Raw genomic sequence first — 113,683 nt, forward strand, 5'->3', positions numbered from 1 at the left:
CCTCGCGTGGAACGTCGTACCGGACGGCATCGAGGCGCGCAGTCGTGAGGTAGTCGCGCAAGGCGACGCTCTTGCCGAAACCCGCCGGGGCAACGATCAACGTCACCGGGAATCGCGCGGCCCGCGCGATGCGTTCGTTGATGCGCGTGCGCATAAGCCCGGCAACCATGCGCTGGTAGTCTTACCCAAAATCCAGCGCAGGACTCCACCGCCCCAGCGTGAGCGAGCGCAGCGAGAGTAGCCGCACGAGGCGGCTGAAGGTTCGGAGCACAGGAAGTGCGACCGGCCGCAGGCCGGCCGAACCGTCCTAGTTATCCGTTTTGGCTTCGCCGCGCGGCAACGAGAACTGGATCAGGGCACGGACGGGCGCGAGACCCCGGCTGACGACCGCGCAGGGCGTGACGCGCAAGCCCAATTCCTCGAGCCGGGCTTTGGCCGCGAGCAGTTCGCGTCCCGAGGTCACCACGTCCTCGAGTAAGAGCACATGCTGACCGGTGACGTAGGGACCCTCGACGTACTCGTCGGCGAAAGCACCGTAGCCCTTGGGCGATTTGCGCACCGCGATGAGCGGGAGGCCGGACATCTGGGAGACCGCGGTCGCGATGACGACGCCGCCGAGTTCGGTACCGGCCACGAGGTCGGGGTTGATCTCGGTGAGCAGCGGCACGAAAAGCCGTGCGATTCGGCGCAGCACGTGGGGATCCGAGAAGAGACGGAATTTATCGATGTAGTAGTCGCTGCGCACGCCGCCGGAAAGAACGTAATCGCCGCGGGTCAACGCGCGTTCCACGATGATTTTGCGCAGCCACACGAGTTCGGGCAACGGACCGACGGGCTGATTGGGAAAGCCTAGATGCTCCATTGCCACGCGTTCCAGCTCTCGACCACCGGATTCGGATCGAAGCCTTTGAAGTCGACGCTGATGGGTTCCATTTGCCGCAACCAATTGATGAAGATTTCGGGCACGTCACGCGCGAGCAGCGCCTGCGTCTTCGCGTAGGCGGCTTTGCGCGTTGCTTGGTCGTAGTGGGTCAGCGCCATGGTTTCCGCGGCGTCCATCTCCGGGTTGCAGTACCGGGCGTAGTTGTACCCGCCGGGCGGTACATTCTCGCACATGAATTGCGCGCTGTCGTCGGGATCGATGCCCGCGTACCACCCGTCGACGATAAAGTCGAATTTACCGTTTTGGAGGATGCCTCCCTCTCCGGCGGGTGCATAGATTTGCGCGCCGGGGAAAAGCTTGATCTGCGCCTGGATCCCGATGCGCCGCAGCTGCGCCTGGATCAGGACCGCGAGCTGCTTGTAGGTCGTGTTCGAATTTTCCGTGATCAGGAGCGGCGCGAGGGGCACGCCGTCCTTCTCCATGACGCCGCCGCGACCGGGCGAATAGCCGGCCTGAGCCAGTAGTGCCCGCGCCTTTGCCAAATCGTACGGCACCGACCGCACCTTGGGATCGAACGCCCACATCCAATTCGGGATGTCTTCGGTCGCGAGGGTCTCCTGGCCGTACATCGTCGTATCGACCAAGCCCCGCTTGTCGATGGCGTATGCGATCGCTCGCCGCACGCGCACATCCTTCATGAGCGCGCTCGCGGTGTTGATTTGAACGTCGTAATAGCCGTTCACGCGCATCCAGGCCAGCGCGATATCTTGGGCGCCGTGCAGCTGCGGATAGAGGTGGATCGATCCCTGATAGATCCAATCGATCGCGTGCGACTTGAGCAGTTCGACGGACGTATTCTCGTCCGGCACGATCTTGAGTTCGATGCGCCGCAGGCCCGGCTTGCCCAGGAAGAAGTTGTCGTTGGCGATGAGCGTGATGTGATCGTTGCGCACCCATTCACCGAACCGGAAGGCTCCGTCCGACACCGTCGGCTCGCTATTGAACGGAATTTGGTTGACGTTGGGGTACTTCGAGAGCACGTGTGCGGGCGCGACGCCGTACGGTTGATCGCTATCGGTGAAGAAGGTGTTGACGAACGGCGAGAATTTTTCTTTGAGGTGAACGATCACCGTCCAATCGTCGGGCGTATCGATCGTCTTGATGTCGTCGTAGCCGTGGCGCGAGACGATATCGTTGTTCGGGTTCATCAACGCTTGCCACGTCCACTTGACGTCCTTCGAAGTGAACGGCACGCCGTCACTCCACTTCACGTCCTTGCGTAGGTGGTAGGCGATCGTCAATCCGTCGCGGCTGATGCCGCCGTTTCGCATGGTCGGGACTGCCGTCGCGAGGAGCGGCTGCTGCACGCCTTGTGCGTTCGGTTGAATGAGCGGGAGAAACATGAACCGCGCGATGAAGACGTCGACCGTATTCGAGGTCAGCAGCGGGTTCAAGTTCTTCGGTTCAGCCTGGATGGCGATGCGCAAGACGCCGGGCTGCGTCCACGAATGCTCGCCGGCAGTTTGGGTCGAGACTTTCGAACAGCCGGAAAGAAGACCGGCGAGGGCGATAAGGGCGCCCAGACGTTTCACCAAGCGGAAAGCCTCCAAGGCAAAGATGGCCGGTTGAAAGATGGCTGGCTAAAGGTAAGCAAACCCGCCTATGTTTTGTGCTCCCCCGCTTGCCACCCGCTTTCCAGGTCATCCATCACGGTCGGTCCGGATCGAGGAGCCGCAATCCGGGCAGGCTGCTCCTAGACGGCGGCTTTCGGGCTGACGCGGCCTCCCTGTACCGGATCGTAGCGCTCGTGCCGAGACAGGAACGTTCCCAGGCCCTGGGTCCCGGTGCGCAGCTCGGTGATGTAGCGCGAGAGTTCGACCTGTGGAACATCGGCCTCGACCACGTCGAAGCCGATCTGCTCCGCCGGGTTCATTCCGAGAATTTGACCGCGCTTGCCGGTGAGCTGTTGGATGACGGTCGAGGTATATTGCGTCGGAACGGTGACCGTAACGCGCGAAATCGGCTCGAGCACCACCGGATGACACTTGGGCAGCGCATCGCGGACGCCCATGCCCGCCGCGGTCTTGAACGCCTGCTCGCTCGAATCCACATCGTGATAGGCTCCATCGTAGAGCGTCACGTGCACGTCGGTCACGGGAAACCCGTTCGGCCCATGCGTGAGCGCCTCGCGCACGCCTTTCTCTACCGCCGGGATGAATTGCCGGGGAACCACGCCGCCCACGATCTTTTCGTCGAAGCTTACCCCCGAGCCGCGTTCACGGGGCTCGAAACGCAGCCACACGTCCCCGAACTGGCCGTGACCGCCGGTTTGATGCTTGTAACGCGAATGGACCTCGGTCCCGGTTGTAATCGTCTCTTGATACGGAATCTGCGGCGCCGCGGTGTCGACTTCCACCTTGTATTTGCGTGCCAAACGTTCGACGGCGATCGCGACATGCTGTTCGCCGCTGCCGAGCAAGAGCAGTTCGGCGGTGATTTCGGCTCGGTTCAGTTTGAGCGAGGGATCCTCGTCGACGATGCGCGCCAACATCGAGAAGATCTTGGCTTCGTCGATGCGCTCTTTCGGCTTGATCGCGATCGCGAAGCACGGCTCAGCGAGCGCAACACGCGGAAGCAGCACTTTATGACCGTTGCCCGTGAGTACATCGCCGGTTTTCACCGCTTCGAGACGGGCGATCGCGACGATCGCGCCGGGGCCGGCATCGGCGATCGGCTCCTGCTTCTTGCCTTGCAGCCGATAGAGTCCGCCCGAGCGGACCTTCTCGCCCCCTTGCGTGATGTCGGTGAGCGTCGCATCGGATTTCAGCGTGCCCGAGAGCACGCGCACGATCGAGAGTTTCCCCGACTGCGGATGAATGACGGTCTTGATCACGTGCGCGATCGGCGGAGCCGCCGGGTCGGGTGCGATCGGACGGCCTTCGGCATCGAGCACGGGCGCCTGCGCGGGCGAGGGGAACCAGCGCTCGAGCGCGCGCATCAAGGCGGTCACGCCGGCACCGCTTGCGCCGGCGGCGACGAGCACCGGAACGATTTGGTCGTGCGAACACTCGCTGCACAGATCGCGCTCGACTTCATCGAGCGGCGGTTCAACGCCCTCGAGTAATTCTTCCATCAGGTGATCGTCGAAATCGGCCATCGCCTCGAGCAATTCACCGTGTGCCTTACGCACGCGCTCGAGTACGTCTCCGGGCACTGCGCCTTCCCGCTCACCCTCGCTCTCGTACGAATACGCTTTCATATCGCACAGATCGACGTAGCCCGAAAATCCGCTCGTCTTCTCGTCCGCCGCCGAACGAGAGAAGAGCGGCCACTGCTCGGCGACGACGTGGCGACCGTAGAGCGATTGAAGCGCGGCGAGCGTACCCTCGAAATCAGCGCCCGGGCGGTCGAGCTTGTTTACGACGAAGCAGTGTGGCAATTTCCGCGACTCGAGGTAGTCGACCAACGTTTTGGTTTGGACGACGCGAGCCGGATCGGCTTCGACGACGATCGCGGCGCCGTCGGCGCCGCAGAGGACGAGCTTGGTTTCTTCATAGAAATCGATGAAACCGGGCGCATCGATGATCGTCAGATCGACCCCGCCGCAGACACAGTGCGCGAAGCCTGCGGTCGTGGATTGCGCGTGCGAGACGTCTTCGGGTTCATGATCGGTGACGGTCGTGCCGTCGGAGATCGATCCGCGCCGTCCGATCGCGCCGGCGTGCGCAAGCACAGCCTCAACGAGCGTCGTCTTCCCAGCGTGATGCGGGCCGACAAAAGCGATGTTACGTTGCCGCTCGATGTCCATGCTGCTCTCCCACGCCTATCGGCGTTTGGTGGTTTTCTTCTTGCTCGTTCCCTTCAGCGGCTTCGAAGCCGGTTTGGCGACTTTCTTGACCGCCTTCTTCACGCCGGTTTTGGCTGCGCCGGCTTTTCGAGCCGGAGGCGCTTTTTTAACCGCACCCGGCTTCTTTGCCGGGAGCTTCTTGCCCGCTGCCTTCTTGGCGGGAGCCTTCTTGGCCGCGGCTTTCTTGACTGGAGCCGCCTTCTTCTTGATGGGAAGCGCCTTCTTGGCCGGCGCGGCTTTCTTGCCGGCGGCCTTTTTCTTGACCGGCGCCGCCTTGGCTGCGGTGATCTTTTTGACCGGTGCCGCAGCTTTCTTGACCGGCGCCTTTTTTGCCACCGCGGCTTTCTTGGCCGTGGTGGCTTTTGCGGCTGACTCCGGGCTTCGCTTCGAACTCGATTTGGGGGAAACCGCCGCGGTTGGGCGCTTGGTCAGGCGCTCCGGGCTGCTCGCTCGCTTTTTCGGGCCGAGGTCGCGCGAGGTCTTCGCGCTCTCGCGTGCCGCCCGCGGCGTAAGCTCGGGCTGGTCGGGCAGGCCGAGTTCGGCGCGGCCGAATCCGGTGATGCTGCTGCCCGGCTGCGCCGGCTCGGGAGAGCGCTGCGCCTGCGCTTCGAGATGTTCGCGCGTAGCACGCAGGACGACACGCGCCAGACGGCCGGCCACGGGGAAGACCACCTCGTTGATCTCGCATTCGTCCAGCATTCCCAGCACGACGTCGAACGCGCCGCCCTGATCTTTCGGACTATGCGCATCCGAACCGATCGCAATGCCGACGCCGCGCGCCTTGGCTTTGCGCATCAGGCGCTTGTTGGCGGCAATGTATTTGGCTCGCTGCTCCTCGTTCTCGGCGCGGTAGATCAGACGCGTGTTGACTTCCACCGCCATGCCGCGCGCATGCGCGAGGTCGAGCAGCCGGTTCTCGTACCCTTCGAGTTTTTTCTCGTCGGGCCAATGACCCAAAGCCGCCGGTTTGTAAAAGTGGCCGACGATGTGCCCGGGCAGCTTTTCGATATCGTCGAAGAGACGGGCGACGTACAATTCCCAGGTCCGCTCGGTACCGACGTGGTCGTAGAGATGCGCGAATTCGGGATTGTCGTAGGGCCACATGAAGTCCGCGCCCTTCTCGGGATGATCGATCGGCAAGAAATGGACCGAGCGGATGATTCCGTCCGGTCGCATTGCGTCGACGATGTTCTGCGCGTCCGGTCGCGCGCGCGGGTCGTTGTCGACCTCGGCGCCGATCGAAAAGCGCATGCCGCGTCGCAAGCTTTCGCCGACCACCGCGGCATGAGCGACGTCGACCCCGGCGGTCTCGGCCGCGCCGTAGAGATCGCCGGCGTGGGCGAGCTTGAGCGCGCGGCGCACCGTGTGCACCGCGCCGGGATCTTCGAACGTGAGATAGTTGATGTGGTCCGTGACCATCAAAAAGCGCGGCGAATTACGCCGGCACGCATGATAGAACCAGAGGAAGAGCATCCGTGGCGAGTACGCGATGGGTCGTTCCTCGGTAAACGGACGATGTTCGCCCTTGGCGTGACCGTGGACATCGGGGATCGCGGCAATACGAGGGTCGCTCAGCGTTCTACTTCCTTTACACCGCGGGGAATCCAGGTCGAGGACTTCGCCCCGACGCGAGGCTTCGACGATTCGGGCGTGCGCTGATCGACCCAGGGCGCGAGCACCTCGATCGTGATCTCGACGCCTTTTTTCATCAGCTCGAACGACATCGAGGGATTCGCCTCGCTTCCGGCGGCGATCGCCTGCGCGGGAAGGTAGGGCAGATGGAGGAGTCCGACCAGCGCCGGGGGGACGCCGTGCTCCGTGAGCGCCAGCATTTCGTATAGCGCTTGATTGCCGATAAACGTCCCGGCGGTATTCGAAACGTAGCCCGGCACGCCGGCTGCGCTCCAGGCCTCGATGATCTTTTCGAAGGGGAGATTCGAGATGCGCGCCTCCGGGCCGCCGCGAGCGACGACGTCGCCCTTGCGCATCACACCGACGTTGTCGGGAAATTCGAAATCCAGGATGTTGACGGCAACGCGTTCGAGTGAAAGCGCGGTGCGCCCCCCAAATTGAGAAAGCAGCAGCACGATATCCGGCTGATCGAGGAGCAGCGCCTGCTCGAAACGCTCGCGTACGTTGCGCGTTTCGACCGGGATGACGCGGGCCGCAATCGGCCGCCCGGACACGATCGCGCCATCCAAAGCGCGCGCGACCATCTCGCTCGGGTTGACCTTGTCACCGCCAAAGGGCTCGAAACCCGCGATGAGGATATGTTTAGCCACCACCGCTTAGGTTAAAGCTTGCGTGCGGTGTAGCCTTCCATCTTGAGCAAGCGCGCCTTCATCTCGATTCCGTAGCCGTAGTTGTGGAGATCGCCTTGCGCGTCGACCACGCGGTGGCACGGAAAAAGCAGCGGGAGCGGATTGCGGGCCATCACCTGCCCGACCGCGCGCGCGGCGCGCGGCCGGCCGATCTTCGAGGCAACCCATGAATAGGAGCGGACCTCGCCCGGCGGGATTTGGGCAGCCGCCCGCAGCGCGGCCTGCTCGAACGGCGTCAGGTCCTCGATGTCGACGAACCGGTCGTCGACGCGCCACGTGGCAAAGAACTGCTCGAGCGTACGGCTGAGCCAGGCGGGCGCTTCGCCCGAGACGACGGGGCGCCGTAGGCGGCTCTCCACCCGTGCGCGCACCTGCTCGAATGCTTCCCCGGTGTCAATGCCGATGTAGGTGATCTTGCTCTCTTTGAAGCCGACGTAGAGGCGGCCGATCGGCGTATGAGCGGAGGTCAATACGACCGGAGTCGTGCGCTCGCGCTGCCGGATCTGCGCGATGTGTTCGATGACGCTCTTCGCGAGATCGCACGAGGGTTCGGGTTGCGGCAAACAGGAGAGGCAGTAGGCGACGCCTTCGAACTCCTCATAGAGAGCCTGACAGTGCTGACAAGCGCGAAGATGGATGTCGACGGCTTCCTTGACGGACTCCTGACAGTCTCCTCGCATCTCATCCCAGAGTTCTTCGACGTCACGACAGCGCATGAACGGGGTCTCCTTCGGGGGCGATGCGTCCGATTTGCGGACCAAGTATGCGGCGTAGGATGCGGACCGCACGATGCACGTGCGACTTTACGGTTCCGATGGGTTGATGCAGGATCTCCGCGATCTCCGGATGGCTGCGGCCTTCGATGAAGCGCAGCGTTGCCGCCGCGCGCAGATGCATGGGCAGTTGTAAGAGCGCACGCTCTACCAGGGCAACCTCGGCGTTTTGCTCGACGATCGTTTCGGGCTGCGGCGGGCCGTCGTGTGACTCGCGCAGGAGCGCGTCGGGATCGGCGAGCGCGTCAAGCGCAACGTTGGTCGGACGCTTGCTGCGCAGGCGATTGCGCGTCACGTTGAGCGTGATCGTGTAGAGCCACGGCTGCAGGCGCAGATCGGCCCGCTGTTCGAGCGACATTTTGCCAAGCGCGCGGTAAGCACGCACGAACGCGTCTTGTACGATTTCCTCGGCGTCCTCGCGGTTGCCGGTCATGCGCAACGCGAAACCGTAAAGACGGCGCTGGTAGTCGTCGACGATCCGATCGAAGGTTTCGGTGCTCGGCACGCCCCGTTCCGGCGTCCGATCGGACGGCGGTTTGGGCGGCTGGGCCGCTGGTGGCACGTGGACTCCCCGCAGGAGTGGTGCGAGCGCGCTCATACGCTGGCTCTTGACCGCTCTCGATACGCGCTGGGTTTCACGCTCGGCCGCCAAAAATCCTCAAAGTCGCGCCAGGGCCGGCGGCCACCGCGGGGAAACTCTCAACATGGTACACGACGTGCCGCACGCACCATTGAATGACCGCCGGTCGCTTGAAGCGACGCGGCGGTCATTATTTTGCGGCTTTAGCGAGAGAGGGACGCCAATGCACCGGACGATCGAGCCGACGGAGATCTCATTCGACGCGTACACGCTGTGCAGTTTTCTGCCGCAACTCGACTCGTCGCGCGCGATACCGTTGGTTCTCATCGGTTACCGTCGCAATCAGGATCCTTGGTTCGTCTGGCTCGTTCCGAAAGAGGGTATCAGCGCGGTCGGATTGACCGACGATCCCTATTACGCCAAAGTGTTGCACGATCCGCATTCGTATTTTACGAAGAAGCTTTCGAAATACATCGAAGAGACCGGCAGCGTCAAGCGCGGCATCGAAATGCTGATCGATTGCCACCAGAATCACCTGGCCTTTACGCCGGTGACGCACCTCTCGGAAATGCCGTTCACCCACCCCCTGGAGGTGCAGCTGGTCGGAGCCTTCTGATTTAGCCCGGGCTTAGTGCGGCTCGATGATGTCGTTGCTCGCTCGGATGACGCGGTGATAGATGATTTTGACGGGTACCGCGGCGTTTTCGGCCTGAAGTTTGCCGTCGATCGTCAGAGTCGCGTCGAGCGCGAGCAGTAGTGCACCGCGTGCGGCGTAATAGGCCGTCCCGTCCATGTGCATCCGACCCGAGAGCAGCGCGCCCGGATGTTCGGGGAGCGTGCCGCTCATCGGCCCGTCGGCCTCGAAGCGCACGCCGACGACGGCGAAGCCCTGCACCTTCCCCGGCGGCGCCGAGCGCAAGTACCCGCTTAGTTCCGATCCTCCCAGAGGTGAGGCTGCCCTGAACGGAACCAGGCCGTGCAGATGTTTGAGATCGCGCAGCGTGATCGCGTCGAGCTGCACTGCGAACGGCTGGTTGAGGATCGTGAGAAAATCAGGGTCTTCGTCGCTGCGGTCGTCAAAGGTGCCGTCGCGCTCGAGCACTTGAACGAATTCGGCATGAACCGATGCTTTGCCCGACTCGCCGGTGCGCGTATAGCTGACGTCGGCAACGTAGCGGCGGCCGCGCCCTTCCGGCATGACTTCGAGGCGCTCGACCCCGCGATACACGATGTGCGTTGCGCGCAGGGTGGTTCCCACGCGATACGTATCCTCTCCCGTGACGCCGTACATCTGTGCGGCGAGCGCGCGAGGAGTGAGCGAAGGGATCAGCGCGCAAACGATGACGGCGATCCTGAGCGAAAAATACATCTTCTTTTTAACAGTATCATTCGCGGCAAGGGTCGCTGGGTTCATAACCGATCGCGTCGAGATAAACGAACGTGCAAAAAGCTTGAACCACCGGCAAGAGAAGCACTTCCGGCAACGCATCCGCCCAAAAAGCCGCCTGCGCGATGTGGCGAGCGTCTAAGGCGCCTTGGACCAAGTCGGCGGTCGCAGTGGGCAGCAGTACGCTCAGTGCGAAGAGGATCAGCGCGCGCGCGAAAGAGGCCCCCTGCCAGACCACGGCCATGCTCGCGCCGAACGACCGGGGAACGAGAAGCCACCACGGCTCGGCGTCATCGGCGACGGTCGCGTGGACGTCCGCAAAGACCATCGAGACGGCGACCAGTGCGACCGCCGTGCCGAGGACTTTTTGCAAAAGATCGGTGCCGGCGATCGAGAGTATCGCGATCCCGGCAACCAGTGCGAACACCAGGTCCACCAAGAGCACGGCCCACGAGCGCTCGAGCACGCGCAGCCATGCCCAGGCCGCGCCCTCGCCGCGCACGTCGGCGTATGAAAACGCATTGACGATTGCGACGAAAAACGGCTGCACCAAGGCTCCCGACACGATCAGCGCGGTATTCGAGTGCCAGTTGAAAACGATCGCAGCCTCGGCGGCGACGACCACAGCGCCGCCGAGCAGATAGAGTCCGGCGTGACGGGCGAGCGATCGAAACGCGCGCGCCAGTAACGCGATCAGCGAAGCATGGGGCGCGGGTGTAGGATCTACGGCTGCAGCTCGAGGCCGGCGCGGCTGCGCCGGTTGATGAAGAACCGTACCGACACGGTTCCTTCGCACATGACGACCGCGTCGCCATCGCTGAAATGGCGGCCGTCGATGTCGACCGTGAAATCACCCGCTGCCAGACCCGCAAGCGTGCGAACGACGCTGCGCTGGAATTTGTCGTGCGGCGCTCGCTCGCCGATCGCTTCACGTACGGCCAGCGCGAGGAGTTCGCGAACGCGGAGCGGTGTCGCAAGCGCGAACGCGGCCGAGCCGGCGGCGGCGACGGCGTGGAGATCGAGCGGCACGCGAACGCGAATCACGGCAATATCTTTGGCGCATCTTCGAGGAGCCGCCTGCCGTGAGGGAGTACGGTATCATCCGATGCCTCCGTCTGGGAACGTGCCCGCGCAGACGCTGGTCGACGCGGTCGAAAAGCGCGTCGCGCGTATGGATGACGCCGCTTTGGCCGACGTGCTGCACGGTGGTCTGCCGTCGATGCCGCACGGCGCGGTTGCTGCGCTCGTTGCGTCGATTTTCGATGCATTCCGCGATCGCGGTGAATCGTCCGAGGATGCAGCCGAAGGCGCCAACGCTTCGCTCGATCGGCTCGTGGGTGCGGAACCCCCGGCGGTTGCGGCGCTGGTCGATTACGCTCGCGGCAATGCGGGACTGTTGAAAGAGGCGCTGACGCACTACGCCGAGGAGCACGCAGCCCAACTTTCTGGTTTGCCCGCCCCGCTCGTGGCCGGCATCGCGGACTCGCTTTAAGAATTGAGCGATTACCCGCGGCGGCGTAGGCTCGAACCCGAACCGCCAAAGCGCGGCGGTATTCCGATCATCCCGCTGATGGTGCTCGTCATCCTCGGCGGATTGTTGCTTGGGGGCCTGCTGACGAAATTCTTCGGTACGGGCGGTGCATCTGCCCCGAGCCCGAACCCGACGTTCACACCGCTCCCGGGTTCGACCGCGACCTATGCGCCGAGCGCCGCGCCGACGCCGGCGAGTACGCCGACTGGGCGTCCTTCGGTAAAGCCGGCGCGTGCCGCCGAGCGGCGCGCGTCACCGCCGCCGAGCGCTTCGGCTTCGCCGACCGCTTCGGCGTCACCGAGCGCGCGGCCGAGCCGGAAACCAAAGCCGAAGCTGCGGACGCTCGCGCACCCCTCGCCGTCGCATCTGGCGCCGGTGATCGTCTTGACGCCGACGCCGGCCGCAACCGTGAGCGCACCGACTCCGACGCCGCCCCCGCCCCCGCCGACCTTGGTTTCGACGCCTCAGCCGATCGTCTCGTCGACGCCGGTATTGATCACGGGCGCGAACAATTCCGCGCACGCCGCTGCAATCGTGCGAGCCTACATCGCTGCGCTCGCACGCGGCGACACCGCGACGGCCGCCGGTTATCTTGCGAGCGGCTTACCGACCGAGACGTTCATCAATCCCAACGTCAGCGTGAACGTGAGCGACCTGCGCGCGAGCCGCAACGACGACGGCAGCTTCAACGTTACCGTCCAGATCGTCACCTCAAAAGGTAGCTACCTCGCGAGCTTCACGCTGAGCTCGCAGCCGTACGGCTTGCAGATCACGAACCACAGCGCAACCCGACTTTAAACCAAACCCTAGATTTCCGCCCCTAGTCCGGTTGTTGCGCGGACCTGGAGTTGGCTGAACATCGCTTCCGATTCGGGGTCGCGTGCGATCAGCGTGCCGAGGATAGCGGCGAGGAAGCCGAGCGGGACCGACACGATACCGGGATTGCGCAGCGGGAAGAGTGCATGGTCACCCATGACCTCCGGGCTGATCGCGATCAGCGCGAGCGACGAAATGAGTCCGGCGAGCATGCCGCAGATCGCGCCGGAGCGCGAGAAGCGCCGCCACGAGAGCGCGAGGATGAGCGCGGGCGCGTTGGTGCTGGCGGCCACCGCAAACGCCAAGCCGACCAGAAATGCGACGTTGACGGTTCGCAATCCGACCGAGAGTACGATCGAGAGGATCGCGACGATCACGGCGGCGCTGCGCGCAACAAACGCGTGTTCGCGCTCGCTGCCCTCCCCGCCGCGGACGAGACTATCCCAAATATCGTGTGCGAACGCGGACGATGCTGCGATCGTGAGCCCCGCGACCACGGCCAGGATCGTGGCAAATGCCACCGCTGCCACGAAGGCGGTGAGCAGCGGGCCGCCGACGGCGTCGGCGAGAATCGGTGCGGCGAGATTCGTGTTCTGCTGCGGAACGATGTAGCCGAGCTTCGCGAGTTCGGCGTTATACTGCGCAGCGGTCTCGGGGTGGTGCACGATGTACCGAATCGCTTGCGTATCGCGTAGACGTTTGCCGATCTCGTGCTGCCCCACCATCGTTCCCGCGCCCAGGCCCATGATCGCCGTCAAAAGGTAGAAGACGCCGATCAAGGTCATCGCCCAGCCCACCGAAATGCGCGCCGCGTGCGCGGACGGAACGGTGAAGAAACGCATCAGCACGTGCGGCAATCCGGCAGTGCCTAGTACCAGCGCGAGACCGAGCGAGAAAACGTCGAGCGGACCGTTCGGGCCGCTAAAGAACGATCCGGGCCGCAGGAGGTTGATCGTCTGACCGTCGGTCTTGGCGGCCGATGCCGCCGCGAACAACGAGAAAAGCGAGAAATGGAAGTGCGCCAGCACCAGCAGGCTAAGTGCGATCGAGGTGCCGAGCAGAAGCGCCGCCTTGATGATCTGGACCCATGTGGTCGCGAGCATCCCGCCGAAGAGCACGTAAATCAGCATCAGGAGTCCGACGACGATGATCGCGAAGGTCTCATTGATCCGCTGCACTAGCAGATTGATCAATGAGCCTCCGCCGACCATCTGCGCGGTCATGTAAAACAGGGTGATGATCAGCGTCGTAAGTGCGGCGATCGCGCGCACGCCGCGTCCGCGCAGCCGGAAAGCGATGACGTCGGCGACGGTATAACGTCCCGTGTTGCGCAACGGCTCCGCCAGCAGAAAGAGCACGGTGAGATATGCAACCAGCCATCCGATTGCGTAGATGAAGCCGTCGAAGCCGAAGAATGCGATGAGTCCGGTGATGCCGAGAAACGACGTTGCCGACATGTAGTCGCCGGCGATCGCCCAACCGGTTTGCACGCCGCTGATCTCGCGGTGCGCCGTGTAGTAGCCGCGACGCGACGTACTCCGACCCGATGCCCAGTAGGTGATGACCAATGCCATTGCGACGAAGATCGCGAACATGACGAGCGCGCTTTGATTCACTTCGCCAGCTCCGAAACGGCACGATCGACCAGTGCCCGCGCGCGCGTATCGAACGTCCGCGCCTCGCGCATGTAGAGCGCGAGCAGCAGCCACGCCATCAGGAATTGCGTGAATCCGAACGCGTACGCGAGATTGAGCGATCCCCACACGGGACGCTCCATCAGCGCCGGATCATATCCGATACCGGCCAACAGCGCAAAATAGAAGAGTAAAAAAAAGATCGTCGAGGGGACGATGAAACGCCGCCGCGCCCGCAGCAGCGCCTGAAATTCGGGATCCTTCGCAAGCGCGTCCCATTCACTCGCCGTCAAATGGTGATGCTGCATCGCGAGAGCATTCGCTGCGCGCCGAGGCGGCTACTCTTCGTCAGGCCAGCCCGCGAGCTCGCCGATTGCGGCGCTCTTGGCGACGCGCAGGCCGAGCATGGCGCACTTCATGCGCGTCGGGCTGATGCCGATGCCGACATTCTCCAGCACGACGTCTTTGGAGAGGCGCGCCAGCTCCTCGAGCCGCATGCCCTTGATCGTTTCCGTCAGCATCGAGGCCGATGCCTGGCTGATGGCGCAGCCCTTTCCCGAGAAGCGAACGTCGCGCACAACGTCGCCCTCGACGTCGAGCTCCATCCGAATCTGATCTCCGCAGAGCGGGTTGAGATCCTCGGCTACCGCCGCCGGATGCTCGAGGTGCCCGAAATTGCGCGGGTTGCGGTAGTGATCTAGGATGAAATCTCGATAGAAGTCGTCCATTACACCAATACTGGCTTAGACTTTGAAAACACGCGCGGCTTTTTCGATGCCGGCGGCTAGCGCATCGACGTCATCGTGCGAATTGTAGACGTAGAAGGACGCGCGGGCGGTTGCCGGCCAGCCCATCTTTTCCATCAGCGGCATCGTGCAGTGATGGCCGGCACGGATGCAGATTCCTTCGGTGTCGAGGATCGAGGCCAGATCGTGCGCGTGCACGTCGGCAAAGTTGAACGAGAGCACGCCGGAGACCAGCGCGGGATCCTTCGGGCCGTAGATTGCCAGGCCGCGTGACTCGAGCGGGGCGAGGCGTTCGAGCGCGTAGGCGAGTAGCTCACGCTCGTGCGCGCGCACCCAATCCATTCCGAGGTTCGAGAGATAGTCGACGGCGGCGGCGAGACCGATGGCATCGGCGATATTGCTCGTTCCGGCTTCGAACTTCCAGGGGAGCTCGTTGAACTCGGTGTGCTCGTATTCGACCTTGCGAATCATGTCGCCGCCGGCCAGGAACGGCGGCATCGCTTCGAGCAACGCGCGTCTGCCGTAGAGAACGCCGATGCCGGTCGGGCCGAGCATCTTGTGTCCGCTGAAGGCGTAGAAATCGACGTCGAGCGCCTTTACGTCGACCGGGAGATGGGGTATGCCCTGCGCCCCGTCGACGAGGATCGTGGCGCCGGCCGCGCGGGCGGCGGGAACGATGCGATCGAGCGGCGTGATCGTGCCGAGCGTGTTGCTGACGTGCGAGATCGCCAGCAGCTTCGCGCCCTCGAGCAGCCGGTCGAGATGATCGAGCTGGAGCACGCCGCGGTCGTCGGCAGGGATGAAACGCAGCGTCGCGCCCGTCTTCTCGGCCAAGAGCTGCCACGGGACGAGATTCGAATGGTGTTCGAGCTGCGAGGTGAGGATCACGTCGCCCGGCCGCACGTTCTGCAGGCCCCAACTGTAGCCGACGAGGTTGATGGCTTCGGTTGCGTTGCGCGTCCAAATGACTTCGCGGTAGTCCGCATTGATGAATCGCGCGACGGTTACGCGCGCCGCTTCGAACGTTTCGGTTGCGCGCGCGGCGATTTCGTAAACGCCGCGGTGGATATTCGCGTTGTACTGCGTATAATACGTGACGAGCGTATCGATCACGCTCTGCGGCTTCTGCGAGGTCGCGGCCGAGTCGAGATACACCAGCCGCTTTCCGCGCGAAGTCGGGTGGGAGAGGATCGGAAAATCGGCGGCGATCGCCTCGGGGCTACGAACGGCAATCACGCCGTCACCTTGGCTTGCAGCGCCGCGCGTAGTTCTTCGCGTAGCGATTCGGTCGGAAAGCGATCGATCGCAGGTTCGAAAAAGCCCAGCGCGATCATCCGCTCCGCCTCGTTGCGTTCGATGCCCCGGCTGGTCATGTAGAAGATGCTTTCGGGATCGAGCGCCCCGACGGTTGCTCCGTGATACGCTTTGACTTCATTAGCCGCAATTTCGAGCGCGGGAACCGAATCGATATGCGCGGTCTGCGAGAGGAGTAATGCGTCGTCGCGCAGCGACGCATCGCTATGCTGCGCGTGCGGGGCGATGCGGATGTTGCCGAGATAGCGCCCCTGGCCGCGTCCGGCCGCGGCACTCTTGATCAACGTTTCCGACGTGGCGTCGCCGCTGCGATGATCGACGCTGCTTACGATGTCGACGTGCTGCGAGCCGGTTGGAAAGAAGAGCGCGGCGATCTTGGCGTCGACGCCGGGCTGCTCGATGGCGACGGTAAGGTCGCTGACCGAGAGTTGCGCGCCCAATTCCGCGCTGGCCCAACTGATCCGCGCGTCACGGCCCGGGCGAGCGGCCCGGGTAAAGACGATGCGTGCGTCGGGGGGCGCGAACTGCGCCGAGGCATAGGTCACCTCCGCGTTCTCACCGGTCACGACTTCGGCCACGCCGCAGACGAAGGCGCCGCTCTCGAGATCGAGACGTTCGACGATCGTCACCTGCGCGCCGCGCTCGGCCAACACGACGGTATACGGGAAGATCGTCCCGCCGGCGGCGGCGCGATACCGCACGACGATCGGATCGTCGAGCGCGCAATCCGCGCAAACGTAGATGAACGCGCCAAGTCCTGCGTGCGCGAGCGCGAGATGGGCGAATTTGTGTTGGGGTTCGATTGCCCGGCGAAAGGCGCGCGCCAGCAATTCAGCGTGATCGCGCGCGGCAGTCTCTAAGTCGCACGCGATGACGCGCGGCGAAGCGCCCTCGATCTCGACTCTGCCCGCAGCTCCGGTCGAACCGTTCGCGCCCGTCTCGAGCGTCTCGAGATCGATCTTCCAGTACCGCCCGGGCTTTTCGCGTCCGCTGCGCGTACGCGCAAAGGCGCGCAACTCGGTCTCGCGCTCCTGGGCCGACAAAAGATCAGGCAAGTGCGCCGGTCTCCTCACGTAGAACGTCGTACCCTTCGCTCTCGATCCGCTGCGCCAGATCCGCGCCCCCGGTCTTGACGATGCGGCCGTCGATCATCACGTGCACCACGTCGGGCGTAATGTACTGGAGAATGCGCGGATAGTGAGTGATGATCAAAAAGCCGGTATCACGACCCTCGTTGCTTGCGCGCAGTGCGATGATCGTATCGGCGACGTCCTTGAGCGCGTCGACGTCGAGTCCCGAGTCGGTCTCGTCGAGAATTGCGTACTTCGGCGCGAGCACGGCCAGCTGCAGCATCTCGAGCCGCTTCTTTTCTCCGCCCGAGAAACCGTCGTTGAGATACCGGCCCAAAAACGACGGGTCCATGCCGAGCACGTCCATCTTTTCGAGCAGCAGCGTGCGGAATTTCGCGGGCGTGAGCTCGCCCGGACGGACCGCCTGACGCGCGGCGTAGAGAAAGTTGGGAACCTTCACGCCCGGAATCGCGGCCGGATATTGAAAGGAGAGAAAGAGGCCGGCCCGCGCGCGTTTATCGGAAGCGAGGGCGAGCAGGTCCTCGCCGTCCAGGCTCGCGCGGCCCGCCGTAACGTCGTAATGCGGATGGCCGGTAAGGGAGAAGGCAAGCGTCGACTTGCCGCTGCCGTTCGGCCCCATGAGGGCATGGACTTTCCCCGCCTCGACCGTCAAGTCGATCCCCTTGAGGATCTCGTTCCCCTCGACGCTGACCCGCAGGTCTGAAATCTTGAGCCCTGATTCGGCCACGTGCTCTCCTCCGGAGTTAGACTATTGCTCCAGTAGCTTAGGCGAGGAGACCAGAGAAAGTCAAGGATTTACTTTACTATCTTGGGTCTCCGTGATAGGATACCGTACGAACAGCATGCAGGTCGACCGCTTTTTCCAGACCACCCGCGGCAAGATCGTCGCCGAACTACGCGAGCGCGGAAGCGCCTGCGCGGCAGAGCTCGCCGCGTGCTTCGGCCTCTCGCCCAATGCTATTCGTCAGCAGTTGGTCGTGCTCGAGCGGGATGGCCTGGTGGAGGAGCGCGCGGTACGCCGCGGACCGACGAAGCCGACGCTCGAGTTCTCGCTGACCTCCAAAGCCGACTCGCTCTTTCCGCAGCAGTACGATAAGATGCTCGCGGCGGTTCTGCGCGAGGTCAAAGAGCAGTTCGGGAAGCCGGCGGTCGAGCAGATCTTCGGCCGGATCGCGGAGCGCGCCGTCGAGCGGACGAAAGCGAAGGTGACGGCGCCGGACACCGAGGGTAAAGTCGCGCAGCTCACACAAGTTCTGCGCGATCGCGGCGTGGTCGCCGAATACAGTTTGGTCGACGGCGGGTTCTTGCTGCAGGAGCACACCTGTCCGTATCTCGGCGTGGTGAAAGAGCATCCGGAGGTCTGTTCGGTGATCCATCAGGTGATCGACGAGACGATCGGCGGCGAACACGAGCAGATCGAGTCGCTCGCGACCGGCGGAAAGAGCTGCTCGTTTCAATTAAAAGGGGTTAGCTAGCAACCGTGGATTTTGCCAAATTTCAGCGATTGGTCGAGGCGCGCCCGGGTTTCCAGACGATGGAATCACCCACGGCGAGCGGCGAGTACTTCAGTGACTCGTGCGGCGACATGTACAACTTCTTTTTGAGAGTCGGACCGGGAGCGGTGATCGAGGACATCTCGTACTTCACCACCGGCTGCGGCTTCGGTACCGCCACGTGCAGCCTGGTCGTCGAACTGGCGAAGGGCAAGACGATCGAGGAAGCGGCGTCGATTACGAACGCGGATATCGAGGCACAGCTCGCCGGTTACCCCGAGAAGAAGAAAGATTACCCGGAACGCGCGCTCGAGGCGCTCAAAGTCGCGATCGACGACTATCGTGCCAAGGTCGCGAGCGGTTCGGTACCGGATTACGGTGCGATGTCCGCGCCGCCGCGGCCGGTGGTGGCCTCGGCGCCGGCGGCGCAAACGCCGTCCAACGGCAAGATCACGATCTCGCTGCGCTAAGATCGTAGCGCTCGCGCACTTCGTAACGCGTCGATCCCGCGTGCGCGAGCGACTCGAACATCACCAGCTGCGCGACCCGCAGCGTCGCAGGCGCCACATCGAGCATCGGTAACGGTTTCGAAGAGCCGCCCTTTACGCGGGCGATCGTCACGTGCGCCACGGCATCGGCCTCGAACGAGAAATCGCGATCGCGGTACGCATCGCGGAGGTGTTGGCTCAACGTTCGAAACTCTGCACCGGCTTCATAGCAGCCGACGTAGATGATCCGCGGGCGGCGCGTGTTCGGAAACGCGCCGAGTCGATCGAATGGGATTTCGAAGGGCGTATGCCGGGCGGCGGCGTCGCGCAGCACGTCGTTCACGTCGTCCCGGCGTTCCGCTTCGATCCGGCCGAGAAAGGCGAGCGTCACGTGCAGCTTTTCGGCCGGCTCGTAGCGTGCATCGACATTTGCCGCGCGAAGGCGGTTCTGCGCGTTCACGCAGGCGGCCCGTACCGTGTCGTCCAGCTCGATGCCCGCGAACAGCCGCACCGAGCGGCTACCTTCCGCGCAAATAAGGATTGCTCGCGCGTTCGGTTCCGATCGTCGTGAACGCGCCGTGTCCGGGAACGACGTGCGTTGCGTCGGGATAGTCCATCAGTTTGCGCTCGATCGATTGCACGATGTCTTCCATCGACGTGCCGCCGAGATCCCAGCGGCCGATGGAACCGGCGAAGAGCGTATCACCGGTCAGGAGGATTGCCGTCTCGCCGTTGCCGAGCGCGAAACACACACTACCGGGCGTGTGGCCGGGCGTGTGCAGCACCTCGCACGTTACGGCTCCGACGGTGAGGCGGTCGCCGTCGCTCAGATCGCCGTCGAGCGCGACCGGTTCCGGAATCGGCGGCAGGCCGAAGAGCTTGACCAGCCGCGGCTGATCGTGATAAATAGGCAGATCGGCGTGGTGCAGCAGCGCAGAAGACCGCGTCGAGGCGCGCAAGCGGCCAACGTCCGCAATGTGGTCGAAGTGCGCATGGGTGTGGATCAGGTAGCGAGCCCGCAGGCCGAGCTGTTTCAACCTCGCCAGCACGTCGTCGACACCGTCGCCGCCGTCGACCACGATTGCTTCGCGCGTGTCTTCATCACCGACGATGGTCGCGTTACACGCCAGCAATCCCACCGGAAACGTCTCGACGATCATGCTTCCCCCAGCTCGAAATCGCGGAACGCGCTCTCGTAATAGCCGAGCGGGCGTCCCGGGCGCGAGGCGCACGAGAGCACGCGCCCGATGAAGATCGAGTGCGAACCGACGTGGTGCTCGGCTTCGACCACGCAATCGAAATATCCGATCGTCCCCTCGAGCACCGGCGCGCCGGTCACGTCGGTCGTGTAGGCGATCTTCTCGAACTGGCGCTCTTTGATCCCGCTCGAGAAGCGCAGGGCGAGATCCCGCTGTTCGAGCGCTAACAGATTGACGCAGAATGCCCGCGAACTCGAGATGTATAGGTAGCTGCGCGCCTCGCGATTGACGCAGATCAACACCGTCGGCGGGTCGGCGCAGACGCTCGCGAACGCGTTGATCGTGATGCCGCGCGGCTCGTCCTCGCGCAGCGAGGTCACCACGGTGACGCCGGTCGGATTACGGCGCATGACCGTCTTGAACGCGGCCGGTGCAGCCGCAGGCTTCACTTGATACGTGCTCCGATGCCCGTGCCGTTGCCGATCGGCAGGATCGTCGCATCGAGGGCAGGATGGGAGAGAAAGTAGGCGTTGAACTCGTCGAGCCCGCCCACCAAACAGTCGTCGATTACGACGATTCCCGAGAGCTTGAGCATCGGAATTGCCAATTCCAGGTATTCGCGGTAATGCTCGCGGTCGGCGTCGATGAAGACGATATCGAGGTTGCGTACCTGGAAGCTGTTCATGAGCTCCAGCGTATCCTGATTGAAGATCGTAATATAGTCGTCTTCACCCGCACGCTGAAAATACGACAAGGCCACGCTGGTGCGTTCGCTGTCCGGATCGATCGTCCAAATTCGTCCGAGCTGCGGCTGAGCGAGCGCCATCCATAGCGTCGAATACCCGTACCCCGTTCCGATTTCGAGGATCCGGTTGGCTTGCATCATGTGGACCATGACGGAGAGAAAGCGTCCGGTCTCCCGCGAGACGATGGGAACGCCGTCCTTACGGCCGTGCTGCTGCAGTTCGAGCAACAGCGGATGCTGCTCGGGGTGCAGGCCGTCGAGATAGCGCATCAGGTCTTCCATCTACGCTCTCCAGTTAGCGGGGAACCCTCACCGACCTGCTCGAAAGATATCGGCCTCTATGGCCCGGCGTTTACGCCTCTTTCCGCTGAACTCGGTGCTCTTTCCGGGGGCCGTGCTGAATTTGCACATCTTCGAGCCGCGCTACAAACAGATGATCAACGAATGTTTGGAAGCGGGCGAAGGTTTCGGCGTTGCCTTGATTGCGGAAGGGGCGGAGGCGGGTGATCCCAACGTCCTTCCGCACGACGTCGGATCGATTGCGGAGATCGTCGACGTTCAACCGTTGCCGTTCGGCCGGTACTTCATCTCGACGGTCGGCCGCAATCGCTTTCGCATTCGCGAAGTCGTCAGCCGCGAACCCTACCTCGTTGCCGACGTCGACGTGATCGAAGAACCGGAAGTGCCTTCCGATCGCGAAGTCGAAGAACTCATGCCCGCGGTGTGCGCGCTCTTCGAACAATACATCGATCTGCTGGTCGAATTCTCGGGCAGCGAGGGCAGCGTCGATCTTCCCGAGGATCCACAAAGCACCTCGTTTCTGATCGGCGACATGCTCCAAGTCGCCGAACGCGTCAAACAGCGTCTGCTCGAGGTGGCCGACACCAAATCGCGTCTGCGCGCCGAGCACGACTTCCTCGAACGCCTGCTCCCGCAATTGCGAAAACTACTCGAACGCCGCGAGACGGAGTTACACGAACGCCGCGAACGCGGCGAAGAGGATAGCTATCGCGGGACGCAAGAGAAATACTTCGGGAGATTCTTTTCGCAGAATTGAGGCGACGCTCGGAGCGGGCTGCATCGTGCATCGGAGCCGCTCACGATTTTTCCATCCGTGGAAAAATCGCTGCTGCCTTTCTCGCGCCTCTCGCCATCCTGGCTCCGGCGCTCGTACAGAGCCTCCTCCGCACGACGCAGCCCGCTCCTCGCTCGCATAACATGCAAGACAACGCCCAAGCACCGTCACCAACGTCGCGCGAGCAGCGTGTGTCGATTCGCCGCGTTCGCGGCGTTCGTGCGTTGAATTGAATTGAATTGGATGGGATGGAAGGGTCCGACGACCGGGCGAACGGGTTACGCGAGCGGCGAGCACCCTGACATTAACTGTGCGAGACGCGAGCGTCTTAGAGAGCCCGGTTGTCGGACCAAGAACATCCCATCCAAAAGCGATTCAATTCAACAATGCAAGCCCGCTCAAACGTTCGGCGGATTTGACCACGTTGCGCAGAAGCGCGACGTTGGTGACGGGGCCCACACCCCCGGGGACCGGCGTAATCGCGCCGGCGACTTCGCGCGCCGATTCATAATCGACGTCGCCCTTGAGCACGCCGTCGACGACGGTCGTGCCGACGTCGATCACGGTCGCGCCGGGCGCGATGTCGGCGCCGCCGATCAGTCCGGGCACGCCGGTGGCGACGACGACGACTTCCGCCATTCGCACGTACGGCTGAAGGCTCGTGCTCTCCTTATGCAAGACGGTGACGGTGGCGTCTTGCGCGAGCATCAGCATCGCGACCGGTGCACCAACGACGATCGAGCGTCCGATCATCGCCGCGCGGCGCCCGCGCAGCGGCCAATGCGGGCTGCGCTCGAGCAGGAGCATTACGGCGGCGGGCGTTGCCGGCGCAAACTCGGCGCCGCTCCCGAACGCCAGGTGTCCCTGGTTCGTCGGATGCGCGCCGTCGACGTCCTTGTGTACCGGGATCGCATCGGCGATCTCGCGGACCGCCAAGTGCGGCGGCAGCGGCTGCTGGAGCAGGACGCCGTGCACCGACGGATCCTCGTGCAGCTGCTCCAGACGCGCGCGCAGGTCGAGAGAAGTCACACGTTCGGGCAGGCGGTCGACCAGGATCTCGATGCCCACGCGCTCGCCGGTTTTGACCAGGTTGCGAACGTAGGCGACGCTCGACTCGTTCTCTCCTACGAAAACGACGACCAGCTTGGGATGAATCCCCGCTTCGCGTAGCGCACTCGTACGAGCAAGCAGCTCGATACGCAGCTCTGCGGCAAGAGCACGGCCATCGAGAACCATAGCGGACACGCGGACGCGGTTCGCCATAGAGGAGGAGAGGACCCTGGAACGCGTGCGGCGCGAGGTGCGCCTTGGCTCGAACTTTGCACCCGATGCGTTCGAGCGGGCTTTCGACCGATTCGTGCAGACGTATAATGTGATGCCCGAGCTTGCGCATTGCAGTCCGGACGTGCTCGAGCGGTATTGCCGGCTCTTCGAATCGGGCGTCGATGCGCCGCGCCGGCGCGAGGTTCGATTTCGGAACATACCGCTCTTTGCGGCGGTCCTTCCGCGCGGAACGATCGCGTTCGAGGGGGAGGTCGATCCCGACCGGATGGGCGACTGGTGAGACTTCCCGCCCGCACGATCTTGATTCTGGCCGCGATCGCGATCGCGGTGGTGATCTTGGTGCCGCTCTTCCGCACGCAAAACGCGGCGGCGGTTGGTCCGTCGGCGATGGTCGGTCAAACGGCGCCGGTTCTCGATTTGCGTGACGATCATGGGAACGCGGTCTCGCTCGCGCAGTATCGCGGCAAGGTCGTCGTGATGAATCTCTGGGCCTCGTGGTGTCCTCCGTGCCGTGCCGAGTTGCCCGATCTGCAGACCGTGGCGCAAGAATACGCCAAGGACGGCGTCGTGATCGTGGGCGTCAATCAGGGCGAATCCCCGCAGCGCGCAGCCGCGTTCGCGCAATCGCTCGACATTCATTTCCCGATTTGGATCGATGACGCGCAGCGCTACGGCCGCGTCTACGCGGCGCTCGGCTTGCCCACCACCGTCGTAATCGATCGCCTCGGCGTCGTTGCCCGCGGCTTCGACGGACCGCTCACCATCCAGCAGATGCGTTCGGCCATCGCGGGCGTGCTTCGCGCCACGTGAACGGGCCCGCTCTCGGTGCTACGCTCGTCGTCATCGCAGTGGTTTGTCAAGTGCTGCTGCCCGGCCGCGCCGTCTATCACGCCGGCTGGTACAGCGTCGTGCTGGCGGCGATTGCGATATGGAGCATGGTGCGCCTGGGCCGATCGCCGCTGATTGCATTCGGGCTTGGTGCGATCGCGTTTGCCGGTATTGCGAGCGGATTGCTCGGCCCCGACACGCGGACGGTGCTGGGTGCGCCCGGAACGAGCGTACGCGTCGATGAGTTGGGCGCAAGCCTCGCTTTTCCCCTCTTACAACACGGTGACGCGCCGGTTGGGCTCGTGCGTGGAAACAGCGCGCAGCCGATCGACACGCAGCGGTACACGTCGACCGTGCTGCTGCGCGCGGTAACCCGTACCGTTGTCGCCATCGAGGCCTTGGATCGGCGCGGTGCGCATCTGACGATCACGCAGCCAACCGGGATCGCGTTTCTTTCGCCGGTGCTACTGATGCAAGATCAGCAAACGATCGCGGGGCTCACCCTGCCGTATGACTCGTTTGCGGTGCCGGCGGCGCATCGTATCGTAAAGACCGTGCTCTTCACCGCCCGAGAGGCGGAATCGCTGCCTGCGCTGGCTTCGCTGCATGGGCCGGCGGTGCTCTTCGACGTCGAGGACGACTCCGGCGCGTCGATTCCGCATGGCATCAGCGTTGCCGCCGGCGGCGGAGAGGTGGAGGTGGCCGGATTGCGTCTGCATCCCACCGTGCTCGACTATCCGGCGATCGAGATGATATCGATCCCGGATCTGGCCGTAGTCGCTGCCGGGCTCCTTGCAATTCTCATCGGCTTGCTCTTGACGCGCCGCCGCAAGCCGGGGTAAGATCGGCCAACGATGTTGAACGTGTACGTTCTGCCGTGCCCGCCGCAGCCGCATCAGGAGATGCCGGTCCGGTAGCGCGCGTCGTCAAGCAACTGCAACGAGCCGCTCCGTTTACCGGAGCGGCTCGTTTTTTTATTCGAGGGCATCATGCGAATCGGAATCATCGGCCGTGGAACCTTGGGCAGCGCACTCGAGCGAGGCTTCGAGCGTCATCCGCACGTGCGCGCGATCGATGGGACCACGCGTGCTTCCTCGGCGCGCAATCGGGACGTCGCGGAGGCGAGCGACGTGGTCGTTGTCTGCGTCAAGCCGCGTGACGCGGCCGAGGTCTGTACCGGGATCGCGCCGGTCCTGCGCAACGATCAGGTGTTGGTCTCCGCCGTCGCAAGCGTCGATACCGCGGCCCTGCACTGCTGGACCGGCCGCCGTACACGCATCGTGCGGGTGATGCCCAACACGCCGGCGCGGGTTACCTCGGCGATGACCGTTCTCGCCCGCACCCACGAAAGCTGCGAAGAAGCGCTCGAACAGACGCGCGAGCTTTTCGAGAAGTGCGGCCGTACGCTGGTCCTCGACGAATCGCTGATGGACGCGGTCACCGCGATCAGCGGCTGCGGTCCCGCCTTCATCTTCGTTGCAATCGAGGCGCTGATCGACGCCGCGATCGCGCTCGGCATTCCCTACGAACACGCCCGCGTGCTGGTCGCTCAAACCGTGCTTGGTTCCGGGCGGCTCGTCTTGGAGGGCGACGCGCATCCCGGCGCACTCAAACACGAAGTCACCACGCCTGCCGGCCGCACGATCCGCGGTCTCCTCGAATTGGAAGACGGCAAACTCCGCGCGACCTTGATGAAAGCCGCAATCGCCGCGGCTCAGCGCTAGCGCGAGAGTCCGCTCTGCGTTCGTCGGCGAAGAGGGTGGCACCCAATTTGGTTGTCGACATCCTAGGTGCCGCTCGGATCAGCGGCCTGAGGACCTCGGATAAGCGACGGCCAATTGTCCGGCCATGACCACCGTGGCCCAGATCGACCTGTGGCGGCAAGAACCGTCCGAGCATCAGCAGCTCGAATTCAAAGAGGCGAAGAACCAGTACGAGAGGCGAAAGCTATATGAATACTGTGTCGCAATTGCTAATGAGGGTGGTGGCAAGCTTTTGCTCGGCATTGCGAACGGATCACCGCGAACGGTAGTCGGAACAAAAGCATTCGTAAATTTGGTAAGCATTGCGGAGGACATTTTTCAAAACGTTGGGTTTCGTGTTGATGTCGAGGAGGTGGGTCATCCTGACGGTCGTGTCCTCGTGTTCCATATTCCCTCGCGAATGCAGGGCAGCGCATACCACCTCGATGGGAAATATCTAATGCGATCGGGTTCCAGTCTTACCGCGATGTCTGAGGATCGCTTGCGCGCGATTTTCTCCGAAGGTCAACCACATTGGGCCGAACAATTCACGCGCCAAGAGCTTACAGCCGAACAGGTAATTACGCTGCTTGACACGCAAACGTTCTTTGAACTGCTCAAGCAGCCATACCCGACCACTCAAGACGCAGTTCTCGAACGACTTGTTGCTGAGCATTTGATCGATGAGAGTGCGTCCGGCTATGCGATCCGTCGGCTCGGAGCGCTACTCCTCGCCAAACGATTAAGCGAATTTCCTGAGATCGCCAGGCGTGCTCCTCGGGTGATCGTCTACAACGGGATATCTAAGACCGATGTTAGGCTGGATCAGACCGGCGAGCGTGGTTATGCAGTTGGGTTTCAGGGGATCGTTGATTTTGTCGTGTCACAGTTGCCGCAAAACGAGATCCTTGAGCAGTCGCTACGGAGGAAGATTAGACTGTTACCGGACGACGCGGTTCGCGAACTAATCGCCAATGCGCTTATTCATCAGGACCTTACGCTTACAGGCATGTCTCCAATGGTTGAAATCTATTCAAATCGCATTGAGATATCGAACCCTGGTATGCCCGTGCTTCCCGTTGAACGTTTCATTGATGGGTACCAGTCGAGGAACGAGCGATTAGCGGATCTTATGCGCCGCATGTCAATCTGTGAAGAACGCAGCAGCGGGGTCGACCGAGTCGTTATGGCGGTGGAAATGCATCAGCTTCCAGCTCCGTACTTTGGCGCCATTCATCAACGGACGCTCGTTACGATCTATGGACCAAGGTCATTTGATGATATGGATCGGGATGATCGGACTCGTGCTTGTTATCAGCACTGCGCTCTCAAATGGGTCATGTCGGAAAGAATGACGAATCAGTCGTTGCGTGAGCGATTTGGCTTGCCCGACGGTAAGCAGGCGATCGTTTCGCAAATCATAAAAGATGCGATTGACGCCAAGCTAATCAAACCGGATGAGAGTGCCGGCGATTCGCGTCGGTACGCCCGCTACCTGCCCATTTGGGCCTGATTTTCATTTAATTGCAAACCCCGAGCGGTCGTGAAATGGTCCCAAAACCCCGTATTTTGTTGGGGTTTCTTATTTAAAAGCAAAACCGCGGAGGGAAAGGCCCTGGAATGGTGCCGGCTAGCTGGATACGCGAATGCGAATCGACCGCTAGGCGCGTAGGCCTACGGGCAAAGGTTAGCTCGTTGCGCGTCCACTTTTCCTAGAGCGGGCGATGCTCGTGAGATCACAGGGCTCACCGTGTCCAACAATGGCTAAAATTCGGTTGTGCTGGTGAAGGTGAAGCTGTCGATTTTTGCGGCAGGGACGACGAGTGCGTAGCTGTACTGTCCGGTGCGCCGCGGTTCGTTCGAGAACTCGACGCTACCGAGCGCGTTCACGATGCTCTGATTGAAGCGCAGGTTGCGCACGCCGCCGGTGATCTTGCCGCCTTCGATCAGAAAGGTGCCGTCGCGGGTCATGCCGGTGACGATGGCGCGCTTTTGATCGACCGTGCGGATGTACCAAAAACGCGAGATCAGCAGGCCCCGTTTCGTGTTTGCGATCAGCTCGGCGGTGCTGCGCTCGCCGGGTGCGATCACGATGTTCAGCGGTTGCGGTCCCCATGAGTTGGGCGCCGGCAGCGCGTGCCCGGTGTTCGCGCGATTCAGTTTTTGCGCGTAATAGCTATCGGTCACGACGTTACGCACGACGCCCGCTTCGACCAGTGTCACACGCGACTTCGGTTGGCCTTCGTAATCGAAGGGCATCGAGGGCGCGAGCGGATTCGCGTAGTCGTCGTAGACGGAAACGGTTTGATCGAAATAGGAACGATCGAGTCCGTCCGAGCAGAACGAGGATCCGTCGCTGAAACTCTGCGCCGAGAAGTGCGCGGCCAGGTAGGTGAAGAGCTCGCCCAGCGCCGGCGGCTGCAGAATCACCGTCCAGTTCCCGGGTTCGACTTCGCGGGGTGCAGCGCTGCTGCGGGCGAGTTCGACCGCGCGTTCGCCGAGCGCGTTGCCGTCGAGTTCACGCACGTCGGTCACATAGTGCTCGGCGAAGCCGGTGGAATCGGGCGCGGTGGCTTTGGCGTTGACCTGCGCGTCGGTTCCGTCGAAGGATGCCAGCGCCCCCGACGAGTTCGCGATCGTCACGCCGCTGCTCGCGGTCGAGGCATAGCCGGCGCACCAGTAGCCGGCGCCCTCGGCGCGGCGCATGATCGCATCGCACACGGCCGCGCGCGCGTCCGGCTCGGCGTCTGCCGTCGCCTCGATGTAACAATTCGGCGGAGCCTCGCTCGGGCCGCCCGCGGGCAGCGGGCCGCGCATCTCGTCGCGCGGCGCGAATGAGGCCATCTCGCACGCGCGCGCAACCAAGGCATCGATCGAGGCCGCGGCCGAATCGTCCGAACTCGCGACGCCGGTGCGTCCGTCGACGATTGCACGCACCGAGACCGTCACGTCGTCGGCGGCCACGTTTTGGTTCGAGATGCCGCGCGTGAACCGCGTCAGCGCGGTGTCGGCGCTGCTCACGAGCACCTCGGTCTGATCGGCCCGCGAACGTTCGACCGCGCGACGCGCCAGAGCTTCGCGTTCTCGAGCGGTCACTGGTATCCGACTCCGACGTTCACGTTGCGAAAACGTGCGGGCGCGGCGGCCTGCGTGGTTCGACCGGTTTGCATCGGCTCGCCCTTACCGCAGTTCGGCGTGCCCCAAGCATTCCACGACGCGGTATCGGCGATCGCGTCGCATGCGTTCCAGAACTGCGGCGTCATGCCCGCGTAGGTCGGATTCTTGACCATGCGTCCGCGCTTTCCGTTTTTGATCTCCCAACCGATTTGGCAGCCGAATTGGAAGTTCAAACGCCGGTCGTCGATCGACCACGAGCGGTTGCTCTCCATGTAGACACCGTCGCGAACGTCATCGAAGAGCGCATCGAACGGAAGATCGCCCGGCAATAGATTCAAATTGCACATGCGGATCATGGGAACGAACTCCCAGCTCTGCGCGCGGACGCAGCCGTTGCTCGTGCGCCCGATGGCCCGTGCCGTATCGTTGCTCATCTCGTAGCCGCGCAGAATCCCGTCGCGGACGATGTCCGACGTTCCCGACTTCGTGCCCTCGTCGTCGTAACCGCAGGTCGACATGCCGAAAGGCATCGTGTTGTCGACGACGATCGTGACGAGCGGCGAGCCGTAGCGCAACTCATCGAGCTGCGCGACTTCGAGAAAACTCGTTCCCGAAAAATTCGCCTCCCAGCCCATCACGCGGTCCAATTCGGCCGGGTGTCCGCACGATTCGTGTATCTGTAATGAGACCTGCGAACCACCCAGGATCACGTCGAACGTTCCGCTCGGACACTGCGGCGCGGTCAAGAGCGCCGTCGCTTCCTCGCCGATTCGCTGCGCGTTCGCGACGAGCGCGGCTTCTTCGACGATCTCCCAGCCGCCGCTCTTGTAGAGCCCCACGTCGCCCGGATAGGTGCGGGTCTGCACGTCGCCCTCGCCGACTGCCATCGCCTGCACGCCGCTGCCGGTTTGAACGATGATCTGCTCGATCGCCGACCCGATCGTACTGAAGAACGATTTCTCCGTGCGCCACAGATCGAGCCAAGCGCGCGCAACCGCAATTTGCGGCGTTGCGTGCGCGAGCTTTTCGGCCTCCAGAAGCAGCGCGACGCGCTCACCGAGCGGAACGTCGAGCGGATCGCGGAGCACCGGGGTTTCATACCGATCCGCGTACGCGCGCGGTGGAACCGCGCCGAAGGGCTCGCGCGCGATCGCCGCGCTTGCTTTTGCGATCGCGACGGCGCGCGCCGCGGTCCGGTCGATGCCCGCAGCGGTGAGATCGTTGCTGGCCGCGAAGCCCCACGCGCCGTCAACCAACGCGCGAATGCCGTAGCCGCAGCTGCGGCTGTCGGCTAGACCTGCAACCACGCCGTTACGCACCTCGATCCGCTCGCTGCGCACGTTTTCGAACCGGATGTCCGCGTAGCGGGCGCCGCGAATGCTCGCCGTGTCAAAGGCTCGGCGCGCAAGGTCTTCAAAACCCATTGCTGCGGTGGTTAGGGTCGATTCGGCCCGGAGCCTGCCACGACGGCGTGAAGATTCTTGACCGTAATCGTGCCTTGGATGGTGGCCGACGCGTTCGCGCCGATGACGTAGATTGCCACCAAGCGAGCCGGTTGCGCGAGCCCTTGCGGCAGACGAACGGCGACCTCGCGCCAACCCGGATGGTCCATCGGCGCGACCGGCAAGAGCACTTCTTCGTTTATCGCATTGCGCAGCGCGAGCTTGAGCAGCGCACCCTGACCGTCGTCATCGACGTCGAAGGCGATTCCGACGCTGCGCGCCGGAAGCGTTACGCCGGTGACCAGATACGCGGCGCGCTCGCCCGGCCCGAGCGCGTATTGCAGTTGCGCGCAATCCTCGCAGCCGGGAACGGGCTGCACCGAGCCCTCTCCGCCCTTCGGCTGCGTCATGAACGAAGGCGTCGTCGGCAATGCAACGTCGTGAAAGCCGACCGTCACGTGCGCATTTGCCAGGTGATCGCCGAGTAATAGAGAGACCAGCGCGTCACTCACGCCGGCCGTCAAAGTGCCGCCGCCGTCGATCGACGCGTTCTGGGCACGCCAGGGGAGTGTGGCAGGGAGCGCGATCGCATACCCTTGCGCGTCATAGGCGCGCGCTTGCAGCGTGAGCCGTCCGTTCTGCGCGACGCTGGGGTCCTCGGGTAAGATCGCCACGCGCGCGGGATCGTCGTAGACCCGGATTGGTACGCGCAGCATCATCGCGCCTTCACGCGCAACCAGCGATCCCTCGCCCGACGCCGCGGCGGTGAACGTTCCCTGGCGATAGGTGCCGAGCCCAGAGGGCTCGACGCGGACGTCGATCGGAAGCGCGTCGGCGACGACATGGTCGGCGGAGTCGGCCGCAGCGAAACGGACGTTGATGCTCGCACCGCGCAGCGCTCGCACCGCGACCGGCTGCACGAGCAGTTGCGTCGCCGGCCCGACCGGCGCCGTATCGTACACGAAGAGGCCGTCGGCGACCTTACGTTCGTGTCCGTCGGAGGGCGTGTTTACGAGCTGCGCATCGGAATCGGCGGGGATACGCGCCACCAGTTCCGAGGAGCCGCCGCCGTCGAACGCCATGCCGCGCACCGCGCCGAAGGCGAGCATCAATGCCGCGAATTCCGGGCGCGTAATACCGACCGAGAGTTCGGGCTGACGCCCGTCGACTTCCAGCAAGTAGAGCGTTCCGTCGGCGCCGATCGCGGCGCCGCTGCACGGAATCGGTCGATCGAATTCACCGCCGCTGGGCCCGTTGGGATCGTCGACCCATGCGCCGTTATCGAGGATCAGCGGACCGCCTCCCACCGCAGCGACCAGATCGCCGAGTGCGACCGGAGAGAGATCGCCATGGGCCGCGATCGTATCGCCGACGTTGGGGACGCCCGCGGCCGCGTACGCGTTCATTCCGATCGCGACATAGTAGCCCGGCGGTTGACGTACCGTGTTGTCGGGAACGGTGGTGACGCGGTAGGTTGCGAACGGCGGGGTGCCGTCGGTCGGATCGAGCGCGACCAGCGTCAGATCGTCGTTCGGCGGCACCGGTCCGAACGCGGGCGTGAGCAGCGAGACGCCTCCGCCCGGGGGCGGAAACTCGTTGACGGCGTCGAGCGTTACGGTGCGGTCGGCCAATTGCAGCGTTCCCGCAAACTCGACTTGCGAAATTTGTGGGGTTCCGTCTTGCGTAACGAGCAGGGCGTAGCGCCGGTCGGGCGTTCGCAGCAGCTCGTCGTCGTGCACGACGACGTTGGTCGGCGCGTTCGTATTCCCGATGTCGAAGTAGTCGCCGTTGATTCCGGCGATCGCGCCGGTGCGCTGCGCCATCGACGAGACCGTCTCCCCCGGCGAGGTGAGCGCGTCATCGGCGAGCACCGTATTGAGTTCGATGCCGGGAGCATGCGGAGCAACCGCGATCACGTGCACGACGATCGGTCCTTCGCCGGTGACCAAATCGTATTCGCCGTATTCGACTCCCGGCGCGATCGTCTCGATCGTCGGTGCGTCGAATGCGACGGGCGGAAAGGGAGGGCCCAGATCGAGATGCGCGGGTAAAAGCGCGAGGAGAAGGGCTACCAGCATTATCCGTTATGCGCTGCTCCGTACCAGACCGCCACGGCGAGCGGATAGCCCCCGGTCGCAAAGGGAGCCCCGGCGGTGCGCCGCAGCGTGGCCGTGTTAAAGACGTCGACGCGATCGCTGCGCGCGCACGGGACGAACAGCAGCCCGCGCTCGAGCGACGGTTTCCACGGAGTTTCGCACGTCTTGAGCGGCGCGTGGACGGCACGCAGCGTGCGCGCATCGAGCACGTAGATCGAATCGGCTCCCTCGTCGGTCACGTAAAGGCGATCGTGCGCCCCATCGTATGCGATACCGATCGGAAAACCGAGCCGCGTGCTGTGTGCGACTTCGCGCGCGGCATTGCCCGCGACATCGTACGCGACGACGCTGCCGGCTGCAGCGAACGGAGAACTCAGGCTCTCGTTCGAGACGGCGAAGAGCCGTGATCCGTCGCGCGAGAGTGCGAGCGAGAAGACGCGATCGACGGCATGGAAGCGCCGCAACTCGACCATCGTGCGCGCATCGACGATCGAAATGGTGCCGTCATTCACGTTGGCGACGTAGACGCGCTGGCGCGCGGGATCGATCGCAAGTCCCTCGGCGGTAAGCCCGAGTACCCGCTGCGAAACGATTCCGTCGGCGGAGATTCGCGTGAGCGCCCCGGCGCCGCCGACGTCACGGTTCGTGACGAAGAGCGCTCCGCTGCGCGCGTCGAATGCGACTTCATCGCCGAACGGAACGCCGTCATAGCGCCGCACCGCCCATGGATCGAGATCGGCAATCGTCGCGCTCGTTCCCTCGGTCGCAGCCGTGCCGAGCCTCCCGTGCTCGTCGATGGCGACGTCGCCCGGCGCGCCGTCGATGCCGAGCGCCGAACGCGCGCGATACGGCGGCGTTGCATCGTGCAGGATGATGCCGTCGTCGTAGCTCGCGACCGCGATGAACGGCCGGCTGGGATCGGGGGTGGGCGCGACCTCGAGCGTTTGTACGGCCAGCCCGTGCACGCTCGCCGCGATGAGCGTGCTCGCGTCGCCGCCGGCCCCGACACGATAGCGGTCGCCGTTGATCGCGCCGCTCCCGTTGACGAAGAGTCCGTAGGGTCCGTCGAACCCGTTCACCCGAATCGGAATCGTACTTCCCGGCAAGTACGCAAGCGCAGCGACGGCGATCGAGCCGGTGGCGCGCGTCGTGACCGCCGGGCGGGGAGCGGCGGCGCTTACGAGCGCAGCGAGAAGGAGGGCGCCCCAGGTTTTCAATGCGCTTGCAGATATCCGACGACGCCGAGCACGAGGCCGATCGCCGTGAGCGCCGCACCGGCGTAAAGGATCATTCGCGAATCGGTCAGTGCGGCGATCGACGCAAAGGCGATCGATATCTCGAAAAGGGTGGTTGCGATTTCAAGCGTTTCGAACGACGTCAGATAGGATTCGGAATGCTTTTGTTCGTCTTCCGCCTGCGTCTCGAGCGCCTTTGCCTGCGCGTAGATCGCGAGAGAGGTCCGCTGTTCTTCCGCCACACCGCTAGGCCGATTGAGCGCCTGGTAGAGCGTGACCTTCAATTGTTTGGTTTGATAATAGCCGTATTGATCGGAGGCTTTCACGGTCGCGAGCACGGCGTCGTTGCGCAACGAAAGCGCCTGAATCGAGCGATGATGGGCGAAGAGCGTACCCAGTGCCGCAAGAACGGCGACGATCGCGGTGAAGAACGGAACGAAACGATCGTGCGACGGAGCGGCGGCGTGCGCGCTCACGAAACGCTTGCCTGCGGACGCGAGATCGCGGCCACGAGTTCGATGCCGGCGGCGACGTCGGTTCCGGGGGCAACGAGCGTCTGCGCGGTGCGCGCGGGATCGAGCCCGAAACTCGCCAGGGCATATCCCTCGAACGTGCCGGCGATGATGCTTCCGTCGGGATCGATCGCATACGCCCGGTGCGCCTCACGATCGAACACCACGACGTACAGACGCAATTCTGCCGCCCGGGCGCGCGCGATCCGTTCGAGCCACGGATGCGCGGAAGAGGCATCGAGAACGGCGATGCGATAGCCGGCGCGACGATACGCAACCAGCAGCCCGGGATCGAATGCCGCTCGCGCGTCGAGCCGCACTGCTGCCAGTAGCCGATCGAGTGCGTCGAACTGATCGGGACCGCTTGCAGCCAGCCCGAGATCGGCTTCGAGCACGCGCAGGCGTGCGGCGAGATCGGGCGGTAAGGAGTCGGCGGCGATCGCGATCCGCAGCGCGCGCCCGGGTGCGGTCTCGCGCTGCGGCGGTGCGGCAACGGCTGCGCGATACGGATGCGGCGCCCCGATCGCGATCGTAGCGCTCAACACCTCTTCCTGCGTCTGCGAACCCATGACCGCGACCTCTCCGCCGGCGTCCACGATCTGCGATTTGCCGCAATACGCCACCATCCCGAGTTCGAAACCGCATTTGTTTGCGGCAACGAACGGCACGCCGTTTTCGAACGCGCGTACCCGTGCCAGCAAATCGGCTTGAAGATTCTCGAGGTGGCGGGGATCGCGTCCGGACGTAACCCAGGCCGTCGGCATGACGAGCAGCTCGGCGCCGCGGTCGACGAGTTCGCGCGCGATGCCCGGCATCCGGCCGTCGGCGCAGATCAGCACGCCGAGCCGTCCGATCGACGTCGTTACCGGGGCGATCGAGGATCCCGGTGCGAACCATTGCCGGTCGAAGTGCCAAAGAAAAATCTTCTCGGCGCTGCCGGCGAGGGTCCCGTCGCGATCGATCACGACGGCGCTGTTGTGCAGCGCGCCGCCCCGATGTACTGCGGCTCCCGCGACGATTACGCAGCCCGCGGCACGGGCGATGCGCGCGAGCTGCTCGGTCGCGTCTTGGACCGAGCGTTCCTCGACGTTGGCATCGCCGAGCACATAGGCCGGAAAGGTTCCCTCGGGCAGCACCAGCAGATCGTGATTCGCTGCAGCCCGCTCGATGCGTCCGATCATCGATTGGTGCAGACGCTCGTAATCGGCACGATCGTGCGCGCGTAGTTGAAGCGCGGCAAGGCGAAGTGGTCGAGACGGCACGAGCGACTCTTCTACACGGGAGCTGCTCGTGGCCTTGCGAATATCCGACCTCATGAGACGTCGCCTACTCCATATCGTCGCCGCGTTCGCCGTGCTGGCGGCAATGCTGCCTAACGTTCCTTCGGATGCCGCGGCCAAGCCGGCCGTCACGAAAGCGCGAAAAGATCCGTGCTTGAGCAAGCCGAGCAAGTGGGCTCGGCAAGAATGCGAGGAGTACAATCACTCTGCGCCCGGTGATGAGTACTTCGGCCGCATGAAGCTCAGCTATCTCGGCATCAACAATACGTTTCACGACGAAAACGTTCGCGCCGGCGCTTACACGACCGATTCCGGGATCATCTCGAAGGTCGGATTTGCCGACGAAGCGCTCGAAGCGTGGGCGCACAAGTATCCCGGCGATCCGCAACTCGCACGCAGCTACTTTCTCGCGATCGCGATGTACAAGAAGATCTACACGCGCGACGCGCAGCAGAAGGCGTGGACCTACATGCACGTACTGACCGCGCGCTTCGCGAATACCTACTTCGGCAGGCTCGAACGCGCCGATCTTTCGCGCGGTTTCACCGAGCACTATTTCGCCAACCCGCAGCTTTGCCCGACACCTCTTCCGAGCGGCGTGATGCCCGAGGAAACACCGGCTGCGAGCCCCACTCCGTCACCGCAACCGGGGCAACCCAAGATCGATATCATCGTGCCGCCATGCGTGCAGCCCTCGCCGATTCCGACGCCGATGGAATCGGAGCTGCCCTTGGAATCGGCCTCGCCGATGCCGACGCCGCGGCTCTAAAAGAGAAGAGCCTCCGGTTTCCCGGAGGCTCTCCCCTTTGGAACGATCCTGGAAAGTTCTACATGTCGTCCAGGTCGAGGAAGCGAGGTCCGACGTTTGCTACGGCAATCGAGGACCTCGCTGACGAAGAGATGGGCTACATGTAGGACTTTCCTAGAACTTGATTCCGAGGCCGACGTAAGGTCCGAAGTTGCTCGCATCACCCGGGGCGTTGATCTTGTTCTTGAGCGACTCGCCGAGGACGCCGCCTTCAACGAAGAGCGGGCTTCCCTGGAACGAGTAGGTCAAGCCGAATTGCGCCTTGATGATGTTGTATGCGAGTTGGTACGTGGTGCCTGACGGATCGGTGAAGTTGCCCTTGACGTTACCGTAGTACCACACGCTTCCGTACACCGAGAACGGATGGTTGAGGTCGGGCAGTTTCTCGATGCCGAAGCCGACGTTCGAGATACGCGGATATCCGACGTTGTTTGCGCGCCAGATGTAGCCCACGCCGATGTAGATCCGCGGATCGGCGACCTTGATGGCCAGACGTGCATCCAGATCGTAGCTGCGAACGATGAGCGCGGGAACGGCTGTCGAGCCGGCTCCGCCGATCGTCGTCACGTAGCAGTCCGGCGTCGGTGCGGCCAGACCACCCGCACAGGTGTGCGGATAGTTTATCGAACGCCAATCGCCTTCGACCATCCACGGGATGTCGAAGAGATCGAACTCCGCGGCGCCGCGAATGGCGTACGGGAATCCGTTTTGATTGGTGCTCGTGTTGCCGGGGCTGAATTCGTCGTAGACTTTCGCTGACGCGATGTAGTCACCGGCGATGAAGAGATCGTGGTAGGGTGTTGCGGCCGGTGCCGGGGTCGGCGTCGGCGGCGCAGTTTCCACCGGGGCCGGCGGTGCCGGCGTCGGGGTCGGCGGCGGCGTCGGCGGAATATAGCGCACGACGACGATCTGCCGATCGGGCACCCATTGGACGTACGCTCCCATGCCTTCCGAAATCACGCGGACCGGAACGAGAACGTGTCCGTGCCACATCATCGGCGGCACGTCGAGGGGACGCGATTCACCGTTGATGACGACCTCGGGCTTGCCGACGGTCACTTTCACGTCGGCGCCGGGTTTACTAACGTCCACCGTCTTGCTGGCCGGGTCGTACGACACGGTTGCGCCCATCTGTTCGAACATCGAACGCAGCGGGATGAGCACGGTGCCCCCACGCACGAGCGCGGCGAGCACGCGGCCCTGCCTCAGCGTGTCGGGCTTGGCATAGACATGGTGGTCGTTGAAGAGAATCGGGTATTGCCCCGACGGCGGGGAACCGAAGTTCGCCGGCGGAGCCATGGTACCACCCTGGTCCTGCGCGATCACGTTGGTTCCGATGTTTCCATGCGATGCGAGGGTCGGGGCGGCGACCGCGTTAAGTCCGAAACCGGCTGCCAGCAGCGCGGTGAGGACTCCGGTGCTCAGTCGCTTCAATGTTTCCTCCTAGAAATTGAGTTTTATGAATCCACGAGTTGCATCAGGGGCTTGCAGCCCAAAAAAAGGCATGGGCCACCAAGACAATCCTTCTTAATGGTGTTCGGGGAGCCGTTTGCCCCCCCTGCAGTAGAACCCGAGCCCGTCCCGGGTTTCTTTAACCCTAGCCCGAGGCGAGCTTTTCTTCAAGCTTTGCGAGGAATTTCGAGCGCTCGATCAGATACCGTTCGTGCGTCCCTTCCGCGACCGCCTCGCGCTCGTCGAAGACGGCGACCGCAAAACTCAAGCGCGGCCCATCGACCATGACGATTTCGACCTCGGTGCGGACGATGAATCCAACCGGCACCGGTTTGTGATGTTCGATATCGACATGGGTTCCGAGCGAGACGAGGTCCGGACCGAGCACGGGCTCGATGCAGGCCACCGCCGCGCTCTCGACCAGCTGGACCAGCATGGAGGTCGAAAGAACGTCGACGCCCTTGTTCCCCGCCTTTTCGGCGGTCATCCACTCCTCGACCCGGGTTTGAAGGCTATACGCGCGGCCGATCTCCAGTTTCGCGCTCATGCCGGGGGAGAATACGGGAGATTGTCAGGAATTCCATCCAAGATCGTGAATCAAAGCGGGCCGGTCGCTCGTATCCAGCTTGAAAGCGCGACCCGCCGGACAAAAAGGAAGAAACATGTATCACCAGCGAGCTGCCGTTTATGCGTTGGGCGCGACCCTGATGCTATGCGCATGCGCTCACGCGCCGCAGCAGCAAGCACCGGCGCTCAGCGTCGACGTTGCCGCCGCGAAGCGGCAAAATATCGCGACCTACGTGTCGCTCGACGGCCAAGTGGCGCCGCTCGAACAGTCGATCCTTGCCTTTCAGCAGAGCGGCACGATCACGTCGATCGCCGTGAACGTAGGAGATCACGTCCGCGCGGGTCAGCCGTTGGCCGAGATCGACGGCTCGGTCTTGCGCGCGCAATACGCACAGGCGCAAGCTGAGGCGAAGCAGCAATCGGCTACGGCTTCGGGATCGCAAGTCGGCCTGCCGGTTCAAATCGAAACGAATCAAGCGACACTGCAGACGAATGAAGCCGCGCTGCGCAACGCAAAACTGGTCTACGATCAGGACACTGCGCTCTACAAGAACGGCTACGTTTCGCAGGCGCAGCTCGAAGCCGCGCATGCGGCCTACGTGCAGGCGGAGAGCGCATACAATACCGCGCAGATCGGCTTGCGAAACAACGTCGTGAGCGAAGAAAACACCAAAGCTGCGCTTGCCGCTGCCCAAGCCGCCGCGGCCAACGCGCGGACCCTGGGCACGCAGGTGGCACAAACCACGATCTACGCTCCCTATGACGGCGTAATCACGCAACGCCTGCTCGATCCGGGTGCGTACGCCGGACCGCAGGCGCCGGTCCTGGGGATCTCGCGTATCAACACGCTTTGGATCAACATCAACGTGCCCGACACCGACTTGCGGTACGTGCAGCCCGGATCGCTCGTGAGCTTTACTTCGAGTTCGCTGCCCGGACGAACGTTCTCGGGACGCATCGCGACGGTGAACGCGGTGCCCACCAGCGGAACGCTTTCCTACTTGGCGCGGATCGAGATGCCGAACCGGGGCGAGCTGCTGCGCGGCGGCATGCTGGTTACGGCCACGGTTCCGCAAGAATCTCATAACAACGCGATCGTCGTGCCGCGATCTGCCATTGCGCAGACGCAGAGCGGTTTTGCGGTCTACGTGGTCGGACCCGATCAGAAAGCACAAGAGGTGCCGGTGCGTCTGGGCGTGCAAACGGATACGCTCTCCGAAGTGATCTCACCCAAAGTGCAACCCGGAACCCAAGTGATTACGACCCGACCCGACACGCTCAAGGACGGCAGTATCGTCGCCATCAACTCGACCGGCGGAAGCTCGAATTCCGCCAAGGGGGGAACCACCTCGCAATGACCCTGCCTCGCCGTTTTCTGGCGCGATCGCTCCTCGCCGCGTTCGCGCTCGGTTTGTGCGTGCCGCTCGGCGTGCGCGCGCAGCCGCAACCGTCGCAGGCCCCGATTCAGGTTCCTACGCCGGCTCCGATGCCGACCATCACCGGCACGCCGCTGCCCTATCCGGCATACGGATCGCCGGCGCCGGACGTCGCCGCGCAAAAACAGCGACCAGGGATTCCTGTCACGGTCTCATTGAAGCAAGCGATCGACATCGCTGCCGCGCAGTCGCCCGCGTTCGCGTCCGAGCGCGCCGCCTATCGCGCGATCGCGGCAAAGTACGGCGCCGAGAAAGGTGCGCTGCTCCCCGCCATTTCGGGCAGCGCCTCGATAACGCGCGATTACGGGTCCAACTCCAGCCGCGGAGCAACGCCCCTGCCGTCGAGTTCTCCGGGCAACGTGGGTTACACGACGACCGAAAGCGCGGGCCTCACGCTCTCCGAATTGATTTACGACGGCGGTCAAGTGATCGCGGGAATCCGCAGCGCAAAGGAAGCCGACATCGCCGGACGCGACACGCTTCTGCGTGAACTGCAGACGCTGGCGTTCAATGTCGCGACCGACTATTACGCGCTGCTCGAAGACAACGCGAGCGTCGCTTCCGACGCTGCACTGGTGCGCGAGTTCGTGACCAACGAACAGTACGTTTCGGCGGAGATTCGAACCGGCGCGGCGGCACGGTCGGATCTGGCGGCTGCGCAGTTCGAGACGGCCCAGGCGCGCGGTGCGCTGGTGACGGCGCAAGGCGCCGCGATTCAAGCGCAGGCAACCTTCGCAACCGTCCTCGGCCTCGACGCCGACACGGCAATTTCGCCGCAGGTTCTCGGCACCTCGCCGCCGCAAGCGCGTCTGCTGAGCTACTCGCAAGCGTTACAGCTGGCCTACACGCTGCGGCCCGACTTTCTCGCCGCCGAGCACACGGTCGAATCCGATAAGGAAGGGTTGCGCTTTGCCAAGTTGGCGCGCTTTCCGTCGCTAACGGCGAATGCGAGCACCGGCACCGCACGCGAGCAGGTTCCCGGTTATCAAACGCCATTTGCGAGCACGTCGTCGATCGGCGCGACGCTGACCGTGCCGATCTACGATCAAGGTCTAACCAACTATAATGTCGCCGTTGCGGCCGCGACGCTGGACGAGGCCAGCGCGGCGATGACGACGGAGCGCCTGACCGTGCAGTCCGACGTGCGCGGCGGCCTGGCAAATCTGATCTCGGCGCGTGCGAATCTCGTGCAGGCGCAGGCCGAGGTAACCAGCGCAACGGTGAGCCTGCAGGCGACACAGGCGCAGTATAAAGTCGGTGCGTCGACGATTACGGCGATCGTGACGGCAGAAGCCAATCTGGCGACTGCGCAGACGGCGTATGTGGCGGCGCTCTACGGCGAACGCCAAGCCGAAGCCCTGTACTCCTATGACCTAGGGGCAAGCGACCTAAGCCTGTAAGGAAGGCTCATGTCCTCGCAGCCTACGGTTCCCGCGTCGATTTCCGATCCGGTCAATGCCGCGATCTTGGCGGTCTCCGAAGACCGCCTCGCCGGTTTTCAGGAGGATCCGTTCGGAGAAATCGCCGCGCGCAGCGGCATCGAACCGGAGATCGTGCTCGAGCGGGTGGTGGCGATGCTGCGTGCCGGCACGATCCGCCGCGTCCGTCAGACCTTGATGTCGACCAATCTCGCCCGCGGCGCACTCTGCGCTTGGCAGGTCCCGCCTGATCGGCTCGACGCTGCCTTCGCGTACATGTACGACGAGGATCCGTTTTCGGGTCACGTCGTGATTCGCTCGACCGACGCGGTGACGCCCGGAAGCACGTACCGTTTGTGGACGACGCTGAAGGTTCCGCAGGGCTATTCGTTGCCGAAGCACGCCGCGTTTCTGGCGCGCCGTATCGGCGCGGAATACTTCCGATTGATGCCGGCCAAAATGGTCTTCACGCTCGGCGTGGGACACGTGCGCCGTCGCGGGCTGGAACCGGGTGCACGCGCGGATCAGCCGGCCGAGCCCGCCGACACGGCGATCGTCGAGCTTTCGGAACTCGAGTGGTGCGTACTCACCGCGCTCAAGCGCGAGTTCGCACCGGATGAAATCGTGCGCGACCTTTGGCGAGCCCGCGCGCGTGAAGCCGGCGTGAGCGACCAAGAGTTCGCGCGGGTCGCGCGTGAACTCAACGCGCGGCGCGTGATCGGGCGCTTTTCGACGTTCCTCGAGCACGTCAAAGCTACCGCGAACGACGAGCGGGTGACGCGCTACAACGCGCTCTTCCACTGGGCCGTTCCGCCGGGCCGGGAGATCGATGCGGGGCGTGAAGTCGGACGGCACTACATCATCACCCACGCGTATTGGCGCGAAGGGGGACCGGAATTCAAGGACGTGAACGTCATGGCGGTCGCCCACGGTATGGAAAAGGAGGTCGTGTTGGCGCATAAGGCGGCGATCGACCGGCATCTGCGCGAAGCGGGCATCGACTTCGCCTATACCAACGTTTTTTGGGGCGGCCGCAGCGAGATCAAACCGTCGGAAATCGCTCCAGGGGCCTATCGCGAGTTTTGCGTCCGCGAGGGGATCGATCCCGAATCGATGGCGGACGAAGGCTCTTGCGAAGCGGCGCGTTAGCACTTGCGCTCGCGCTGACCGCCGTCTGCGCAAACGGGTGCATGCGCGTGCAGCCGGCGGGCTCGGGCGAAGCGCATGCGTGGACGAAGCCGGGCGTTCTGCGAATCGGCGAAGCGTACGACGTTCGCTCGCTCAACCCCGCCCTCGATAACAGCGCGATCACGCTCGATCTCTCGATGTTCGTCTTCTCCTACGCCGTGCGGTACGACGGGAAAGGCAATCCGGTGCCGGACGCGTTGCGCGAGGTTCCCACCATCGCGAACGGCGACGTGAGCAAAGACGGGCGCACGCTGATCTACAAATTACGCCCGAACATCCGCTGGCAGGACGGCAAAGCACTGACCTGTGCCGACTTGAGGTTTACGTGGCGTTACGTGATGGACCCGAAGACGAACGTTTCCATCACCGACGGCTACCGCGACATCGGGTCCATCGACTGCCGCACACCCGACGTCGCCGTCATCCACATGAAGCGCCTGTATGCACCGTTTCTCGAGCAGCTCTGGGGCGTCAACGGCAGCACGCCGATTCTGCCGGAGCACATTCTGGCGCCGTACGTTGCAGCGGGAACGCAGAATTCCGCGCCTTTCAACGCGATGCCGATCGGCAGCGGGCCCTTCCGGGTGATCCAGTGGGAGCGCGGCACGGTCATTCGGCTCGCGGCGAACCCCGCGTATTTTCTGGGCAAACCGAAGCTGAACGAAGTCGACGTCTACTCCGAACCCGACGAGAACACGCTCGAGACGCAGCTTCAGACGCATGCGCTCGACATGGTCGCGCGCGGGACGGCGATCAACTGGCCGCGCTATCAGGCCTTGGCCGCAAACCCGGCCAACGGTTTGCGCGCCATCACCACCGATTCGTATGCGTACGATCACATCGACTTCAACCTGCACAATCCGATTCTCGCCGATCTGACCGTGCGGCGCGCGCTCGCCTACGCGACCGATCGGCCGGAAATCATCGCGAAGATCATGCACGGCGCCGAAACGCCGTCGGATGGTCCCGAGAACCCGGAGCTCTCCTGGGCGTATACCGCCGACACCGTCCACTATCCGTACGATCCCGCCAAAGCACGGGCGCTGCTCGAAAGCGACGGCTGGCATGCCGGTCCGGGCGGCGTGCGCGTCAAGAACGGGCGGCGGCTCGAATTCAACCTCAGCACGCAGACCGAAGCGACGATGGGCAAGGCGATTCAAGAGGTCGTGCAGCGCGAGTGGCACGACGTCGGCGTGCAGGCCGATGTCAAGAACTATCCGACCGCCGAGATGTTCGCGAACGGTCCCGATTCGGTGCTCTTGGGCGGCCATTACGATGCGGCGATCTTCGGCTGGTTCGGCGCGCCGGATCCCGACCTCGATCCGCTCTACTCGGCCGACAACCTCGCGCCGCGCGGGCAGAACTCACTTTTCTGGGTCAATCCGCTCGCAACGAAGGCGCTGGAAGACGCGCTGACGACGATCGACCAGAGCAAGCGCAAGGCGGACTACGTCATCTTTCAACAGCAGCTCGCGCTCGACGTTCCGACGATCATCATCGGATTCCGCAAGCTGCCCTATGCGTACAACACCGACCTGCAGGGCTTCGATCCTTCGCCCGTGATCTCACCGTTCTGGAACCCGTGGGAGTACTCCATATGAAGCGTTTTGCCGCCGCGCTCATCTCGAGCGCACTGCTGTTGTGTGCCTGTACCAAAGTCTCGCAGACGGGAGAGGGAGGACGCGCTAACTCGTGGACCGTGCCGCACGTGCTGCGCTACGCCGATGCCGCCGACGTCGATACGCTCAACCCGATGTTCAGCCAGGAGTTGACCGTCGGCTACATGTCCTCACTGACCGCCGCGTGGCTGGTCAAATGGGATGAACACAACCTGCCGTATCCGGAGCTGGCGACCGAGGTCCCGACGCAGGCGAACGGCGGGGTGAGCAAAGACGGCCTTACCATTACCTACCACCTGCGCAAGGGGTTGCGCTGGTCGGACGGTGCGCCGCTGAACGCCGATGACGTCGTGTGGACGTATCACATGATCATGAATCCGGCCACCAACGTCGAGAGCCGCACCGGTTGGGACCGGATCGTCAAGGTCGACGAGCCCGACAAATACACCATCGTCTTTCACCTGAGCAAGCCGTACGCGCCGTTCGTGGTCACGTTCTTTTCCAGCACCGGCGGCAACCCGTCGATCCTGCCGAAGCATCTGCTGGCGAAGTATTCCAATATCAATCACGTGCCGTTCAACGCGCTGCCGGTCGGCGCCGGCCCGTTCAAATACAAGGAGTGGCTTCGTTCGCAGCGCGTGGTGATGGTTCCGAACCCGTACTATTTCCGCGGCCGGCCGAAGCTCAAGGAAATCGACTTCGAGATCATCCCGAACCGCGATACGATCTTCACCCAGCTCTCGGCTCACGAACTCGACATGTGGGTGCATGTCGGCGGCGCGTACTACGCGCGCATGAACGAGTTGAGCGGCTTCGCCGCGCTGCGCCAGCCGACGTATCAGTGGGGGCACATCGACTTCAACCTCACCCGTCCGGCACTGGCCGATCCGGTCGTGCGTCATGCCATCGAATTGGCGACCGATCGAAAAACGATCATCCAGAAATTTGCGCGCGGCGTCGGCATCCTGCAAGAAGGCGTCGCTCCGCAGATCGCGCCGTACTACGATCCGAACATTCCGCTGGTGCCGTACGATATCGCGCAGGCAAACAAGCTGCTCGATGCCGACGGCTGGAAACGCGGATCCGATGGCATCCGCGAGAAGAACGGGGTCAAGCTCGACCTCACATTCGCGGCGATCGTGGGGTTGGTCAACGTTGACCACATCATCGAATATCTGCAGTCGACGTGGAAGCAGATCGGCGTTGGGATCGAAGTACGGCATTATCCCGATCCGATGTTCTTTGCGCCGTACGCCGCCGGCGGCATCCTCTATAACGGCAAGTGGGACATCACGCTCTTCAACTGGGTCGACGATCCGATCGGCGATTTCTCGTTCGAATACGGCTGCGATCAGATTCCGCCGGCGGGGCAAAACGATCTGCACTGGTGCGATCCCAAGGCGAACGCCGCGATCCATGCGCTGTACGGCCATTACGACCAGGCGCAGCGCAACGCCGACGACCGGATCGTCTTCGAACAACTCGCCAAAGACCGGCCGCAGATCACGCTCGAAGGCGTTCAGGAAGTCTACATCTACAACAAAGACCTAAAGGGCTTCCACCCCAACGGCGTCTCGCCGTTCGACAACTTCATGAACGTCGACATCTGAGGCTCGTGCGAGCAGCGCGAAGAGCAGCGCGCAGCCGGCGAGCGGGATGCAGCGCAGCAACGCGCTGACGGGGTTTGGCGAAAGTAATCCCGTTGCGGCGAGCTCGGCGTGCCAAACGACCGCGGCGGTGCCCGCTCCACGCCCGGCGAGGCCCGGAAAATCGTCGGGCCAGTTCGGGATCGGATGCGTCGTACCGAGCCACGCGGCGATGGCAACCAACGCGACGCTCGCGACCGCGACCAGCATCACGCGCGCATCGATGCGCGGGAGGATGGCGAGGCAAACGGCGATCAGCGCGCAGCCGAGCACGACGTCTTGAGCGTAGGCGTGTGGGGCTTGCGCGAAGTCGAGCCAGTTGGCGCCGATCGCGACCGTCGCGGCGAGCGCCGCGCCGCGCAGCCGTGCATGCACGCCGCGCAGCACGATCATCGCCGGCGCGAAGAGTGCGGCGAAATCGTGCCCGTGAAAGTAGCCGCACGCGAACGGCAACGCGCACGAGATCGCGACAAAGCCGAACCGTTGGTCGCGCGCGCGCCATGCTAGAACGATCGCCGCTGCGGCGGCAACGACCGCGGCCGCGATTGCGATCGCATGCGCCGCCGGCGCGCTCGCGCCGAAGCCGGCCGCGATCGCCGCGGGCGTGAACTGCAGGACCGAATCACGTTCCGCTGCGGATTGCGCTGCGAGCAGATGCGCGTAGAAGAGCGGCCAACGCGGTCCACGCACGATCGCGCCGCATGCGTAGAGCGCTGCGATCCCGAGCGCGAGCCACCGCGCGCCGCGGCGGAACGCGGCGAATAACCCGAGGGCGGCGTTCGGCTGAAATGCCAGCGCGACGAACGAGCCCGCGGTCAACGCCGCCGGCGTACGAAGAGCGAGCGCCAGCGCCGCGGCCGCAGCCCCGGCGAGCGCGGTTTGGCCGAGCGCGATCGCGCTCGTAATCGGCGTGAACGCGAGCGCGGCGAGGGCGACGCAGAGGAAATCGAAGGGAGCGCGCACGCGCGCGAGCATCGTCGAGCCCACCGTGAGCGCGAGCAGCGCGAAAATCAGGAGCGAACGCCAGAGCGCGTTCGCCGCCGGTTCCGGCAAGCGTGCCAAAGCGAGCCAGAACGGGAGCGCGGGCGGCATTCCCACGAACGGCATCATCGCACCGCGCGGCAGTGCGTTCTCATGCGCGGCAATCGCAGCGGAGTACGGATCGCGCCCGTCGAGCCGGGTTTCGCCGGCGGCCCGGAAGACGCCGAAGTCGCGCAACGCGCCGCCCGTGCTCTCGGCCGGCCGCAGCGCCATCAGCCCGATCGCGATCAGAGTCGCGGCCAGCGCGGCGCAGCCGATGCGAACGTTCACTCGCGCAGCGTGTAGAGAGCCAGCCGTTCGATGACGCCGTCGTTGCCCATCGCGTAGGCTGCGCCGCCGGGAAAGCGCGCTTCGAACATCTCGGCGTAGGGTCCGATGCGCGTCGGCATGCCGGCCATGTGCCCGAAATGCTCCGGCAGCGCGGTAAGCTGCATGCCGACTTCGATCTCGCCGGGAATCAGGCGAAAGTGCGCGTCCTGCGGCTCGAGCTTGGGCGCGCGGTCGACCTTGGGGAGATAGAGTTCCGCCGACGCGAGCCGTTGCTTCGAATAAAAGATGCTCAAGAGCAAACGTGCGCCGTCTCGGCCGCGCACGCCGTACGTGTGCCAGCCTCGCGTCGGGTAACTGAAAGCGATCCCGAGTTGCCGCTCGACCATCACTTTGGTCGTGGTGTTGACGTCGAGCGCCAGCGATTCGCTGAACATGAGGATCGGTTTATCGGCCGGCGGCGGCGGCGCGTGCTCTTTCTGATGCTGCCGTTCGTAGATATTGGCAAGGATTTCGACCGCGCGCTGCATCGCGAAATCCGGCGGTTTCTCGCTCATAACGTTCCGGTCGAAGGCGGCGCGGTTGAAGGTAGCGCGGTTGAAGGAAGCGCGGTTGAAGGAAGCGCGGCGTGCGCCTGTCCGAGCACGTAGAGCAAACCGAGGACGGTGGCGAGGTACCAGAGTCCCACCCGCGCCCGCGCGGCGTTGGTCATCGCCGCGGCGCGCGGATCGGGTTTGCCGCGCAGCGCGGCGATCATCACGGGAAATCCGAGCAGCGCGATGAGCAGCACGAAGATGATCGGAACGTGAAGGAAAACCGCGGCAGCCACGAATGCGAGCGCTCCCGCGATCCACAGCGGCGGCCACACCGCGCCGATCACGCGGCCGCCGTCGAACGGCGGCACCGGCAGCATGTTGAACAGATTGAGGAACGCGCAGATATCGGCGCTCGCAAACCAGAATCGATCGTCATTTGCAAGCCCGACGGCGTAACAACAACCCGCCAGGACCAGACCGGTGACCGGCCCTGCGAGCGCGATGTACGCGTCCGATTCGAGATCCGGGGCGAGCGCACCGGCCGTGTATGCACCCAGAAAGGGTACGAACACCGGTGCGCGCACCGGCAGTCCATAGGCGCGATAGGCGAAGTAGTGCCCGAGCTCGTGTGCGGCGATCACCAGCACGAGCACGATGCCGATGCGCCAGCCGAAGAATGCGACGTAAAGCAAGAGCGAGAGTATGAACGTCCAGCTCAGCGCGAAGAACTTCAAACCGACGAGCAAGAATTTGAACTTGAGCGCGAGCGCGGCGATCGTCGCGGCCGTGGCGCCGAGCGCGCCGGCTCGGCGCTGCTTGCGCGGCTGAGCCGGTTCTGGCTGCGGCGGTTCATACTCGCCCTCGAGGGGTTCGCGCTCGTGCATGACGGGCCTAGATCCAGACCTCGCACGACCCTTCGTACACGTGATCGTAGAGCGTCTTCGGATCGGGTGAAGGTTCGCGCTCGACCGCGTCGGTCGCAGCATTGACGCGGGCTGCAATCGCCGCGCGCATTTCCTCGATGCGCTCGCGGGTGATGATGCCGAGACCGATCAGGCGCGCCTCGAACCGCGGCACCGGATCGTTGACGCGCTGCTCCGCTACCTCTTCGCGCGTGCGATACGTGCGTTCGTCGTCGTCGGTCGTGTGCGAAAGAAATCGGTAGCACATCGCTTCGACGATCGTCGGGCCCCCGCCGGCGACCGCCTTCGCGCGAGCGCGCCGTACCGCGTCGTAGACGGCTACCGGATCGAATCCGTCGACCACCACGCCTTCGATGCCGTAACCTTGAGCGCGTGCCGCGACGCTGGGATTGGCCATCTGCTTCGAAATCGGGGTCGAGATCGCCCATTGATTGTTCTCGCAGAGAAACACGACCGGCACCTGGTGGATCGCCGCGAAGTTGATCGACTCGTGCCACTCGCCCTCGCTGGTCGAACCCTCGCCGAATTGGCAGAGCACTATCCGGTCGCGCTCGCCGCGATGCTTGATCGCATAGGCGGCGCCGACCGCATGCGGACACTGCGCGGCAAGAATCGAAGAAATCGTCGCGATGCCCTTCGCCTTGTCGGTCACGTGATTGATGATCGACTTCCCGCCGGTCGTGTCGGTCGCGCGGGCAAACTGCGAACGAAAGATATCTTCCAGCGCAAACCCGCAGGCAAGCGTGATGCCGGTGTTGCGGTAATACGGGTAAAGCAAATCTTTGCCACGCTCGAACGCCATGCCGGCGCCGGCCTGCACCGCCTCGTGGCCCTCCGATCCCATCGCGATTCCGATCTTGCCTTGGCGATTGAGTTGGAAGCCGCGCGTATCGACCGCGCGCTGCAAGAGCATATTGGAAAGCAGCGTCACGAGTTGCTCGCTCGCGAGCGAGTCCGCAGCGGCTGCGGGACGAGTGGAAGCCATGGCTGAACTCGTTAGGGATGGAAGCGCGGCGCCCCTACGATATCGATTCGGTCACCGACGTGGCTTTTCGCATCTTCGCCGAGCGCGGCTTCGATGCGGCGTCGATGGAAGACGTCGCCCGCGCCGCCGGGATCACCAAGGCGAGCATCTACCACCACGTCCCGAGCAAAGAGGCGCTGCTCGCGCGCGGGCTCGATCGCGCATTGACCGCGCTCTTTGCCGTACTCGAGGAACGGGACGCGCGCGAAGGTGCACCGCGTTCGCGCCTGGCGGCGATCGTTCGGCGCGCAGCCGAAATCACGATGTCGATGCGGGCGGAGGTCAGCGTGCTCTTCCGCGTGCGCGGCAATTCCAAGACCGAGCGTGAGGCCATGGAGCGGCGCCGCGCCTTCGACGCCTGCGTGGCCGAGTTGGTGCGCGAGGCCCAGGCGGCGGGCGAGGTGCGCGCCGATATCGAGCCGGCGATGATCGTGCGCTTGATTTTCGGGATGTCGAACTCGCTGGTCGAGTGGTACCGGCCGGGCGGTCGCACGCCTGCCGCCGCGATCGCGGCGGCCGTGGAGCGAATCGTTTTCGAAGGAATTGACGGCTGAGACGCCCCGAAGGTAGAATTTAGGCTGACCTACCGTTCGGTAGGGCGGGAGGCGGAAGGCGGAAGGCGCAATGAAACTTCGCAGCTATGTTGCCGGAGCCTGGTACGAGGCGCCGGACGGGTACACCGAGGTCGTCTCGGCGGTCGACGGGCACACGGTTGCCCAGGTCTCGAGCCGCGGAATCGATTTCCAGCGGGTACTCGACCACGCGCGGCGCGTCGGCGGACCGGCTGTGCGTGCGCTGACCTTCCACCAGCGGGCCGATCTGATCAAACGCCTCGCCCTTCATCTGAACGAGCACAAGGAACGCTTCTACGAGCTTTCCTTCGATACGGGCGCGACCCGCAAGGACGGTTTCGTCGATATCGACGGCGGCGTGATGACCCTCTTCTCGTTCGCGTCGAAGGCACGGCGCGAACTTCCCGACGGACGCGTCGCGGTCGACGGTCCGGTCGAGCCGCTCTCGAAAGGCGGCACGTTCGCCGGTCGTCACATCATGACGCCGCTGCGCGGCGCGGCCGTGCACATCAACGCCTACAATTTCCCGTGCTGGGGCATGCTCGAAAAGCTCGCGCCCGCGATTATCGCGGGCGTTCCGGCGATCGTCAAACCCGCCACGCAGTCGGCGTACGTCGCCCACGCCGTCTTCGAAGAGATCGTCGCGTCGGGCGTTCTGCCCGAGGGAAGCGTGCAGCTCGTCGCCGGCAGTCTCGGCGACCTGCTCGAGCGGCTGACCGGTCAAGACGTCGTTTCGTTCACCGGCTCCGCGCAGACGGCGGTGAAATTACAGCAGATTCGCGCGATCTCGGAGAACAGCGTGCGCTTCATCGCCGAACGCGATTCGCTCAACGCGGCGATTCTCGGCTCGGACGTGACGCCGGATGCGCCCGAGTTCGACCTGTTCGTGAAAGAAGTGGCGCGCGAGATCACGACCAAAGCCGGTCAGCGCTGCACCTGCATCCGGCGCGCGATCGTGCCGCGCGCATTGATGGACGCGGTGCAGAGGGCGCTTGCGGCGCGGCTCGATCGCGCCGTGCTCGGTGATCCGCGCAGCGAACGGGTGACGATGGGAGCGCTGGTGAGCCGCGGACAGCGCGACGACGTGCTCGCCGCGATAAAAGAACTCGCGCAAGAAGCGCTCGTCGTCTACGGCGACCTCGATGCAGCGCCGCCGGTCGTCGATGCCGATGCGCAAGTCGGCGCATTCCTTTCGCCGGTGGTGCTGCGGTGCGACCGTCCACTGCAATTCCGGCGCGTGCATAGCGTGGAAGCCTTCGGACCGGTCACGACGCTGATGGCCTACGACACGCTCGACGAGGCGATCGAAATCGTCAACCGCGGCGAAGGCAGCTTGGTCGCGTCGGTGTTTTCCTACGATACCGCGACCGCGGATGCGCTGGTGCTCGGCATCGCGCCGTTCCACGGACGCGTGCTCGTGGTCGATCGGGATGATGCGAAGGAGCAGACCGGTCACGGCTCACCGCTTGCGCCGCTCGTGCACGGCGGTCCGGGCCGCGCCGGCGGCGGCGAAGAGATGGGCGGCATTCGCGGCGTCTTCCATTACATGCAGCGCACCGCCGTGCAGGGCACGCCGCAGCGACTCGCAACGGTCAGCGGCGTCTGGAATCCGGGCGCGGCCGAAACGCAAACCGCAAGTCATCCGTTCGAGCACGCGTTCGAAGATCTGAACGTCGGTGAAACGTTCTACACTGGGACCCGTGAGATCACGCTCGCGGACATCGAGCGCTTCGCGGAGTTTACCGGCGATGCGTTCTACGCCCACATGGACGAGGCGGCGGCGAAGGCCAGCCCCTTCTTCGAAGGGCGCGTGGCGCACGGCTACCTCGTGCTCTCGTTCGCGGCAGGTCTGTTCGTGCGGCCGCAGCTCGGCCCGGTGCTCGCCAACTACGGACTCGAAGACCTGCGCTTCCTCAAGCCGGTGTACCCCGGCGATGCGATGCGCGTGCGATTGACGGTCAAAGAGAAGACGCCGCGCAAACCCGAGTACGGCGAAGTCCGCTGGTCGGTGACCGTCTTCAATCAAAACGACGAAGTCGCCGCCACCTACGATTTGCTCACGATGAACGCGACCCGCGCGCACGTGCCCGCACTCGAGGTCGTGTGATGTACACCTCCATTTCCGACGGCATCGTGGGCGGAGCCGGTCAGAGCGACGAGCGCGAAGGCGCATTCAACGAGCGGCTCGATCGCAGCGTCAAAGTCGAACCCAACGATTGGATGCCCGAGGCGTACCGTAAGACGCTCACGCGCCAGATTTCTCAGCACGCGCATTCCGAGATCGTCGGCATGCTGCCGGAAGGCAACTGGATCACGCGTGCGCCCTCGCTGCTGCGCAAGCTGATCTTGCTCGCCAAGGTGCAAGACGAAGCCGGGCATGGCCTCTATCTCTACAGCGCGGCCGAAACGCTCGGTACGGCGCGCGATGCGATGGTCGAAGCGCTGCTGAACGGCAAGGCGAAATACTCGAGCATCTTCAACTATCCGACGCTGACCTGGGCCGACGTCGGCGCGATCGGCTGGCTGGTCGACGGCGCCGCGATCATCAACCAGATTCCGCTCACCCGCTGCTCGTACGGTCCCTACGCCCGCGCGATGGTCCGTATCTGCAAAGAAGAAAGCTTCCATCAGCGCCAAGGCTTCGACGTGATGTGGAAACTCGCGCACGGCACGCCCGAGCAGCACGCGATGGCGCAGAACGCGCTGGACCGCTGGTGGTGGCCCTCGGTGATGATGTTCGGGCCGCCCGACTCGGCTTCGCCGCACAACGAGCAGTCGATGCGTTGGAAGATCAAGCTCTTCACCAACGACGAACTGCGGCAGAAGTTCATCGACCAAACCGTGCCGCAGGCGGATCGGTTGGGTTTGACGATTCCCGATCCCGATTTGCGGTGGAACGAGGAAACGAAGCATTACGAGATCGGCGCGATCGACTGGGACGAGTTCTACCGCGTGATCAAGGGCGAAGGACCGTGCAACCGCGAGCGGCTGCAGGCGCGGATCGACGCGTGGGAAGAGGGTGCTTGGGTGCGCGAAGCCGCGGCCGAGCACGCGCGTAAGCGTGGGAATACCCACGCCGCGGGTATTCCCGCGTGAGCACGCCGTGGCCGCTCTGGGAGATCTTCGTGCGCAGCGAAAACGGCCTCGCCCACAAACACGTCGGCAGCCTGCACGCACCCGACGCGGAGATGGCGGTGCGCAACGCGCGCGATCTCTACACGCGCCGCAATGAGGGCGTGAGCATCTGGGTCGTGAAGTCGAGCGACATCGTCGCGACCGACCCGGCCGAGAGCGAGGCGCTCTTCGAGCCCTCGGAAGACAAGGCGTATCGCCACGCGACCTTTTACAAAGTCCCCGAGGGGGTGAAAAACCTCTGATGGGTCATCCTGAGGTGCGAGCGGAGCGAGCCTCGAAGGGCGAATATGTCCTGCGTTTCGGCGACTCGGCGCTGGTGCTGGCGCAGCGCTGCGCTGCCTGGGTTGCGCACGCACCGGTCATGGAAGAGGATGTCGCGCTGGCCAACGTCGCGCTCGATCTGTTCGGTCAAGCCAAACTCTGGCTCGAGTACGCGGCCGAGATCGAGAACCAGGGACGCGACGCCGATGCGCTGGTTTTTCAGCGCGACGCGGGCGATTATCGTAACGCGCTGCTCGTTGAGCAACCCAACGGGAACTTCGCCGACACGATCGTGCGGGGATTTTTCTACGACGCCTGGGCCGCTCTCGCACTCGGTGCGCTGGCGCGATCGAACGACGAACACATCGCCGCGATCGCCGTGAAATCGGCGAAGGAAACGGCCTATCACCTGCGGCGCAGCGAGGATTGGCTCGTGCGGCTCGGCGATGGGACCGAGCTCAGCCACGCGCGCGCACAGCACGCGGTCGACGCGTTGTGGCGCTTCACCGGTGAGCTCTTCATCGGCGACGATCTCGACGCCGAGATGACGCAGCGCGGCATCGGGTTCGATCCGGCGCCGCTGCGTGAGGCGTGGCTGGCCTACATCGCCCCGGTTTTCGCGAGCGCGACGCTGACGCGGCCGGGCGACGGTTGGATGCAGCGCGGCGGCAAGCAAGGGCGTCATACCGAAGCGTTGAGCTATCTGCTGGCCGAGATGCAAGTGCTCCCGCGTAGCTTCCCGGGTGCGACATGGTGACGTCGCCGGCGCGGTTGTGGGAATTGCTCGATGCGGTTCCCGATCCCGAGTTGCCCGCGGTCACGATCACCGATCTCGGCATCGTGCGCGAGATCCGCGAGGATGCAGGCGAGGTGGTCGTGGCGCTGACACCGACCTATTCGGGCTGTCCGGCGACGGCAATGATCGAGGAGAGTGTCCGCGACGCGCTGCACGAGCGCGGCGTCGATCGCGTGCGCATCGAGCGCCGCCTCGCACCCGCGTGGACGACCGATTGGATCACCCCTCGCGGCCGCACGCGCTTGCACGAACACGGCATCGTCCCTCCCTCGGGGACCCTCGCCGACGGCCCGATCGTAACGGCGATCGTGCGCTGTCCGCAGTGCGCGTCGACCAACACGAGCGAACTGAGCCGCTTCGGCTCGACGCCGTGCAAGGCGCTCTATCGCTGCAACGATTGCCGCGAACCCTTCGACTACGTGAAGCCGCACTAAAACATGGAGTTCTACCGTCTGCCGGTGTGGCACGTTCGCAAGGACACACGCGACGCGGTCGTGGTGGAATTCACCGTGCCCGAAGATTTGCGTGAGACGTTCGCGTTCACGCAGGGGCAGTACCTGACGCTGCGCGCCGCGATCGGCGACGAGGAGCATCGGCGTTCGTATTCGATCTGCGCCAACCCGCGCTCAGGACGGTTGCGCGTGGCGATCAAACGCGTCGATGACGGCGTCTTCTCGAGCTGGGCGCACGGATCGTTGCAGGTGGGCGATGAGCTCGAAGTCGCTGCGCCGCAGGGCCGCTTCTTCGTTCCGCTCGACGCGCAGGCGCAGCGCAGCTATCTGGCGGTCGCGGCCGGCAGCGGCATCACGCCGGTGCTCTCGCTGATCGAGACGACGCTCGAGTGCGAACCGCACAGTAGCTTCACGCTCGTGTACGGAAACCGCTCGGCGTCGACGACGATGTTTCGCGAGGAGCTGCAGCGTCTCAAGGACCGCTACCTGGATCGTCTCGCGCTGATCTTCGTGACCAGCCGCGAGCGGCAGGATATCGACGCATTCAACGGCCGCATCGATCGCGAGCGGATGCTCACGCTCTGCCGCGGCTGGATCGATCTCGACGCGACCGACTACGTCTTCATCTGCGGACCGGAATCGATGATGGAGGGGGTCGTGGCGGCGCTGGACGAACGCGAGTTTCCGCGCGAGCGCACGATCGTGGAGCGCTTCGCAACCGACGGCGCCGCCGCTCGGGAACGCCGCGAACGGGCGCGCAATCAGCCCGAGCGAATCGTGCACGCCAGCGTCGTGCTCGACGGAACGGCGCGGACATTCGAGATCCGCAAGGATACGGAAACCGTGCTCGAAGCAGGCTTGCGGCAAGGGATCGACTTGCCGTTTTCGTGCAAGGGCGGCGTCTGTTCGTCGTGCCGCGCGCAGCTGACCGCGGGAGAGGTGGATATGGACGTGCATTTCGCGCTCGAAGACTACGAAGTGCGCAGCGGGGTAATTCTGATGTGCCAGAGCCATCCGGTCTCGGAGGAACTCACGCTCGACGTCGACGCGATCGCGGCACAGCTCGTATGAGCGCCGTGCAAGTCGCGCGCGACGCCGGCATCCTGCGCGTCACGCTGAATCGCCCCGAGAAACTCAACGCGATCGACGCGGCGCTGGCCGGCGAACTGCGCGCGGCGTTCGAGCAAGCCGCGGGCGAGGCGAACGTGCGCGTCGTGCTCTTGACCGGCGCGGGACGTGCGTTTTGTGCGGGGCAGGATCTCGCGGATCCGGGTGTCGCGCCGGGGAGCGATTTGGGCGCGACGATCGAGCGCTGCTACAATCCGGTCGTCCGCGCGATGCGCGCCTTGCCCAAGCCGATCCTCGCGCGGGTGAACGGCGTCGCTGCGGGCGCCGGCGCGAACCTCGCTTTCGCCGCCGATATCGTCGTGGCGGCGCGCTCGGCCTCGTTCATCGAGTCGTTCTCGCGGATCGGCTTGCTGCCGGATTCGGGCGGCACTTGGATGCTGCCGCGCCTCTTCGGACGGGCGCGCGCGGTCGCGCTCGCAATGCTCGGCGAACGGATCAGCGCGGAGCAGGCCCACGCATGGGGCGCGATTTGGTCGGTGGTCGACGACGCCGAATTGGACGAAACGTGCGAGATGCTGGCGCGTACGCTCGCGCAGGCGCCGACCGCCGCGCTCGGTGCGATCAAAACGGCGATCGACGCCGGCGCGGGTTCGACGCTCGAGGCCGCGCTCGAACGCGAATGCGGGCTGCAGCGCGTGCTGGGCGCAACCGGCGATTATCGCGAAGGCGTCGAGGCCTTTGCCGCCAAGCGCGCGCCGCAGTTCCAAGGCCGATGAGCGTCGAGGAAGCGCAAGATTTGGCCGAACGCTGCGCGCAAGCGATGTTCGCGCGCGATCGCGCCTCGCACGCCGCGGGGATGACGATCGACGCGGTTGCACCGGGTTACGCGAAGCTTTCTATGACGCTGCTGCCGGAGATGATCAACGGCCATCAGACCGCGCACGGCGGCGCGATCTTCACCCTGGCCGATTCGGCGTTTGCGTTCGCGTGCAATTCGCGCAACGTCGCGTCGGTTGCGCAGCACTGCTCGATCTCCTACCTCAGCCCGGGACGGGAGGGTGAGCGGCTGGTGGTCGAATGCCGCGAAACGAATCTGACCGGACGGTTCGGCATCTACGACGCGACGATTACCGGCGGCGACGGACGCGTGGTCGCCATTTTTCGCGGTTATTCGGCCGCGGTTCGCGGCAACGTGCTCGAGAGAGGGGAACCTTGGTGAACGGGACTTCGGCTTTTATCTGCGACGGCGTGCGCACGCCGATCGGACGCTACGGCGGCAGTCTGGCCGCGGTGCGGACCGATAATCTTGCGGCGCTTCCGATCGTCGCGCTGCTGGAGCGCAATCAGCTGCTCGATCCCGCTGCCATCGATGACGTGTACATGGGATGCGCCAATCAAGCCGGTGAGGACAACCGCAACGTCGCGCGCATGGCCGCGCTGCTCGCCGGCCTGCCCGAGCGCGTTCCCGGAGCGACGATCAACCGGCTGTGCGGTTCAGGCATGGACGCGGTCGCGTGCGCGGCGCGCGCGATCGCCGCGGGTGACATCGATTTGGCGATCGCGGGCGGCGTCGAAAGCATGACGCGCGCGCCGTTCGTTATGCCCAAGTCCGCGGCGCCGTTCACCCGCGAGAACGCGCTGTTCGATACGACGATCGGCTGGCGCTTCGTCAATCCGGCGATGAAGGAGCGCTACGGCATCGACAGCATGCCCGAGACGGCCGAAAACGTCGCTGCCGAATTCAACGTGAGCCGTGCCGATCAAGACGCGTTCGCCCTGCGCTCGCAGCAGCGCGCGGCTGCCGCCATCGACTCGGGGCGGCTGGCTCGCGAGATCGTCGGCGTTGCGGTGCGAAACGGAAAAGCGACGGTGATGGTCGAGCGCGACGAACATCCGCGCGAAACCTCACTCGAGAAACTCGCGGCGCTGCCGGCGCCCTTTCGCCCCGGCGGGACGGTGACCGCCGGCAACGCGTCCGGCATCAACGATGGAGCGGCGGCCTTGATTATCGCCTCGGAACGCGCCGTCGAGCGCTTCGGGTTGAAGCCGCGCGCCCGCGTCACGGCCGCGTCGACGGCCGGCGTGGCGCCGCGCGTCATGGGCATCGGTCCGATTTTCGCAACCCGGAAATTGCTTGCGCGGACGGGTCTGACGCTGAGCGACTTCGACGTCATCGAACTCAATGAGGCCTTTGCCGCGCAAGCACTCGCGACGATGCGTGAACTGGGCTTGCCGGACGATGCCGAGCACGTCAATCCGAACGGCGGTGCGATCGCGCTCGGTCATCCGCTGGGCATGAGCGGCGCGCGTCTGGTGCTGACCGCAACGCTGGAACTGACGGAACGCGGCGCGAAGCGCGCGCTCGCGACGATGTGCATCGGCGTCGGCCAAGGCATCGCGCTCGCCGTGGAGCGCGTGTGAGCGCAGCGGAACTCGAACCGATCGAGCGCGCAAGCCGCGACGAACTCGCGGCGCTGCAGCTCGAGCGACTGCGCGCGGCGGTGAGAGGCGCCTACGAACGCGTGCCGTTCTACCGCGAGGCCTTCGAGCGCGCGGGCGCGCACCCGCACGACCTGCGCGCGTTCGGCGATCTCTCGCGCTTCCCGTTCTTGGAGAAGAAGCATTTTCGCGAGCACTATCCCTTCGGGCTCTTCGCCGTGCCCCGCGAGCAGATCGTCCGTCTGCATGCTTCGAGCGGTACGACCGGTAAAGCGACCGTGGTCGGGTACACGCGCGGCGACATCGAGACATGGACCAATCTGATGGCGCGTTCGATTCGCGCCGCCGGCGGGCGTCCGGGCGATGTCGCGCAGGTATCCTACGGCTACGGCCTCTTCACCGGCGGACTGGGCGCTCATTACGGCGCGGAGCGGCTCGGCTGTACCGTGATTCCGATCTCGGGTGGACAAACCGAACGGCAGGTGCAGCTCATCGCGGATTTGCAGCCGCGCATCATCTTGGTGACGCCGAGCTACATGCTCGCGATCGCGGAAGAGATGGTGCGGCAAGGACTCGACCCGCACGCCTGCAGTCTCGAGATCGGCATTTTCGGCGCGGAGCCGTGGACGCTCGAGATGCGCGCGCAGATCGAGACGCTCCTCGGGATCGACGCGGTCGACATCTACGGGCTCTCCGAGATCATGGGACCGGGCGTTGCGGTCGAATGTATCGAGACCAAAGACGGACTCACGCTCTGGGAAGATCATTTCTATCCGGAAATCATCGATCCCGAAACCGGCGCGGTCCTTCCCGAGGGCGCGTTCGGCGAACTCGTGCTAACCACGCTGACCAAAGAGGCGTTGCCGGCGATTCGCTACCGGACCCGTGATCTGACCCGGCTCTTGCCGGGAACGGCGCGTCCGGGAATGCGCCGGCTGGAACGCATCACCGGACGCTCGGATGACATGCTGATCGTGCGCGGGGTCAACGTCTTTCCCTCGCAACTCGAAGAACTGGTCGTGCGCGACCCGCGGCTCTCGCCCCATTACCAGATTCACCTCACCCGCAGCGGCGCACTCGACGAAGTCACGCTGCGGGTCGAGGTGCAAGCCGGCGTGCCGCAGGCGCATCATGCCGAATGTGCGCGCGCGCTGGCGGCGACGATCAAGGCGTATGCCGGCGTGACGATGACGATCGACGTGCTCGAACCGGGTACGATCCCGCGCTCGCAGGGGAAAGCGGTGCGCGTCGTCGATCAGCGCAAACGGGCGTAAATCGTCACTGCGCGAAGCGGGGAATCCGGACGTTCAGCGAGCGATGAAAGCCGTCGCGCTTGAGCGCGGCGATCTCGAGACCGGACGCATGCACGCGCGCTACGGCGAATGCGGCGAGTTCGGTCGCGAGCTGCGCCGCGATGCACGCGTGGATGCCGAGGCCGAACGTGCAGCCCGCGGCGGCGAGCAGTACGAGGATCGTCTCACCGCCGGGTATCGCCGTTCCGTCGATCACCGTGTCGCCGGCCGCAAAGCGCCGCGTATTGTGGACCGGCGGGTCGAGCCGGAGCACCTCGGCGACGAACCGCGCGAGCGTCGTTCGATCTCGCAACGCCTCCTCACGCACCTCGGGCGAGGCAACGCACAGCTGATATAGCGTGTTGCCGATCAGGCCGGCGGTCGCGTCATAGGTTTGAAACAGCAATCCGATTGCATTGGCACGTTCGTTTTCGTCGTGAAAGCGCGATGAGAACACGACGTGCAACGCTTCGACCGAGGCGTCGGCCCGCTGCACGTCATGCAATTGCGCGTTCGGAGCAATCGCGCGCGCAAGGGCGCGGGCGTGGGCGGCGATTCCTCGCTGCTCTTCGCGCGGAACGCCGAGCATCGAAGCGACGACATGAGTCGGATATTCGAACATCCACGTGTGCAGGAGATCGGAATCCGTCCGGGGCTCGCCGCCCGCGAGCGCACGCTCCGGCTCTTCGATCATGCGCCTGACGACGAGCCGCATCGCGTCGTGGCGAGCGCCGTCGTTCATGCGAACCATGCGCGCAAAGACCTCGCCGAGCGCGCTTCCCCGCATGATCGCGGGGATGGGCTCGCTCACCGGCCGGACGCGAAGCACGTCGTTGCTCAATACGGCGTCGACGACGGCCATGCTCGAGGCGACCCATGTCCGCAGCTCGTCGTCGTAATAAAACGGCCGTTCTTCAACCAGCCGCGCATAATAGGGATACGGGTTTTCTGCGAGGACCGCGGTGATCGGCGTCAGTCCCTCCACGTCAACCCAAAATGCGCTTCGAGCGCGTGACGTCCTTCGGGCGTGACGCGCAGCGAACGTTCGGAGGAGCTGCGCGTCACCCACGAATTGCGCAGAAAGAGATCGAAGACCGACGCGCCGAGGCTTCCGGCCAAGTGCGGCCGGCGCTGCGTCCAGTCCAGACAGGTGCGCGCAAAGCTGCGCCGCTGTGCGCGCGCGCGCTCGACGTCGATGCCGAATTCGTGCAGCAGCCGCTCTCCGCTCGGGGTGAGTTCGAACGCGCTGCCGCGATTGACGATGGCGCCGCGCTCGATGAAGCGGTGGGTTACGCCGACGCCGAGTTCGCCGGCCAGATGGTCGTAACACGAGCGCGCGCGCCGCAGGCGTTCGAGCGCAGTGCTCTGCCCGAGGGCAACGATGCGCGCCGGCGGTGCGATCGCCGCCAGCCCCTCGACCGCGTGGCCGACCTCCGCCGAACCGATCCGAAAGAACCGATTTCGGCCGGCGGGACGGACGGCCAACAGTCCGGCGGCAGCGAGTTTTTTCAAATGCGCCGTGGCCGCTTGCGGCGACATTCCGGCGCGCAGGGCGAGCTCCGAGGCGGTCAGTTCCCGCCCGTCGAGCAGAGCCATCAGCATCGCGGCGCGTCCGCGCTCACCGATCAGCGCGGCGATCTCGGCGATGTCGGGGTCGGCAGTCCGTTGCAGGCAGTAGCCGGTCTTCATGCCTTCAAGATAGCGTGAAGACGGTTCAATGTGACGTGAAGTGAACTAGGCCAGCGCGCCGAGGCGGAAGGTGGCGACGAACGCTTTGAAGATCGTGTGGATGTCGTCGTCGACGAAACGGACTTCGCGCGAGCCGCTGCGCTCGAAGCCGGGGATGATCGCAACGTAGTCGGCTTGCTCCGTCTTGGCGAGCGTCACGCGCATCTCGATGGGTGAGGCAAGGACGAACGGCTTCGCCTTCCCGGCGTTGGCGAGTGCGTACGCGGCGCCGTCGGCGATCGCGCGCTGCGCGGCGGCCGGCGAGAGCGAATCGGCGCTGAACGTGCCGATCGATTCCTTGACGATCACGCCGTGCACCCACGGCATCTGCGCCTGCACGCCTTCGACCGTCGTACGGTCGCCGGTGATCATCAGCAGCGGCACGCTCTCCGCGCCGAGCAGTGCGGCATTGATCGTCGCTTCGCTGCAGCGCACGCCGTTCAGCCGCAATTCGTAGATCACCGCGGGGGTATACGTATGGCAGAGCACCGCGTCGGCCTCGCCGATTCCGCCGTGGTAGCCGACGAAGAACGCCCCGCCGAACCCCGAATTCGCGTCTTGCACCATCGAATACGGTTTGCGATTGCCGAAGATCACGCGAACGTCGTCCGGCAAGTCGTCGAAGAGCAGATTGCGCATCGGGCCGTGCGAATCGTTGACCAGGACCTCGCCGGCGCCCGCCCGGCGCGCGCCCTCGATCGCGGCGGCGACTTCGAGGGTGTAGTAGCGGCGGTAGAGCGCGTACTCGGGATGCGGCGTGCGCGCGTCGACTTGCTGCCAGGCGCAGACGCCGGCGACGCCTTCCATGTCGGTCGAGAGATAGAGCTTCATGCCGGCTGATTCGCCGCGCTGCCGATGCGCATCGCGGCTAAAAACGCGCGAAAGACGGTGAGATAGTCGTCGTGCCGAAAGCGGATCGCCCGCGCGCCGATGCGCTCGATGCGCGGGAGCAGTTCCATGAAATCGGCTTGCTCGACCTTGAGGGTCTCGATGACGAGTTCGATCGGCGGATCGAAGGTGAACGGCTTGGCGTGCGGCAGCCCGGCAAGCGCTTCGCGCGCACCGTCCCGTATCGCCGCGCACGCTGCCGCCGGCGTGAGTGAATTGGCGCTGTAGTAGCCGATGGCGTCCTTCACCGCGACGCCGGTGATCCACGGCAGCGCGGCCCTGACCGACTCGATCGTTGCGCGATCGCCGGTCACCAGAACGACCGGTGTGTCGTAGAGACCCAGGATTGCCGCGTTGAGCAGCGCTTCGGTGCACGGCATTCCGTTGACGCGCACGTCGTAGAGCGTGGCGTCGCTGTAGGTGTGCGCGAGCACGGCGTTGGCCTCGCCGATCCGGGCGTGGTACCCGGTGAAGAAGGCGGCGTCGAATCGCTGCTCGGCCCCTTGCGCCATCGAGAACGGCTTGCGCGCACCGGAGATCACGCGCACGTCGGGCGGAAGCTCGTCCCAGAGCAGGTTGCGCATGTCCCAGTGCGAGTCGTTGATCAAGAACTCGCGCGCGCCGGTCTCGCGCGCGCCGTCGATCGCGGCGTGCACTTCGCGCGTCATGTAGCGGCGATAGATGGGATACTCGTGCGCGTTCGACGGATCGACCTGCGCCCACGAGCAGACGCCGGCGGTTCCTTCCATGTCGGCGCTGACGTAGATTCTCACGGTTGCGTTTCGCGCAGGCTCTCCTGCGCTTCGGCTAGTCCCGTTTGTGCCGCGACGTTCTTCGGGTTGACCGCGAGCGCGCGCCGGTAGAGTGGAATCGCCTGGGCGAATTTTCCCGCTGCCAGGTACTCGTCGGCGAGTTGCGTGATCGCGACGTCGTCGCGGGGATGCGTCGCGATCCGCGCGCGCAGCGTCGCGAGCTGCTCCATCACGGCGGGCGGCGGGCCGCCGCCTTGCACGTTGTCCGCTGAACCTTGTACGACCGACGCGGCGTTGCCGCTCTTGCCGAAAACCGAACCGGTCACGCCGAAGCCGAGGGCGACCAAATAGCCCATGAGGCCCAGGAAGAGGACCGCGATCACCACGACGATGGGGAGGTAGATGCGCGGAGGAAGCCCGCGCCGGCCTTGATCTGACACGAAGATTCGTTTGGACGCAGGGCGAAGCGATTCATTTGTGACCCCGAGTGAAGCCGATCTCCAACTCCTCTTTGCTCGTCTGAACTACGAGCATTTCAACGGCGAGATCCCGGACTGCCGCATCCGCTACAACGCGCGTTTCTCGAATTCGGCTGGGCGGATTACCTATTCCGGCCATCCGCTGCTGATCGAACTCTCGCCCAAACACTTTCGCAAGTATCCGCAAGCGCTGGAAGAAACGTTGCTCCACGAGATGGTCCACGCGTGGTGCTACGCACGCTGGCGCGATACCGGTCACGGCGCGCGTTTCAAGAAGAAGATGCGCGAGTGCGGGCTCACCTCGATCTACCATGACCTCGGCAACGTGCGCCCGCTCAACGAGTCGAGTAAACGCTACATCCTGCGCTGCGAGCAGTGCGCCTTCGAAGTGCTGCGGCGCAAGCGCCCGGGAAAACCGGCGAGTTGCCCCCGCTGCGACAAACGCCGGTTCAATCCAAAATTTCCGCTCACGATTTACGAGATCACCGGCATGGAGGCAATCGGCTCGACGCTCGACGCGGCAAAAGCTGCGCGGCGCGGCTGGTAGCGCTTACATCAGCGCGAGCGATTCCTCTTTCCACGAGGGTTCGCACAGTACCGACTCTACCACGCGTTCGAGGCGTTCGGACATCGCCTCTTCGCGGGTTCCGGGAAAGCCGAGATGATCGTAAAAGATAACCGCCGTGAAGATGGCGCCGAAGAAAATACGGACGCGCAGGAATGCGACTTCGAATGATAAGCCGGTCTGTTTGGAGAGCGCCTGCGCGAGCGTCTTGTGCCCGGCGGTGAGGAAGTGCGGCAGCGAATCGCGATAGGGCTCGATCAGCTCCGGGCACATCATCCACGTCATGAAAAATCCGCGCTTCTTGTCGAGCATGGCGACCAGCGCCTCGCCAACGTGGCGTAAGAGCTCATGCGGGTCATCGATCGTCGCCGAGTCCGCGCGCAAGATCGCAACGAACGCATCGATCTCGTCGATCGCCTGTTCGACGAACGCCGCGATGATCGACTCTTTGGTAGGGAAATATTTTTGCAGGAGCGAGGCCGTCATGCCGGACGCGCGCGCGATCATCCGCAGGGACGTACCGTAATAGCCGCGATGCTCGAAGAGTTCAGAGCAGGCCGCAAGGATTACGCTGCGACGGGAGGGAGCCAAAGGCTCGTGCATCTGTTCCAGTGTGCGGTCGAACCCCGTGCGCGGAGAGTACGACGATTATACATCGGTGCGGAGCCGGGCATGAGAGGCCGGCCTGCATACACCTTGCCAACTTGATGTATATGGTGTATGTTTGCCGTATGAGACGGACGCAAATCTACCTCGACGAGGACCAGAAGAAGGCGCTGCGGACGCTAGCCGCCGACCGGGATTCTTCCGTTTCCGACCTCGTTCGCGAGGCGATCGATCGACTGCTGCGCGAGGAGTTCGCGCGTGGCGATTGGGCTGCCCGGCTGGGGGAGTGGCAGCAGCGAGTTCATCAGCGGCTGGGCGATGTTCCGGAGAGCCGTGTTGATGATGCGCTCCGCAGCGTTCGTAGAGGCGGGAAGGCCCATTAGCAATGATCCGTCTTAGGGTTGTGCTCGACGCAAACGTGCTCGCTCCCGGACTCGTAAGCCGGCGCTCGTCTTCTGCCGAGATAGTACGACTTTGGCGCCTCGGATTATTCGAGGTGCTGGTGACGGGAAAGCTGATCGGTGAAACTGCCGAGACGCTCAAGGCGCTCGGTCTCCAAGATTACGAGGTCGTAGAGCTGGTCGAAATCATTGCCTCTAACCCCGACGCGATTGTCTTTCTGAAACATCAGGTTTTCGGATGCGTTGACCCCGCAGACGATTATCTCTTCGAAACGGCGATCGTGGGGCAGGCATCGATTATCGTGTCCCGTGACATGGACTTGCAAGCGTTACCAAAGCCGCTCCAACACCAGCTGAATCTTCATCACGTACGCGTCATGACCGACCTGGAGTTCCTGGCCTACCTCCGCCGCCATATCTTTTCACCCCTTGCTTTCGATCCACGGTTCGTCAGCTTCGATGACCTCCAGGGCCCCCTGAAGGAGGTATCTTGTGTCGTGTGCCGCCACGGATTCCATTGGGACTTTCCGTGTGGGCAGACCTATGCGGATGAAAGCGGAGCGCCGTGGCTCTGCGAGTGCCCGCTCAAGGCTGGTCTTCAGCCGGCATAGGTTCGCCTCGTTCTGAACTTGCGACCTAGGTCAGGGCAGAGATGGGCTTCGCTCGTCGAAGATAGATAGGCCATGACGACTGTAAGCAGCACCGCCAACGGGGCAGTCAAAACGCGCGTCGAGTCGGACTCGATGGGCAAGATCGAGGTTCCCGCGGACAAGTACTACGGCGCGCAATCGGCGCGTTCGCTCATCCATTTCGACATCGGTGAAGGCAGCTGGCCGAAGGACCGCATGCCCAAGCAAGTGATCGTTGCGATGGCGCAGCTCAAGAAGGCAGCGGCGCTGGTCAACCACGATCTCGGCAAGCTCGACGACGAGAAGACCAAATTGATCGTGCAGGCCGCCGACGAAGTGATCGCCGGCAAACTCGATGCCCACTTCCCGCTGCGCATTTGGCAGACCGGCTCGGGCACGCAGACCAACATGAACGTGAACGAGGTCATTTCAAACCGCGCGATCGAGATCGCGGGCGGTGAGATGGGTTCGAAAAAGCCGATTCATCCGAACGATCACGTCAACATGTCGCAGTCGTCGAACGACACGTTCCCGACCGCGATGCACATGGCGGCCGCGGAAGCCGTCGTCAACATGCTGCCCGCCGTGCAGAAGCTCCGCGACGCGCTCGACGTCAAAGCCAAGCAGTGGAAAGGCATCGTCAAGGTCGGCCGCACTCATCTCCAAGATGCGACGCCGCTCACGCTCGGTCAAGAGTTTTCAGGCTACGTGACGCAGTTGGACCGCGCAATGGTCGCGATCAAAGAATCGCTCAACCATCTCTACGATCTTGCGATCGGCGGAACGGCAGTCGGCACCGGGCTCAACGCACACCCCGAATTCGCCGAGCGCATGGCCAAGAAACTGAGTGAGCTGACGGGGCTGCCGTTCCGCTCGCATCCCAACAAGTTCACCGCGCTCGCTTCGCACGACGACTTCGTCTTCGCCTCGGGTGCGCTCAAGACGCTCGGTGCGGCGTTGATGAAGATCGCCAACGATGTTCGCTGGCTAGCATCGGGCCCGCGCGCCGGAATCGGGGAGCTGATTCTGCCGGAGAACGAGCCGGGCAGCTCGATCATGCCGGGCAAGGTGAATCCGACGCAATCCGAAGCGATGACGATGGTCGTGGCGCAGGTCTTCGGCAATGACGTGGCGATCAGCTTCGGCGCCTCGCAGGGAAACTTCGAACTGAACGTCTTCAACCCGGTGATGATCTCGAACTTCCTGCACAGCAGCAATCTTCTGCGCGATACGTGTACGATGTTCCGCGAACACGCGGTCGAGGGACTGCAAGCCAACGAGCCGGTGATCGCCAAGTACTTGGCGCAGTCGCTGATGACCGTTACCGCACTCGCGCCGAAGATCGGCTACGACAAAGCGGCGGAGATCGCCAAGAAGGCGCACCACGAAGGGACGACGCTCAAAGACGCAGCGCTTGCGCTCGGCCACGTGAGCGCGCAAGACTTCGATACGTATGTGGTCCCCAAAGACATGACCTATCCGAAGTAGGCCTATTTATTGGTTAGATGAGCGTCAACGTAGCGCGCGAGTGCATCGCGCGCTGCGTTGCTTATGTCGTAGAACGCGAGGTTGTAGCTCGTGGTGTCCGCTTGATGCGCGACGATTCGGCCGTGGAGGCGGGTCATCTCTTGCCCGAGCGGGAGGCGAAGCTCGAGCGCCGCGCCGACGGCCAGCCTCTCGTGCGAATTCATGAGCAGTCCGCCGGTCGAGAGGTTCGTTGCCCGCGCCACCCCTTCGCTTCCGGCCTGCGCGTAATGGAACGCGAAATCGACCGGAACGCGTACGCTGGAACGCGTCAGCCCGTTTCCGGTGTGCACCTCGGGCGCATGCGGCTGCGAGCGCGCCCGTGCGATTCCGACGGCACGGGCGATCGCGTACGCTTCCCGCACCGTCGATTCCAGAACGACGACGTAGGCCAAACGCGAACCGTTCCGTGTCGCCGACGCGATCGTGCCGCGGAGCGGGATCGGCGCGGAGCCGTGGAGGACGACGCTGAATTCCACGTCCGCTCCGCTGGCAAAAAAATTTACCGATCGCATCCGGCACTCGGCTGCGCTGATCTCTTCGATGATCGCCATCACCGGCGCTTTACCGCCGGAACTGACCATCGTCGGGGCCTCCAAAGAGACGAGCGATGCGGGGTGCTCACCGGCCATGCGCGATGCGATATCCGAAAAGAGCTACGTGACGAGACGTGAGTCGATGTAGCGCTCGATGCGTTCGCGCGCTTCATGCGTCACGTCGTAGAAGGCGATGTTGTAATTCGGGCTGGCTGCTTGATGCGCGACGACTCGTCCGTGCACGGCTACCGGCTCGTTGCCAATCGGAAGCCGCAGCTCGAGAGACGCGCCAACGGGGAACGTGTGGTTCGAGTTCATCAAGAGGCCGCCGCTCGAGAGGTCCGTTGCCCGCACGGCGTAGTCCGCCGCAGCGTGCGTGCAGCGAACCTCGAAATCGACCGGGATGCGAACGCTCGTGCGGGTCAATCCATTGGTGCTCGGCACGTCCGGCACGCTGACCGGCGCCGGACCACGCGATCGAGCGGCGGCAACCGCGCGCAAGATCGCCTCGCCTTGCTCGGTCGTCGTGTCGAGCCCTACGACGTACGCGTAACGCGCGCCGTTCTGTTTGTGCGAAGCGATTACGCCCACCAGTGGAATCGGCTGCGATCCGGATAGCACCGCGTTGAACTCGATCCGTGCTCCGAAATCGAAAAGCTTGACCGAACGCATCCGGCACTCGGAGGCGCTCAAGTGTTCGATGATTGCCATAACAGCCGGTGCGCCGCCGATAGTAACCATCGTCGGTGCTTCCAGCGACGCCAAGCCCGCAGCCTGATCGTTGGACATTCCCTATCTCTTCGGCTGCTTGCCGGGCGTTCCTTAGCGCAATGCGGCAGGGAAGCGTCAGGACGCGTGGCAAGAGCCGCTGATGAGTCTGTCCGGCTTCTACGATCGCAGTGACGCGACCGAGATCGCGCGAGCCGTCTGCGCCGGTGAAGTCACGGCGGGCGAGGTGCTGGACGAAGCGATCGCGCGCGCCGAGCGCGTGAATCCGAGCCTCAACGCGATCGCCTCGCGCCGCTACGATCAGGCGCGGGAAGAAGCGCGCACCGCCGCGCGGGAAGGCGTCTTGGCCGGGGTCCCGCTGGTGGTCAAGGATCTCGGACCCGAGCTTGCGGGGCTGCCGATGACGATGGGCAGCCGCTACTTTGCGGACTATGTGCCCGTCCGGGATCACGAATTCTTCGTGCGCGCCAAACGGGCGGGAGCGATCGTCGTTGCCAAGTCCACGGCGCCTGAGTTCGGCTTGGTGCCGTACACCGAGAGCGCGCTGTTCGGGGCTACGCGCAACCCATGGGACCTTTCGCGTACGCCCGGCGGCTCGAGCGGCGGGAGCGCGGCGCTCTGCGCGGCGGGCGTGGTGCCGATCGCGCACGGCAACGACATGGGCGGCTCGATTCGCATTCCCGCCAGTTGCGTCGGGCTGTTCGGGATGAAGCCCAGCCGCGGGCGCGCGCCGACGACCGGCGGCATCATCGGCGCCGCGAACGTCGACCACGCGATCACGCGAACGGTGCGCGACAGCGCCGCGTTTCTCGATGCCGTTCGCAACGACGCGGGGCCGCCGTTTGCGCCGGAGGCAACGCGCGATCCGCGACCGCTGCGCATCGCGGTGGTGCGCGGACCCATGCTCGGGCACGGCATCGCAAGCGAAGTGCGCGCGGCGCTCGACGAAACCGCCGCGCTCTGCGCTTCATTGGGCCACGCGGTCGTCGACGACGAACCGCGCGGAATCGACTATCCCGCGCTCTCGTATTCGCTCTTGCTGTTCTTTGCCAGTCAAATCGGATGGCATCTGGGCGCAGGGAATCCGACGCCGGAACGCCGTGTGCGCGGCGGTGACATCGAACCGGCGTCGTCGGCAATGCTCGCGATTTCGCGCGTGCTCCCGCTCGACGAGCTCACGACCGCCGTCGTGTGCCAGCGCGCGCTGCGCGCGGCCTTCGATACGTTCATGGAACGCTATGACGTGGTGCTCTCACCGACACTCTCGGCGCCGCCGATTCGTATCGGCGAACTCGCGCTCAGCCGGGCCGAGCGGCTGCAAGTCGCCGTGCTCACCCGCGTGCGCGCGCCGGCGCTCATCGGAAAAGCGGCACGCGACATCGCTGCGCGCATGTTCGACTGGTTGCCCTACACGCCGGTCTTCAACTTGACCGGAGCGCCGGCGATGTCGGTGCCCTTGCATTGGACGCAAGACGGTTTGCCGGTGGGGATGCACTTCGCAGGGAGATTCAACGATGAGGCGACGCTGTTTCGATTGGCCGGACAGCTCGAGCGCGCGCGTCCGTGGCGCGACCGGCGTCCGCCGGTCTGGAGCGGCGTCAGCGTCTAATGGATAACGTGACGGAGCGCGAGCGAACCGGCCACGCAAACCAACGCGATGCCGACGATCACGAGGAGCTGCGGCGAGCGCAAGCGCAGCGAGAGATGCGCGCCGATCGGCCCGCCGCACAAACCGCCCGCCACCAGCGGAATCACGTCGGCAAGACGAATGTCGTGTTGGAAGGCGTGCACGATCAGGCCGGTCGGAGAGGTGAGGATCAGCACGAAGTGTGAGGTCGCCGCTATCGCGTGCGCCGGAAGGTTCGAGAGATAAAGCAGCGACGGAACCACGACGACCCCACCGCCGATTCCAAAGAGACTCGAGATTACCCCCACCACGAAGCCGAGCGCGACGGCGATGCGGTACGACATCGGCTTGCGCGTGCCGTAGGTTTCTTCGGAGCGCGATTCGAGTCGTTTGCGCGCGTTGAGGATCATGTCGGCGGCGACGATCAGCAGAAACGCGCCGAAAGCCCAGTCGTAGGTTTCGGCCGAAATGTGCTTGACTAAAACGGCGCCCGCGATGCTGCCCGGCAGCCCGCCCACCGCGAAGAGCAGACCCAAGCGAACGTTGACGCGCTTCTGCAGGAGATACGTGAACGCCCCGGCCCCGCTGTTGGCGGTGACGAGCACCAGCGACGTGCCCGCCGCGTCTGCCGGATCGAGGCCGAACGCCAAACGGAGGATCGGGACGAAGATGAAGCCGCCGCCCAATCCCACCATCGAACCGAAGACGCTCGCCGCGAAAGCGGCGCCGAAGAGTTCTAAGCCAAGGCGCATCGCCTTATTATGCGGGAGTGGGTTCTTTGGCTAAAGCACCATTGGTCGCAGGTTCGGGCGCCTCTTTGACGTCGCGGATGTTGTAGATCCGGATCGGGTCTTTCTTACCCTTCACCAGCACCGGCTCGAGTTCGTCGGCGACCACGAAATCCTTGACCTCTTGATAGGTGTAATCGCTGATGATGATCTCTCCGGCTTTCGCAACGTTGTAGAGTCGTGCCGCCAGGTTCACGTTGTCGCCGATAACCGTGTAGTTCATGCGCGAGCTCGCGCCCAGATTTCCCATGACCACGTCACCGGTGTTGACGCCCATGCCCACCGTGAACTCGCGCTTGCCGAGCGCTTTCCACTTCTCGGCGAGTTCGAGGATCTTTTTCTGCTGCGCGACGGCGGCGCGCACCGCATTCGCCGCGTCATCGGGCGTCTGGTACGGAGCGGAGAAAACCGCCATGACGCAGTCACCGATGAACTTGTCCACGTAGCCGCCGTATTGGAAGATGATCGCACACATCTCTTCGAAGTATTCGTTGAGCTGGGTATAGATCTCTTCGGGTGTCATGTTTTCCGACATGGCGGTAAAGCCGCGGATGTCGCTGTAGAAGATCGTCGCCTTCACCTTCTTGCCCTTGAGCGCCAGCGCGTTGCGCGGATCTTCGTGTGAAAGAATGTCGGTGACGATCGCCGGGCTGACGTGCATTCCGAAGAGATTGGTGACCATCCGTCGCTGCGCGCCCTCGTGGAGCACGCGATAGAGGCCGACGAAGAGCGTAGCCAGCACCATCGCGAGCACCACGTGCACCAGGTCGACCCACATCAGCTTCTCGACGAAGAGCGCAACGTTGATATACGCGTAGACGACGGTGGTCGCGAGGGAGATCACGATCGCGAGGGTGGTGCTGCGCATCAGACTGAACGAGAGCGAGACCAGCAGCGGCAGCGCAAAGATCAGCAGCACATTGAGCCATTGCGGGGCCGGCTGCATGTAGATGTGGCGCAGCAGCTGATCGGCCAAACGTGCGTTGGCGAAGAGTCCGGGCGTATTGGCCTGCCGTGCGGTTTGTACGAAGTCGCCTTGAGCCTGCGCCGTGTCACCGATGTAGATCAACCCGCCTTTGGCGAATTGGGCCAGGTCGGGAATCGATTCGGAGTACGCGTCCGAAAACGAGAGCACACCGCGCCCCGGAAACTCCGCCGCGTGTTCCTCGACGCGGTTGCCGGAATCGGTCGTGAACTGTTGCGTCTCAAAGCGCGGCGCGACGAGGAGGAACGTTCCGTTGTCGTCGCGCGGCAGGGCCGCGAAATCGAGCGGTTTGCCGGTATAGTTCTGCGCGGCCGCCGCCGCGAGCGCATAGAAGGTTGCGTTATTGTTCGCCCCGCCTCCGCTGGTGCGGATGCGCATCGGCTGGCCGAGAAAAATGCCGCCGGGCTCGTCGACGGTGGTGTACCCGCTGCCGGCGCTGGACGAAGCGAGCGACGGCGTCGGTGGCGAGATCCCGAGATTGCCGTTCGCGGTCGTATTGATCGTGTAAGCGAGAATCGTCGGAACCTTTTTCATCGCCGCCGCGAATGCGGTATCCCAACTCGGAACGGGCGCCGGGTCGAGGAAGTCGATATCGAAGACCACGGTCTTCGCGCCGGCCTTGGCGAGATGATCGAGCAGCGTGGCATACACGGTGCGCGCGAACGGAAACTGGTGCAGCGCCTTGACGTTGCTGCCGTACGTCAGCTCGTCGATGCGGATGATTCCGAGGTTGGGATCCTTGTCGTTGTTGCTATCGTAGGCGGGACGGCCCAGGCCGAGGTGCTCCGACTGATCGAGCGCCGCGTAGTGCGCTTGCAGATCGGTAACGCGGTGAACGAGCGGAATGGAGTCGTTGTCGATCAGCAGCAGGGTCGCGCCGATGCCGCTTGCGACCAGGCCGAGTGCGACGGCGATGAGTAAGGTTCGCAATCGGGTGCTCATGGCCAGGCCTCCCGCGCCGATTCGGCGCTTTCTCGTTCGAGCGTTAGCTATTGACCCGTCCGATATATCGCCGATCGCGCGTATCGATCCGAATCATGTCGCCGGGATTGACGAAGAGCGGCACGTTGACCGTGGCGCCGGTTTCGAGCTTGGCCGGCTTGCCCGTGTTGGTCGCCGTGTCTCCCTTGAAGCCGGGATCGGTCTCGACGACCTTCAGCTCGACGTGCGGCGGAAGGTCGACGCCGATCGGAACGCCTTCGTGCAGCTGCACGTCGACGACCATCCCGTCTTTGAGGAAATCCGCCGGATCGCCGATCAACTCCCGCTGGATCGTGATGTTTTCGAACGACTCCTGATCCATGAAGTGGAAACCTTCGGCATCATTGTAGAGGAGCTGCATCTGACGGTTGTCGACGGTCGCGCGCTCGAGCTTCTCACCGGCGCGGAAGGTGCGCTCGAGCGTCGTTCCGGTCTTGACGTTCTTCAGGCGCGTGCGCACGAATGCCGCACCTTTTCCGGGTTTGACGTGCAGAAACTCGATGACGGTCCAGAGGTTGCCGTCCACGACGATGGTGATACCGTTGCGGAGATCGTTCGAGGAAATCATGACCCGCGTCTATACGGGTCCGGTCCGGGGACTTCCCGCCAAACCCTAGGAGCGATCGAAGAGACGGATCGGGCCTTCCGTTCCCCTACGCAGGCGAACGATGTTTTCGCGGTGCGTCCAGAGGATGAGCAGTGCGGCAAAAACCCCGAACATCGTTTCGGGGACCGATCGCGTGAAGAAAAACAATGCAAACGGTGCGGCGATCGCCCCGAGCATCGAACCGACCGACGAAAAACGGGTGAGCACGAGCGCGCCGAGTATCCAGACGGCGACGACCACGAGACCGGCCGGCCAGCAGAGCGCGAAGATCGCGCCGAAGGCGGTGGCGACACCCTTGCCGCCTTTCCAGCCCAACCACGGCGAGAAGCAGTGTCCAAGCACGGCAAGGGCCGCGGCAATGCACGCCAGTGCCGGGGACGCGTGCGCGACGAAATATGTGGATCCGAAGTGAACGATGATCCTCGGCATCGCCACCGTCACGAGTAGCACGGGGACCATCCCCTTTGCCGCGTCCAGTAAGAGAACCGCGACAGCGCCCTTTTTGCCGAGTGCCCGCAGCGCGTTCATTGCGCCGATATTTCCCGAGCCGTGTTTGCGCAGATCGGTGTGATAGATGAATCGACCGATCAGGTAGCCCCATGGAATCGAACCAATCAGGAATGAGCCGACTACAGTCAGGACGAGTACTCCGGTTCCGACGGCGATGGCAGCGGTCTCGTTCATGCGTCGCCCTCCCGCTCGCGCCGCGGACGGAACTCGAGGGTGAGCGGCACGCCCTCGAAATCGAACTGCTGGCGAATCGTGTTCTCGAGAAACCGTTTGTACGACGGCTGCACCAGATCCGGGTCGTTGCACGAGAAAACAAAGAGGGGCGGATGCACCGACGGCTGCGTTGCGTAGTAGATCTTGAATAATTTCCCGCCGGCGGCCGGCGCAGGATGGGCCAGCACGGCATCGCGGATCAATGCGTTCAACGCCGGGGTCGGAATGCGGCGATCGAGGTTGTCGGCAACTCTACTGACGACCGGCATGAGGCTGCCCAGCCGCCGTTTGGTCTTGGCCGAGAGAAACGTGATCGGCGCAAAGCGCGCAAACGGAATCAAGTCGTGAATAACGTTCGCGAGCTCGCCCTGACTGAACTCGCCTTGCTGTTCGCGCGCGAGATCCCACTTGTTGCCGACGATGATCAGCCCTTTGCGTTCTTCGATCGCCAAGCCGGCGAGCCGGCGATCTTGTGCGGTGACGCCGACCATCGAATCGAAAACCAGGAGCGCGATGTCGGCGCGGGCGATCGCGCTCAGCGAGCGAAGGGCGGCGTAATATTCGATCGCGCCATGGGCCTCCGGCTTCTTGCGCACGCCGGCCGTGTCGATCAAGCGAATCGTACGGTCGTGCCAGCGCATCAACGTGTCGATCGAATCGCGCGTCGTGCCCGGTACGTCGGTGACGATCGCGCGCTCTTCGCCGAGCAGCGCGTTGAGCAGCGAGCTCTTACCAACATTCGGACGGCCGATGATCGCCAGCGCGAGTTCGTCGCCGAGCTCGGCGTTCGGCGCTTCCGGCGGCAAGAGTTCGATCACGCGATCGAGCAGATCGCCGGTGCCTTCACCGTGAATTGCCGAGACCGCGACCGGTTCACCGAACCCGAGGCGCGCGAACTCGCCGTGCACGGAGGCGAGCGCGCTGGGCGACTCCGCTTTGTTGGCGACGAGTACGACGCGGCGGCGCGTCGTGCGCAAAATTTGCGCGACGTCGTGATCGAGCGGATTGAGTCCGGCTTGCGCGTCGACGACGAAGATGACGGCATCGGCTTCGTGCGCGGCGACCTCGGCCTGACGGCGCGTGGCTTGCGCGAACGCTTCGCCGTGCGCGTTGTCGGCGTCCGGATCGATCCCGGCCGTATCAACGACGCTGAAAATGCGGCCGCGCCACTCGCAGAGCGCGTAGAGACGGTCGCGCGTCACGCCCGGCGAATCCTCGACGATGGCGAGGCGCTGCCCGATCAGGCGGTTGAAGAGGGCGCTCTTTCCGACATTGGGACGGCCGACGATGGCAACGGTCGAGGGCCGCAGCATCGTGCCCACCGGGATTGGGGGAGTGTCTTGCACCGGCTCACCATTCGGAATGACCTCCTGCGGCCCCCACTTCGGGCTACGGTTCGACGCGAAAAGAGAACGTAACGGTTTGGGACCCCTTGCGATTGCGAAACGTTACGCTCGCCGCCCCCGGCTCGATCGCTTTCAATACGAAAATGCTGTATGTGCCGGTTAGTCCGGCGAGTGAGGAGCCGTATTTTTGATCGAGGGTCACACTCGGAGAGGTCGTCCGTGCGATGCTCCAAGAATCCGGCGAGTCGCTCGGGCCCGACGTAGCGAGCGCGACGTCAAAGCGATCTCCGACTCGAGCAACCACGGTGGTGCCGCTCGTTGCTGCCAGCAGTGGCCCAAACTCCATGCGTGTGGGCGGAATCACGCGTCGCAGGTGATGGAGCATCGATACACCGGATATGGGCTGACGACGATCATCGAGCGGTTCAAGCGATAATCCTCCCACGTAAGAGAAGTATCGCGGTGCAGTCCAGGAGGCGGACTGCAATTCCAATGTTCCCGCTAGCGATAGGCGCTCGAGGGTCGACCACGTACCCTGCGTCGCGACGACCGCTCCTCCATGTCGTCCGCCGGTAAATCGCTCGGTCATGACGAACGTTCCTCGGCCCAGCCCGAGATCGGGGCCGGGATCGACGAGCGTAAGCTCCGTCCAAACGCCGGGGCAATCCGAGCAGGGCAGCACTCCGGTATACTGTCCGCGCAGCGGGTAGTATCCAAAGGGTAACGCCGCGGCACCGGCCGAGAAGCGCAATAGAACCAAGATCGCGCATGCGATGGAGAGGCATCGTACGGTGCGTATCGTGATGTTCATCGCCGTTCGCTTCCTCCAGGGTGCGGGACGGTCTCCCTCCCGAGGTGAAGGTTCGTTCTCTATGAAGCCCCCCGCAACCGCTCGTGTGACTCCGGCCGTCTACATTGAAACGTTCGGCTGTCAGATGAACGAGGCCGACTCCCAGTACATCGCCGATCGTGCGACGAGCGCCGGCTACGCGATCGCGACGAAAGCCGAAGAGGCGAGCGTGCTGGTCCTCAATACCTGCACCGTGCGCGATAACGCCGAACGCCGTGCCTACGGGCGGATGAATCACTTCAAAGTGCTCAAGGATCGCGATCCGCAGGTGCGGCTGGTCGTTATGGGTTGTCTCGCCGAACAGGATCGCGATCGGATGCAAACGCTCGCGCCGCACGTCGATGCGGTCTTCGGCACGAAGGAGCTCGCTCAACTCGGCGATCAGTTGGCGGCGTGGGTGCCGTCCTTCGACTCTGCGGGCGCGAGCGAGGAACAGTTGTACCGAGCGATGGGCGGGACCGCGGATGCAGTGATCGACGCCTTTTCGCATCTTCGCGCGTTCGTCACCGTGCAGCGCGGGTGTTCCTACTACTGTACGTTTTGCATCGTGCCGCACGTGCGCGGGCGATTCGATCACCGTCCGATGCGCGAGATCGTGGGCGAAGCACAGGCGCACCTCGCGGCGGGTGCGCGCGAGATCATGCTGGTCGGGCAAACGGTCAATGCGTGGCGCGCGGCGAGCGGCGAAGACTTCGGCGATCTGTGCAAGGCGGTCGCGGCGCTGCCGGGGCTGGAACGATTGACGTTCATCTCTCCGCATCCGAAAGATTTCAGCGAGAAGATCATCGCCGATCTGGCGACCGTGCCGCAGCTCAACCCGCGCGTGCACCTGCCGCTGCAGTCGGGCAGCGATGCGATGTTGCGGCGGATGAATCGCAAGTACACGCGCGCGCAATTCGAAGAGAAGTTGGAACTGTTTCGGCGCTATCTCCCGCATTGGGCCGTGACCACCGACATCATCGTCGGCTTTCCCGGCGAGAGCGACGCCGATTTCGAAGACACGATGGACCTCGTCTCGAGGGGTGCGTTCGCGAACGCCTTTACCTTTATCTATTCGATCCGGCGCGGGACGCCGGCCGCGCGCTGGGAGCAGGTGCCCGGCGAGGCCTCCTCGGCGCGATTCAAGCGGCTGGTCGATGCGCAGAATGCGGCGACGCGCGCCTATCACGACCGTAAAATCGCCACGACCGTGCGCGCGCTGGTCCAAGGTCCCTCGAAGAAAGACCCCTCGAAGCTTGCCGCGAAGGCGCCGGACAACGTCACCGTGATCGCACCGATGCCGCCCGATTACGACGAGGCGACCTACGCACGCGAACCGTGGCTCGACGTCGAAGTCGAAACCGCGCACGTCTGGGGCTGTACGGGCACGATCGTGCGCCGCGCCGCGCGTTACGATGAGGCGGGAACGGCAATCGCGCGCCCGCTCATCGATCTCATCGCAACCGGATAGGAATGAGCGAGCCGATCAAGTACTCGCCGATGCTCGAGCAGTACTTCGGGATGAAGAGCCGATATCCCGAAGCGATCTTGCTCTCTCGTGTCGGCGACTTCTACGAAGCCTATGGCGAGGACGCGCAGACGATCGCGCAGGCGCTGCAGATCGCGCTCACCAGTAAGGAATCAGGCGGCGGACGGCGTGTCGCGATGGCCGGCGTACCGCATCACGCGCTTGCCGGCTACCTGCATAAGCTGGTCGCGCAGCGCTTCATCGTTGCGCTCGCGGAACAGCTCGAAGCACCGGTTCCCAACAAGCTCGTTCGCCGCGACGTCGTGCGCATCGTGACGCCGGGTACGCTGATCGAGGAGCAGCTGCTCGACGGCAAATCGCACAATTATCTCGCGGCCGTCAGCGCGATCGACGACGTCTTTGCGCTGGCCTACGCCGACGTGTCCACCGGACACGGCGCGGCGACGGCGATCTCCGGCGAGGGCGCCTACGACGACGTGCTGGCCGAACTCGCCCGCATCGCACCCTCGGAAATCGTCGCCGACGTGCCGCCCGCAGTGCGCGCGGCGATGAGCGGTGCGCTCGAGGCGAGCGGCGCGCGCATCGCCGCGCCGTCGATCGGTCTGGTGGACGCTCGCGAACGCACGCCCGTCGGCGGGTTCTCTTCGGATGAAGTGACGGCGATGCACCGGGCGCTCGACGTGCTCGGAGGATTCATCAAACGCACCGCGATCGCCGGCGGCGGCGACAGCCTGCGCGCGGTCGAGTTCTACCATCATCGCAATTTTCTGATGCTCGACCCCTCGACGCGCAAGCATCTCGAATTGATCAAGGCCCAGGGCGTGAATCCACGCGCGACGCTGCTCGCGACGCTCGACCTGTGCGCGAGCTCGATGGGATCGCGAATGCTCGGGCGCTGGATTCTCGCGCCCCTCGTCGATCGCGATGCGATCCTCGCCCGTCAAGATGCCGTGCAAACATTGCTCGACGAGCACGCGCGCCGCGAGGCCGTGCGTGAGATCTTGGCCGGCTGCTTCGATCTGGAACGCATCGCGCAGAAGGTTCGTTTCCGCCGCGCACTTCCGCGCGACCTTGCCTCGCTGCGGCGGACGCTCGAGGTGTTGCGCCCGCTGCCGCAGGTGACGCCGCCGGCCCTCGCCGCCACGGTGGCGGAGATCGGCGAGTTTGCCGCGCTTGCCGAAGACCTCGAGCGAACGCTGGCCGACGAGCCGCCGGCGCAACTCGCCGACGGCGGCGTGATTCGGCCTGAAGCCGACGCCGAGCTCGCGCAGTGCGTCGCTCTGCGCACCGACGCGCGTTCGAGTCTTTCGGCTCTGGAGGAACGCGAACGAGAACGCACCGGCATCAAATCGCTGCGCATCAAATACGCGAGCGCGTTCGGCTATGCGATCGAGATCAGCAAGACGCACGCGGCCAGCGTGCCGGCCGACTACGTGCGCAAACAGACGCTCACGACCGGCGAACGCTACATCACGCCCGAGCTCAAGGAATTGGAGCTGGCGATTTCTACCGCGCAGTCGCGTCAGCAGCGCCTGGAAGAGAAGCTTTACGGCGAGCTGCTCGAGCGCGTGGCTGCGTGCGTCGACGATCTGCTGCGGACCGCCGAGACGATCGCGCGGCTCGACGTCCTCGCTGCGCTCGCGCAAGCCGCCGCCGAGCGCAGCTACGTGCGTCCGGATTTCGTCGAAGAGAGCGCGGTTGCGATCGAGGACGGCCGGCATCCGGTGATGGAGGCGGTGCTGCACGCGCACTTCGTGCCCAACGACCTGCATCTGGAGTCGCAGGTGCATCGCTTCATCTTGTTGACCGGACCGAACATGGGCGGGAAATCGACCTATCTCCGGCAAGCCGGGCTGCTGACGATCATGGCGCAGATCGGGTCGTACGTGCCGGCGCGGGCGATGCGCCTGGGCATCGTGGACCGGATCTTTACCCGGATTGGCGCCGGTGACGATTTGGCCTCGGGCCAGTCAACCTTTTATATGGAGATGGCCGAGGCCGCCGGCATCCTGCGCCGCAGCACCCGCCGCTCGCTCCTGCTCATCGACGAGGTCGGGCGCGGCACCGGAACGATCGACGGGCTCTCGATCGCGCAGGCGATCTGTGAATACCTCCTGGGATTGGAGGCGCAGGCGCCGATGGTGCTCTTCGCCACCCATTTCCACGAGCTGTGCGCGCTTGCGGATCACTGGCCGCTCGTTGCCAATTACCATATCACGGCGGTCGAAAACACCGCGCGCGACGGTGCGCCCGTTTTCTCGCATCGCGTCCAAGCCGGCAGTTCATCGCGCTCGTTCGGACTCGAGGTGGCGCGCATGGCGGGTTTGCCGCCCGCCGTCGTCGAGCGCGCACGCGAGATTGCCGACGCGCTCTCCGGCCAATCCGACCTCGAAGTCACCGCGCCGCTGCGGCGCCGTCTATCGAAAGCCGGCGCGTCGGAGGAGCAGCTTTCGCTGCTATGATCAACCTTCTCGACCCGATAACGATCGGACAGATCGCGGCCGGGGAGATCATCGAACGGCCGCAATCGATCGTCAAGGAGCTGGTGGAGAACGCGGTCGACGCCGGCGCGGCGCGCGTGAGCGTCGTGCTCGAACGCGGCGGCAGCGAACGCATCGACGTGATCGACGACGGCGGCGGAATCGCGCCGGAGGAATTGCCGCTCGCGGTGCGCCGTCACGCAACCAGCAAACTCGCACGCGCCGAAGATCTCGAGTCGGTTGCGACGTTGGGCTTCCGCGGCGAGGGTCTCGCTTCGATCGCCGCGGTTGCACGCCTCGAGATCGTCACGCGAACCGCAGCGTCGCCGATCGGCTCGCGTATCGTCGCACATGCGGAGAGGGCCGAGCCGGTCGAGCCGGCAGCGGCCGCGATCGGGACGCGCGTGAGCGTGAGCGAGCTTTTTGCGAACGTTCCGGTGCGGCGCGAATATCTCAAAAGCCCGGGCGCGGAGTTTACGCGGATCTCGAGCTGGCTTTCGAGCTTTGCACTCGGGTATCCGCACGTTACGTTCGTCTTGCGTCACGACGGCAAGGACGTTTGGATTCTGCCGGCCTCGGCCGATCCGCGCGAACGGCTCGCGATGGTCTTCGGAAAAGACGCCGCCGCGAACCTGATCGCGCTCGAACCCGATGCCGCACGCATGCTCGACGGCAGGGTGAGCGGCTACGTGAGCGCGCCGGGCCACGATCGCGGCGATCGCCGCATGCAGTTGCTGTTCGTGAACGGACGGCTGCTCCGCAGCACGCTGCTCGCCGGCGCGTGGACCGCCGGCTACACAACCTTCGCGATGATCGGCCGTCAGCCGTACGGCGTGCTGATGCTCGATCTGCCGCCCGAACACGTCGATCCGAACGTGCATCCGACCAAGAGCGACGTGCGGTTGCGGTTCGGAAATCAGGTTTTCGACGCGGTCCGGCGCGCGATCGGGGCAACGCTGCACCATCACGCCACCGCGCGTTTCGCGGATTCGACGAACGGATCGGTTTCGTTCGCTCCGCAAGAGATCGACGTCTCGCTGCCGCACGTGCAGTCGCTCTTCGAGCGCCCGCTGGGCGATCCGAGCGATGTTCCCGGCTTGCGCATGCGCGTGCTCGCGCAGCTGCACCGCACCTATATCCTGGCGAGCGACGGCGAAGGGCTCCTCTTGGTCGACCAGCACGCCGCGCACGAGCGCATCGCCTACGAGGCGATCGTCGAGCGCGCGCGCGAGCGCGCGCCCAGCGAGCCGCTGCTGGTACCGATCGTCGTCGAACTCGATGCGCAGCAAAGCGTTGCGCTGGAACGGGCACTCGAGCTGCTGCGCGAAGGCGGGCTCGAGATCGAGGCTTTCGGCGAACGAACCTATCGCATCACGGCGACGCCTGCCGGATACGGGGCGCGCGCCTTCGACGTCGCGGGCTTTCTGGCGGATCTCACCGATGAGCCCAGAGCGCGCGATGTGCGCGAGCGCATCTGGGCCTCGCTCGCATGCCATTCGGTAGCGGTTGCCGGCGAGCGGCTCGAGTTCGACGAGATGACCGGCTTGATCGAGCGTTTGTCGGTTTGCGCCAACCCGATGCATTGCCCGCACGGACGTCCCACCATGGTGCGGCTTTCGCCGGATGAGATCGCAAAGATGTTCAAGCGACTCTAACGTGCCCGTTCTGATTCTCGCCGGCGCGACCGCATCGGGGAAGACCGATCTTGCGGTCTCGCTTGCGCAACGCTTCGATGCCGAGATCGTCGGCGCCGACTCGCGTCAAATCTACCGCGGCATGCCGATCGGCACCGCCGCTCCGAGCGAGGGGCAGGCGCGCGCCGTTCCGCATCATTTGATCGGCTTTCTCGATCCGTACGAGCGTTACTCCGCCGCCCGTTACGCGCGGGACGCGGTGCGGACGATCGAAGCCATTCGAGCGCGTGGACGGCGCGCGATCGTCGTGGGCGGCACCGGATTCTATCTACGCGCTTTAGCCGGCGACGTCGATCTCGCGCCGCAATACGACGAGGCGCTGCGCGAGCGGCTCGCCCGCGAGGCGCGCTTGCATCCCCCGGATGTGTTGTGGTCGTGGCTGCGCGCGCGCGATCCGCGGCGAGCTGCGACGCTCGAACCCGCCGACTCGTATCGCGTGATTCGGGCGCTCGAGGTTGCGCTGGCGGCGCCGAGCACGCGCGGCGACGGCGCGGCCGGTGTCACGCTGCGAAGCGCGCGCATTCCGTTCGTCAAGGTTGCGCTCGACGTTCCGCTCGCGACGATCGACGCACGGATCGACGCGCGCACCGACGTGATGCTGGCGCAAGGGTTGCTCGACGAAGCGGAACGAATCGGAGCCGCCGCGGTCGCGGCGAATGCCGTCGGTTATCCGCAAGCGTTAGCGTTCTTGAACGGTTGGAGCACGCGCGAGGAGCTGCGCACCGCGCTGGTTCGCGCAACGCGCCGCTATGCGCGCCGGCAACGTTCGTGGTTGCGCTCGGAACCGGGCGTGAGCTGGCTCGCGCCCGATTCGGTCGAGTCGGCGGCAAGGGAAAAGCTCGGCTGGACGTAAAGTCCACGATTGACATGCCCGGCAGTCTTCAAGACAGCTTTCTCGCCGAATGCCGACGCGGCGGTACCGCCGTGACCGTCTACCTCATGAACGGCTTCCAGCTCCGCGGCACCGTCAAGGGGTTCGATCCGTTTACCTTGCTCCTGGAATACGAGGGCAAGACGCACCTGATTTACAAGCACGCGATTTCGACGATCTCGCCGGCCGCGCCGGTCGCCGTGCACGAGAACGGCGAAGGAGCGCAGGCAAGCTCATGAGCGCTCGCGTCGCCGTCTCGAAAATGCACGGCGCGCGCAACGACTTCATCGTCCTGGATGCGCGAAAGCAATCGGTCGACGACGTGCACGCGTTCGCCCGGCGCTGGTGCGACCGCCGCGCGGGCGTCGGCGCCGACGGCTTGCTGGTGATCGGAACGTCGGCGCGCGCGCCCGTCTCGATGCGCGTCATCAACGCGGACGGCAGCGAGGCCGAGATGTGCGGGAACGGCGTGCGCTGCGTCGCGCGCTATCTCGACGAACGCGGCGAAGGCGCGCAGCTCGAGATCGATACGATGGGCGGGCTCATCCGTACCAGCGTGATCGAACGCGGCGAGGTCTATCAGGTGCGGGTCGACGTCGGCGAGCCGCAAATCGTCAGCCGTGACGCGACGCATCCGCAGAGTGCGGTGGTCGTGGTCGGCAATCCGCACCTCGTGCTCTTTCGCGAAACGATCGACGCATTCGATCTGCGCGCGCTCGGCGAAGAGGCCGCCGCCGAGTTTCCCGGCGGGATCAACGTTCATCTGGTCGAGGTTGATTCGCCCGCCTCGTTGCGCGCGCGCCACTATGAGCGCGGTGCCGGGCTGACGATGGCGTGCGGTACCGGCGCGGTCGCCAGCGCCGTCGCGGCGGCGGCGCGCGGCGACGTGCGCAGCCCCGTGCTGGTGCGCGTCCCCGGCGGCGAATTGAGCATCGAGTGGAACGGCAGCGGCCATGCGTTCATGACCGGTCCGGCGGTGCACGTTTTCGATACCCAACTATGATCGGTCTGGCCTATTGCGATCGCGCGGGTCGTATTTACTATGATGAAACGCGCACGCCGCTGGCCGACGGCGGGATCGTTCGCGAAGCGTTTGCCGACGAATTGATTCCGGCGCCGCCGGGAACGGTCGAGATGATCTTGCCGGGACGGCGCGCGCGCACGACCGCCGGCACGGTGCGCGGGCGCTACGCGTTGGCCGTGATGCTGCCGGCCGGTTACACGCGGCTGCTCGTTCCCGCCTACGCGCCGGAAGAGGGCGCGCCCGCCCTCCCGCTCTTCGGTTACACGTTTGCCGCGGTCATCGACGACCGGCTGCACGTGGCCGCGATGAAGACCGACGAGAGCGAGGACTGGCAGCCGCGCGCGTTCACACCGGGTGAACTCGAGACGCTCCTCGAGCGGCGCATGAAGACCGATCCCGGTAATCAAGTACTGGCCCAAGTCGCGCTCTGCTCGCGCGAGTACGGCTGTTTCACCGCCCAGAACGTCTTTCTCGAACGCGGCGAGGCGGCGCTCCCGGTTTCGCCAAAATGCAACGCACGCTGCATCGGCTGCATCTCCGAGCAGGAACCGGATGCCGGATTGCCCTCGCCGCAAGCCCGTATCGAATACGAGACCACGGCGAACGAACTCGCGCGCATTGCGATCCACCACTTGGAGCGCGTCGACGACGGCATCGTCTCGTTCGGACAGGGCTGCGAGGGCGAACCGCTGCTGCGCTCGATCGCGATCGCGGCGGCGATCGAACGCATCCGCACGGCGCGACCGAACGGTACGATCAACCTCAACACCAACGGCAGTCTTCCAAGCGCGCTCGAACGCTGCATCGACGCCGGGCTGCAAGCCGTCCGCATCAGCCTCAACTCGTTCCGCCCGCGGGTCTACGCCGCGTACTACCGCCCGATCGGCTACACGCTGGAAGACGTCTTCGCATCGGTTCGTTTGGCGGTGCGGCACGGTTTGCGCGTCAGCCTGAATCTGCTCACGCATCCGGGCGTAACCGACGATGAAGACGAGGTCACCGCGATGACGGCGCTTCTCGACGAGACGCCGGTTGCGATGATTCAAACGCGCACGCTGAATATCGATCCGCAATGGTATTTCGACGCGGTTGGACGTCCGCGCAATCCGATCGGCATGCGGCGGGTCATCGAAACGATCCGTCGAACTCCCGTCGCGGTCGGCAACTTCACCCACACCCATTAATTTTTGTGAAACTGCAGTACATCGTCGTGCTGGTTCTCGCCGGCATCGGCTACGGCATGATCGAGCCTGGGCGTCTGACCTACGCCTTCGGGCACGCGACGCTCTACGTGTTGCTGCCCGCGCTGCTCTTCGAAGCCGCCTGGAATTTGCGCTATCGCGCGATGCTGCGCGGCTGGCGTGCGATCGCGATCCTCGCCGTGCCGGGCGTGCTGCTCACCGCGGTCCTGATCGCGGGCGCGCTCGCGGTCGTGCACGTGCCGTTCAAGACCGGGTTGCTCGCCGGGGCAATCCTCTCGGCGACCGATCCGATCGCCGTGGTCGGGATCTTCCGCCGGATGCGCGTGCCCGCGCTGCTCAGCACGATCGTCGAATGTGAGTCGCTCTTCAACGATGCGGTCGCGGTTGCGCTCTATCGCGCCGTGCTCGCGGCGGTGCTGGCCGGGTCGGTCGGCGCTGCGGGTCTCGCGCAGATCTCGGCGACCGCGATCGCCGGCGTGATCGGCGGCATCGCGATCGGAATCGGTATCGCGTTCGTCGCCGCGGCGCTGTTGCGAAATCGCAACGACGTCGTCCTGCAGATCCTCGCCACCGGCCTGTGCGCATACGTCAGCTATTACGCTGCCGATCGGCTCGACTGTTCGGGCATTTTTGCGACCATTGCCGGCGGCATCGCCATCCGCTCCTTCGAGCGACGGTGGATCAGTCTCACCGTCGCCGAGGACGTCAATCGCTTTTGGGACGTGGCCGCGCTGGTCGCGAATGCGCTCGTCTTCTTTCTGGTCGGCGCGGCGCTCGACGTGTCGATCGTTACGCTCGACCCGGCGTTCGTGCTGGCGGCGCTAGCGGGCGTGATGATCGCTCGCGTCGCCGTGTCCGGCTTGCTGCTCCCGACCGGCTACCCGCGCGAGTGGCTCGACGTCGTCCGCGTGGCGGGGATGCGCGGGGCGCTCTCGCTGGCGCTGGCGATCGCGCTGCCGCAGGTACCGCAGCGCGAGGCGATCATCGCGGCGACATTTGCGGTCGCGCTTGCGACGATCATCTCATCGACGCTGACCGTGCCCCCGGTGGTCGCGAGGGTCGCTGCACGACGTCCGAACGGATGATCCGTTCGGAGGCTGGGCGGTACGCGCTCGCTGCGATACGCTACGAGCGATGTTCCACGCCCTCGTTTTGGCGGCGATCGTTGCTGCATCGCCTTCCGCAACTCCGTCACCATCCCCGGCGCCGACGGCTTCGCCTGCGCCCGCATACTCGGTGCACGGCGCCTTTTCCGGATACGGGAATTTCAAGACGCAGAGCGATCTTGCGACCCAAACCGACGTAAGCAACGCGCTCCTCACCTTCTCGAAAAACACCGGACGAGTGCAAGCGAGCGTGACCACCGGCGCGTACGCGTTTCCGGTGGCCGGTCAGCCGCTCGTCCCGACGACGAGGCAGCCGGGCGCGAACACCGCGCTGTACGGTGCCGTGCCGGCGTACGATGTGGCGTATGTCCCGAACGGCAACGTGACGGTGAGCGCTGGTCAGCTCGCGACCATGCTCGGCCAAGAGAACGGCTTCACCTTTCAGAATGTCGATATTCAGCGCGGCATCGTGTGGGCGGCGGAGCCGACGTTCAGCCGCGGCGTGCGCGTCGCGTACACCAACGGTAAGATGACCGGCGATCTCGAGTACGACGACGGCTACTATTCCGGCAGCAGCGGACGCGCGGTCGAGGGCCTGGCCGGCTGGGCGCCGACGGCCAACACCGACTGGAGCTTCGCGTTCATCGTTCCGGGCGCAAACACGCCGCCGAACGTCACCGCTGCAATCGCGAACAAACGGGAGTACGATTTCATGCTGACGCAGCAGTTCGGAAAGCTGCAGCTCGAACCGTACGTACTCTACGTCCAATCGCCCGCCTCGGCCGCACTCGGCTACACCGGCAGCGAGAGCGCACTCGGTGCCGCCCTCCTCGCGAACTACGCGTGGAACGCCGTCTATTCGGTCGGCGGGCGCTTCGAGTCGTTCGGCAACCATGGCGCGACCGCCGACACCTCGCTCAACGCGGATCTCGTCGGCTTTGGCCCCGGAAGCCGCGCCACCACGTGGACGATTACGCCGCAATATCATCCCGGCCCGTTCTTCGCGCGCGCCGAATACTCGTTGGTCACGGTGAACGATGCGATCGTCGGGTTCGGCCCCACCGGGACACTTACCGATCAATCCCGCTTTCTCGTCGAACTGGGAGCGCAATTCTGATGCAATTCGATGACGTCGTCGGTATCATTTTGACCCTCGCCGGTCTCGTGTATCTCACGTATGCGATGCTTCGTCCGGAAAAATTCTAGGAGTCACGACATGCTGCTCGAGTTAGGGATCATCGCCATCGGAGTCGTCGTGTTCTATATTTTCGATCGCTACGTGGTCGGTTTGGAGGAGCTGTGATGACCGTCATCGGTTGGGTCCAAGCGCTCGTCATCCTCGGCCTCGTCCTCCTCTGCGTCAAACCGCTCGGCGCCTACATGGCGCGCGTGTTCGAAGGAGAGCGCACGTTTCTCGCGCCGGTCCTCGCACCGCTCGAGAAGCTCATCTACCGCATCTGCCGGATCGATCCAAACCAGGAGATGCGGTGGTACACGTACCTCTTTGCCGTCCTCGGATTCCACGTGGTCGGTCTGGTGTTTCTCTACGCGCTGCTGCGTACGCAGGCGTGGCTTCCGCTCAACCCGCAAGGCTTCGGCAATCTCGCCCCCGATCTGGCATGGAACACCGCGGTCAGCTTCCTGACGAATACGAACTGGCAGTTCTACTCCGGCGAGAGCACGATGAGCTACCTCTCGCAGATGATGGGGCTCGCGTGGCACAACTGGGTCTCGGCAGCGCTCGGGATTTGCCTGGCAATCGCGCTGTTCCGCGGGATCGCGCGAACGACGATCAACACGTTGGGGAACTTCTGGGCCGACATGACACGCTGTCTGCTTTATGTTTTTCTTCCGATCTGTATCGTGGGTTCGCTGCTTCTCGTGTGGCAAGGCATGCCGCAGAATTTCCATGGATACACCAACGTGGTCTCGATCGAAGGCTTCAAGCAGACGATCACGCAAGGCCCGATGGCCTCGCAAGAGTGGATCAAAGACATGGGAACCAACGGCGGCGGATTCGTGAACGCGAACTCGGCCTCGCCGAACGAGAACCCGACGCCGCTGAGCAATCTCTTCGAACTGTTCTCGATCTTCTTGATCGGCGCGGCGCTGACGTACACGTTCGGCCGCATGGTCAAGGACCAGCGTCAAGGCTGGGCGATCTTGGCGACGATGTCGATCGTCTTCCTCGCCATGTTCGCCGTGTGCTACGCGAGCGAGGCGGCGGGAAATCCGATCGTGCACAGCCTCGGCGTCGCCGGCGCAAACATGGAAGGCAAAGAGGCGCGCTTCGGTGTCGCGGCCTCGGCGCTCTTTGCGACGATGACCACGGTGACGTCGTGCGGCGCGGTGAACTCGATGCACGATTCCTTTACCGCGTTGGGCGGTTTGGTCCCGCTGGTCGACATCCAGCTCGGCGAGATCATCTTCGGCGGCGTCGGCAGCGGCATGTACGGCATGCTGATGATGATCGTGCTGACGGTCTTCATCGCGGGCCTGATGGTCGGGCGCACCCCCGAGTATCTCGGCAAGAAGATCGAACGCAAGGAAATGCAGCTCGCCATCCTGTTTTTCTTGATCCCGCCGGCCTTCGTGCTGGTGCCGGCCGCGATCGCCGCGGTTACCCCTGTCGGACTCGCGACACTCAACAACGCCGGGCCGCACGGGTTCTCGGAGATTTTGTACGCGTTCACTTCGATGGTCGGCAACAACGGCAGCGCGTTCGCCGGCATCGGGCCGAACGTGTTCTATAACCTCGTGGGAAGCGTGGCGATGCTCTTCGGCCGCATCGGCATGTTCATTCCGGCGATCGCGCTCGCCGGCGCGCTTGCGGGAAAGAAGGCGGTGGCAGCCGGTCCCGGCACCTTCGAAACGCACTCGCCGATCTTTATCGCGCTGTTGATCGGAACGATCGTCATCGTCGGCGCGCTCACGTTCTTCCCGGCCGACGCGCTCGGCCCGATCGTCGAACAACTCTACATGCTGCAAGGAAAGACGTTCTAGGAGCCTCCAATGATATCCACGTATCGATCGTTCGCTTGTGAAGCACCCCGGATGCTAGGCGTCCGCGATGGAGCGTACCCGCAGCGGTCCGTGACTGAGCGGACAACGACGCAGACGGAGTGCTTCAAAGCGAACCCTCCGGGCGGGCGCACATTCGCCACATCTCGTCGTCGCTGCGTCAGTCACGATGCACTGCGGCATCGCTCCCTCCTCGCTTCTCGATCTGCGGCAAATGTGAAGTCCGCGATCGATACGCTGATATCATCGGAGGCTCCTTAAGTGCTTTCGCAACGGCGGCTCGAGCGTCGGCCCAAAGCACGCTCGCTCTTCGATCGGGAGATTCTCGGCCGAGCGGTCATCGACTCGTTCAAGAAGCTGGATCCTCGCTGGCAAGCCCGCAATCCGGTGATGTTCGTGTGCGAGGTCGGTGCGCTGGCGACGCTCGTCTTCTTCGTGCGCGACCTCATCCACCACGGTCCGGCCGGATTCGACTTTGCGATCTCGATCTGGCTCTGGTTCACGGTGCTCTTTGCCAACTTGGCCGAAGCCGTGGCCGAAGGCCGCGGCAAAGCGCAAGCGGACGCGCTCCGCAAAACACGTACGCAGACGCTGGCGAAACTCGTCGTGGGCGATGGGGTCGAGACGGTCCCCTCGAGCAGCTTGCGCAAGGGCGACGTCGTCCGCGTTGCAACCGGCGAGCTGATTCCCGGCGACGGCGACGTCATTTCGGGCGCGGCGATGGTCGACGAATCGGCGATCACCGGCGAGTCGGCGCCGGTCGTTCGGGAGGCCGGCGGCGACCGCAGCGCGGTCACCGGCGGCACGCGCGTGATCTCGGATCAGGTCGACGTGCGCATCACCGCAAACCCGGGCGAAACGTTCCTCGACCGCATGATCGGGTTGGTCGAAGGTGCGAAACGCCAGAAGACGCCGAACGAGATCGCGCTCTCGATCCTGCTCGCGGGATTGACGATCATCTTCCTGTTCGCGGTCGCGACGCTCTCGCCGTTCTCCGTATACGCGGGTGCGCATCAATCGGTCACGGTGTTGATCGCATTGCTCGTCTGTCTCATTCCAACCACGATCGGCGGACTGCTGTCCGCGATCGGCATCGCGGGCATGGACCGCGTCATGCAGCGCAACGTGCTGGCCATGAGCGGACGCGCGGTCGAAGCCGCGGGTGACGTCGACACGCTGCTCCTGGATAAGACCGGAACGATCACCCTCGGAAACCGCCAGGCGACCGAAGTCATCAGCGTCGACGGAACCGTTCCGGCCGACGCGATGCGCGTTGCGTACCTCACCTCGCTGCCCGACGAGACGCCGGAAGGCCGCTCGATCGTGACGCTGGCGCAAGCCAACGGCATCACGGATTCCGAACCCGACGGCGCGACGTTCATTCCGTTCAGCGCGTACACGCGCATGAGCGGGATCGATCTTCCGGATGGAACGATGCTGCGCAAAGGAGCACCGGATGCGGTTACGGCCTGGGTACGCGATCAGGGAGGCAAACCGGTCGACGGCCTCGCGCCGCAGGTCGAGCGCATCGCACGCGCCGGCGGCACGCCGCTCTTGGTTGCCCGCAACGCGCAGATCCTAGGCGTGATCTATCTCAAGGACATCCTCAAGCCGAACATGCGCGACCGGTTCGATCGCTTGCGCGCGATGGGCATTCGCACGGTGATGATCACCGGTGATAATCCGCTCACCGCGGCGGCGATCGCCGGCGAGGCGGGCGTCGACGATTTCCTCGCCGAGGCCACGCCCGAGACGAAGATGGACCTGATCAAGCGCGAGCAGGGCTCGGGTCGACTGGTCGCGATGACGGGCGACGGCACCAACGACGCACCGGCGCTTGCGCAAGCCGACGTCGGCGTCGCGATGAATACCGGCACGCAGGCTGCCAAAGAGGCGGCGAACATGGTCGACCTCGATTCCGACCCCACCAAGTTGATCGAAGTCGTCGAGATCGGCAAGCAGCTCCTGATGACGCGCGGCGCGCTCACGACGTTCTCGATCGCCAACGATGTCGCGAAGTACTTCGCGATTCTACCGGCGATGTTCGCGACGGCGTATCCGGTGATGAACGAACTCAACGTCATGCGCCTGACCACACCCCAGAGCGCGATTCTCTCCGCCGTCATCTTCAACGCGCTGATCATCGTCGCGCTGATTCCGCTCGCGCTGCGCGGCGTCACGTATCGTCCGCTCGGCGCCAACGCCGTGCTGCGGACCAACGTCCTCCTGTACGGCGTCGGCGGGATCATCGTGCCGTTCATCGGGATCAAGCTGGTCGACATGATCCTCGCCGCTCTGCACTTAACATGAGGTGACCCCGTGGCAAACGTACAGCAAATCAAAGACAACACGCTCAAGCACATCGGTACCTCGGTGCTCTTCACGATCGTTACGGTGATCGCGTTCGGCTTGATCTATCCGATCGTGTTCACGGGAATCGCGCAAGTGCTCTTTCCGTGGCAGGCGAACGGCGAGCTCGTCATGCGTGACGGAAAGCCGGTCGGATCGGCGATCATCGGACAGCTCTGGACGAAGCCGCAGTATTTTCAGGGCCGGCCGTCGGCTGCCGGCAAAGGGTACGATCCGACGCAGACCGGCGGAACGAACCTGGGTCCGACCTCGAAGAAACTGATCGACGCGACCAAAGCTACGATTGCCGCGCTGAAGAAGGCGAATCCCGACGCGACGATTCCGATTCCAATGGACCTGGTCACGTCGAGCGCCAGCGGCGTCGATCCCGACATCAGCCCGGCGGGAGCGTATTATCAAGCACCGCGGGTCGCCAAGGCGCGCGGCCTGCCGGTTGCAACGGTGAACGCCTTGATCGCAAAGGTGATCCAGCCGCGCACCTTCGGATTTCTCGGCGACCCGCGCGTCAACGTCTTACAGTTGAATCTCGCGCTGGACAACCTTCACTAGCGCCTACGCTTCGGACTGCGGGGCGTTTTCGGCGGGCGGCTTCGGGCGTGCCAGCACGAGAAGCTCGCGCGCCCCTGCGTCCAGCAGCCGGCGTGCAAACGAATTGCGTGCCGGCCAGCGCGGCGTCCGATGCGTACCGCCGACCGCGATGTCGGTCTGCGGACGGGAACGCGCGATCGCAAGCAATCGGGTTGCGGCGTCGTCGACGCCGCGCTCGTCGATCCAATCGACGTTGAGTACGCGGGTGGCGCGCTCGAATTCGGTCAGAACCGCCTCATTGACGTGCTCGCGGCGTTCCGCGACGTGCGCGACCGCGAAGTCGACCTCGAGGCGCACGGCCATCCGCGATGCCTTGCGAACGAGCAAGAGATCCTCACGCCGGCCGACGATCGAGAGTAAGATCCGATTGAAGGGTGCGGCAATGCGTTCGCGCATCTCGGCGCGCAGCACCTCCCGAATCGCGAGTTCGCGCAGTGCGGCCAAGTTTTCGGTCCGGAAGAAGTTCGCGAGCGCCGGCTCGATTCGTTCGGGCGGGTAGATCTTCCCCGCGCGCAACCGTTCGCGGAGCGTCTCCGGTGAGACGTCGATTAAGATCACTTCGTCGGCGAGCGGAAGGATGCCGTCCGGCAACGTCTCGCGCACGATCGTTCCGGTGAGCCGGTACACCGCGTCGCTGAGCGCTTCGAGGTGCTGGATGTTCAGCGTCGTGATTACGTCGATGCCGGCACGCATGAAGGCGAGCACGTCGAGAAATCGCTTCGGCGCCAGCGATCCCGGCGCGTTGGTATGGGCGAGCTCGTCGACGAGAACGACGCGCGGTTTCCGCGCGAGTATGGCCTCTCGATCCATCTCGGTATAGGTGATGCCGTCGGCCACGATGGTCTTGCGCGCGACGATCGGCAGATCGCCGATCATCGCTTCGGTTTCGGCGCGTTTGTGCGTTTCGACGAACCCGATGACGACGTCGACCCCCTCGGCGCGCAGTTGATGACCGCGGTCGAGCATTGCGTACGTCTTACCGGCGCCCGCTGCCGCGCCCAGATAGACGGTGAGCTTGCCGTATCCCACCCGCATCCGGTCGCCGAGCGTGCCCGAGAGCGGCGTGGTTAGCGTTGTCTGCTCGATGTAGGATTGCTCGACGTCGAGGATCGCGATATCGCGTTCGACCGGCGCGTTGACCAGACGCATGGCGAGCTTGCCGCGCGGCAGAATCAAGAGCGACGCGCGTAATGCGTTGAAGTCGATGCTCTCCGGTTCCTGGGGTGGTAGCAGTTCCGCGTTGTGCGTCGTCGCAACACGCGTCAACTCGGTCTGATCGCAGCCGGGCGCCGGGAGGATTTCGAGCGTCAGATCGAGTGCGGCCGCGATCGGAGCGCAGCGCTGCACGAACACGGCGCAATCGACGCCGTCGGGGACGATCGTAATCGCGGCGGACGCGATCGCGGCCGAGACGGTGGGGATCGTCAGTTCGTCGATCGTTCGAAGCAGCAGCTCCCGCAGCATCGCGAGCGTCGATTCTTTGTAGAGGCCGGCCTCTGCCCGTCCGATGTCGCCGTCGCGAACGATCTTCCCGCTCTGCAGCCGTTCGCGCAGGATCTCCGGCGAAGCGTCGAGTGCGATCACTTCGTCGGCGCCTTTGAGAAACGAGAGTGGCACGATCTCGCGAATCGGATAGCCGATCAGACGCTCTGCGGTGGTCGAAACCGTTTCGAGATGCGCGATGTTGAACGCGCCGAGCACGGTGATGCCCGCCTTCTGCAACTCGAGGGCGTCTTGCCAGCGTTTGCCGTTGCGGGATTCGCCGAGGTTATCGTGCGCGAGTTCGTCCATGATGATGACGTCGGGGTGGGCGCTGAGCGCGGCATCCAAATCGAACTCCGGGTAATGGTTCGAGCCGATCACGACGTCGCGCGGCGCGATCCGCGGCAATCCCTCCGCCAGTCGCTCGAGATCGGGCCGTTCCTTGGTTTCGATCCAGCCGATCGCCACGCGTTTCCCGGCGCTTTGCAGTCGCCGTGCGTCCGTCAGCAGACGGCGCGTCTTGCCCGCGCCGGGCGCCGCCGCGACGTAGACGACGAGCCGTGCCTTCTCACCGAACTCGCGTAGCAGCTGCTCTGCCGACCGGCGCCGTGCAGCTTCTCGTTCGTCCGCCGTTCGATCCATGGAGCGAGCCGGTTCGGCAAAATGAACGGCGTCCCCGCTCCGCGAAACGCATGAGTGAATGGCCACTCTCTGCTACGCGCTTTTGGCAATTGCGTGGGCCGTCGATCTGGTAACACCGCAGCTTTTTGTCGCAGCGATACTGCTCAACGGGCCGATCGCGCTGTCGGCGCTTGCGCTGCGGCCTTCGTTGACCGTTCGGTTGGTCGTGCTGGCGGAAATTGCGAACGTCGTGGCAGGTTACGTCAATGGGCTCGCTGATGGCGGACATTGGGAGACGATCGCAGTCGCCGATCGCGTGCTCGCCGCGGCGAGCTTTTTGCTGGTCGGGGCGTTGACGTTGCGGGCCCAGCTAAACGCGCGGCGCGCCGGCGAAGGCGCCGAGCGGGAACGGCAAATTCAACGCGAGCGCGCGTTGCGCCGCGCGATGGAACAGGTTCGCGCGAGCCTGAACATGGAGATCGTCATGCGCAATGCGGTGCGCGAGGCGCAGCGCATCACCGCAGCGCCGCGCGTGCTGCTCCTGATCCGCGCCACCTCGCTGGACGTGCCCGATTCGTACGAGTACGCCTCCGAGGGCGAGGTAACGCTCAAACGCGAACCGCTTGCGCCCGAGATCACATCGGTCGTCGAGAGCGCTCGCGCACGCGGCGGCGTCTTGACGGTCGGGGCGAACGACCCGCTCGCAAGCATGCTCGGCGAAGCGGTTTCGGCGGCAGCGATCGAGCTGGACACCGGCACGGTTGCGCTGATCATCGGCTGGGGCGCACGCACGCCGACGCCCGAGGAACAAGACGCCGTTCGAGATTTCGTGGACAATCTCGCAATTGCGCTGCAACAAGCTCGTCTCTTTATTCGCTTGGCCGAACAGAACGAGGAGATACGCCGAGGGCGCACCGAGCTGCAGAACCGCAGCGAGGTGATTCGCGACATCGTCTATGCGCTCGCGCACGACCTGCGTACGCCGCTCGTCGCCGCGGATGTAACGATGAATCAAGCGCTCGAAGGCGCATACGGCGAATTGCCGGAGCGGTATCGGCACATTCTGCAAACGACGCGCGAATCGACCGCGAACCTGCGCCGTTTGGTCGACACGCTGCTGCTGGTCGCGCGTTATGAGGCGGGTGAAGATTCGCGCCGGTTTCGACGCGAAGAAATTGCGCCGTTGCTCGAACGCGTGGCCGGCGAATTGCAGCCGGTGGCCGCCGCCAAAGGCGTGCGGCTCACCGTCGCGCCCGTCGACGCGGAGCTCGTGATCGAAGCGGACGAGGACGAGATACGCCGCGCGCTCACGAACCTGGTCGCCAACGCGATCGAGGCAACGCCGGCAAACGGGAGCGTCGGCGTCGAAACGTTTGTCAATGACGGGCGCCTGACCGTAAGCGTCGTCGACGATGGTTACGGCGTAGCCCCCGAACGGCGCGCAGCGTTGTTCCAGCGCTTCGGCGGGGTGCGCGCCGGCGGAGGAACGGGCTTGGGACTCTATATCGTGCGCCGCATCGCGGAAAAGTACCAAGGCCATGCGACCTACGAACCGCGCGAGCCGCGCGGCAGCCGGTTTTCGATCGAACTCCCGCTCGACGGTGCGCGAGCGTGAGCGAACGAACGCGTATCGTCATCGTCGAAGATCACGCGCTGACGCGCGAGGGAATGAAGACCGCGCTGCTGACCGCGTTCGACGTGGTGGGTGAGGCCGGCGACGGCGTCGAGGGCTACGAGCTCGTCGTCGCAGAACGGCCGGACGTTGCGATCGTCGATCTGGGGCTGCCGGGCATCGACGGAATCGAATTGACCAAACGGATCCGCGCCGACGCACCGGGCACGCACGTCGTGATCATGACGATGATCGACGTGGAAGGAGAAGTGCTGGCCGCGCTCGCCGCGGGGGCGGACGCCTACTGTTTGAAATCCTCGCCGGTTTCCGTCCTGATCGACGCGGTGCGCATTGCCGGTGAGGGCGGCGCGTATTTCGACCCGCGCATCGCGCACGTGGTGCTCTCGCGCTTCTCATCGCGGACGGCCCCCACGCCGGCCGCCGGTTCGCCGCTGACGCCGCGCGAAGTCGAGGTTTTACGCTCGATCGCCGACGGAAAGGCGAATACCGAAATTGCCGCGTTGCTGAACATCGGCCTCGGCACGGTCAAGGGACACATCCGCGACATCTTGGAGAAGCTTTCCGCCGCCGACCGAACGCAAGCCGCCGTCGTTGCGTTGCGAAAGGGATTTATTTAGCGGAGAGGTGACGGGTGAAAACGGCTTGGAGTTTTTCGGCTGCGCCGTTCTTGCAGACCGCGACGATGCGGTCGCCGGCGTGTAGTTGCGTTTCGCCGGTCGGGATGACGATCGAGTCGTCGCTCTCGCGTTCGATCGCCACGATCACGCTGTTGCGCGGAAGGGAGAGATCGGCGAGCGAGTGATCGGCGGCGACCGATCCCTCGGGAACGCTGATACGCACCAGGCTCAGATTGCCGCGCCCGAACAGGTGCATCGTCTCGAGCGCCGCGGAGTAGCTCGCCGCGTTGACGTGCTCGTTGAGCACGTCGAGAATGATCTCGGTCGAGGAGATGACGGTGACCGGATCGGCACCGTCGAGCGAATCGAAGATCTGCTTGTTGCTGGGATTGTTGACGCGCGCGATGCAGCGCGCCTTCGATTTCTTCTTGGTGAGCAGCACGACGACCAGATTGTCTTCATCGTCCCCGGTATCGGCAACCACCACGTCGGCGCGCGCGACCCCGGCCGCTTCGAGCACCGTCGGGTCACAGCCGTCGCCGACCACCGTTACCTGGCGGTCGACCAGCGTATCGAGGGTCTTGGCTTTGCGCTCGATCTTCTCGACTACGACGACCTCGTGGTGCTGGTTGAGCAGCGCCCGCGTCAGGTACGAGCCGACCTTGCCGCCGCCTACTATCAGAATAAACACTAGGCGTTGACCGCCTCGGGCGTGCAGCCCGCGAAGAGCTGCGCGAATTCGCTGATCGCTTCGGGCGCGACGATCGCGTTGATCTGATCGCCTTCCTCGAGCACGAGATCGTTGGTAGCAACCATCACGCCGACGTTCGCGCGCCGGATCGCCGCGATGCGGATGCGGCCGGGCCGCTCGATTTCGCCGACGCGCTTGCCCGCCTCGCTCGGCGGAACCATCGCCGAGAGCGAGGTCACCTTGCCGAAGTCGAAGGAATGAACCGGATCCCACGGCGCTTCCATCAACGTATCGCGGATCAGTTTGGCACCGACCGTGGTGGGCACGACGGTCTGGATGCCCAGTTCGCGATACATCTGGCCGCGCGGCGGATCGTAGATGCGGCATACGACGCGACCGATCTTGAACATGCGCTGCGCGATCAGGCCCGCCATGATGTTGCGGTTGTCGCCGTCGGTCACGGCCACGAAGCCGTCGGCGGAGGCGGCACCGGCGCGTTTGAGCACATCGTAGTCGATACCGGTTCCGACGACGACGTGCCCGCGGAAGTTGGCTCCGAGGCGCTTGAAGGCGGTAGGATTCTCGTCGACGACGATCACCTCGTGACCGTCTGCGTCGAGTAATTTCGCGAGTGCGGAGCCGACGCGTCCGCACCCCACGATGAGGTATCGCATGGACGAACAAGACCGTTCCCAAAAGGGGGCCCGTTCCCCTTGGCGGGGACCCGCTTGCTAAAGCAGGAGGGGCTGCCGATGATCAGAATAGACGGGGGTTTTGTCGGGGCGTGGCTCAGCTTGGTAGAGCGCTTCGTTCGGGACGAAGAGGTCGCTGGTTCGAATCCAGTCGCCCCGAGATTCTTCCTAAGGTCTGATCGTTGTTCGAGAGATTTGGTCCGGCGTCGCTGCGCGTGTTGCGCGTTGCCGAGCAAGAATGCCGTAACCACAATCATTACTACGTCGGTGCCGAGCACCTGATGGTGGCTCTGCTCGAAGAACGCGATCCGCAAATTCTCCACGATTTGGATGCCGACGGGATCGACGTGAGCGAACTGCACGCCGACGTGCGCCGCCATTTGGGCGCGGGCGAGGACCGCCTGTGGGAGGGCATCTTGGTGACGCCGCGCGTTCGCAAGATCATCGCTCTGGCGGAAAGCTACGCGGGCGAGGCGCCGGTGGAACCGGCGCACCTGCTGCGGGCGGTGCGCGCCGAGGGCGGGAGCCTGGCCGCGGAGATCCTGCGCCGCAGCGCGCACCGAAACTCGGCGACCGGAACGTAGTACCGGCACAGCGTGGAACACCTCCATCAGGTCGCGGTATCGCTGATCGACCATTACGGCTACGGCGGCCTGTACGTCGTGCTGTTGCTCGGGAACGTCGGGGCGCCGGTGGGTGCTGAGATCATCATGCCGTTGGCCGGCGCGCTCACTGCTACCGGGCATCTTCCATTCATCTGGCTCACGGTGGTCGTGGCGGTGCTGGGCGAAGTCTCCGGCGGCACGATCGGGTATCTGGTCGGACGATTCGGCGGGCGGCCGCTGATCGACCGGTATGGATGCTACGTGCATCTGAGCCATGCCAATCTGGACCGGGTGCACGGCTTCTTCGAGCGCTACGGCAGTTTTGCGATCTTCATCTGCCGCTTCATCCCGGTGATTCGCGGGATCGTCTCGATTCCGGCCGGGTTGGCCGAGATGAACCTGGCCCAGTTCTATCTCTGGTACGCGCTCGGATCCGCGGTTTTTTGCGGCGTGCTGGTATGGGTGGGCATGGCGCTCGGGCGCAACCTTCATACGGTGCTGCCCTTCGTACATTAAAGGTATGAACGCGGCGCCTCTCGAGCAGACGCTCTCGCAAATTCCCGACGCTCCCGGCGTTTACCAGATGGTCGGACGCGGCGGTGAGATTCTCTATATCGGCAAGGCCGTCTCGCTGCGCAGCCGCGTGCGCTCCTATTTTCAGGATTCGGCGGCGCATCATCCGCGCACCCAGGCGATGGTGGAACGCGTGGTCGACGTACGCACGATCGTCGTCACCAACGAGATCGAAGCGTTGATCCTCGAAGCGAACCTGATCAAGCGCTACCAGCCGCCGTTCAACGTGCGCTTGCGCGACGACAAGCGCTATCCCTACTTGAAGGTAACGAACGAACACTTTCCGCGCGTGGTTTTCACTCGCATCGTCAAAGACGACGGCGCGCGTTACTTCGGTCCGTACACCAACGCCAAAGCGCTGCGCGAACTGATCGATCTGGTGCGCTTGGTCTTTCCGCTACGCACCTGCCGCGAGCCCATCGACGGACGGCGCAAGCGCCCGTGCCTGCAGTATCATATCAAACGCTGCCTCGCGCCGTGCGTCGGTTATCAGAGCGAAGAAGACTACGACGCGATGATCGACGAGGTCGTGCTGTTTCTCGAAGGCAAACAGGATTCGCTCTTGCGGCGCTTGCAGCGCGAGATGACCGAAGCGGCCGACCATTTGAACTTCGAAGCGGCCGCGCGATTGCGCGATCGCATCGTGCACGTTCGCCAAGTCACCGAAGACCAGATGGTGGTGTGGAAGTCGCGCCTGGACATGGATTTGATCGCCTCGGCGCGCGCGCAAGGCCAAGCGTGCATGCAAGTCTTCATGGTGCGCGGCGGCAAGTTGATCGCGCAGGAATACTTCATCCTCGACGGCGTGCACGAGCAGCCCGACGCCGAGCTGATGGGCGAGTTTCTCGTGCAATTCTACACCGCGCGCACCGCGAGCGCCGCCGAGCCGGCGGGCGTTTCGGCGCTGCCCTCGCGCGTCGCGAGGGACGTGCAGGTGCCCGTTCCCGAAAAGGCGCGCTCGCGTACGCGCGAAACCGGCGCCGCCGCGGTTCCGAAGGAGGTGCTGGTGCAGAGTCTGCCCGGCGACGATCACGGCGTGATCGAATCCTGGCTCTCGCAGCTCAAGGGCCAGCGCGTGCGTATCCTGCAGCCGCAGCGCGGCGAGCGGGCCGAGTATCTGCGCCTGGTGCGCAAGAACGCCGAGCAGAATCTGCGCGCGTTCCTCGTGCATCAGGAGGTGCAGGAGAGCGCGCAGGCGCGCGCGCTCACCGAACTGGCCGACGCGCTCGAACTTCCCGAACCGCCGCATCGCATCGAGTGCTACGACATCTCGAACATCCAAGGGACCAATCCGGTCGCCTCGATGGTCGTCTTCGTCGAAGGCCGCGCCAAGAAGAGCGATTACCGCAAGTTCAAGATTCAATACGACCGCGGTCCGAACGATTTCGCGATGATGCAGGAGACGCTGCGCCGGCGTTTGCGCTATCTGCGTCACGAAACCGACGAGACCGTCGACAAGACCGAAAAGCAGCTCGCGAAGAAAGAGAAGTTCAACAAAAAGCCGGATCTGCTCCTGATCGACGGCGGCAAGGGACAGCTCGGCGCGGTGGTCGAGGTGATGGAAGAACTCGATATGACCGGTTTAGCGGTGGCTGGACTGGCGAAAGAACACGAGTGGCTCTACGTTCCCGGGAATCCGGACCCGATCGTGCTCGCCCCCAACTCGCCCGGCTTGCATTTGATCATGCGCATTCGCGACGAAGCACACCGCTTCGCGGTCACCTACCATCGGCAGCGCCGGGGCAAAGCGATGACACGCTCCTCGCTCGATACCCTCGCAGGCGTCGGGCCTGTGCGCCGCAAACGGCTTCTCGCGGAGTTCGGCTCCGTGGCGGCGATCAAACGCGCGAGCGTGGATGAGATCGCGGCGGTGAAGGGTATGAATGCAACCCTGGCCGCACAAATCAAGAACGCTTTGGAAGGGAGTTCCTGATGCACTGGCTGCTTCGCTTTCTGATCACCGCGGCGGCGCTCTGGCTGATCGCGGTCTACGTGCCTGGCTTTCACATGAACTCGTGGGTCGACGCGCTGATCGCGGCCGTGATCTTCGGCTTGGTCAATGCGATCATCGGACCGATTCTCAAATTGATCTCGCTGCCGTTGACGATCCTGACGATCGGGCTTTTCTCGATCGTGATCAATTGGGCGCTCTTCGCGCTGGCCGTCTGGCTCTCGCCCGGTTTCAAGGCGACCGGCGCCCCCTGGCCGGCCTGGGAGTCGACGCTGGTCGGTTCGATCGTCATGATGCTGATCTCGATCTTCGTGACCACCCCGCTCACCCGCTCGTCATCCTGAGGTGCGAGCGCAGCGAGCCTCGAAGGGTCGGCGGCACCACCGGGTTGCGGGCCGTGTTATAGTAAGTAGTCCGCTACGGCGGCAACCGGGGGGCTGAACTAGGCTCGACGGGAAGATCCGTGGTCGGCGTTAGCAAGCGGAGTTGCGAGCTCTCCTAAAACGATCGCAACGGCAATATCTGCCAACAACGAATACGCACTGGCTGCCTAATCTAGGCTAGTCACCGGACGCGGAGAGTCGGCCCGAACCGCCCCGCACTCCGGCCATCAATTCGGGCTGGTACGCGAACGTGATTCGATTCGCGTACGAGATCAAGGATCTGCTGCGTACGGTAAGTCCCGCTTCGAGACGTCCGTGCGAGTAAGTCAAAGTCGAAGCTGAGCTTGGAGAACGCGCCGGGCAGGCTTTTCGGACTCGGGGGGCAGTACCCCGACAGCTCCACCAATTTTATGCTGCAACACAGGAATTCGATTTTTTATGGAATTCTTGTGTTAAGCAATGATGCCTGACTTGGAACGGACACGTTTGCGTTCGCGCTCCGGCACCACGCTAATCGAGCCGCTCGTTCCGACTTGCCCTCGTACCGACTTGCCCGCGTACCTCTACGACTTCGCTCCGGCTGTCCTATGCAATACTGGATGTCAGCTCCGGGCATGATGAACGGTTTGATCTTGGAAAGCTGCGCGAATTAGACTTGCATTACAACGACTCTAAGATTGCATATACTCCGGATCGAAGCGTCGGCGTTCTCGTGCAAGAAATCCTTCAGAGGGCGCTGCCGGCAACGACGCCAAGGTCCGTAGCCCCTTGGCGCAAGTGCTAAAGGGAGCACTGATTGCTCGGCCAATCATGCTTGATGCCCTTCCATAGGCCTCGCCCTTTTCCCAAACAGCGAAATCCAGCCTCGGAAACTATGCTGCAAGATCTGCGCAATGCGCTGGCCGAGCGGGCAACATATGTCGGCAGCCCGTACCATACGGACATTCCGAAACTTGGGCTTCGGCCGAGTCCGCGGCGAAGTGCCATGAGGATCGAGGATGCCGAAGAGTCAGGCCACGAGCCGGATTGCACACTGTGCCCTCGCAAATGGGCACATCAGCCTGAAGGCGTTCAAAACCTACTTAGGGATGCGATACGGGGACGCCAGTTCATCGAGAACGGGGAAAATTTTCCCTACAAGGTTTGGGCTCGCGATCCGGACGATCGCGAACTAGTCTACGAAGCGAAGGCTAGTCCCGTAACTGGTGAGTACCATGGTTATCCCTTGACCCGCATGCAATCTAGAAAGTTGCCGATCGCAATACCATGAGGATACTGCAGTTCATCCATGATGGTTGGCTCAAGACACAAATAGAAGACCCATCAGCGCGAGCCACGATGGTGTCTCTACGTGTCGTCTTTGACGGAATAGAGATTGCGCGGAACGTGAGTAAGCGCAGCGGAAGCCCGCGCGATTTCGTCAACGTACCCCTCCAGCCTATAGCACAAGCATTGGCCGAGCACTGGTGGCAATGGCTTTACGAGCCGTATCGCCCACTTGATCCAGATGCATTCAAGGCGCGACACCGATTTGATTCAGTGACGAACGGTTACGCGTTTCCCGCCGTTTCGGTTTGCTCTGGGGGCGCGTCCTCGCTACTTGTCGCTTGGAGACCAGAGCCTTCGGATTCCTATGCGATCGAATTCATCACGCCGGAATCCCCAGTTCAGGTAGCTGAACGCGCTTCCACAGAGGAGCAACTTATGCAGATCGTCGAGGAGGCGCTCGCGCGTCTTAAGGGCGAGTCTGACGCATATTCAGAGCTAAGAGCAGCGTGGAACCGCGTTTCTGAGTCGTTGCAGGACCCGGATGAACTCGCTTACTGTCGTTTTGCGGGCCGGCTTGGGCTAGATCCGTACGATCCAGACGTTCCCGATCTAACGGAATTCACTAACGCACTTTCGCCAACATTGCTTGATGATATCTCCGATTCCGCAAACATTGAGGATTTATCAGAGACTGTCGCATGGGTCGATAAAGAACAGCCTCGGCTAAAGAATGCGCCAACGATCGACATATCGGGTTTTGGCTGTCCCCCGGACGATAGCCTTGACAAGCCGCCATATGAAACAGGAATGGATGCCGCGAGGCAATTGCGGCAGCGATACGGGGTAGAGCACAAGCGTCCACACGATTCGGTCGCAGAATTGTTTGGGGGTGCGCTCTCACCAACGAGAAGCGCTTTGTGGCAAAGCGGACCTGCTAGCATACGCGGCTTGGTTCAACGAAATGGTGATGACGCTCGAATAGGAGCGATTGCCCGAACGGCGCGTGAAAGACATATGAGCGTATGTACCGCTGGCTACATGGCGTGGATTAGCAACGGCGAGGACACGCGAGCAACAACGAGAGGGTATACGCGGGAGCAAATGGCCGCCCGAGCGTTTGCTCGCGAAATGCTTGCGCCACAGGACTATCTGAAGGCCCAAGCGCCTTCTCGAGGGTTTACCTCTGATGACATCGAGGAGCTGGCCGGACAATTGATGTGTCCTTCTGATATTGTCGCGTGGCAGGCGTCGAACGCCGGCATCCCGCTATGGAATGTACCTCTCGAACCCGCGTCGTTAGCAATCGTTTAACGGCTTGAACGACGAAAATGTTCGTGTTCCAGGTCAACCACCGTCCATGGGTTTCTCAAATTAGCGTGAACTCGGCGCGGGAGAGAATTCCTGGTTTACGGCCAATTCTTGTGATCCCGCCCCCAATTTTACAATTTTATACTAGATAGACGAATTAGGGACTTTTGGACTAATTCGTCCGTTGTGCTTTTCGGGCAGTCAATTCGTCAGCTGCGCCGGCAAAGGAGGTGTTGTTTGGCGGAGGAACATGGGCCGAGTGATGCCCGCGTCGATTGTTGCGCTCATTCTCGCTGCTGCGACAGCTGTGTCGCCATCGACGACCGGCAGGCCCGCGAATCCGCCATACATGAAGCCGCCAGTGGGATGGCGCAGCTTGGGCCCTCCTCCACCGGATGCTCCCGTTGACTACGGCTGGGTGTCGCCGCATTTTCATGACGGAACTCCCCACGCAGGCGATAGTATGGAGGCGTGGGTGCGGCCAATCCCGCTGAACTCAACGCTAGCCGACCAAGTACACGAGTTGATTACGGAGGAAACGCAGGACGGACGCGTCCTCGCGAGTTCGCATAGTCACGCCACCTGCAGCGGGACGCAGCCGGGATGGACCGTTGACCTTCGCATTGGATTGTCCCCGGTCGTCACGGTTTCGCAAGTCTTCCAGCTTGCGGTCTGGGAAGGACATGTGTACATCATCAACTTCAACCATCGTGCCGACCTGCCCGTTGACAACGTCGTGCAGACATCGCTCGACTCCCTATGCCCGAAGCTCGGAGTCTGAACAAGCCGAGCAGCCAATAGCGCTCATGGCGGTAGTATCTATGCTGGCACGCCGGCGTCCACGATCTTGCGCGGCACTTCATCGAGCTTTTGAGCCCGCCTACACGACCGTGATCTGCGGCCGGAAGTCCGCCGCGAATAGGCTCTTCGGAATCATCGCGTGGACACCGCGGACGATGTCGACCACTTGCGTGACGCGGAAGTTTCCGGCGATGCTGAGCAGCGCATAGGCGTCCAACTCGGTCATGTTCGCGCGCGTCGAGAGGAACGTGATCGCGTTGCGTGCGGCCGCGGTCATCGCCAGGTTCAGATCCTTGTCCAAACCCAGCACGATCCAGTGCGTTTCCGTTTCGGCGATCGGCCAGGCGAAGTTCTTGTTCTTGTGCAGCACGACCTGAATGCGCATCTCCTTCATGCGCGTCTCGAGCGCCGATAAGTTGATTTCGCCGTCTCCTTGAACCGCGTGCGAATCGCCGGTAAAGAGCAGCGCGCCCGGCTTCCACACCGGGATGTACATGATCGAGCCTTCGGACATCTCACTCAAATCGACGTTTCCGGCGTGCGGCCCGGGTGGAACCGAGCTCGTGACGCCGGGTCGCAACGGCGGGTAAAAGCCATCCGGCGGCGCGACGCCGAGCGTCCCTTGGAACGGCTTGAGCGGCACGTGCACTCGCGGCAGAAACTCCGCCTGCATCGCGCTCAAATCGAGATCGACGTACTTGATCTGGCCGTGCGGGAAGTCGGTCGGGAGCAGTCCCGTCTCGAGCGCGCCGGGATTGTTGAAGACCGCGGCCCACGGGTACGGTTCGAGGCGCTGATACCGAATCTCGAGCACGTCGCCGGGTTGCGCGTCATTCACCCAGATCGGCCCGATGATCGAGTGCGGGCCATGTCCGGGATGGCTGACGCGAATCTCCACGAGCTTTTCGATCGGCACGCCCGGCTGCATTGCGTTGAGGAAATGCGACCACGTGTCGCGGCAGCTGATCACGTCGTCGGAGTCGATCGCGAAGATTGGCGGCAGCGTCGTATCGTACACGCCGAGCTGGGTCGTCTCCGACGTGCACTCGACCACGTGGACGCGGCCCTCGTTTTGCGGCATGCGTCGCGAACCGTCGCCGCCCGTGCTCGACGCATCGGCCCGTTTCGCAAACCACGGTCCGATCGCCGCCAGAATTCGCATGAACGCGCTCGATTTCCAAAGCTCGCGTTGCGAGCGCCGGCGCGCGGTCAGGCGGTCATCGAGCGCACCTTGATCGATCTCGTCCATGTGCGTGAGACGATCCGCCGCACGTGCCGTGTACGATTGCTCGGCAAGGTCTTGGCGCAACACGCCCAGGCCTTGCTCGTCACCGCAACCGAAAAAGCCGCCGCACCGGTGCTGAACATGCTCGCCGCTCATTCGGAATCCTCACATTCGGTCGATAGTGATCGTGCTCTCCGTCGTTTGCGCGCCTTTAGCCGCCGGCGTGATCGTTTCGCGGTAGGTTTCGTGTTGGAGAATTCCCGACGGATCGAAGAGTGCCTCGACCGCGATCTCGACCGACGCGCGTTTTCCGCTCGAGTCGCGTCCGCGATCCGATTGATGCGATCGCCAGCCGCCGCTGCCCATGCCACCCATCCCGCCGCGGCCTCGCCGGTAACCGCCTGAGTTTTCGGACGAGTGCTGATTCGAATTGCCGTCGGCGATCAAGGTCGCCGAGCCCGCGTTGGTGACGACGTTGATATCGACCGGAACGTCGATCGGCGGCGACGACTTCTGCGGCGCGGGCGAGGCGGTGGTCGCCGGTGCCGGTACGCTCAGGCTCATTTGTCCGTGATCGCTGCCGTCGAGTGAGGCGGCGAGCCGGCCGGCGAAATTCAGTTGCCCCAAAAGCGTTGCAACCAATGCCGCGGTCGGGTCGTTGGGCGCGGTTGCGAGCGAGAGCGTGCCGTCGTCGCCGCGCGTCACCATCACCGCTGTGGCGGTTCCGTTGCTCAAAAGCCGCGCATAGAGTCGCGTCGGCGCGGCCCAGTTGAGCAGCAGCGTTGAGGCGGAGGGGGTAGCCTGTGCGCTGACCGTCGTCGTGACCCGATAGGTGATGCTTTGGCCGACGTGCGCCGGCCCTGCGAAAAATAGCATGATGATCCTGAGCCTAATCCGCGATTCTGAGAGATTGATATGATGGTGGGATCGCTTTCGAGGAGGGTTCCCGGTGCTGCCGCTCATTATCGCGCTCGGTGATTCGCCCACGTACGGCTACGGCTTACCGTCTCCGACGACGCCACTGGCAACGCATGACCGGACCGGAATCACCGCAGTTTGCGAAGGACGTCGATGCGTGGAACGTCACGCTGACGAGGACGGGCTTGCACGTCGTCGATATCAGCGACGACCGACGGATGTACGAGCGGAGATACATCTTGTCCGACATCTTACATCCAAACGTCGAGGGGAACGCGGCGATCGCGAGTGACTTTCGCTGACGCTGTGGTCAAACGCTGTTCGCTCAGCGGGGGAGTCCCTCGTCCAAACGAGAACGGCACACAAATATGAGACGCTGGGTTGTTCCATTCGCCTTGATGGCGGTTATCGTACCGTTTATGGGACCGCAAGCCGACGCGCAGGCCGAGAGCTACCGATTGACGGTATCGCAGCAGGTCGCCAAAGGTGTAGACGCGGGATACATCAGCTCGCAGCCGTCGGGCATCGAAGGACTCTGCGCCGTTAGTACGTGCGCGCATGATTTTGCGGCGGGCACGGAAGTGACGATCACGATGAGCGTCGATTGGACGTACACGTGGGGCGGCGCGTGCGCGGGCGCAACCGGAAAGTCCTGCCGCGTTCGCATGGACGGCAACAAATCCGTTTCGATCGAACGGCGATCGTTCAAAGTCACCTACTTCCCCAACTCGAAATACGCGGGTATTCTGGTCGCGAACCCGGGCAATCGCGTGCTCTCCGCCTACGGGCAGTCGTATAGTTTCCCGCAGGGCGAGACGGTGACGATTGCGCAATGGCAGAACCGCGGCGGCGGCGGCCCCGACGTTTCGAAATTGGTGAAATGGGAGAGCTCCTGCGCCGGCCAGTCGGTGGGTTCGTGCCGGCTCGTCATGGATGGCGACAAAACCGTGAGCGCCGAATGGGCCGACGCGCAAGCGACCAAAGGCGAGATGGAACTCAAGGTGCTCAGCGTCGGCAAACAAGCGGGAATGGCGAATGAAAAACCCGGGCGTGTACCGCGTTTCGCCGCCGGGAAAAATCATCAGCGACTGCCGGCCCTTTACCGGTGGATGCAAAGAGCGCTTTGCCGCCGGCACGACGGTGACCGTCGAGCAGCTCAACAGTTCGAACATGCAGTTCGACCATTGGGGGGCGGGGTGCGATTCGCAGACGCGCACCACGTGCACGGTCAAGATGGACCGCAACCGGACGGTGGAAGGCTATTTTCTCTACACGGGACCCTGAAGCGCCCGCTCCCAATACTGCCCGACGAGATCTTTGCCGAAGCTGCGATGGCGCTCTTCCTTGACGAGGCGGAAGCCCGCCTCTTCGTAGAGATGGCGCGCGGCGTGCAGCACGTCGTTCGTCCACAAGATCATCTTCTTGTAGCCCGCTCGGCGGGCGAACTCGACGCATTCCTGCACGAGCCGCCGGCCGATCCCGTGACCGCGTGCGTGTGCCTCGACGTGCAGCAGACGCAGTTGCGCGATCGTCGCGCTCTTCTTGACGAGAAAGATGCAGCCGACGTTGATGCCGCCGCGCTCGGCGATCCAACAGCGCTCGCGTTTCGCATCGAAGTTCTCCACGAAGCCGGCGAGAATGCGCGCGAAGAGCGCCTCCGCTTCCTCGTTCCAGCCGTACTCGCGCGCATAGAGCACGCCTTGACGCTCCGTGACCCATCCGATATCGCCCGGCCGTAAGGTCGTGCGGAGCACGTACGATTCGTCACCCGTGCTTTGGCCGCCCAAGATGGTCTCGATCGTGCGCATGGCCTCGCCGAGACGAGCTTGCTGATCGTCGGTGATGTCGTCGAGTGCGGCCGCGACCTTTTCGTGCTGCCGGCGATCGAGCGACGCGAAGGCTTCGCGTCCTTTCGCGGTCAGAAAGAGGTGGCTCTGACGTGCGTCGCTCGCCGACCGCTTGCGACGAGCCAAGCCGCGATGCACGAAATCGCGCAATATGCGGCTCAGATAACCGTTGTCGAGCCGCAGCATCTTACCGAGCTCGGTCGCGGTGAGGTTATCGCTTTGGGCGAGCTCGTAGAGTACGCTTGCTTCCGCCAGCGAGAACGGGCTTTCGAGAAAGTCTTTCTGCAGCGCCCCGACGTATCGCGTGTAAAACCGATTGAACCGGCGGACGCGCTCGACCGGCAGAGGCATGATAGTTGACATTATCAACCATATAGTTGCCGATGTCAACTAATGGGATCGCGCCGTATCGGCGACGGCACCCGATCGGCCGACGGGCACCTTGTCGGTCTAGTCCTGATCGCAAGTAATGTCCTGACGAAACGCGCTGGTCATGATTTGGTCGAATGCAATGTGCTCGCTTCGGGGTTGAAGAGCAACCTCGGTTACGAGAACGCTTACCGGATCGATGAGCAAGCGCTCGGCCCTTTCGGGATCGTCGGTTGCGAGGATCGCGCTAAGCGCATGGGCTCGCTTTCGTAGCGCCATAAGGTGCTCTTGTAGGCACGCGCGCACCGAATCGATGCGTCCGTAGTGATAACAACACTGTTCGTGCAGCGCAAACTCGGGGATCGCTCCGTCGATGCGACTGATGGTAAATGTCGTGGAGGGCTTCACGCTAGCGTCGGGCCGCGCCAGCCGCTTCGCGCGGTCGCGCCTCACTTACAACCAGCGCGCGTCCCGCGATCGTGCGCCCGGAGAACTCGGCGATGGCGATGGTGGCCGTTTCCGGTCGCTCGAATTCAACGAAGCCAAAACCCTTCGGTCTGCCCGTCTCGCGGTCGATAACAATTCGAACGAAAGTAACAGGGCCTGCGATTTCGAAAAGTGCTTTAAGGCCATCCTCGGTCATTGAAAAGGGGAGGTTGCCCACGAAGAGTCTTGTTGACATGCGTAATCCTTGTTTGGGGGATGTTGTATTATTGATAATAACATATCAATAAGCGATGTCAAGGCGGTGCATCGCAACGAATCCTCCGTCGATGGCGGAGACAGCGGCGACTAGCCGCGAACGTCGAACCCGGCCGTCATGGACGACGCAAAACGCCTGACCGCTGCGCTCAATGCAGCCGTGAAAAGCCCGCAATTTTCGAACAGCAAGGCGCGTGCGGTAGCGCGCCAGGAAGCGGCCGTGAATTGGCCAGCGACCAAAGCCCTCAACGCCGGATTCAATCCCGAGGTCGACGGCTTCGAATCGTTCGTGATGAACGACGGCAGCGTGAGCGCGTGGTCGTCCGGACAATTTCGCTACGTCGCCCAGGCGAGGAAATCATGAAACGTGCGCTTGCGCTCTGCCTGATCGTCTGCCTCGGAGCCGCCGTTCCGGCCGACAATGCCGTGCGCGGCGTTCGGGCCGAAGGCTGGCTCGAGCAGACCCGCTCGCCGGTCCTCGCTCGCAACGGGATGGTCGCGACGAGCCAGCCGCTGGCCGCGGAAGCCGGTTTGCGCATTCTGATGGAAGGCGGCAACGCGGTCGATGCCGCCGTTGCTACTGCGGCGACGCTCAACGTCGTCGAGCCGATGATGGTCGGCATGGGAGCCGACGTCTTCGCCATCATTTACATCGCGAAAGATCATCGCTATTACGTGCTCAACGCGAGCGGTGAAGCGCCTTCCGGCGCCACGATCGCGCGCATGAACGCGCTCGGCTATCATTACGATCCCAAAAACTGGGGGCCCGGTTCCGGCATGCCGTCGGGCGGCATCCTCGACGTCACCGTGCCCGGCTCGGTGTGGGGCTGGGACGAAGTGCTGCGCCGTTTCGGCAGAATGAAGTTTGCGCAGGTGCTTCAGCCGGCGATCGACTACGCCCAGAACGGCTATCCCGTTTCGGAACGTATCGCGCACATCTGGAAACTGCCCAACGCGCTGCCGTTGCGCGGCTGCTGCACGCGACTCGATCCCAATTCGGTGCGGACCTGGTACATCGACGGCGTGCCGCCGAAAACCGGGCAGATCTACCGCAATCCGGCGCTCGCGCACTCGTTCCGGCTCTTGCAGAAATACGGACGCGACGTGTTTTATCGCGGCGAGATCGCGCGCGCGATCGTCGCCACCTCGCGCAGGCTCGGCGGTACGATGACGATGGCCGATCTCGCCAACTATCGCGGCGAATGGGTGAAGCCGATCGACACGGTCTATCACGGCTACCATATCTTGGAATTGCCGCCGCCGACGCAGAGCTTTGCGGCCAATGAAGCGCTCAACATCCTCGCGCAGTGCGTTCCGAAGGTCGTACCGGGTCAAACGCTCGCCTCGCTCGGTCCGCGCAGTCCCGAGTACTGGCATCTGCTGGTCGAAGCAAAGAAGCTGGCGTACGCCGATCTCTACCGGTACAACGGCGATCCCGACTACGTCAGCGTGCCGCTCGCACGCCTGCTTTCAACGCAATATGCGGCCTCACTCTGTCCGAAGATCGATCCGAATCACGCCGCTACGATCGCGGCGCCGGGAGAACCGAGCGGCGCGGGCGATACGATCGTGCTTTCCACCGCCGATCGCTGGGGCAACATGGTCTCGTGGGTCAATAGTAATTACGACGAGTTCGGGTCGGGCATCACGGTGCCGGGCTACGGCTTCATCCTGCACGATCGCGGCGGCCTCTTCACGCTCAATCCGCGCAGCCCGAACGCGCTGGCGCCGCACAAGCGGCCATTCAACACGCTGATGGCCGGCTTCATCGAACGCGGCGGCCGGCCGCTGATGACGCTCGGATTGATGGGCGGCGATATGCAGGCGCAGGGGCACGAACAGATCGCCGTCGACATCATCGATCTCGGCGCCAACGTGCAGCAGGCGGGCGACATGGCGCGCTTTCGGCAAGACGAGATTTCCGACACGCTCTATCTCGAGTCGCCGCTCTACGATCTCGTCGGCGATCGCTTGCGCGCGATGGGACACAACGTGCGTTCGAGCAATCGCGCCCCGATGGGCGGCTATCAGGCGATCATGCTGCTCTCGAACGGGGCCTATGCCGGCGGTTCCGATTTCGGCAAGGACGGCGAAGCCGTCGGGTGGTAGACTTTATCCGCCAAAGCTGAAGCTTTGTCGGCTAAAGTCGCCTGCTATGCTGCAAATCCGCCAAAGGCCTCCGGGTCGTTTCGCAACCTTTTTAGTCGGCTGCCGGTTAAGGGGTTGCGTCGGCGAGGAGTCCATGAGACACTGCCTCGCGACTCCCTCATGCGCGATCTTTCGAGCGGTCGATGAATTGCGCCACCGAAAGATTGGTCTACTATCTCTACAACCTTTACCGAACTGCCACTTTGTGGCGCGCTTCTTCGCGGCATCGAAGACCTCAAATTCAGTGAACCGACTCCGATTCAGCGCATGGCGATTCCGCCCGCGCTGGAAGGGCATGACGTTCTTGCCAGCGCCCAGACCGGCAGCGGCAAATCCGCCGCATTCGGCTTGCCCGTTCTCGAAACACTCCTTCGCCGGCCCGAGCGCACACGGGGAACCCGCGCGCTGATTCTGGCGCCGACGCGCGAACTCGCGCAGCAGATCACCGAACATCTTCGCGCGCTGGCAAAACACACCGATATTCGTATCGCGCCGGTCTACGGCGGCGTCGGCATGCGCCCGCAAATCCAAGCCTTCCGCCGCGGCACCGACGTCATCGTTGCCACACCGGGGCGCCTGATCGACCTCATGCAGCAGGGCGAGGCGCGGTTGGATCGCATCGAGATCTTGGTACTCGACGAAGCCGACCGCATGATCGACATCGGCTTTTTGCCGGCGGTCAAGCGGATTATCACAAAGCTGCCGAATCGCCGCCAGACGCTGTTCTTCTCGGCCACGATCGCCGGTGCGGCCGCATCGCTCGCGCACGATCTGCTGCGCGATCCCGTTCGCGTCAACCTGACCCCCACCGCAACCCCGGTCGAAACGGTCAGGCAGAGCGTCTACGCCGTCGATCAGGAAAAGAAGACCGAACTGCTTCTCGATCTGCTCAAGGACAACAACATCTTCAACGCGATCGTTTTTACGCGAACCAAAGCTCGCGCGGATCGTCTGGCCGGAGCGCTGGCCCGGCACAACGTCGGCGCCGAAGCCATCCACGGCGATCGCTCGCAAGCTCAACGGACGCGCGCCCTCGACGCATTCAAAAAAGGGCGCTACCGGGTGCTGGTCGCGACCGACGTCGCCGCGCGGGGCATCGACATCGCTGATCTCGGCCACGTCATCAACTACGACGTGCCGGCGGAACCGACCGACTACATCCACCGCATCGGGCGAACCGCCCGCGCGCAGAAGGCCGGCGACGCGATCACCTTCGTGTCGTACGATGAAGCGGGACTTTTCGCACAAATCGAGCGTAGTATGGGAACATCCATCGAACGGATGGAGCATCCCCTGATGGACACCTTTACCGGAAACAAACTCAAGGCGCCGCCGCAAGTGCGCCGTCGTACCTTTCGCCGCCGCCGCCGCTAATTGCAGAAGGAACCACGATTATCGCTACACGCACTCGCACTCCTAAATCACGCGTGCCCAAGGCTCACAGCATCGCTACGAAGGAAGCGCCGCTGGAAGTCTACGGCAGCGTCAAGCAAGTCTTTCCGAGCACGACGTTCTCCGTCGAACTCGATAACGGCCACACGATCCTCGCGCACATCGCGGGACGTCTGCGCCGCCACCGTATCAAAATTCTTCCCGGCGACCGGGTCGACGTCGAGCTTTCGCCGTATGATTTGACCAAAGGCCGCATCGTCTACCGCTATCGAGCGGGAGAGGCGCGCCGTACGTAATTCATCGATGCTGTAATCGATGCTGTAGAAGATACACGAGCGCACGTTGGAGACCCGAAAACGTGCGCTCGGCCAATTTTCGGCCGACGGCTTCGAAAAAGAGCCGCTCGGCGACATCGAGACCGCAGGCGTAATGCGCGTGCACGCGCAGAATCAGCAACGGGCCGAAGCGGCGAAACGAGATCGTGCCGCT

At 63.9% G+C, this 113,683-nt stretch carries 118 protein-coding genes, 1 tRNA gene and 1 other RNA gene (2 of these 120 only partly in view); 61 read left to right on the forward strand and 59 right to left on the reverse strand.

Annotation, left to right across the window (positions count from 1 at the left end):
* The 8 genes from VMF11_13060 to VMF11_13095 form a co-directional block, all read right to left on the reverse strand.
* Positions 1–169, reverse strand: partial view of a LuxR C-terminal-related transcriptional regulator gene (locus VMF11_13060; GenBank protein ID HTU71233.1) — the 5' end (the start) only. 2,405 nt of this gene lie to the left of the window's left edge; only the first 169 of its 2,574 coding nucleotides appear in the window; it begins with the start codon at positions 167–169; the stop codon falls past the left edge of the window.
* Between the two features lie 138 nt (positions 170–307).
* Entirely contained in the window at positions 308–862 is a 555-nt protein-coding gene (locus VMF11_13065; protein HTU71234.1) for a phosphoribosyltransferase family protein, read from the reverse strand.
* Positions 850–2,475, reverse strand: a complete 1,626-nt coding sequence (locus VMF11_13070; GenBank protein HTU71235.1) for a peptide ABC transporter substrate-binding protein — start codon at positions 2,473–2,475, stop codon at positions 850–852. The genes VMF11_13065 and VMF11_13070 overlap by 13 nt, the downstream gene beginning before the upstream one ends.
* A gap of 161 nt (positions 2,476–2,636) precedes the next feature.
* A complete protein-coding gene (locus VMF11_13075) occupies positions 2,637–4,691 on the reverse strand; it encodes an elongation factor G (GenBank protein ID HTU71236.1) in 2,055 nt (684 codons plus the stop codon).
* Between the two features lie 15 nt (positions 4,692–4,706).
* Positions 4,707–6,203, reverse strand: a complete 1,497-nt coding sequence (locus VMF11_13080; GenBank protein ID HTU71237.1) for a hypothetical protein — start codon at positions 6,201–6,203, stop codon at positions 4,707–4,709.
* A gap of 98 nt (positions 6,204–6,301) precedes the next feature.
* On the reverse strand, positions 6,302–7,012 hold the full coding sequence (locus VMF11_13085) for a hypothetical protein (GenBank protein ID HTU71238.1): 711 nt from the start codon (positions 7,010–7,012) through the stop codon (positions 6,302–6,304).
* Positions 7,013–7,023: 11 nt separating this feature from the next.
* A complete protein-coding gene (locus VMF11_13090) occupies positions 7,024–7,767 on the reverse strand; it encodes a methylated-DNA--[protein]-cysteine S-methyltransferase (GenBank protein HTU71239.1) in 744 nt (247 codons plus the stop codon).
* Positions 7,754–8,422 (reverse strand): sigma-70 family RNA polymerase sigma factor, encoded by a 669-nt coding sequence (locus VMF11_13095; GenBank protein ID HTU71240.1) that lies wholly within the window; start codon positions 8,420–8,422, stop codon positions 7,754–7,756. Before VMF11_13095 ends, VMF11_13090 begins: the two co-directional genes overlap by 14 nt.
* Before the next feature lie 205 nt (positions 8,423–8,627).
* On the opposite strand from VMF11_13095, the gene VMF11_13100 reads away from it, so the two are divergent.
* The gene (locus VMF11_13100) at positions 8,628–9,020 is read left to right on the forward strand and encodes a hypothetical protein (GenBank protein ID HTU71241.1); all 393 of its coding nucleotides are present in this window, start codon (positions 8,628–8,630) and stop codon (positions 9,018–9,020) included.
* Between the two features lie 12 nt (positions 9,021–9,032).
* Here VMF11_13100 and VMF11_13105 read toward each other — a convergent pair whose 3' ends face one another.
* From VMF11_13105 to VMF11_13115, 3 genes are read right to left on the reverse strand one after another with little or no spacing between them, the layout of a single operon-like run.
* Positions 9,033–9,773, reverse strand: coding sequence for a hypothetical protein (locus VMF11_13105; GenBank protein ID HTU71242.1), 741 nt, complete (start codon positions 9,771–9,773; stop codon positions 9,033–9,035).
* A gap of 16 nt (positions 9,774–9,789) precedes the next feature.
* Positions 9,790–10,587, reverse strand: a complete 798-nt coding sequence (locus VMF11_13110) for a hypothetical protein (protein HTU71243.1) — start codon at positions 10,585–10,587, stop codon at positions 9,790–9,792.
* On the reverse strand, positions 10,515–10,835 hold the full coding sequence (locus VMF11_13115; protein ID HTU71244.1) for a hypothetical protein: 321 nt from the start codon (positions 10,833–10,835) through the stop codon (positions 10,515–10,517). Before VMF11_13115 ends, VMF11_13110 begins: the two co-directional genes overlap by 73 nt.
* Positions 10,836–10,896: 61 nt before the next feature.
* Here VMF11_13115 and VMF11_13120 point away from each other — a divergent pair, with 61 nt between their 5' ends.
* Both VMF11_13120 and VMF11_13125 read left to right on the forward strand, forming a co-directional pair.
* On the forward strand, positions 10,897–11,283 hold the full coding sequence (locus tag VMF11_13120) for a hypothetical protein (protein HTU71245.1): 387 nt from the start codon (positions 10,897–10,899) through the stop codon (positions 11,281–11,283).
* 3 nt (positions 11,284–11,286) lie between these two features.
* On the forward strand, positions 11,287–12,120 hold the full coding sequence (locus tag VMF11_13125; protein HTU71246.1) for a hypothetical protein: 834 nt from the start codon (positions 11,287–11,289) through the stop codon (positions 12,118–12,120).
* 8 nt (positions 12,121–12,128) lie between these two features.
* Here the strand turns inward: VMF11_13125 and VMF11_13130 are convergent, their stop codons facing one another.
* Genes VMF11_13130 through sufC form a run of 6 tightly spaced genes read right to left on the reverse strand, consistent with a single transcriptional unit; the run spans position 12,129 to position 17,650 of the window.
* Positions 12,129–13,754 (reverse strand): cation acetate symporter, encoded by a 1,626-nt coding sequence (locus VMF11_13130; protein ID HTU71247.1) that lies wholly within the window; start codon positions 13,752–13,754, stop codon positions 12,129–12,131.
* Entirely contained in the window at positions 13,751–14,080 is a 330-nt protein-coding gene (locus VMF11_13135; GenBank protein HTU71248.1) for a DUF485 domain-containing protein, read from the reverse strand. The genes VMF11_13130 and VMF11_13135 overlap by 4 nt, the downstream gene beginning before the upstream one ends.
* 30 nt (positions 14,081–14,110) lie before the next feature.
* Positions 14,111–14,500, reverse strand: a complete 390-nt coding sequence (locus tag VMF11_13140; GenBank protein ID HTU71249.1) for an SUF system NifU family Fe-S cluster assembly protein — start codon at positions 14,498–14,500, stop codon at positions 14,111–14,113.
* Positions 14,501–14,515: 15 nt separating this feature from the next.
* On the reverse strand, positions 14,516–15,754 hold the full coding sequence (locus tag VMF11_13145; GenBank protein HTU71250.1) for a cysteine desulfurase: 1,239 nt from the start codon (positions 15,752–15,754) through the stop codon (positions 14,516–14,518).
* Positions 15,751–16,887, reverse strand: coding sequence for a Fe-S cluster assembly protein SufD (sufD, locus tag VMF11_13150; protein ID HTU71251.1), 1,137 nt, complete (start codon positions 16,885–16,887; stop codon positions 15,751–15,753). The genes VMF11_13145 and sufD overlap by 4 nt, the downstream gene beginning before the upstream one ends.
* Positions 16,880–17,650 (reverse strand): Fe-S cluster assembly ATPase SufC, encoded by a 771-nt coding sequence (gene sufC / locus VMF11_13155; protein HTU71252.1) that lies wholly within the window; start codon positions 17,648–17,650, stop codon positions 16,880–16,882. Before sufC ends, sufD begins: the two co-directional genes overlap by 8 nt.
* Before the next feature lie 91 nt (positions 17,651–17,741).
* Here sufC and VMF11_13160 point away from each other — a divergent pair, with 91 nt between their 5' ends.
* The gene (locus tag VMF11_13160; GenBank protein ID HTU71253.1) at positions 17,742–18,398 is read left to right on the forward strand and encodes a helix-turn-helix domain-containing protein; all 657 of its coding nucleotides are present in this window, start codon (positions 17,742–17,744) and stop codon (positions 18,396–18,398) included.
* Between the two features lie 5 nt (positions 18,399–18,403).
* Positions 18,404–18,886, forward strand: a complete 483-nt coding sequence (locus VMF11_13165) for an iron-sulfur cluster assembly scaffold protein (protein ID HTU71254.1) — start codon at positions 18,404–18,406, stop codon at positions 18,884–18,886.
* Here the strand turns inward: VMF11_13165 and thpR are convergent.
* The 4 genes from thpR to VMF11_13185 are packed head-to-tail and all read right to left on the reverse strand — an operon-like array spanning position 18,867 to position 21,130.
* A complete protein-coding gene (thpR, locus tag VMF11_13170; GenBank protein HTU71255.1) occupies positions 18,867–19,415 on the reverse strand; it encodes an RNA 2',3'-cyclic phosphodiesterase in 549 nt (182 codons plus the stop codon). The genes VMF11_13165 and thpR overlap by 20 nt on opposite strands.
* 7 nt (positions 19,416–19,422) lie before the next feature.
* Positions 19,423–20,064 carry an MBL fold metallo-hydrolase gene (locus VMF11_13175; protein ID HTU71256.1) on the reverse strand — a complete coding sequence of 214 codons (642 nt, stop codon included), beginning with the start codon at positions 20,062–20,064 and terminating at the stop codon, positions 19,423–19,425.
* Entirely contained in the window at positions 20,061–20,552 is a 492-nt protein-coding gene (locus tag VMF11_13180; protein HTU71257.1) for a flavin reductase family protein, read from the reverse strand. Before VMF11_13180 ends, VMF11_13175 begins: the two co-directional genes overlap by 4 nt.
* On the reverse strand, positions 20,549–21,130 hold the full coding sequence (locus VMF11_13185) for an O-methyltransferase (GenBank protein HTU71258.1): 582 nt from the start codon (positions 21,128–21,130) through the stop codon (positions 20,549–20,551). Before VMF11_13185 ends, VMF11_13180 begins: the two co-directional genes overlap by 4 nt.
* Positions 21,131–21,188: 58 nt before the next feature.
* Here VMF11_13185 and VMF11_13190 point away from each other — a divergent pair, with 58 nt between their 5' ends.
* Positions 21,189–21,905 (forward strand): LON peptidase substrate-binding domain-containing protein, encoded by a 717-nt coding sequence (locus VMF11_13190; GenBank protein ID HTU71259.1) that lies wholly within the window; start codon positions 21,189–21,191, stop codon positions 21,903–21,905.
* A 393-nt stretch (positions 21,906–22,298) separates the two neighbouring features.
* Here VMF11_13190 and VMF11_13195 read toward each other — a convergent pair whose 3' ends face one another.
* The gene (locus VMF11_13195) at positions 22,299–23,159 is read right to left on the reverse strand and encodes a bifunctional 5,10-methylenetetrahydrofolate dehydrogenase/5,10-methenyltetrahydrofolate cyclohydrolase (GenBank protein ID HTU71260.1); all 861 of its coding nucleotides are present in this window, start codon (positions 23,157–23,159) and stop codon (positions 22,299–22,301) included.
* A 52-nt stretch (positions 23,160–23,211) separates the two neighbouring features.
* On the opposite strand from VMF11_13195, the gene VMF11_13200 reads away from it, so the two are divergent.
* The 5 genes from VMF11_13200 (at position 23,212) to VMF11_13220 (ending at position 27,290) form a co-directional block, all read left to right on the forward strand.
* Positions 23,212–23,487, forward strand: coding sequence for a hypothetical protein (locus tag VMF11_13200; protein HTU71261.1), 276 nt, complete (start codon positions 23,212–23,214; stop codon positions 23,485–23,487).
* Positions 23,484–24,017 carry a TlpA disulfide reductase family protein gene (locus tag VMF11_13205; protein HTU71262.1) on the forward strand — a complete coding sequence of 178 codons (534 nt, stop codon included), beginning with the start codon at positions 23,484–23,486 and terminating at the stop codon, positions 24,015–24,017. Before VMF11_13200 ends, VMF11_13205 begins: the two co-directional genes overlap by 4 nt.
* Complete coding sequence (locus VMF11_13210) at positions 24,014–24,877, forward strand: hypothetical protein (GenBank protein ID HTU71263.1); 864 nt, start codon at positions 24,014–24,016, stop codon at positions 24,875–24,877. Before VMF11_13205 ends, VMF11_13210 begins: the two co-directional genes overlap by 4 nt.
* A 147-nt stretch (positions 24,878–25,024) precedes the next feature.
* Entirely contained in the window at positions 25,025–25,759 is a 735-nt protein-coding gene (gene proC, locus VMF11_13215; GenBank protein ID HTU71264.1) for a pyrroline-5-carboxylate reductase, read from the forward strand.
* 124 nt (positions 25,760–25,883) lie between these two features.
* Positions 25,884–27,290: an ATP-binding protein gene (locus VMF11_13220; protein HTU71265.1), complete on the forward strand. Its 1,407-nt coding sequence runs from the start codon at positions 25,884–25,886 to the stop codon at positions 27,288–27,290.
* A 251-nt stretch (positions 27,291–27,541) separates the two neighbouring features.
* On the opposite strand, the gene VMF11_13225 is transcribed toward VMF11_13220, so the two are convergent.
* Genes VMF11_13225 through VMF11_13250 form a run of 6 tightly spaced genes read right to left on the reverse strand, consistent with a single transcriptional unit; the run spans position 27,542 to position 35,441 of the window.
* The gene (locus tag VMF11_13225) at positions 27,542–28,873 is read right to left on the reverse strand and encodes a TldD/PmbA family protein (GenBank protein ID HTU71266.1); all 1,332 of its coding nucleotides are present in this window, start codon (positions 28,871–28,873) and stop codon (positions 27,542–27,544) included.
* Positions 28,870–30,318, reverse strand: coding sequence for a TldD/PmbA family protein (locus VMF11_13230; protein HTU71267.1), 1,449 nt, complete (start codon positions 30,316–30,318; stop codon positions 28,870–28,872). Before VMF11_13230 ends, VMF11_13225 begins: the two co-directional genes overlap by 4 nt.
* An 11-nt stretch (positions 30,319–30,329) precedes the next feature.
* On the reverse strand, positions 30,330–32,414 hold the full coding sequence (locus VMF11_13235) for a phosphodiester glycosidase family protein (GenBank protein HTU71268.1): 2,085 nt from the start codon (positions 32,412–32,414) through the stop codon (positions 30,330–30,332).
* The gene (locus VMF11_13240) at positions 32,414–33,649 is read right to left on the reverse strand and encodes a hypothetical protein (protein ID HTU71269.1); all 1,236 of its coding nucleotides are present in this window, start codon (positions 33,647–33,649) and stop codon (positions 32,414–32,416) included. The genes VMF11_13235 and VMF11_13240 overlap by 1 nt, the downstream gene beginning before the upstream one ends.
* On the reverse strand, positions 33,646–34,143 hold the full coding sequence (locus VMF11_13245; GenBank protein ID HTU71270.1) for a DUF4337 family protein: 498 nt from the start codon (positions 34,141–34,143) through the stop codon (positions 33,646–33,648). Before VMF11_13245 ends, VMF11_13240 begins: the two co-directional genes overlap by 4 nt.
* Positions 34,140–35,441, reverse strand: a complete 1,302-nt coding sequence (locus tag VMF11_13250) for a carbon-nitrogen hydrolase family protein (protein HTU71271.1) — start codon at positions 35,439–35,441, stop codon at positions 34,140–34,142. The genes VMF11_13245 and VMF11_13250 overlap by 4 nt, the downstream gene beginning before the upstream one ends.
* A gap of 52 nt (positions 35,442–35,493) precedes the next feature.
* On the opposite strand from VMF11_13250, the gene VMF11_13255 reads away from it, so the two are divergent.
* On the forward strand, positions 35,494–36,228 hold the full coding sequence (locus VMF11_13255; protein HTU71272.1) for a hypothetical protein: 735 nt from the start codon (positions 35,494–35,496) through the stop codon (positions 36,226–36,228).
* A gap of 153 nt (positions 36,229–36,381) precedes the next feature.
* On the opposite strand, the gene VMF11_13260 is transcribed toward VMF11_13255, so the two are convergent.
* Together VMF11_13260 and VMF11_13265 are read right to left on the reverse strand one after the other, a co-directional pair.
* The gene (locus tag VMF11_13260; GenBank protein ID HTU71273.1) at positions 36,382–37,701 is read right to left on the reverse strand and encodes a copper amine oxidase N-terminal domain-containing protein; all 1,320 of its coding nucleotides are present in this window, start codon (positions 37,699–37,701) and stop codon (positions 36,382–36,384) included.
* Positions 37,702–37,864: 163 nt separating this feature from the next.
* Positions 37,865–38,266 carry a hypothetical protein gene (locus VMF11_13265; protein HTU71274.1) on the reverse strand — a complete coding sequence of 134 codons (402 nt, stop codon included), beginning with the start codon at positions 38,264–38,266 and terminating at the stop codon, positions 37,865–37,867.
* A 115-nt stretch (positions 38,267–38,381) separates the two neighbouring features.
* Between VMF11_13265 and VMF11_13270 the strand changes: the two genes are divergently transcribed.
* Genes VMF11_13270 through VMF11_13290 form a run of 5 tightly spaced genes read left to right on the forward strand, consistent with a single transcriptional unit; the run spans position 38,382 to position 45,557 of the window.
* On the forward strand, positions 38,382–39,644 hold the full coding sequence (locus VMF11_13270; protein HTU71275.1) for an efflux RND transporter periplasmic adaptor subunit: 1,263 nt from the start codon (positions 38,382–38,384) through the stop codon (positions 39,642–39,644).
* On the forward strand, positions 39,641–41,122 hold the full coding sequence (locus tag VMF11_13275; protein ID HTU71276.1) for a TolC family protein: 1,482 nt from the start codon (positions 39,641–39,643) through the stop codon (positions 41,120–41,122). The genes VMF11_13270 and VMF11_13275 overlap by 4 nt, the downstream gene beginning before the upstream one ends.
* A gap of 9 nt (positions 41,123–41,131) precedes the next feature.
* Positions 41,132–42,289, forward strand: coding sequence for a hypothetical protein (locus VMF11_13280; protein ID HTU71277.1), 1,158 nt, complete (start codon positions 41,132–41,134; stop codon positions 42,287–42,289).
* Complete coding sequence (locus VMF11_13285) at positions 42,271–43,929, forward strand: peptide ABC transporter substrate-binding protein (protein ID HTU71278.1); 1,659 nt, start codon at positions 42,271–42,273, stop codon at positions 43,927–43,929. Before VMF11_13280 ends, VMF11_13285 begins: the two co-directional genes overlap by 19 nt.
* The gene (locus VMF11_13290) at positions 43,926–45,557 is read left to right on the forward strand and encodes a peptide ABC transporter substrate-binding protein (GenBank protein HTU71279.1); all 1,632 of its coding nucleotides are present in this window, start codon (positions 43,926–43,928) and stop codon (positions 45,555–45,557) included. The genes VMF11_13285 and VMF11_13290 overlap by 4 nt, the downstream gene beginning before the upstream one ends.
* On the opposite strand, the gene VMF11_13295 is transcribed toward VMF11_13290, so the two are convergent.
* From VMF11_13295 to VMF11_13310, 4 genes are read right to left on the reverse strand one after another with little or no spacing between them, the layout of a single operon-like run.
* On the reverse strand, positions 45,495–46,904 hold the full coding sequence (locus VMF11_13295; GenBank protein ID HTU71280.1) for a hypothetical protein: 1,410 nt from the start codon (positions 46,902–46,904) through the stop codon (positions 45,495–45,497). The genes VMF11_13290 and VMF11_13295 overlap by 63 nt on opposite strands.
* Positions 46,901–47,458 (reverse strand): hypothetical protein, encoded by a 558-nt coding sequence (locus VMF11_13300; GenBank protein HTU71281.1) that lies wholly within the window; start codon positions 47,456–47,458, stop codon positions 46,901–46,903. Before VMF11_13300 ends, VMF11_13295 begins: the two co-directional genes overlap by 4 nt.
* A complete protein-coding gene (locus tag VMF11_13305) occupies positions 47,455–48,321 on the reverse strand; it encodes a site-2 protease family protein (protein HTU71282.1) in 867 nt (288 codons plus the stop codon). The genes VMF11_13300 and VMF11_13305 overlap by 4 nt, the downstream gene beginning before the upstream one ends.
* A 7-nt stretch (positions 48,322–48,328) precedes the next feature.
* On the reverse strand, positions 48,329–49,345 hold the full coding sequence (locus VMF11_13310; GenBank protein HTU71283.1) for a thiamine pyrophosphate-dependent dehydrogenase E1 component subunit alpha: 1,017 nt from the start codon (positions 49,343–49,345) through the stop codon (positions 48,329–48,331).
* A gap of 17 nt (positions 49,346–49,362) precedes the next feature.
* Here VMF11_13310 and VMF11_13315 point away from each other — a divergent pair, with 17 nt between their 5' ends.
* From VMF11_13315 to paaK, 11 genes are all read left to right on the forward strand, one after another.
* Positions 49,363–49,938 (forward strand): TetR/AcrR family transcriptional regulator, encoded by a 576-nt coding sequence (locus VMF11_13315; GenBank protein HTU71284.1) that lies wholly within the window; start codon positions 49,363–49,365, stop codon positions 49,936–49,938.
* Positions 49,939–50,008: 70 nt separating this feature from the next.
* Positions 50,009–52,063 carry a phenylacetic acid degradation bifunctional protein PaaZ gene (paaZ, locus tag VMF11_13320; protein ID HTU71285.1) on the forward strand — a complete coding sequence of 685 codons (2,055 nt, stop codon included), beginning with the start codon at positions 50,009–50,011 and terminating at the stop codon, positions 52,061–52,063.
* Positions 52,063–53,052: a 1,2-phenylacetyl-CoA epoxidase subunit PaaA gene (gene paaA / locus VMF11_13325; GenBank protein ID HTU71286.1), complete on the forward strand. Its 990-nt coding sequence runs from the start codon at positions 52,063–52,065 to the stop codon at positions 53,050–53,052. The genes paaZ and paaA overlap by 1 nt, the downstream gene beginning before the upstream one ends.
* Positions 53,049–53,333, forward strand: a complete 285-nt coding sequence (gene paaB, locus VMF11_13330; GenBank protein HTU71287.1) for a 1,2-phenylacetyl-CoA epoxidase subunit PaaB — start codon at positions 53,049–53,051, stop codon at positions 53,331–53,333. Before paaA ends, paaB begins: the two co-directional genes overlap by 4 nt.
* The gene (gene paaC, locus VMF11_13335) at positions 53,333–54,109 is read left to right on the forward strand and encodes a 1,2-phenylacetyl-CoA epoxidase subunit PaaC (GenBank protein ID HTU71288.1); all 777 of its coding nucleotides are present in this window, start codon (positions 53,333–53,335) and stop codon (positions 54,107–54,109) included. Before paaB ends, paaC begins: the two co-directional genes overlap by 1 nt.
* On the forward strand, positions 54,103–54,582 hold the full coding sequence (paaD, locus tag VMF11_13340; GenBank protein ID HTU71289.1) for a 1,2-phenylacetyl-CoA epoxidase subunit PaaD: 480 nt from the start codon (positions 54,103–54,105) through the stop codon (positions 54,580–54,582). The genes paaC and paaD overlap by 7 nt, the downstream gene beginning before the upstream one ends.
* A gap of 3 nt (positions 54,583–54,585) precedes the next feature.
* Positions 54,586–55,671 carry a 2Fe-2S iron-sulfur cluster-binding protein gene (locus tag VMF11_13345; GenBank protein HTU71290.1) on the forward strand — a complete coding sequence of 362 codons (1,086 nt, stop codon included), beginning with the start codon at positions 54,586–54,588 and terminating at the stop codon, positions 55,669–55,671.
* Positions 55,668–56,444 carry an enoyl-CoA hydratase-related protein gene (locus VMF11_13350; protein HTU71291.1) on the forward strand — a complete coding sequence of 259 codons (777 nt, stop codon included), beginning with the start codon at positions 55,668–55,670 and terminating at the stop codon, positions 56,442–56,444. Before VMF11_13345 ends, VMF11_13350 begins: the two co-directional genes overlap by 4 nt.
* Positions 56,441–56,887 carry a hydroxyphenylacetyl-CoA thioesterase PaaI gene (paaI, locus tag VMF11_13355; GenBank protein HTU71292.1) on the forward strand — a complete coding sequence of 149 codons (447 nt, stop codon included), beginning with the start codon at positions 56,441–56,443 and terminating at the stop codon, positions 56,885–56,887. Before VMF11_13350 ends, paaI begins: the two co-directional genes overlap by 4 nt.
* On the forward strand, positions 56,884–58,089 hold the full coding sequence (gene pcaF, locus VMF11_13360; protein HTU71293.1) for a 3-oxoadipyl-CoA thiolase: 1,206 nt from the start codon (positions 56,884–56,886) through the stop codon (positions 58,087–58,089). Before paaI ends, pcaF begins: the two co-directional genes overlap by 4 nt.
* The gene (paaK, locus tag VMF11_13365) at positions 58,086–59,381 is read left to right on the forward strand and encodes a phenylacetate--CoA ligase PaaK (protein HTU71294.1); all 1,296 of its coding nucleotides are present in this window, start codon (positions 58,086–58,088) and stop codon (positions 59,379–59,381) included. The genes pcaF and paaK overlap by 4 nt, the downstream gene beginning before the upstream one ends.
* 4 nt (positions 59,382–59,385) lie before the next feature.
* Here the strand turns inward: paaK and VMF11_13370 are convergent, their stop codons facing one another.
* The 5 genes from VMF11_13370 to VMF11_13390 are packed head-to-tail and all read right to left on the reverse strand — an operon-like array spanning position 59,386 to position 63,207.
* Positions 59,386–60,384 (reverse strand): cytochrome P450, encoded by a 999-nt coding sequence (locus tag VMF11_13370; protein HTU71295.1) that lies wholly within the window; start codon positions 60,382–60,384, stop codon positions 59,386–59,388.
* Positions 60,372–61,088 (reverse strand): helix-turn-helix transcriptional regulator, encoded by a 717-nt coding sequence (locus VMF11_13375; protein ID HTU71296.1) that lies wholly within the window; start codon positions 61,086–61,088, stop codon positions 60,372–60,374. Before VMF11_13375 ends, VMF11_13370 begins: the two co-directional genes overlap by 13 nt.
* 45 nt (positions 61,089–61,133) lie before the next feature.
* Entirely contained in the window at positions 61,134–61,958 is an 825-nt protein-coding gene (locus tag VMF11_13380; GenBank protein ID HTU71297.1) for a M55 family metallopeptidase, read from the reverse strand.
* The gene (locus tag VMF11_13385; protein HTU71298.1) at positions 61,955–62,788 is read right to left on the reverse strand and encodes a M55 family metallopeptidase; all 834 of its coding nucleotides are present in this window, start codon (positions 62,786–62,788) and stop codon (positions 61,955–61,957) included. Before VMF11_13385 ends, VMF11_13380 begins: the two co-directional genes overlap by 4 nt.
* Complete coding sequence (locus VMF11_13390) at positions 62,785–63,207, reverse strand: tetratricopeptide repeat protein (GenBank protein ID HTU71299.1); 423 nt, start codon at positions 63,205–63,207, stop codon at positions 62,785–62,787. Before VMF11_13390 ends, VMF11_13385 begins: the two co-directional genes overlap by 4 nt.
* A gap of 37 nt (positions 63,208–63,244) precedes the next feature.
* Here VMF11_13390 and VMF11_13395 point away from each other — a divergent pair, with 37 nt between their 5' ends.
* Positions 63,245–63,793 (forward strand): SprT family zinc-dependent metalloprotease, encoded by a 549-nt coding sequence (locus VMF11_13395; GenBank protein ID HTU71300.1) that lies wholly within the window; start codon positions 63,245–63,247, stop codon positions 63,791–63,793.
* A gap of 3 nt (positions 63,794–63,796) precedes the next feature.
* Here VMF11_13395 and VMF11_13400 read toward each other — a convergent pair whose 3' ends face one another.
* Both VMF11_13400 and VMF11_13405 read right to left on the reverse strand, forming a co-directional pair.
* Positions 63,797–64,402: a TetR/AcrR family transcriptional regulator gene (locus VMF11_13400; GenBank protein ID HTU71301.1), complete on the reverse strand. Its 606-nt coding sequence runs from the start codon at positions 64,400–64,402 to the stop codon at positions 63,797–63,799.
* A 194-nt stretch (positions 64,403–64,596) separates the two neighbouring features.
* Positions 64,597–64,797 (reverse strand): hypothetical protein, encoded by a 201-nt coding sequence (locus tag VMF11_13405; protein HTU71302.1) that lies wholly within the window; start codon positions 64,795–64,797, stop codon positions 64,597–64,599.
* 5 nt (positions 64,798–64,802) lie between these two features.
* On the opposite strand from VMF11_13405, the gene VMF11_13410 reads away from it, so the two are divergent.
* Together VMF11_13410 and fumC are read left to right on the forward strand one after the other, a co-directional pair.
* Entirely contained in the window at positions 64,803–65,429 is a 627-nt protein-coding gene (locus VMF11_13410) for a putative toxin-antitoxin system toxin component, PIN family (GenBank protein ID HTU71303.1), read from the forward strand.
* 72 nt (positions 65,430–65,501) lie between these two features.
* On the forward strand, positions 65,502–66,935 hold the full coding sequence (gene fumC, locus VMF11_13415) for a class II fumarate hydratase (GenBank protein HTU71304.1): 1,434 nt from the start codon (positions 65,502–65,504) through the stop codon (positions 66,933–66,935).
* Positions 66,936–66,937: 2 nt separating this feature from the next.
* Here fumC and VMF11_13420 read toward each other — a convergent pair whose 3' ends face one another.
* Both VMF11_13420 and VMF11_13425 read right to left on the reverse strand, forming a co-directional pair.
* Complete coding sequence (locus tag VMF11_13420; GenBank protein HTU71305.1) at positions 66,938–67,603, reverse strand: PilZ domain-containing protein; 666 nt, start codon at positions 67,601–67,603, stop codon at positions 66,938–66,940.
* A 24-nt stretch (positions 67,604–67,627) separates the two neighbouring features.
* Positions 67,628–68,296: a PilZ domain-containing protein gene (locus VMF11_13425; GenBank protein HTU71306.1), complete on the reverse strand. Its 669-nt coding sequence runs from the start codon at positions 68,294–68,296 to the stop codon at positions 67,628–67,630.
* Positions 68,297–68,378: 82 nt separating this feature from the next.
* Between VMF11_13425 and VMF11_13430 the strand changes: the two genes are divergently transcribed.
* Positions 68,379–69,845, forward strand: a complete 1,467-nt coding sequence (locus tag VMF11_13430) for an amidase family protein (GenBank protein HTU71307.1) — start codon at positions 68,379–68,381, stop codon at positions 69,843–69,845.
* Here VMF11_13430 and VMF11_13435 read toward each other — a convergent pair.
* From VMF11_13435 to VMF11_13460, 6 genes are read right to left on the reverse strand one after another with little or no spacing between them, the layout of a single operon-like run.
* Positions 69,842–70,615: a sulfite exporter TauE/SafE family protein gene (locus VMF11_13435; GenBank protein ID HTU71308.1), complete on the reverse strand. Its 774-nt coding sequence runs from the start codon at positions 70,613–70,615 to the stop codon at positions 69,842–69,844. The genes VMF11_13430 and VMF11_13435 overlap by 4 nt on opposite strands.
* Positions 70,616–70,622: 7 nt before the next feature.
* On the reverse strand, positions 70,623–72,578 hold the full coding sequence (locus VMF11_13440; protein ID HTU71309.1) for an adenylate/guanylate cyclase domain-containing protein: 1,956 nt from the start codon (positions 72,576–72,578) through the stop codon (positions 70,623–70,625).
* Between the two features lie 43 nt (positions 72,579–72,621).
* Positions 72,622–73,185 carry an elongation factor P gene (gene efp / locus VMF11_13445; GenBank protein HTU71310.1) on the reverse strand — a complete coding sequence of 188 codons (564 nt, stop codon included), beginning with the start codon at positions 73,183–73,185 and terminating at the stop codon, positions 72,622–72,624.
* Positions 73,186–73,230: 45 nt separating this feature from the next.
* Positions 73,231–73,908 carry a glycerol-3-phosphate 1-O-acyltransferase PlsY gene (gene plsY / locus VMF11_13450; GenBank protein HTU71311.1) on the reverse strand — a complete coding sequence of 226 codons (678 nt, stop codon included), beginning with the start codon at positions 73,906–73,908 and terminating at the stop codon, positions 73,231–73,233.
* Positions 73,905–75,293 carry a ribosome biogenesis GTPase Der gene (der, locus tag VMF11_13455; GenBank protein HTU71312.1) on the reverse strand — a complete coding sequence of 463 codons (1,389 nt, stop codon included), beginning with the start codon at positions 75,291–75,293 and terminating at the stop codon, positions 73,905–73,907. Before der ends, plsY begins: the two co-directional genes overlap by 4 nt.
* 43 nt (positions 75,294–75,336) lie before the next feature.
* Positions 75,337–76,104: a copper resistance protein NlpE N-terminal domain-containing protein gene (locus tag VMF11_13460; GenBank protein ID HTU71313.1), complete on the reverse strand. Its 768-nt coding sequence runs from the start codon at positions 76,102–76,104 to the stop codon at positions 75,337–75,339.
* Between the two features lie 61 nt (positions 76,105–76,165).
* On the opposite strand from VMF11_13460, the gene miaB reads away from it, so the two are divergent.
* The 13 genes from miaB to kdpC all read left to right on the forward strand — a co-directional run bounded on the left by miaB (position 76,166) and on the right by kdpC (position 91,928).
* Positions 76,166–77,593, forward strand: coding sequence for a tRNA (N6-isopentenyl adenosine(37)-C2)-methylthiotransferase MiaB (gene miaB / locus VMF11_13465; protein HTU71314.1), 1,428 nt, complete (start codon positions 76,166–76,168; stop codon positions 77,591–77,593).
* 2 nt (positions 77,594–77,595) lie between these two features.
* Positions 77,596–80,073: a DNA mismatch repair protein MutS gene (mutS, locus tag VMF11_13470; GenBank protein HTU71315.1), complete on the forward strand. Its 2,478-nt coding sequence runs from the start codon at positions 77,596–77,598 to the stop codon at positions 80,071–80,073.
* Positions 80,070–81,746 (forward strand): DNA mismatch repair endonuclease MutL, encoded by a 1,677-nt coding sequence (gene mutL / locus VMF11_13475; protein HTU71316.1) that lies wholly within the window; start codon positions 80,070–80,072, stop codon positions 81,744–81,746. Before mutS ends, mutL begins: the two co-directional genes overlap by 4 nt.
* Before the next feature lies 1 nt (position 81,747).
* On the forward strand, positions 81,748–82,638 hold the full coding sequence (miaA, locus tag VMF11_13480) for a tRNA (adenosine(37)-N6)-dimethylallyltransferase MiaA (GenBank protein HTU71317.1): 891 nt from the start codon (positions 81,748–81,750) through the stop codon (positions 82,636–82,638).
* Between the two features lie 14 nt (positions 82,639–82,652).
* Entirely contained in the window at positions 82,653–82,895 is a 243-nt protein-coding gene (gene hfq / locus VMF11_13485) for an RNA chaperone Hfq (GenBank protein ID HTU71318.1), read from the forward strand.
* A complete protein-coding gene (dapF, locus tag VMF11_13490; protein ID HTU71319.1) occupies positions 82,892–83,659 on the forward strand; it encodes a diaminopimelate epimerase in 768 nt (255 codons plus the stop codon). The genes hfq and dapF overlap by 4 nt, the downstream gene beginning before the upstream one ends.
* Positions 83,656–84,864 carry a radical SAM protein gene (locus VMF11_13495; protein HTU71320.1) on the forward strand — a complete coding sequence of 403 codons (1,209 nt, stop codon included), beginning with the start codon at positions 83,656–83,658 and terminating at the stop codon, positions 84,862–84,864. The genes dapF and VMF11_13495 overlap by 4 nt, the downstream gene beginning before the upstream one ends.
* Before the next feature lie 5 nt (positions 84,865–84,869).
* Positions 84,870–85,967, forward strand: a complete 1,098-nt coding sequence (locus VMF11_13500) for a cation:proton antiporter (GenBank protein HTU71321.1) — start codon at positions 84,870–84,872, stop codon at positions 85,965–85,967.
* A gap of 49 nt (positions 85,968–86,016) precedes the next feature.
* On the forward strand, positions 86,017–87,105 hold the full coding sequence (locus VMF11_13505) for an outer membrane beta-barrel protein (protein ID HTU71322.1): 1,089 nt from the start codon (positions 86,017–86,019) through the stop codon (positions 87,103–87,105).
* On the forward strand, positions 87,105–87,194 hold the full coding sequence (kdpF, locus tag VMF11_13510) for a K(+)-transporting ATPase subunit F (protein HTU71323.1): 90 nt from the start codon (positions 87,105–87,107) through the stop codon (positions 87,192–87,194). The genes VMF11_13505 and kdpF overlap by 1 nt, the downstream gene beginning before the upstream one ends.
* Positions 87,195–87,290: 96 nt before the next feature.
* Positions 87,291–88,991 (forward strand): potassium-transporting ATPase subunit KdpA, encoded by a 1,701-nt coding sequence (kdpA, locus tag VMF11_13515; protein ID HTU71324.1) that lies wholly within the window; start codon positions 87,291–87,293, stop codon positions 88,989–88,991.
* Positions 88,992–89,270: 279 nt separating this feature from the next.
* Positions 89,271–91,319, forward strand: a complete 2,049-nt coding sequence (kdpB, locus tag VMF11_13520) for a potassium-transporting ATPase subunit KdpB (protein ID HTU71325.1) — start codon at positions 89,271–89,273, stop codon at positions 91,317–91,319.
* A gap of 9 nt (positions 91,320–91,328) precedes the next feature.
* Positions 91,329–91,928, forward strand: coding sequence for a potassium-transporting ATPase subunit KdpC (gene kdpC, locus VMF11_13525; GenBank protein ID HTU71326.1), 600 nt, complete (start codon positions 91,329–91,331; stop codon positions 91,926–91,928).
* A gap of 3 nt (positions 91,929–91,931) precedes the next feature.
* Here the strand turns inward: kdpC and VMF11_13530 are convergent, their stop codons facing one another.
* Positions 91,932–94,091, reverse strand: coding sequence for a hypothetical protein (locus VMF11_13530; GenBank protein ID HTU71327.1), 2,160 nt, complete (start codon positions 94,089–94,091; stop codon positions 91,932–91,934).
* Between the two features lie 58 nt (positions 94,092–94,149).
* On the opposite strand from VMF11_13530, the gene VMF11_13535 reads away from it, so the two are divergent.
* Both VMF11_13535 and VMF11_13540 read left to right on the forward strand, forming a co-directional pair.
* Complete coding sequence (locus tag VMF11_13535; GenBank protein ID HTU71328.1) at positions 94,150–95,685, forward strand: HAMP domain-containing sensor histidine kinase; 1,536 nt, start codon at positions 94,150–94,152, stop codon at positions 95,683–95,685.
* Positions 95,682–96,320, forward strand: a complete 639-nt coding sequence (locus VMF11_13540; protein ID HTU71329.1) for a response regulator transcription factor — start codon at positions 95,682–95,684, stop codon at positions 96,318–96,320. Before VMF11_13535 ends, VMF11_13540 begins: the two co-directional genes overlap by 4 nt.
* Here the strand turns inward: VMF11_13540 and VMF11_13545 are convergent.
* Positions 96,313–97,011, reverse strand: a complete 699-nt coding sequence (locus tag VMF11_13545) for a TrkA family potassium uptake protein (protein ID HTU71330.1) — start codon at positions 97,009–97,011, stop codon at positions 96,313–96,315. The two genes, VMF11_13540 and VMF11_13545, sit on opposite strands and share 8 nt — an antisense overlap.
* Positions 97,011–97,685: a TrkA family potassium uptake protein gene (locus VMF11_13550; protein HTU71331.1), complete on the reverse strand. Its 675-nt coding sequence runs from the start codon at positions 97,683–97,685 to the stop codon at positions 97,011–97,013. Before VMF11_13550 ends, VMF11_13545 begins: the two co-directional genes overlap by 1 nt.
* Before the next feature lie 104 nt (positions 97,686–97,789).
* Here VMF11_13550 and VMF11_13555 point away from each other — a divergent pair.
* The 8 genes from VMF11_13555 to VMF11_13590 all read left to right on the forward strand — a co-directional run bounded on the left by VMF11_13555 (position 97,790) and on the right by VMF11_13590 (position 104,573).
* A tRNA-Pro gene (locus VMF11_13555) sits at positions 97,790–97,863 on the forward strand.
* Positions 97,864–97,885: 22 nt separating this feature from the next.
* Positions 97,886–98,287, forward strand: a complete 402-nt coding sequence (locus VMF11_13560) for a Clp protease N-terminal domain-containing protein (GenBank protein HTU71332.1) — start codon at positions 97,886–97,888, stop codon at positions 98,285–98,287.
* Positions 98,288–98,299: 12 nt separating this feature from the next.
* Positions 98,300–98,824: a DedA family protein gene (locus tag VMF11_13565; protein ID HTU71333.1), complete on the forward strand. Its 525-nt coding sequence runs from the start codon at positions 98,300–98,302 to the stop codon at positions 98,822–98,824.
* A gap of 4 nt (positions 98,825–98,828) precedes the next feature.
* Positions 98,829–100,814: an excinuclease ABC subunit UvrC gene (gene uvrC, locus VMF11_13570; GenBank protein ID HTU71334.1), complete on the forward strand. Its 1,986-nt coding sequence runs from the start codon at positions 98,829–98,831 to the stop codon at positions 100,812–100,814.
* Positions 100,814–101,176 (forward strand): phage holin family protein, encoded by a 363-nt coding sequence (locus VMF11_13575; GenBank protein ID HTU71335.1) that lies wholly within the window; start codon positions 100,814–100,816, stop codon positions 101,174–101,176. The genes uvrC and VMF11_13575 overlap by 1 nt, the downstream gene beginning before the upstream one ends.
* A gap of 89 nt (positions 101,177–101,265) precedes the next feature.
* Positions 101,266–101,620, forward strand: a transfer-messenger RNA (tmRNA) gene (ssrA, locus tag VMF11_13580).
* An 861-nt stretch (positions 101,621–102,481) separates the two neighbouring features.
* A complete protein-coding gene (locus VMF11_13585) occupies positions 102,482–103,795 on the forward strand; it encodes a hypothetical protein (GenBank protein HTU71336.1) in 1,314 nt (437 codons plus the stop codon).
* Between the two features lie 520 nt (positions 103,796–104,315).
* Positions 104,316–104,573 (forward strand): hypothetical protein, encoded by a 258-nt coding sequence (locus tag VMF11_13590; protein ID HTU71337.1) that lies wholly within the window; start codon positions 104,316–104,318, stop codon positions 104,571–104,573.
* A gap of 99 nt (positions 104,574–104,672) precedes the next feature.
* Here VMF11_13590 and VMF11_13595 read toward each other — a convergent pair whose 3' ends face one another.
* Positions 104,673–105,974, reverse strand: a complete 1,302-nt coding sequence (locus tag VMF11_13595; protein ID HTU71338.1) for an acetamidase/formamidase family protein — start codon at positions 105,972–105,974, stop codon at positions 104,673–104,675.
* A 9-nt stretch (positions 105,975–105,983) separates the two neighbouring features.
* Complete coding sequence (locus VMF11_13600; protein ID HTU71339.1) at positions 105,984–106,694, reverse strand: hypothetical protein; 711 nt, start codon at positions 106,692–106,694, stop codon at positions 105,984–105,986.
* Positions 106,695–106,849: 155 nt separating this feature from the next.
* On the opposite strand from VMF11_13600, the gene VMF11_13605 reads away from it, so the two are divergent.
* A complete protein-coding gene (locus tag VMF11_13605; GenBank protein ID HTU71340.1) occupies positions 106,850–107,038 on the forward strand; it encodes a hypothetical protein in 189 nt (62 codons plus the stop codon).
* A gap of 149 nt (positions 107,039–107,187) precedes the next feature.
* On the opposite strand, the gene VMF11_13610 is transcribed toward VMF11_13605, so the two are convergent.
* Entirely contained in the window at positions 107,188–107,403 is a 216-nt protein-coding gene (locus VMF11_13610) for a hypothetical protein (GenBank protein ID HTU71341.1), read from the reverse strand.
* Between the two features lie 368 nt (positions 107,404–107,771).
* Here VMF11_13610 and VMF11_13615 point away from each other — a divergent pair, with 368 nt between their 5' ends.
* The gene (locus VMF11_13615; GenBank protein ID HTU71342.1) at positions 107,772–108,020 is read left to right on the forward strand and encodes a hypothetical protein; all 249 of its coding nucleotides are present in this window, start codon (positions 107,772–107,774) and stop codon (positions 108,018–108,020) included.
* Here VMF11_13615 and VMF11_13620 read toward each other — a convergent pair.
* From VMF11_13620 to VMF11_13630, 3 genes are all read right to left on the reverse strand, one after another.
* Positions 108,005–108,934: a bifunctional helix-turn-helix transcriptional regulator/GNAT family N-acetyltransferase gene (locus VMF11_13620; GenBank protein HTU71343.1), complete on the reverse strand. Its 930-nt coding sequence runs from the start codon at positions 108,932–108,934 to the stop codon at positions 108,005–108,007. The genes VMF11_13615 and VMF11_13620 overlap by 16 nt on opposite strands.
* 99 nt (positions 108,935–109,033) lie before the next feature.
* On the reverse strand, positions 109,034–109,360 hold the full coding sequence (locus VMF11_13625) for a hypothetical protein (GenBank protein HTU71344.1): 327 nt from the start codon (positions 109,358–109,360) through the stop codon (positions 109,034–109,036).
* Between the two features lies 1 nt (position 109,361).
* Positions 109,362–109,634 (reverse strand): hypothetical protein, encoded by a 273-nt coding sequence (locus VMF11_13630; protein ID HTU71345.1) that lies wholly within the window; start codon positions 109,632–109,634, stop codon positions 109,362–109,364.
* Positions 109,635–109,772: 138 nt separating this feature from the next.
* Here VMF11_13630 and VMF11_13635 point away from each other — a divergent pair, with 138 nt between their 5' ends.
* From VMF11_13635 to infA, 4 genes are all read left to right on the forward strand, one after another.
* On the forward strand, positions 109,773–110,018 hold the full coding sequence (locus tag VMF11_13635; protein HTU71346.1) for a hypothetical protein: 246 nt from the start codon (positions 109,773–109,775) through the stop codon (positions 110,016–110,018).
* Positions 110,015–111,763, forward strand: coding sequence for a gamma-glutamyltransferase family protein (locus VMF11_13640; GenBank protein ID HTU71347.1), 1,749 nt, complete (start codon positions 110,015–110,017; stop codon positions 111,761–111,763). The genes VMF11_13635 and VMF11_13640 overlap by 4 nt, the downstream gene beginning before the upstream one ends.
* A gap of 297 nt (positions 111,764–112,060) precedes the next feature.
* Positions 112,061–113,176, forward strand: coding sequence for a DEAD/DEAH box helicase (locus VMF11_13645; GenBank protein HTU71348.1), 1,116 nt, complete (start codon positions 112,061–112,063; stop codon positions 113,174–113,176).
* Positions 113,177–113,247: 71 nt separating this feature from the next.
* Positions 113,248–113,490: a translation initiation factor IF-1 gene (gene infA, locus VMF11_13650; protein HTU71349.1), complete on the forward strand. Its 243-nt coding sequence runs from the start codon at positions 113,248–113,250 to the stop codon at positions 113,488–113,490.
* Between the two features lies 1 nt (position 113,491).
* Here infA and VMF11_13655 read toward each other — a convergent pair whose 3' ends face one another.
* A protein-coding gene (locus VMF11_13655) for a hypothetical protein (protein ID HTU71350.1) crosses the window boundary here: on the reverse strand, positions 113,492–113,683 show its 3' end. Its footprint extends 258 nt past the window's final position; only the last 192 of its 450 coding nucleotides appear in the window; its start codon lies beyond the right edge, outside the window; its stop codon occupies positions 113,492–113,494.

It is taken from the genome of Candidatus Baltobacteraceae bacterium (assembly GCA_035502855.1).
Lineage (GTDB): Bacteria > Vulcanimicrobiota > Vulcanimicrobiia > Vulcanimicrobiales > Vulcanimicrobiaceae > Aquilonibacter.

Coding starts and splice junctions, on each gene's coding strand:
- VMF11_13135 (HTU71248.1), bottom strand. CDS start 14,080: ATGCAGCATCACCATTTGACGGCGAGTGAATGGGACGCGCTTGCGAAG.
- efp (HTU71310.1), bottom strand. CDS start 73,185: ATGATTTCCTCGAACGATCTCCGCAACGGTATCACCATCGTCGTGGAC.
- VMF11_13535 (HTU71328.1), top strand. CDS start 94,150: ATGGCCACTCTCTGCTACGCGCTTTTGGCAATTGCGTGGGCCGTCGAT.
- VMF11_13300 (HTU71281.1), bottom strand. CDS start 47,458: ATGAGCGAGAAACCGCCGGATTTCGCGATGCAGCGCGCGGTCGAAATC.
- paaC (HTU71288.1), top strand. CDS start 53,333: ATGGGTCATCCTGAGGTGCGAGCGGAGCGAGCCTCGAAGGGCGAATAT.
- VMF11_13090 (HTU71239.1), bottom strand. CDS start 7,767: ATGCGCTGTCGTGACGTCGAAGAACTCTGGGATGAGATGCGAGGAGAC.
- VMF11_13100 (HTU71241.1), top strand. CDS start 8,628: ATGCACCGGACGATCGAGCCGACGGAGATCTCATTCGACGCGTACACG.
- VMF11_13550 (HTU71331.1), bottom strand. CDS start 97,685: ATGCGATACCTCATCGTGGGGTGCGGACGCGTCGGCTCCGCACTCGCG.
- VMF11_13460 (HTU71313.1), bottom strand. CDS start 76,104: ATGAACATCACGATACGCACCGTACGATGCCTCTCCATCGCATGCGCG.
- VMF11_13095 (HTU71240.1), bottom strand. CDS start 8,422: ATGAGCGCGCTCGCACCACTCCTGCGGGGAGTCCACGTGCCACCAGCG.
- VMF11_13065 (HTU71234.1), bottom strand. CDS start 862: ATGGAGCATCTAGGCTTTCCCAATCAGCCCGTCGGTCCGTTGCCCGAA.
- VMF11_13595 (HTU71338.1), bottom strand. CDS start 105,974: ATGAGCGGCGAGCATGTTCAGCACCGGTGCGGCGGCTTTTTCGGTTGC.
- uvrC (HTU71334.1), top strand. CDS start 98,829: ATGAACGCGGCGCCTCTCGAGCAGACGCTCTCGCAAATTCCCGACGCT.
- VMF11_13230 (HTU71267.1), bottom strand. CDS start 30,318: ATGGGTTTTGAAGACCTTGCGCGCCGAGCCTTTGACACGGCGAGCATT.
- VMF11_13290 (HTU71279.1), top strand. CDS start 43,926: ATGAAGCGTTTTGCCGCCGCGCTCATCTCGAGCGCACTGCTGTTGTGT.
- VMF11_13105 (HTU71242.1), bottom strand. CDS start 9,773: ATGTATTTTTCGCTCAGGATCGCCGTCATCGTTTGCGCGCTGATCCCT.
- VMF11_13375 (HTU71296.1), bottom strand. CDS start 61,088: ATGAAGACCGGCTACTGCCTGCAACGGACTGCCGACCCCGACATCGCC.
- VMF11_13235 (HTU71268.1), bottom strand. CDS start 32,414: ATGCTGGTAGCCCTTCTCCTCGCGCTTTTACCCGCGCATCTCGATCTG.
- VMF11_13120 (HTU71245.1), top strand. CDS start 10,897: ATGCCTCCGTCTGGGAACGTGCCCGCGCAGACGCTGGTCGACGCGGTC.
- VMF11_13305 (HTU71282.1), bottom strand. CDS start 48,321: ATGCACGAGCGCGAACCCCTCGAGGGCGAGTATGAACCGCCGCAGCCA.
- VMF11_13585 (HTU71336.1), top strand. CDS start 102,482: ATGAGGATACTGCAGTTCATCCATGATGGTTGGCTCAAGACACAAATA.
- plsY (HTU71311.1), bottom strand. CDS start 73,908: ATGAACGAGACCGCTGCCATCGCCGTCGGAACCGGAGTACTCGTCCTG.
- dapF (HTU71319.1), top strand. CDS start 82,892: ATGAGCGCTCGCGTCGCCGTCTCGAAAATGCACGGCGCGCGCAACGAC.
- VMF11_13345 (HTU71290.1), top strand. CDS start 54,586: ATGGAGTTCTACCGTCTGCCGGTGTGGCACGTTCGCAAGGACACACGC.
- VMF11_13255 (HTU71272.1), top strand. CDS start 35,494: ATGAGACGTCGCCTACTCCATATCGTCGCCGCGTTCGCCGTGCTGGCG.
- VMF11_13310 (HTU71283.1), bottom strand. CDS start 49,345: ATGGCTTCCACTCGTCCCGCAGCCGCTGCGGACTCGCTCGCGAGCGAG.
- mutS (HTU71315.1), top strand. CDS start 77,596: ATGAGCGAGCCGATCAAGTACTCGCCGATGCTCGAGCAGTACTTCGGG.
- VMF11_13615 (HTU71342.1), top strand. CDS start 107,772: ATGAAAAACCCGGGCGTGTACCGCGTTTCGCCGCCGGGAAAAATCATC.
- VMF11_13425 (HTU71306.1), bottom strand. CDS start 68,296: ATGTCCAACGATCAGGCTGCGGGCTTGGCGTCGCTGGAAGCACCGACG.
- VMF11_13635 (HTU71346.1), top strand. CDS start 109,773: ATGGACGACGCAAAACGCCTGACCGCTGCGCTCAATGCAGCCGTGAAA.
- VMF11_13410 (HTU71303.1), top strand. CDS start 64,803: ATGATCCGTCTTAGGGTTGTGCTCGACGCAAACGTGCTCGCTCCCGGA.
- VMF11_13220 (HTU71265.1), top strand. CDS start 25,884: ATGACCACCGTGGCCCAGATCGACCTGTGGCGGCAAGAACCGTCCGAG.
- VMF11_13420 (HTU71305.1), bottom strand. CDS start 67,603: ATGGCCGGTGAGCACCCCGCATCGCTCGTCTCTTTGGAGGCCCCGACG.
- miaB (HTU71314.1), top strand. CDS start 76,166: ATGAAGCCCCCCGCAACCGCTCGTGTGACTCCGGCCGTCTACATTGAA.
- VMF11_13140 (HTU71249.1), bottom strand. CDS start 14,500: ATGGACGACTTCTATCGAGATTTCATCCTAGATCACTACCGCAACCCG.
- VMF11_13080 (HTU71237.1), bottom strand. CDS start 6,203: ATGCTCTTCCTCTGGTTCTATCATGCGTGCCGGCGTAATTCGCCGCGC.
- VMF11_13075 (HTU71236.1), bottom strand. CDS start 4,691: ATGGACATCGAGCGGCAACGTAACATCGCTTTTGTCGGCCCGCATCAC.
- VMF11_13600 (HTU71339.1), bottom strand. CDS start 106,694: ATGCTATTTTTCGCAGGGCCGGCGCACGTCGGCCAAAGCATCACCTAT.
- VMF11_13505 (HTU71322.1), top strand. CDS start 86,017: ATGTTCCACGCCCTCGTTTTGGCGGCGATCGTTGCTGCATCGCCTTCC.
- VMF11_13495 (HTU71320.1), top strand. CDS start 83,656: ATGATCGGTCTGGCCTATTGCGATCGCGCGGGTCGTATTTACTATGAT.
- VMF11_13265 (HTU71274.1), bottom strand. CDS start 38,266: ATGAGCGCGAAACTGGAGATCGGCCGCGCGTATAGCCTTCAAACCCGG.
- VMF11_13575 (HTU71335.1), top strand. CDS start 100,814: ATGCACTGGCTGCTTCGCTTTCTGATCACCGCGGCGGCGCTCTGGCTG.
- kdpF (HTU71323.1), top strand. CDS start 87,105: ATGCAATTCGATGACGTCGTCGGTATCATTTTGACCCTCGCCGGTCTC.
- VMF11_13430 (HTU71307.1), top strand. CDS start 68,379: ATGAGTCTGTCCGGCTTCTACGATCGCAGTGACGCGACCGAGATCGCG.
- VMF11_13610 (HTU71341.1), bottom strand. CDS start 107,403: ATGCGAACGCGGCAGGACTTTCCGGTTGCGCCCGCGCACGCGCCGCCC.
- VMF11_13275 (HTU71276.1), top strand. CDS start 39,641: ATGACCCTGCCTCGCCGTTTTCTGGCGCGATCGCTCCTCGCCGCGTTC.
- VMF11_13195 (HTU71260.1), bottom strand. CDS start 23,159: ATGGTTCTCGATGGCCGTGCTCTTGCCGCAGAGCTGCGTATCGAGCTG.
- VMF11_13620 (HTU71343.1), bottom strand. CDS start 108,934: ATGCCTCTGCCGGTCGAGCGCGTCCGCCGGTTCAATCGGTTTTACACG.
- VMF11_13405 (HTU71302.1), bottom strand. CDS start 64,797: ATGGGCCTTCCCGCCTCTACGAACGCTGCGGAGCGCATCATCAACACG.
- hfq (HTU71318.1), top strand. CDS start 82,653: ATGCCCGGCAGTCTTCAAGACAGCTTTCTCGCCGAATGCCGACGCGGC.
- VMF11_13270 (HTU71275.1), top strand. CDS start 38,382: ATGTATCACCAGCGAGCTGCCGTTTATGCGTTGGGCGCGACCCTGATG.
- paaI (HTU71292.1), top strand. CDS start 56,441: ATGAGCGTCGAGGAAGCGCAAGATTTGGCCGAACGCTGCGCGCAAGCG.
- VMF11_13440 (HTU71309.1), bottom strand. CDS start 72,578: ATGAGCACCCGATTGCGAACCTTACTCATCGCCGTCGCACTCGGCCTG.
- paaD (HTU71289.1), top strand. CDS start 54,103: ATGGTGACGTCGCCGGCGCGGTTGTGGGAATTGCTCGATGCGGTTCCC.
- paaZ (HTU71285.1), top strand. CDS start 50,009: ATGAAACTTCGCAGCTATGTTGCCGGAGCCTGGTACGAGGCGCCGGAC.
- VMF11_13190 (HTU71259.1), top strand. CDS start 21,189: ATGGCCCGGCGTTTACGCCTCTTTCCGCTGAACTCGGTGCTCTTTCCG.
- VMF11_13640 (HTU71347.1), top strand. CDS start 110,015: ATGAAACGTGCGCTTGCGCTCTGCCTGATCGTCTGCCTCGGAGCCGCC.
- proC (HTU71264.1), top strand. CDS start 25,025: ATGCGAATCGGAATCATCGGCCGTGGAACCTTGGGCAGCGCACTCGAG.
- fumC (HTU71304.1), top strand. CDS start 65,502: ATGACGACTGTAAGCAGCACCGCCAACGGGGCAGTCAAAACGCGCGTC.
- mutL (HTU71316.1), top strand. CDS start 80,070: ATGATCAACCTTCTCGACCCGATAACGATCGGACAGATCGCGGCCGGG.
- VMF11_13350 (HTU71291.1), top strand. CDS start 55,668: ATGAGCGCCGTGCAAGTCGCGCGCGACGCCGGCATCCTGCGCGTCACG.
- VMF11_13530 (HTU71327.1), bottom strand. CDS start 94,091: ATGGATCGAACGGCGGACGAACGAGAAGCTGCACGGCGCCGGTCGGCA.
- VMF11_13630 (HTU71345.1), bottom strand. CDS start 109,634: ATGTCAACAAGACTCTTCGTGGGCAACCTCCCCTTTTCAATGACCGAG.
- VMF11_13175 (HTU71256.1), bottom strand. CDS start 20,064: ATGATCGTCGAGACGTTTCCGGTGGGATTGCTGGCGTGTAACGCGACC.
- paaA (HTU71286.1), top strand. CDS start 52,063: ATGTACACCTCCATTTCCGACGGCATCGTGGGCGGAGCCGGTCAGAGC.
- VMF11_13435 (HTU71308.1), bottom strand. CDS start 70,615: ATGCGCCTTGGCTTAGAACTCTTCGGCGCCGCTTTCGCGGCGAGCGTC.
- VMF11_13315 (HTU71284.1), top strand. CDS start 49,363: ATGGAAGCGCGGCGCCCCTACGATATCGATTCGGTCACCGACGTGGCT.
- VMF11_13605 (HTU71340.1), top strand. CDS start 106,850: ATGACCGGACCGGAATCACCGCAGTTTGCGAAGGACGTCGATGCGTGG.
- VMF11_13280 (HTU71277.1), top strand. CDS start 41,132: ATGTCCTCGCAGCCTACGGTTCCCGCGTCGATTTCCGATCCGGTCAAT.
- VMF11_13380 (HTU71297.1), bottom strand. CDS start 61,958: ATGAAGCTCTATCTCTCGACCGACATGGAAGGCGTCGCCGGCGTCTGC.
- kdpA (HTU71324.1), top strand. CDS start 87,291: ATGACCGTCATCGGTTGGGTCCAAGCGCTCGTCATCCTCGGCCTCGTC.
- VMF11_13185 (HTU71258.1), bottom strand. CDS start 21,130: ATGGAAGACCTGATGCGCTATCTCGACGGCCTGCACCCCGAGCAGCAT.